The organism is Bacillus sp. PK6-026 (assembly GCF_054161455.1).
This window is the reverse complement of the sequence record NZ_CP096418.1, coordinates 4,055,111-4,170,453: the sequence shown is the minus strand read 5'-3', so window position 1 is coordinate 4,170,453 and position 115,343 is coordinate 4,055,111. Positions and strand designations below refer to the sequence as shown.

The following is a 115,343-nucleotide window of genomic DNA, read 5'->3' as shown; positions in this document are numbered from 1 at the left end:
AGCCGCTGAACAAGCATTGCAGAATGATCATCGAAGACCACCCGGTAATGGTGCTTGTCGTAAACAGCTTCATGCAGACGACGATGAAGGCATATATAAAACCGACCGCTGACAGCGCGATTCCTGAGTAGCTTGCCAGTTTCAGCGGCTGAAAGGAAAATGAAGTGATGCCGTCGAGCGAGAGCTTCAGCATTTTTTTGAGCGGGTACTTCGTTTCCCCTGCAAGCCGTTCGTGGCGCTCGTAATAGACGGCGGTCTGCTTGAACCCGAGCCAGCTGACAAGGCCGCGGACGAACGGATTTTTTTCTTTCAGCTTGTTCATTTCATTGACCACCTTCCGGTCCATGAGCCGGAAGTCTCCCGTATCCACCGGGATATCAACGTCTGTGAGTTTTCTTAAAATACGGTAGAACATGGCGGCCGTTTGCTTTTTGAAAAATGTTTCTCCTTCCCGCTTTGTGCGGACGGCGTATACAACGTCAAAGCCTTGGCGCCACTTTTCCGCCATTTCCAAAATCAATTCGGGAGGATCCTGCAAATCGGCATCGATCACCACGATCGCTTCGCCGGCAGCATAGTCGGTACCGGCCGTAATGGCGATCTGATGACCGAAATTTCTTGAGAAATTGATGCATTTTACTGTCGGGTCTGACTGAGCAAGCGACTTCAGCATGTGAATGCTGTCATCGCTTGAACCGTCGTTTACAAAAATCAGTTCATAAGGGTCGCCTGTCGAGTCCATGACGGTTTTTAATCGGTCATAGGTGCTTTGAAGCACTTCCGCTTCGTTGTAGACAGGGACTACGATTGAAAATGTGACTTGTCTCTGCATATTCATCACCTTTCCTTTCATCAATCAAGCTCCACTTTATAAAGCGTCTGATTTCCGCCAGGTCCGCCTGACTGGGAATCGTTATCTGAAGAAGAGCTGCTGTATTCGCTTTTTGAAATTTCTTTTCCGTTTTCTTTAATCCAGTTAGTGATTTCTGAGTTGTCTTGGCCTCGACCGTCGCCGATCATGAAGTACTTGACTTCGCCGTTTTTGACGAGCTTCTCAAGTTTTTCAACCGTCAAAATCGGGTCGCTTCCAGAGAATCCGCCCATCGCCATGACAGCTTTACCTGTTTTGATGATGTAAGATTGAGCAGACGTTGCGCTGGAGACCGCAAATAAATATTTTTCACCCGTGTTGTTCTTTTCAAGGTAGCTCAACAGTTCTTCATCGACTGATTCGCCGCTTCCAGGGCTGCCGCCGCTTGGTCCGCCTTGTTGACGGCCGCTTGCGCCTTCGCCGTTCTGATTTTGGCTGTTTTGGCCGGAACCGGTATCAGTTGAAGAATCATTGCTGTTTGAACCAGGACCGAAGCCAGGTCCGTTATTGTTGTTTTGATCACTGTCTGTTTGACCGTCTTGGCTGCCGAATCCGGGAGGTCCGCTGCCGTTGTTATTCTGCATCTTCCCTCCGCCACCGCCGCCAAATGATTGTGCGGATTTAGGTCCGGCCTGCGGAATCATGCCGTTTACACCGTCAGCGAGCGTTGCTGTTGTCCAATAGAAAGGACCGATCAGCATGCCGAGCAGCGCTGCAAGTGATACATAGTAGCTGAATGACTTTCCTTTTTTGAAAAAGATGAGAAGGCAGCTTGTGACAATGCCAAAAGCGCCGATCAATATGCTCCAGACGATGCCGATTTCGCTGAGATAAGGACTCAAAATATACAATTCAAATGCGGTTGTCAGCAAAATTCCGATCGGCAGAAGCTGTTTTTTCCAGCCGCTTTCCTCCTGATAGAGGCGAACGAGCGCTGTCCAGCCTGCACCTGATAAAGCGGCAATCGGTGCTGCCAGCATGATCAGATAGTAATGGTGGAAGAATCCTGCGACGCTGAAGAATGCAGCGACTGGCAGAAGCCACATCATCCAGAAAATCGTTTCAGTCGTTATTTCATTGAATTTGCGTTGACCGCGAAGGCCCGTGATCAGCAAACCGATGATGCCGAAGAGTACAAACGGGATGAGCCAGCTTGCCTGTCCGGAAAGCTCGGATTGGAATAGTCTGAGAGGGCCAGGGTTTCCTGTGCCAAACATGCCGCTCGTGCCGCCGCCGGGACCTCCGCCGCCGCTTTGAACATCACCCTGCTGGCCGTCCGGTCCGCCTGAAGGCATCTCGCCCCCGCTCGGCGGAGCCATTTGTCCATTTGTCGAGTCTGAGTTGTTTTCGGTATCGCCGCTTTGCTGCTGCGGCATTTCCTGCTGCTGGTTCTTTTGATTTTGATCAGATGAGGGGGTTCCGCCCCCGCCAGCACCGTTTTGGCCTGTGAGACGCTGGATGCCGTTGTAGCCAAACGCCAGCTCAAGGACAGAGTTGGTCTGGCTGCTTCCAATATAAGGGCGCGAACTCTCCGGCTGACTATCGACGACTACCGCCCAGGAAACGGAAACGCCTGCCAGAACGATCAAGGCTGTGATAAGAGACACAATTTTTTTGCGAATCGTCGTTTTTGCTGCAATCATGTAAAACAGCAGGAATGCCGGTAATACCATGTATGCTTGCAGCATTTTGACGTTAAAGCCGACGCCGACCATACAGAATGCGCCGAGCAGCCAGCCGATTTTTCCTTTCCGGACTGCTTTAAACAACATCCAGGTTGCAATCATCAAACAAAGGGTGAGAATGCTGTCGACGTTGTTTGTATGGCTGACCGCAACGGCAATCGGCGTACACGCCATAATAAGAGCTGAAATTCTGGCCGCCGTTTTGCCAAAAGTAGGTTTTACAATAAAGTACAACAGTGCTACGGAAATCACTTCGGCAATCGCTTCAGGAAGAACGACGCTCCAGCCGTGCACGCCGAACACAAGTGCAAAAAGTGTCTGAATCCAGAGTGCAACCGGCGGTTTATCAACTGTTACAAAGCCTGCCGGATCAAATGATGCGTAAAAAAAGTTATGAAAACTTTGGGTCATACTTTCAACGGCCGCCGTATAGTAGGCGTTGTCTGTGTCACTATTCCAGATGCCGTACAAGTTTAAAGCTGCAGATAATACAAGAATGAAGACCAGGAATATATCGATTTTCCTTTTCTTAATCATTGTTCGATCACCTCACTAAAGAGCATTATAGAAGCCAAATATGATCAAACTATGAACAAATCAAGAAGGAATTTTAAATTGTATAGAGGGGCAAAAAAAAGAGACATGCCGTCAGGAGGCATGTCTCAAATATGAGGTGTTATTTCCATACGTCTTCTGCGATCTCGACGACATGACGCAGTTTTTCCCATTGCTGCTCTTCTGTCAGGAGATTGCCTTCTTCTGTGGAGGCAAAGCCGCACTGCGGGCTTAGGCACAATTGGTTCAGGTCGACGAAGCGAGCTGCTTCGTCGATACGCCGCTTAATATCATCCGGGTTTTCAAGCTCTCCGAATTTTGATGTGATCAGGCCGAGGACGATCTGCAAGTCTTTCCGTTTGACATAGCGAAGCGGTTCGAAGCCGCCGGAGCGCTCGTCATCAAATTCAAGGAAAAGTCCGTCTAAATTGAGTCCGTCGAAAATCGTTTCTGCAGCCGCATCGTAGCCGCCTTCCGCCACCCATGTTGACTGGAAGTTGCCGCGGCAGATGTGCATGGTGACCGTCAAATCGTCCGGGCGTCCTTCAACTGCTTCATTAATCGTGTTAGCGAAGGACTGGCGCAGTTCATCAGGCTGGCGGCCGAAGGCTTTGATCTGCTCATGTCCTTTGTCTGAGAAAAATACCGACCAGGCCGTGTCATCCAGTTGCAAATAGCGGCAGCCGGCATCGTAAAATGCGCGGATCGCTTTTTTGTAAGCCTGCGCGACATCGTGATGGAACTCATCCAGATCCTCGTACGGGCTTTCTCCAAGTTTTCCTCTGAAAAACAGCATATTCGGGCTCGGAATCGTCATTTTCGGCGTATGTGTGCCCGCAATATCATGAAGAAATTTATAATCTTCCAGCATCGGATGGTTTGTAAAATCGACTTTGCTTGTTACTTTGATTCCGCGCGGCTTCGTTTCAACATTATGAAATTGAATGCCCTTGTCCGCTGTATATCCTTCTACGCCGTCAAGCCCTTCAAGAAAATCGAAATGCCACCATGACCTGCGGAATTCCCCGTCAGTAACGGCTTTAAGGCCAATTTCTTTTTGCTTTTCGACAATGCGCTTGATCTCTTCGTTTTCGACTTCGCGCAGTTGTTCAGCGCTAATTTCACCGTTCGCTTTTTGAATACGCGCTTTTTTTACGGGCGCAGACCTTAAAAGACTCCCCACCTGATCAGCTCTGTACGGTCCGATTTTTTTCCCAGGCGTTTGCTTCAGTACATCGGTTGATTGTGTCATGCTTCATCCCTCTTTCTTTATAGACATAAAAAAGCTCTTCCCGATAAGGAAGAGCTTGATATATTCAATCTCCTCCTTATCTTCAAGAGCACGAACATGCTCTTAAGGATTTAGCACCATTCTGTCATAGACAGCGGTTGCCGGGTTTCACAGGGCCAGTCCCTCCACCACTCTTGATAAGGAAAACCTTTTTATGCAATTTTTTAATAATTTTAATATTAATACTTTTTATAAAAATGTCAATGGGTTTAAAAAAACTATTTGGTTTTTCATTTTCTTCTTCTGCGGTTAAACCGGAGGGCGTATCGAATCAACGTGTGAATTTTTTGTCAAGACAGTCTTTCAAATGGTCAACAAGGTGCTGAACGAACAGGGTGAATTAGAATATTTTTCAATTTTTATCTCCGAAAATAGAAACTTTCTCGCGAGTTCACCGGTCTATCATGTGTACCTGATTTCAAAATGGGTATGATAAACAATGACAGATTAAGGAGGGTTCTTATGAACAAAAAAACAGTGTTTAAAGCGTTAGGTATGCTGATGACAGGGGTATTGTTTTTTGCGCTGTACGGTGCGGCCGCACTTCCTTCTGCACACGCGGCAAATGAAAAAAAGCCGACGGTCACGAGCCATACTTACAAAAACATTAAGGCTTTGAAATACCCGCAGGTTGCAAATGTAAGCAGCAAATCTCTCCAAAATAGGATCAACAAAGATTTTAAACGTTATATTGAGCAGTCCTACAAAGATTATGTAAAAAACAAGAAAGACGGCCAACAGCACGGATACCAAACAGATTATCAAACGTCCTTTGAAGTGAAATACCGGACCGGCCAAAAGCTGAGCATTCTGACAAGTAATTACGTCTACTCCGGCGGAGCGCACGGAAATACGGCAGTCCGCTCTTTCAACTATGACCTTGCCTCTAAAAAGCGGGTGTATTTATCAGATATCTTAAATACAAAATCGAAAATGGATAAGACAAAAACATACATTTACGACTATATTCAAAAACACAGCGACATTTTCTTCCCGGATGTGAAGAAGAAAGACATCGTCCTTGGTAAAAACACGGCTTTTTATTACACAAAAGACGGCATTGCGATCGTCTTCCAGCAATACGATGTCGCTCCTTATGCTGCCGGAAATCCGGTCGTTGCCGTGCCGAAAACGGTGTATCAATAAATAACAGCCCCTGTTTCGCAGGGGTTTTTGTTTTGAGGGAAGAAGGAATGGGGAGGTTATGGAAGCCTTTTCATGAAGTGGCAGCTGACGGGCATGATTCAGCCCGCAGTCCGTTCGCAGATTTTTTCTAAATCGAATAGCTCGCAGACATAGAACATGCACTGCCGGCCGCTGATAATCTGATATTTTTTAAAAGCATATGTCCGGTCTGCTGAAACAGGTACAAGTTGTGTGAAATGTTTTCCCAGGCAGTCGCCCGTACTGAAAATTTCACGCCTTGACTCCAGTTCTGCAATGATTTTCCCGATGGGAAGCCTTTCTGCCTGCAAATCTTGTTTGATGGCGGGCGGCAGTAAGTTTGTTTTAACATAGACATAATTATAAGATAAATAATCATCGCCTGTTTTCAAAGAGGAAGTTCTAAACAAGATGTCATCATCGCGTTGAAACAGCCTCGCTTCTTCAGGTGACAGCTTGTCATAATCAATATTATTTTGCTGAAAAACTTCGATTTCGGCTTTGCCACCGATCAGCGTTTCAATCGCTTTGGTTGTTGAACCATCGGTTTTGGTTAACATGTCTTTTACAATAGCAACTAGAGTTTCAGGAAAAAAGTGGCTTACGCTCAATGAAAGGCACCCCCGTACCAAAATTAGAATTTTTTGAAAACTTGTCTTTAAATTTATCATGTGGAGATGCGTTTGTCTAGAAAAATAAGTTAAATTTTAGGTTAGTAATGTAAATTTTATATTTTTAACAATTGGATAGATCAGGATATGTATGGAAAAAGGAGACGTCAATGTCTCCTTTTTTTGTGCGATTCATTTAAGTCGTCTCTCCTTCTAAAAGCTGTACGGGCAAATAGGTTTCCAGCGGTAAATCATCGAATTCGCCTTCGATGGCTTTGGACAAAATCTCGATGGCCGTCTTGGAAATGAGTTCAATCGGCTGCTGGATGGTTGTCAATTCCGGGAGGATGGACTGAACGGCTTCCGTTCCGTCGTAGCCGATCACCTTTAATTGCCCGGGAATGTCTTTTCCGCGTTTTTTTGCTTCGGTGATGACTGTAGCGGCCATGAGGTCATCGCTGGCAAAAATGCCGTCAGCCGCAGGCTGTTCATCAAACAGTTTTGAGATGATTTCCCGGTAATTTTGATGAAAGGGAACCTCATATGTAATCGGCTGCCTTCCGTGTTGTCGCATCACATCTTCATATGCTTTTCGTCTAAGATTTGCCGGTGTTTTCAGCTCAATTGGTCCGTTGAGATGGATGATGTGCCGGCAGCCTTTTGCAATTAACAGTTCTGTCGCTTTTCTTCCTCCGTCATAGTTATTGGAGCCGATGACGGGAATCGTTTCCGATAAGTAATGATCGATGGCGACAATCGGCAGGTTTTGCCGATGATAGTTTAAGATTCCCCTGTTGTAGGTCACGGCGATGACGCCGTCCACTTGATTTCGCATCAGCATTTCCAAGTATTTTTCTTCTTTGTCTTTGCGGTTCAAGCTGTTGCAAAGCAGCAGTTTGTAGCCCATGGCAGCGCAGATGCTCTCAATATGAAAGGCCAGTTCGCCGAAAAACGGGTTGCTGGAGTTAGGGATGATGAGCCCTATTAAATGAGTTCGTTTACGAAATAAAGAGCGGGCCAAATCGTTTGGAAAGTAATTGATTTCTTCCATCGCTTTATAGACTTTTTCTTTTGTTTTTTCACTAATATAGCCGCGGTTATTTAATACCCGCGATACGGTTGTTGGTGAAACTCCCGCTTTTTTTGCAACGTCGTGAATGCTAGGCTTCATTCCCTTTTCCCCCTGCTAGTTTACTGAAATGGCTTACAATTCTCGTCACGCACTTATTTTAGAGAATCGGACTGATATGTGCAAGAAAATGCCATGATTCTGAGAAATGTACCGGGATGAATAATTGGGGAAAAAGTATGTCAACCGGTTGACATGTGAAACCGGTTGACATACAATTCACTTGAAAGCGCTTTTATCTGTTGATTTATGAAAAATGGGGGGAAGTGACAAAGATGAAAAGGTGGCTCTTCGGAATTTTTTCGTTGTTACTGATGTTTGCGATGTGGGGCTGCAGCAATAGCAAAAGTGCAAATAGCCAAGATGGGAAAACGCTTACGATGTGGGTGCACGTATCTGATGATAGTGAAGAAGGAAAGGTCTATCAAAAGCGGGTGGACGCTTTTAATAAAAAGTATGCCTCCGAAAACGTCAAGGCAAAAATTGATTTCATCCCCAGAAGCGGAAACGGCGGCGGATATGAAGACAAAGTGAACGCGGCGCTGACAACGAACACCTTGCCGGATGTGATCACTTTGGACGGACCGAATACGGCGGCTTATGCGAAATCTGGCGTAATTGCGCCATTGGATGAGTATATCAAAGACCAGGATGATTTATTGCCGAGCATTAAGCAACAGGGAACCTACGGGGGGAAACTGTATGCGATCGGCGTCAGCGAATCGTCGGTCGGTATTTACTATAACAAAAAAATGCTGAAGGATGCCGGCGTTGACTTGAAAACGCTGCCAACGGTTGAGAATCCATGGACGTGGGACGAATTTCTTGAGCTTTGCAAAAAGCTGAAAAATAAATATGACAAACCGGCCATCGATATGCAGTTGCAGTCAAAAGACGAAATGCTGACTTATGCGCTTTTGCCATTTGTTTGGTCGGCTGGCGGTGATGTCCTTTCAAAAGACGGCAAGAAGTCGGAGGGTGTTTTTAACGACAAACCGACCGTTGCAGCGATGACATTTATTCAAACAATGCTGAAGGAGGGTTACACGACCCGGACTCCGGTTAAGCAGGCGTTTGAAACGGAAAAATATCCGATGAAAATGAGCGGTGTCTGGACGGTAACCGACATGGAAACAAATTTCCCTAATGTCGATTATGGTGTGATGCCGTATCCTGTTTCGCCAAAAACAAAAAAGCTTGTGTCCCCTTCAGGAAGCTGGCAGTTTGCCATGACACAGACGTCTGAAAACAAGGAATGGTCGGCAAAATTGGTCGATTGGATGACAAACAAGGAATCCAACCTGGAATTGAGCCGTTCGATCGCCGCGCTGCCTGTGCGCTATTCATCAGAGAAAGTGATGGCAAAGGAATTCTCAGATGAAATGAATGTCTTCTTGCAGCAGCTGAAAGAAACGGGGCATGCACGACCGGTGACACCGGCATATCCACAGGTGACACGCGCATTTCAGCAAGCGATCGATGACATCAGCTTCTTTGATCAGCATCAGGATATTCAATCGGTGCTGGATACGCGTGCAAAAGAAATGCAATCAGCCATTGATAAGGCAAACTAGAAGGTGGAGCCATGAATAAAATTCCGTTGAAAGAAGCAAGGACGGCCTTTCTGCTGAAAAAAACCCCTGCCAATAAAATAGGGTGGCGGGACAATGTGCTGGCCTATACATTTTTAGGTCCGTCCTTGCTGATTTTGTCAGTGTTTCTCGTGATTCCTTCGATTATGGCGGTTTACTACGCATTTACAGATTATTATTTGTTAACACCTGACCTGCGCAAGTTTGTCGGTTTTGACAACTTTATCAAATTGTTCAAAGACCCTATTTTCTTGAAAAGTTTGAGCAACACATTGAAATTTGTTGTCCTTGTGATTCCATTACAGATCGGGGCCGCTCTCGGGCTGGCCCTTCTGTTGAATAAAAAGCGCAAGGCCAATACGTTTTTCAAAGTCGCATACTTTAGCCCCGTCGTCATGTCGCTTGTTGTCATCTCCGTTTTGTGGCTGTACTTGCTGAATCCGAATGAAGGAATGATCAATAACGTACTGACGCATGTCGGTTTACCGCCACAGCCGTTTTTGACAAGTCCTGAACAGGCGATCTTTACAATTGTTTTCGTTTCAGTCTGGCAGGGAGCGGGATTTCAGATGCTGATTTTTTTAGCAGGCCTGCAAAACATTCCCGGAGATGTCTACGAGGCGGCGCAATTGGATGGTATGAATAAATGGCAGCGGTTTATTTATATTACATTGCCTTTGTTGAAACCGACGTCGATTTTTATCTTTATTACAACGCTGATCAGTGCGTTTAAGCTCCTCGTGCAGCCAATGGTCATGACCCAGGGGGGACCGGTCAATTCAACGATGACAGTTGTCTATTATATTTATCAAACGGGATTTACCGATCGGATGGTCGGCTATGCAAGTTCAATTGCGCTCTTGTTTGGCACGATAATTGGATTGGTGACGCTTGCGCAGCGCAAGCTGGTGAAGGAGGATGAAGGCGGATGAGAAGGAAATTCGGGCCTTTGACGATTCTGGAATATATATGCCTTGTTTTGCTGGCGGTTCTGTTTATATTTCCGCTGATTTGGATGGTCGCTTCATCGATGAAACCGGAAGCCGATATTTACAACAATATCAGCAGCATTCAAGCGTTTCTCCCGTCTTTTCATCCGTCGGAATGGTTTCAATCCTACAGGGAAGTGCTGTCACGGTTTGATTTACTAATGTATATCGGTAACAGTCTGTTTTACGGTTTGTGTGTGGCAGCGGGAGCGGTCATTATCAACGGAATGGCGGGCTTCGCATTCGCCAAGCTGCAATTCACAGGTAAAAAAGTGCTGTTTACCATATTGCTGGCGCTTTTAATCGTGCCGATGGAAACGATTTTAATCTCGCAGTTTACAATTGTTCATAAGCTCGGACTTGTTGATACGCGCCTTGCCGTGATTTTGCCGGCGCTTGCCGGGGCTTTCAATATTTATTTGTTCCGAAATTTTTTCATGGCGATCCCGGGGGAGATGATTGAGTCGGCCAAGCTGGACGGAGCCAATACATGGCAGATTTTCTGGCGGGTGATGCTCCCGATGTCGAAACCGGCTGTTGCTACGGTGGGGACATTGGCTTTTATCGGCAGCTGGAATGACTATATTTGGCCGCTGATGGTTTTGACGGATAAGTCGAAATTTCCGATCCAGGTGGCGATTACAGCCATCAACAGCACCGAGCCGGTTTATACGAACCAGGTAATGGCTGTCCTGACGATTTCCACGATTCCGCTGATTCTCATCTACATTGTAGCCCAACGCTACATTTTAGATGGCCTGGGCGGTTCAGGGACAGGCATCAAATAGATATATCCAAATCGGGTTAAAGGAGCAAATGAAAATGAAAAGCTCAAACAGTCTGTATTGGAAACTAAGCGCTTATTTTTTCTTTTTCTTTTTTACTTGGTCTTCCAGCTATTCTTTATTTGCGATTTGGTTAGGGCAAGAAATCAATTTGAACGGGTCCGCGACAGGCATTATCTTTTCTGTGAACGCTATCTTTACTTTGTGCATGCAGCCTTTGTACGGTTTTATCTCTGATAAGCTCGGGCTGAAGAAAAACATATTATTTATGATCAGTTTGCTTCTCGTATTTACGGGTCCCTTTTATATTTTCGTCTACGGACCGCTTTTGCAATACAATGTCTTTCTCGGGGCTATCGTCGGCGGAATTTATTTGGGAACTGCTTTTCTCGCCGGAATCGGCGCGATTGAAACCTTTATTGAAAAGGTCAGCCGCAAATATCACTTTGAATATGGAAGAACAAGGATGTGGGGATCCCTCGGCTGGGCTGCGGCGACATTTTTTGCAGGTCAGCTGTTCAATATCGACCCGAATATCAACTTCTGGGTTGCTTCCGTTTCAGCAGTCATATTGGTAGCCATTATTGTTTCCGTAAAAATTGAGATGACAGATGATGAAAAGGAAAGGGCAGACTCGGTCGGATTAAAAGACGTGGGAGGGCTTTTTCTCTTAAAAGATTTCTGGTTTTTGATGTTGTACGTGATCGGCGTAACTTGCGTATACGGCGTCTATGACCAGCAGTTCCCGCTTTACTACGCTTCCTTATTTCCGACTCCGGCTCTGGGGAACCAAATATTTGGATACCTTAACTCATTCCAAGTATTCATTGAAGCGGGCATGATGTTTCTTGCGCCTTTCATCGTCAATAAGCTTGGTCCTAAAAAAAGTTTGATTTTAGCGGGGCTGTTAATGGCTTTCCGCATTATCGGCTCCGGACTTGTCAGCGGACCGGTCGGAATTTCATCGATGAAACTCATTCATGCTGTAGAATTGCCGATTATGCTGATTGCGGTGTTTAAATATTTGGCGACTAATTTTGATAATCGTCTTTCATCCGTACTTTATCTTGTCGGCTTTCAATTCGCATCCCAGGTAGGCACGTCGATTTTTTCGCCGCTTGCGGGAGGCTTATACGACAGCATCGGATTTCGCCACACTTATCTCATCATGGGAGCAATGGTCCTTTGTTTCACCATTATTTCGATTTTTACCTTGCTAGACTCAAAGAAAGACGTTGAATTTGCTCAAAGTCTACAAAGAAAGCATATATAGAAAGGGTGTCACAGATGAATAGAATTCACCAGGCAGAAGAAGCATTGAAGAAAGCCGGAAAAAAAGTGAATCACCGATACCGAATGGGCTATCACATGATGCCCCGGGCAAACTGGATAAATGATCCAAACGGACTGATTCAATATAAAGGGGAGTATCATGTCTTTTATCAACATCATCCGTATGATGAGAATTGGGGGCCGATGCATTGGGGCCATTTGAAGAGCAGGGATCTTATTCACTGGGAACACTTGCCGATCGCTTTAGCCCCTGGCGATGCATTTGATGAGAGCGGCTGCTTCTCAGGAAGCGCAGTCGAATATAACGGCGACCTTGCTTTAATCTATACAGGGCATAATATGATAGATGAAGAGAAAGACGATTTCTATCAAAATCAGAATATAGCAGTCAGCAAAGATGGTATCACCTTTGAAAAACTGAAAGAAAACCCTGTCATCGCAGAGCCGCCGGAAGACAGCTCCCGCCACTTTCGCGATCCGAAAGTATGGAGGCATGGTGAGACCTGGTATATGGTGATCGGAAACGCCTCAAAAGAAAATGTCGGTCGGGTCATTTTATATCGCTCGCCTAACTTTGTAGATTGGGAATATGCAGGCGTCCTCGCCCAAAGCGACGGGAATCTCGGCTTTATGTGGGAATGTCCGGATTTCTTTGAATTAGACGGCAAACACATTTTGCTGATTTCCCCTCAGGGTATAGAGGCGGATGGTGATTCATATCAGAATCTGTATCAAACAGGCTATTTGATTGGAGATTATGATGAAGACACGAATGAGTTTGTACATGGCTCCTTTAAGGAATTGGACCATGGCCATGACTTTTATGCCGTGCAAACTTTGTTGGATGACAAAGGGCGCAGAATTGCGATTGGCTGGATGGATATGTGGGAGTCAGAGATGCCGACGAAAGCGGACGGATGGTGCGGGGCTTTAACTTTGCCGCGTGAATTGACGTTGAAGGATGATCACAAAATTTTAATGAATCCGGTTGAGGAGACTCAATTACTTCGTGAATCGGAACATCATGAATGTGCCAATCAATCGATTTCCGGCAGCTATTTAATAAAGACAGCCGAAAAGCTTCTTGAAGTGGTGGCCGTTTTTGATTTGACAATTTGCAGTGCCGAAACGGTTGGCTTAAAGATTCGGGGGATTGAACAGGAAGAGACAATCATCCAGTACAGCTTGGTTGATCAAAAGCTGACGCTCGACTGTTCAAAGTCCGGCAAAGCGCGGGACGGTGTGAGAAATGTACGGCTTGAAGCGGAGGAGAAGCTCACCTTGCATCTGTTTCTTGACAGATCGTCTATTGAATTATTTGCAAACCATGGTGAAGCGACAATGACCAGCCGCATATATCCCAAAGAAGGAAGAGCCGGGATTGAGCTGTTTTCTGAGAAAGGCAATGTACGGGTCGAAGAGTTCACTTACTGGACGTTGAAAGATATTTGGAAAGGCGATGAAGCCGAATGAGCAGAATTTTTTGCATCGGTGAGACGTTAATCGGCTTTAACCCGAAACATGTTCTTATATCGGCAAAGCGCAGATAAAGATTGATCTGACAAAAAAGCGGCTGTCGTGTCTTGCAGCCGCTTTCCGCTTTTTTTCATATTACGCTCTTTCTTCAAACAGCTTCACAATTTCCACGATGACATTCGCGGCTTTTACCATATTGTCGGCGGAAATATACTCGTATTTTCCGTGAAAGTTTTCCCCGCCTGTAAAAATGTTCGGACAAGGAAGCCCCATGTATGAGAGCTGGGAGCCGTCTGTACCGCCGCGGATCGGTTTCACAACCGGCTCGATGTCCAGATTTTTCATCGCTTCATAGGCAATGTCGACAATCTCTTTGACCGGTTCGATTTTTTCCCTCATGTTGTAATATTGATCATTCATGTCCATTGTGATGCTGTTTTCGCCGTATTTGGCTTTAAGGTCGTTTGCAATTTTTTGGACGGTTTCTTTTCTCTCGTTAAATCGGTCTCTGTCAAAATCCCTGATGATATAGGAGAGAGTGGTTTCAGAGACATCGCCCTTGATCGAAAGCAGATGGTAGAAGCCTTCATAACCTTCAGTAAATTCAGGAGCTTCGTTTTCCGGAAGTCCGGCGTGAAACTGCATCGCGATTTTGGCGGCATTGACCATTTTTCCTTTTGCTGTGCCGGGATGGACGTTCGTTCCTTTACAAGTGATTTTCGCGGCTGCAGCATTGAAGCTTTCGTACTGCAGTTCGCCGAGCGGTCCGCCGTCAACCGTATACGCGAATGTGGCGTTGAACGCCTCTACGTCAAACTTGTGGGGCCCTCTGCCGATCTCTTCATCAGGCGTAAAAGCGACTCTGATCTTCCCGTGTTTGATTTCGGGGTGCGCAATTAAATATTCGATTGCCGTCATGATTTCAGAGATTCCCGCTTTATTATCGGCGCCGAGCAAAGTCGTTCCGTCGGTAGTGATCAATGTATGTCCCGCATAATCTGCAAGCTCTGGAAATTCCTTGGGCGATAAGACGACATTGAGAGATTCATTCAGCACAATGTCCTTTCCGTCGTATTGTTCGATAACCTGCGGATTGACGTTCTTTCCGGTAAAATCTGTTGCTGTATCCACATGAGCCAGGAAGCCGATCGTCGGCACCTCTTTTTCCGTATTCGAAGGAAGCGTCGCCATCACATAGCCGTTTTCATCGATTGTGACGTCCTTCATGCCGATCTCTTTCAGCTCTTCAACAAGCATATTGGCGAGCGTCAGCTGCCCGGGAGTGGAAGGCGTCGTCTGACTGTTTTCGTTTGACTGCGTATCCACTTTCGCATAAGAAATGAGACGTTCAATCAGTTTGTTCTTCATGTTTCCTTCATCTCCAATTGTTGGTTTTATGTTTATCTTATCATTCATGGCGGGCGAATCGAAAACTTTTATTCCTGTATAGGAAAATTTAGTATAATATAGTTCTAAAGGATCATCACAATTGTAAGGGAGTATCACAATGGCTAAAGGTTATACAAATGAAGGAACAAAATGGGAGTTTGCACATTCTTTCTGGCTTGTGTTCACATGGGTTCCTTTTGGATTTTTAAGCTGGTTTGCATTTATTTATATCGCAGCACGAACGAAACAAAGAAAATGGTTATTTGCCGGGATCGGATATGCAGCGGCTGTTTTATTCGCTGCTTTTACAGCCAGAACGTTCCTTTTCGATTTGGCTATGAAAGCCTTGCTTATCGTTTGGATCATCTCAATCATTCATGCTTTCAAAACAAGGGCCGAATATTTGGTTCGGCTTGAAGCCGTCTATCGAATCAAACGATCAAGTATGAATGAACTGAGGGAAGAGCTTAAATATGAACAGGAACCGCACGGCCAAACCGGAACTTCTAAAGTGATGCTGACAAAGAAGTAAATAGAATCCGCTATTTTCGATGAAATAGCGGATTTTTTTAATGCAGAGAAAAAATTCCGTCCTTTTGAAACTTTTCTCATCCATTCTCTTCTCTAATGTTTGAAGGAGGCGCAACAGTGAAGCAAATCAGATTAGTTAAGAAAGCTGTCGCAGGCAATGCCAAAGCTTTTGAAATGCTGTTTCAAAAGCACAGCGATCAGCTTTACAGAACAGCTTACATATATGTGCGAAATAAGGAGGACGCGTTAGATATCGTTCAGGAGACGGCGTACAAGGCATTTTTATCGATTGCCCAGCTGAGGAATCCCGAATACTTTTTGACATGGCTGACGAAAATCCTCATTCATCATGCATATGCCTTATTAGACAAGAAAAAGAAAGTGGTTTTAATGGACAGGCCGCTGCAGGATGAAGGCCAGGAGCAGGAGATGGATGCGGACGACAGAATGGGGATGCTTGAAGCCGTTCAGCGGTTGCGAAAAGAATATCAAACCGCCATTATTCTATTTTATTATCACGACCTGCCGATACATGATATCGCCGAGGTGATGAATGCTCCTGAAGGAACCGTTAAGACCTATTTGAAAAGAGCGAAGCTTGAATTAAAACAACTACTGACTGGGGGAGAAGACGCATGGACAAACAATGGTTCAAAAACGAAGTAAACAAGATCAATGTTCCTACAAAAGAAATCCGCGAATCAATCGATAAAGGCATCAATCGGGCCAAGCGGGAAAAAAGGTTTCGGCCGAAGCACGCCGTGAAACGAACCATTTTTGTTTCAGGCGCGGCCGCTGTGCTCCTTCTCGGCAGCGGCTTCGTTTCCCCAGCGATGCAAAGCGTGTTGGCTGACGTCCCGCTGTTTGGGAAAGCGTATCAACAATTCCATGACTATGTCGGTCAAAACTTGGTGGCGGGCCAGCTTGTCACTGAACTGAACGAGAAAGCGTCCAGCAACAACATAGACGTGACGGCGACAAGCGTTTATTTTGACGGCGGAATCATCGGTATGACGTTTAAGGTGAAAAGTGATACAAGAAAAGATTTGGATGATGGAGCGAGAATGATTCATTTCACATTATTTAATGGCGAGCGCAAATGGGCGATCGCTTCTCAAGGAGACATAAAGAAAACAGAGGATGGCTATACCGGCTACATTCAAATGGGCTATCCAGATAAACATATTCCCGATAAACTGACACTCCCGGTTACGATCACAGATATTAACGGAATCAGAGGGAAATGGAAGTTCGACATTCCGGTTGATAAACTGCCGTATAAAACGCTCCACGTAACCAAAAACAATACACAATCGGCTGATGGCCATAAGCTCGCCGTAAAAACGGTAATTCTCGGAAAAGAATCGACTGTCATCGACTATGAAGTATCCAATTCAGAGGAACATCCAAACGATCGTACATCAATTATAAAAGTGACCGATGATAAAGGAAACGAAATCCCTTATTTGAGTGGCGGGCAGAGGACGACAGACAGTACAAAGAAAGGAAACAAGGTTCGTCACGAAGAAAGGCTGATCCTTGAAAAAGTGAATAAAGGAACAAAATACCTCAAGATTGAGGCGAGCAGCAGTATGGGCGATTCCGAAAAAACGCTGCCACTCACAAAAACGCCCGCCGTGCTGAGCGCTGACCGTCATGATTTCCAGATTGCCGTTGATCAGGTGAAACAAAACGGCAGCAAACTGTCTGTCGACTATCATTTGAAACATGTCGATCAATCTAAGATCGATATGGACAGCATGCAAAATTTTTTAGAAACGATGTCGCTGGTTGATTCGGCTTATAAAGGCTTTGACGAGGCGCCGGAGGGACACAGCGTAAAAGGTAATTTTACAAAAGTGCTAGATCCTGAAAAACTTCGATTCCGTTCAGACTTTACGTTAGATGGTGAATTTGGAGCGAAAAACTTCAGTCTTGACCAATATTCGCTTGATGTCGAGTTTGGTTATTTAAGTGCATTTTATTCCACACCGTTCAAGCCGATCAAAGTGCAATTGCCACAGTAAAATATAAGACCCGCTGTTTCAGTGAAACGGCGGGTTGTCTGCTTTGAAGGCCTCCCAACCTGAAAAATTTCCTCTCCCAAAGGAAAAAATATGCACCGAAAAGAAAGCGTTTTCATTGTAAAGTAAAAGCAAACCACCAAAAAAAGGGGGAGAGTAAATGAGCAGGATGGCGAAGGTGACCGAGATGTTTGAGCGGGTCGCTTTTAAAATTACAAGCTTCAAATATATCATGGTCATTAAGTCGGCGTTTGTTACACTGATGCCGGTCATCATTGCCGGGGCGTTTGCGGTTCTGATGCAGAATATGGTGATGAGCCCCGAGACGGGACTTGCGGTTTTCGAGCCTTTTCGGTTCTTGTCTGCGCTTGAGCCGATTATGGCCTCGATCAATTATGCGACGCTGAACTTTATTACGATCGGCGCAGTGTTTTTGATCGGGATTGAGCTCGGGAAGCTGAATGGGCATGAATCATTTTTTCCCGGCTTGATGGCGCTGATGTCCTATATCTCTGTCATTCCATCGACGGTGCTGTTGGAAGTGAACGGTTCGATGCAGGAAGTGGTTAATGTGCTGGCCAAGGAATTTACGGATCCGAAGTCACTGTTTTTGGGGATGTTTATTTCGATTGTGTCTGTTGAAATCTTCAGCAAGCTTTCGAGCATGGACCGGCTCAAAATTAAAATGCCGGACAGCGTGCCGGCCAATGTCTCTGTCTCGTTCGGCACTTTATTTCCTTCGATTATTACGGTCACGATCATCGCCAGCTTCGGATTTGCTTTTCATCGGCTGACGGGCGTATACCTTCATGAAGCTGTGTACAATGTCGTGCAAAAACCGCTTGAGGGTGCGATTCAAGGCCTTCCCGGCATTTTGCTGCTAGTGTTTGTCGCACAGTTTTTCTGGGTCATCGGCATACACGGAAACCAGATGGTGAAGCCGATCAGGGAGCCTTTGCTGCTCGCTTCGATTACCGTCAATATGAATGCATACGCTGCCGGCGAATCGATTCCGAATATCATTACGATGCCGTTTTGGGATGTGTACATGAGCATCGGCGGATCCGGCGTCACGATCGGCCTGTTGATCGCGATTTTTATCGCGGGGAAACGGGAGGATTTGCGCAGCATTACAAAAATTTCGTTTGGTCCCGGCATCTTCAATATCAATGAACCGGTGATCTTCGGGGTTCCCGTCATGCTGAATCCGTTAATGGCGATTCCTTTTATTGTGACGCCGCTTGTGACGGGGGCGATCGGTTACATCGCGACAGCGGCGGGCTTTGCCGGAAAAGCCGTTGTCATGGTGCCGTGGACGACACCGCCGATTATCAACGCGTGGCTGTCGACAGGAGGAAGCCTCGGCGCCGTCGTCACACAAATCGTATGCATCATCGTCTCTGCCCTTATTTATCTTCCGTTTGTGATGTTGATGAATCGAAGCCTTACGGTAAATTCTGAAAACAATGTTTCCATGTAAAGGTGTTGAAAGGGGCGAACGAAATGGCGAGACAAACGTGGAAGATTCCCGCCGATTTTATTCTCGGCGCAGCAGCGTCGGCGTGGCAGACAGAGGGGTGGGCCGGGAAGCGGCCGACACAGGATTCTTATTTGGATATGTGGTACAAGAATGACCCGCATGTATGGCATAACGGATACGGACCGGCTGTGGCAACCGATTTTTATAACCGCTATAAAGAGGATATTCATCATATGAAAGAGATCGGCTTGACACATTACCGGACATCGATTAACTGGTCCCGCTTTCTGATTGATTATGAAACAGCAGAAGTTGACGAAGTGTACGCAGGCTATATCGACGATGTCATCAATGAGCTGATTGCATCAGGTGTGGAACCGATGATTTGCCTTGAACATTATGAGATTCCCGCAGTTTTAATGGAGAAATACGGAGGGTGGGGGTCTAAACATGTCATAGATTTATTTGCGGCATATGCGGAAAGAGTATTTGAACGATATGGAGACAGGGTGAAATATTGGTTTACTTTTAATGAACCGATTGTCCCGCAAACCCGGATTTTCCTTGATGCAATTCGATATCCATATGAGCAGAACACGAAAAAATGGATGCAATGGAATTTTAATAAGGCATTGGCGACGGCGAAATGCGTCAGGCTTTTTCGCGCCCGCAAGTCCGATTGCCTGGAAGGCGCCAAAATCGGCGTTATTTTGAATCCGGAGGTTACTTATGCGAGATCAAGCGCGCCTCATGACCAAAAAGCGGCCCGCATCTATGATTTGTTTTTTAACAGGGTTTTTTTGGATCCGAGCATCAAAGGCGCCTATCCCGATGAATTGATAGAGCTCTTGGTTAAACACGATATTCTGTTTGACCATGATGAGGCGGAGCTTGACATCATCAAACAGCATACAGTAGATTTTGCCGGCATTAACCTTTATTACCCCCGCCGTGTAAAAGCTCCGTCAAGACAGTGGAATGACTCAACGCCATTTCATCCCGCTTATTACTATGAATACTTTGAGCTGCCCGGCAGAAAAATGAACCCATTCAGAGGATGGGAGATCTATCCCCAAATTGTCTATGATATGGCGATGAGACTCAAACATGAGTACGGAAATATCGAATGGCTGATTGCGGAAAACGGGATGGGCGTCGAACATGAGGAGCGTTTTAAAAATGAAGAAGGTGTCATTCAGGATGACTACAGAATCGATTTTATTTCGGCCCATTTGAGAGAGGCAATGAAAGGGATCGCAGACGGCGCAAACTGCAAAGGCTATATGCTTTGGGCGTTCACGGACAACGTCTCTCCGATGAACGCCTTTAAAAACCGCTACGGCCTTGTTGAGATTCAATTAGAGCAATGCCGCAAGCGGGCGCTGAAGAAATCCGCTCATTTTTATCGGGAAATCATTCAAAACAGACAGTTTGAAACAGAACCGGATCTGCTCTATAAATAAACAAAAAGAGAAATCATCCCGATCAAAAGCGGGATGATTCTTTCTTATGATCTGTACCCTTTATTCTCTCTTCGTTGGAAAAATAACCTTAATTTGAGTACCGTGATCAGGTTCACTGTAAATTTCAATATCACCTTCGTGTGCATAAATGATCTGTCTGGCAATCGTCATGCCCAATCCAGTCCCTGAAGTGTTTGAAGAGGCGTTCGTTCCTCTGTAATAGCGATCAAATAAATGCTCCAATGTTTCTTCTTCCATGCCGATTCCGTTGTCTTCTATTAAAATAGTGAAAGAAAGAGATTCATCTTGCTGAATACTGACCTTTACCTCAGTCCCTGTAGGGTTATGCTTAATACTGTTGGCGATCAGGTTTTCCAAGGCGCGCTGCATGTATTTTTCATCCATATAAAAAGCAATTGCGTCTCGGTCCGTCTGAAATTCGAAATGTTTATCTTTCGATTCCGGCAAGCTTTGTAATGCGGATAAAGTTTCCCTTAACAAGCCTACAATGTCTTTTTCTTCTTTTTGAATCGGGAGGGCACCATTTTTTAAGCGGAAAGTTAGGTTGAATTCTTCTATTAATTCTTCCATATACTCTACCCGCTCGTTCATAATGTTTGCAAAATCCCGTACTTTTTCCTGATTCCATTCATGTTTTTCAGATGATAAAAGAATTGTGTATCCTTTAACCACTGACAACGGCGTCTTTAAGTCGTGGGATACGCCTGTCATCCATTCTTCCCGTGTTCTTTCCAGTTTTTCGCTTTCCGATTTGTTTTTCTGAAGGATATATGTAAGATTGCTCATTGCATTCATTAGTTCTTGGTATAGCTTATATCCGGGTTTTTTCTTTTTTTTTGGAATGAACGAAGAAAATGCCGGCTCTGCATATTTTCCCTTGGAGAGATTTTCAATCCATGAAACGATATAAAGCAAAGGTGCGCCAAGCTGTTTTCCGAAGTACAGCGCAACAATAATCCCCATCATGATCATTGAAAGGATCCACAGCTGGTTTGTCCAATAGAGAAACGGGTTGTCAGCTTTAAATGGTTCACCCAATATCCACGTCAATGTCTGGCTGTCTTTCGTATCAAACCATGTTGAAAGATGAAAGCCTTTTTTAGCGGGATAAACATAATCCGAGACAAGTTCGCCGGGAATATAATGGCTGGGAATATTGCCTGGCTTGTTGGATGAATAAAGTTCGTTTCCCTCTTCATCAAGAATCTGAAGCCACATATGATATTCCTTTAAATGTCTGATCGTATCAGCTTCAACTGATATTTTTCCATCTTTTACGGATGTTTGGCGAACTAAGCTTGATAAAGAAAGCGGGGATTGATGCGTCTCTCGATTATTGAGAAAAAAAGTAAAAAAAAGTGTGCTGATCACAAATAAAGCGATACAAATAACGATTAGGAGAATGATTCGGGATATAAAGTGAAAAGCAATCCGATCTCTTAGCCTCATTGCTTTCCACCTGTCGGCTGAACTTCAAAAATGTAACCCAGCCCCCTTGCCGTCTTAATCCATTTTGGGCGGCTCGGATCTTTTTCAATTTTTTCTCTAAGCCGGCGAACATGTACCATGACCGTACTGTCGCCATTATAAAACTCTCCCCAAACATCTCTGTAAATCTTTTGTTTGCTTAAGATTTGATTGGGGTGGTTGCAAAAATACAGTAGAAGCTTAAACTCCTGAGCCGGACACTCGACTCTTATTCCATCAACAACCAGCTTCCCCGATATTTCATCTACTTGAAAATCCCCGAAATTATAAGACGGTTTGGATGATGAGGTTGTAAAATCTTTATATCGTTTTAACTGGGCTTTAACACGGGCAACGATTTCAAGAGGGTTAAAAGGTTTGGTAATGTAGTCGTCTCCCCCAAAACTAAAGCCTTGCAGTTTATCCAAATCAGATGTTTTAGCTGTAAGAAAAAGAACGGGGATATTTGTAAATTGGCGGAATTGATTGCAAAGAGTGAATCCATCTGAATCCGGAAGCATCACATCAAGCAGGACGATATCCGGCTCTTGATGTTTTAAAAGATGGAGTGCTTCCTCTCCGTTCTTGGCGTTTAAGACATCAGAGAACCCTTCGTTTTCAAACACCACGTTTAATAAATCTAAAATATGCTGGTCATCATCAACGATTAACACTTTGCATTGTCCGAAAGAATGATCCATTTTATGACCTCCATTAATGATACGCTTTCATTTTCACATGAAATAGCAGGCAAAGAAAGTTATGGCGGCTGAAATTTAAGCGATGTTCAATTTTCTTAAAATTCTAACTTTTATATTCCTTAACATTGCCTGGCGGAGGCGGTGTATGGACAATCATTTCTGAGTGCATTTGCTAATTTCATCATCATTCATATTGCAAGAGGCTGTTTCTTAACAAGAAAAACAGCCTCTTATTTTATATAGCATATATTTGTCGGGTTCCTTTTTTGGCGATGCAGCAGCTGTTTTCCCGTGTTTAGGCAATGTTTAGGAAGGGTTTAAGGCGCATTAATGCAAATGAGTCTAAGATAAAGATGAGGTGAGGAACAGTGGAACAACATATCGTATTAACAAAAAATTTAACAAAAAAATTTGGAAAACAAACATCGGTCAGCGGGTTGGAGATGAAAATAAAAAAAGGACAAATATATGGTTTCTTAGGACCGAACGGTGCCGGAAAAACCACAACGATCAGGATGCTGTTAGGGTTGATCAAGCCTACAAAAGGAGATATTCAGCTATTTGGCCAGGATATCCGCAAACATCGCCTGCAAATCCTGCGGAGAATCGGTTCTCTAGTTGAATCACCGTCTTATTACGGAAATTTAACCGGAAGGGAAAATCTCGAGGTGATTCGCAGGGTTCGTGATTTGCCGGAGGCGCGGATTGCGGAAGTGCTTGAGATTGTGCGTCTGGCGAAAGTGGCTGATCGATTAGCGAAAGAGTACTCGCTGGGAATGAAGCAAAGATTAGGGATTGCGGCTGCTTTAATGAGCAAACCTGATCTCCTGGTGCTGGATGAACCGACGAATGGCCTGGACCCCGCAGGTATTCACGAAATCAGGGAGTTGATAAAGGAGTTACCTGATCAATATGGCATGACCGTGCTGGTATCCAGTCATTTATTAAGCGAGATTGACCAGATGGCGACACAAGTGGGTATTATTATGAACGGGAAGCTCATTTTCCAAGATGATATCGAAGAATTAAGGAAAAAACAAAAACCGCTCCTGAAGATTGGAGCGAATAATATTCATGAAGCCCAATCTATTATACAGAAACGGGGATTGCATGTGAAACTCCAGGAAGGAAACTTGTGGATCAGCGAAACATCGCCTGAATTTGTTTCAGAAATCAACGGAATTCTGGTACAGTCGGGAGTCTCTGTTTATAGATTAGAAGAAGTAAAACGGTCTTTAGAAGACATCTTCCTGGAGCTGACAGGTACGGAGGGAAGTTTATGAGACAAGTGCTGCGCGGTGATCTCCTGAAGCTGAAGCGATCCTCTTTGTTTATCGTCGTCTTCTTGGTTCCCCTTGTTGTTCTGGCTTATGAGCTGTTGAATTTAACTTACCGGGGAGAGTATGTCCAAAAGCAAGCTGAAATGTTTAAGGCGTCCTCTATGTGGCAGTATATGCTTTTTGACAACAGCATGCTGTTTGGGCTGGGTTTTCCTTTAGCCGTAACGATTATTGCCTCCATTATTGCAAATATAGAGCATCAGACAAATTCGTGGAAACAAACGCTGTCTCTGCCAGTATCAAGAGTAGGGATTTACTTAAGCAAATATATTTGTCTTTTCAACAGTCTGCTCTTAACTGCAACCATATTTGCAATAGGTATGGTTGTACTGGGCAAGGCTTTGGGATTTGAAGGGCCGATACCGTGGGGTCTTTTAATTGGGGATAGTTATGTTATGCTGCTGACGGCATTGCCGATCATGTCTTTTCAATTATGGCTGTCCATCACATTTAAAAACCAGGCGTTTGCAATTCTCATCGGTACGGTCAGTTCCATTGTCGGTCTCTTTTTAGCCGCCGGAATGACGACGCGGTGGTTTCCGCTCGCTTATCCGAGCCAGTCATCGACCATCATCTTGCAATATGAGGGACTTGGAGTCAATCCGGATCTATCGGCTTTTGTCGTAATTAATGTTTTTGTCGGAATGATGCTTTTGATCATTGGGACCTTTCATTTTAAAAAGCGAGATGTTCTGTAGGAGGATGTACCATGTTAAAAAATATATTAGCTGCTGAAAGGTTGAAATTAAAGCGTTCGAAAATGTGGGTGTTGTATGTATTGGCCCCTTTTATTAGCGTCCTATTGGCTTACATTAACTTTCGAAATAACTATCATTTGTTTGTGCAGCCGGGTGACAACGAGTGGGTTGAAGCTTGGACGCAGGTTGCCGTTTTTATGGGATCCTTTGTATTGCCGATTCTTGTAGGTATATATGCTGCATTTGTATGCAGAGGAGAACATGTAGGGGGAGGATGGAAGCAATTGTTGGCCCTGCCGGTTTTAAGGTCGCGGGTTTTCTTTGCGAAAAGTGTGATGGTTGTGATGATGGTTGCTGCGACGATGGGCATCTTATTCATACTTTTTATTCTATTCGGGTTCCTTAATGGTTTAAAAGGAGGTCTGCCGTTTCTCGCAATTTTAGGATATGTCGTCCAAGGGTCCATTGCCTGCCTTCCGCTTATCGTGCTGCAGCTGATCACCTCCATCAGGTATAAGACATTCGGTATACCGCTCGCGGTCAGCATAGGATTCACACTGCCGGCCATAATAGCTGCCAATACGCCATTAGGGCAAATTTATCCTTGGACCCTGCCTATGCTGGGGATGTCTCCTCCTGATGAGTCGCCAATTGACTCATATCCGTTGTTTTACAGTATATTAATTGTTTTGTTTATCCTGTTTACGGTACTTGGAGTAAGAAATTTTTCACGGAGGGATATGGTTTAAGTCATGAAAAAGAATGATTTTCCTCCAACAACTTAAGGATATCTAAGAAATGAAGTTTAAAATTCACTTAACTTCTTTTGGTAAACTTCCGGCATCAAGAATTAATAGAAAAAAAGGGATTCTATTATGACATGTGGTTGAAGCAGGCAGAAAAGAGACAGGACATGATTTCTCTATGATATCATCCCGATGAAAACGGAATGATATCATACGTCAGTTTTACTTTTTTTGTCGCGTTTACATAAAATACTCCGGCCGGTTGATCATAATCTGCTTGTTCATTTGACTGATCACGCCTTCGCAGCGGAGCTTTTTCAGGACGGCGCTGACGGTTTCGCGGGATGTCCCTGAGATTTTGGCAATTTCAGCAGCGGTGATCGGACAGTTGATGACGGTTGAATTGCTTTCTTTTTGACCGAGGCTTTCGGTTAAATAGTAAATGGCTTGTGTGACCCTGTCGTGTGCATGGGAGAGTGTAATGCGCTTCAGCCTTTCCTCGTGGAGGGCAAGAATGTCTGATAAATGATTGAGAATATCGTAAAGCAGGTTTTTGTTGTCCCGGACGAGATCTTCGAAGATGTTCATGGGTATATAGTAGAGTTCAATATCTGTTAAGGCTTCGGCGGCATAGTGATAATGCTCATCCCGAAACAAGCCTCCAAATGGAAAGAGGGTATGAGGACGTACATAGTCGGTATAAAACATGGATCCAGCTTCGTTTGATTTTTCGAGTTTGATAAAGCCGTCGAGAAGAAGGTACATTCGTTCCCGGGGGTCGTCTTCCATAAATAATATCTGGCCTTTATGGTAAGTGCGCCAATAGATAAACTGTTTCATATCTTCCAGATCTCTTTTATTCAGGGAAGCGAGAAGAGGAAACTTTTTCAGTTGATGTACGATGTCTTTGTTCTTCATATGGACCACCCTTATCGATTTTCTTATGTTGCGGCTATATAGTTTAAATTTTACTTGTTTTTGACGATTGGCAAAAGGAAGAACCCTCCCCGAGCCCTTCCTTTTGCTTTTAGGCTTGTTCGACAATCGTGCCGGCATTTCCTTGGAGAGCGTCTTTGGCTAATTTCAGGGATGTGATGACCGTTTTATTGCCTTTTTTGGAATCGGCAAATTGGATGGCTGCTTTGACTTTTGGCAGCATGCTTCCTTCTGCAAATTGCTTTTCTTTTATATAACCTTTCAGTTCTTCGGTGGTGACGCGTTTCAGCGCGCGTTCTGTCGGCTTTAAATAATCGACGGCAACATAGTCGACACCTGTTAGAATGACCAGTTCGTCAGCCTGCACAAGTTCCGCCAGTTTGCAGGCGGCAAAGTCTTTGTCGATGACGGCGTCAATACCGGAGACGGCATCGCCGTTTTCAATGACGGGAACGCCTCCGCCGCCGGCCGCAATGACGATATGTCCGTGTTCGACAAGATCATTGATAACATCGTGTTCAAGGATCGATACCGGAGCCGGAGACGGTACGACCCGGCGCCAGCCTCTTCCGGCGTCTTCTTTAAAAACGAGGCCGCCGTTGCGGCTGTTCATCAGTTCTTTCGCTTCTTCTTCGCTGTAAAACGGACCGATCGGTTTTGTCGGGTTGCGGAATGCTTCATCATCGCCTCGGACGGCGACGCGGGTGATGACGGTTGCCGCATGTCCGCCTTTCCCTTTCGCATGCAGCGCCCGGTCAAGAGCATTTTGCAGCCAATAGCCGATCATTCCCTGGGTCATGGAAACACAAGTTTCAAGCGGCATGGCCGGTGTTTTCGGGGAATCCGCCTCTTTTTGCTGAATCATCAGGTTTCCGACCTGCGGGCCGTTTCCGTGCGTGACGATTAATTCGGCGCCGCTGTCGATCATATCCGCCAAATACATGGCGGTTTCTTCAAGCGCGCGCTTTTGCGCTTCTGCACTGGCATCTCCGGTTTGAATGGCATTACCGCCAAGTGCGACGACAATTTTTCTTTTTTTCATTTGATCATCACCTCTGTTTTGTTAAATTGAAATGCTTCCCGCAGCCAGCCTGATCACGGCGATGACAGCCAATACAAGAATCGCGCCGGCAATCAAAAGCTCGGCCTTATTGAAGACGGGGCCTTCTTTTCCTTTGCGGACAGCCCGGAATACGAGAATGCCGGGAGCGTATAAAATCATGGTCAAAAGCAGGTAATCAAGTCCTGCGGCATATACGAGCCAGACGCCGTAAATGCTTGCGATGATCCCGATGATGAGGTTCTTTCCCCGGTTGGGTTCTTTGTGCAGCCAGCTGTATTTAAGCTGATAAAGCCCGGAAAACAGATACGGGATCAAGATGGCCGAGGAAGCCAAGGAGAATGCAAACTGATAGGCCGCATCCGAAATGAGAAACGTCAGTAAAAACAGCTGGATAATGGCGTTTGTCAAAGTCAGCGCATTTGTCGGCGCGCCGTTTTTATTTTCTTTGCCGAACCATTTCGGGAAGACCCCTTCGCGCGCCGCGATCAGCGGGAGTTCGCCCGCGAATAATGTCCAGGCCAGCCAGGCGCCCAATACGGAAATGATTAATCCCAAGTTGATGAGCACAGCTCCCCATTTGCCGACGATATGCTCCATGATCGCGGCCATTGAAGGATTCGGAAGCCCGGCCAAGTTTTGCTGATTCATGACGCCGAGCGACAGCATCGTAATCATGACGTAAATCACAAGTACACTGATCAAGCCGATGACAGTCGCTTTGCCGACATCGCTTGATTTTTTGGCACGGCTTGAGAATAAGACAGCCCCTTCAATTCCGGTAAACACCCAGACGGTCACCAGCATCGTGCTCTTGACCTGTGTCCCGATGGAACCGAGCGACAGCCCTTTTCCCCAGAAATCGTTCGTAAATAAATCAAGATGAAACACAAAGATAATGGCGATAATGAAAGCAAAAATCGGTACCAGTTTTGAAATGGTCGTAATTAAGTTGATCATGGCAGCGGACTGTACGCCGCGCAGGATCAAAAAGTGCACGCACCAGAGGATTACGCTTGCACCGATAATCGATGCGATGTTTTGTCCGTCTCCAAAGGCAGGGATGAAATATCCGACTGCGCTGAACAGCAGCGTTCCGTATGCGACATTGCCGAGAAGGGCTGCGAACCAGTACCCCCAGCCGCTGTTAAACCCCATAAAATGGCCGAATCCTTCCCGCGCATAAGTGAAAATACCGCCGTCTAAATCAGGCCTTTTCGTGGTCAAGTTTTGGAAAGAGAAGGCCAGGGCAATCATGCCGACTCCGGTGATGATCCAGCCGATTAAAATGGCTCCCGCCCCCGCTCCTGAAGCCATGTCGCTTGCAAGGTTGAAGGCGCCCCCGCCGATCATCGATCCGATGACAAGCGCGATAAGTGCAAACAGCCCAAGTTTCTTTTCTTCCGCCATTTTTGTCACCTCATTCGGTTTAGAATGGAAAAGGGAATGAGCCCCTTTTCCTGTCAGTCAAGATCGCCGAGTGTCGCTGCCATGACAGCTTTAATTGTGTGCATGCGGTTTTCAGCTTCATCGAACACTTTAGAGTGTTTGCTGCGGAACACTTCGTCCGTCACTTCCATTTCTTTAAGGCCGTGCTGATCGTAAACGTTTTGTCCGTAAGTTGTATGAAGGTCGTGGAAGGCAGGCAGACAGTGCAGGAAGATGACGTTATCGTTTCTTGTTTTCTTGACGAGATCCATATTCACTTGATAAGGCTTGAGCAGTTTGATCCTTTCAGCGAACTTGTCTTCTTCTCCCATGGATACCCAGACGTCCGTATACAGAACGTCGGCTCCGGACACGGCTTCATCTGTATCGCTTGTGACGGTGATTTTTCCGCCGGATTCTTCGGCGAACGCTTCCGCCATTTTAACGATGTCTTGATCAGGGAACAGCTCTTGAGGCGAGCAGATTCTCACGTCCATGCCGACTTTGGCGCCGCCGATGAGCAGGCTGTTCGCGACGTTGTTACGGCCGTCGCCGATATAGGTGAGTTTGATCCCTTTTACGCGTCCCGTATGTTCTTTCACTGTCATAAAGTCCGCAAGCATCTGCGTCGGATGCCATAAATCGGTCAGCCCGTTCCATACCGGTACACCGGAATGCTCTGCCAGGGAAATCACTTTTTCATGTTCAAATCCGCGGAATTCAATTCCGTCGAACATGCGGCCGAGAACTTTGGCTGTGTCTTCGATCGATTCTTTTTTGCCGAGCTGAATGTCGTCTTTGCCCAAATATTCGGGATGCGCACCGAGGTCGATACAGGCTGTCGTGAAAGCGCAGCGCGTTCTTGTAGAAGGCTTTTCAAACAGCAAAGCGATGTTTTTACCTTCCAAATAGCGATGCTTGATGCCTTGCGCTTTTTTTTCTTTTAATTTTTGGGCGAGATCGAGCAAATAGAGGATTTCTTCTTCGGAAAAATCTTTTTCAGCTAAGTAGCTTCTGCCTTTTAAATCAATCGTTTGGTTCATGGATCTCTCTCCTTTTTCTTTAGGTTTGGCTATTTCACATCTTCGCGATAGAGCGGCATGCTCATGCAGCGCGGGCCGCCGCGTCCTCTTGAAAGCTCTCCGCTCGGGATTTCGATAACTTTAATGCCCTGTTCTCTCAAACATTCGTTAGAAATGTAATTCCGGTCATAGGTGACGACGACACCAGGAGCGATCGCGAGTGTATTGGAACCGTCATTCCACTGCTCCCTGGCTGAAGCGATTTCGTCTCCGCCGCCGCAGAAGATCAAGTTGACATCTGAAAGGCCGAGCGTTCTTTTTAGCACTTCCGGCAGATTGTGTTCTTCAGTCGTACGAATGTCGTCTGCCGTTTCCCCTCTCTCAAGAACGAAGATCCGCATGTCTCCTTCAGGCCCCTGGATGGCGGGATGGATCGTGAATTGATCTCGGTCAACCATCGTGAAGACGGTATCTAAATGCATAAAGGCTCTGCTCTTCGGTATTTCGACGGCCAGTACGCGGCGAATCCGGCTCTGCCGCTGAAATAAGTTCCGGACAAGACGCTCGATCGCCTGAGCCGTTGTCCGTTCTGATACCCCGATCGCTACGGTATCTTCATTTAAGACAAGCTCATCTCCGCCTTCGATATTGAATTTGAAATCACGGTCAAGCCAAACCGGAATCTCATGTCCTTTAAAACGCGGGTGGTGATTGATAATGTAGCGCATAAACAGCGACTCTCTCCTGCGAGCAGGCTCTTTCATTTTGTTGATGGTCAGTCCGCTTCCGATGGCGGCCGCCGGATCTCTTGTGAAGTAAAGGTTTGGCATCGGATCGAGATAAAATGGATAATGGTCTTCCATCAGCTCATGAAGATGCGATTTCTTTTCGCGTTCCAGCTCATTTTTTCGAATGCCGCTCATCACATGTTCGACCATCGAATCGGCGTCAAAGGTGAGCAAGAACTCTTTCAGTCTGTCGTAAGCGCCGTTGATATCTGCTTTGCTTTCCGTTAACAGCTCATCGATAAACCGCTCGCGGATGAAAGCGTCATCCAGGGCTTCAGCCGTCAGCTTTTCTAAATAAAGAACTTCAACTCCCTGTTTCTTTAACGTTTCTGCAAATTGGTCATGCTCTTTTTGCACCGCTGGCAAAAAGGGAATATCGTCAAAGAGAAGCCTTTCCAGATATTCGGGTGTGAGGTTTTCCAGTTCCCGACCGGGCCGCTTCAGCATGACGGTTTTCAAAGGGCCGATTTCAGAGTAAACGTGTATCGGTGTTGTCATGATCATCCCGCCTCCTAAGCTCTTTTTGTTACATGTACAGCTTAAAACAGGAAGGAAAAGCGCGATGTGAAAGCGATAACAACGAAAACGTGATATATTTCACATGTTTTTTGATGAAGCAAAAACAAAAATGAATAATTATGATAAATCGAAAATGAGTCCTTGCAGGAGCAGAGAATAGAACGTATAAAACGTGTATATTTTTAAAGGGGATTTTTTGAAAAAATTTTTTTGAGGGAAAAAAAGCTGATCCGGATGGCCGGATCAGCATAAGTGATCACAAAATGATTGGGCTGCCTCAGGCGATTGGGAAATCACAAGGCATGTATCGTTCCCGCATATACAGCCCAGCATTTCCGGGCTTCCCAGCTTATCAAGAAGGACGCCGATGGCATGGGCGTTGCCGGGCATTGTTTTAATAATGATCAAGTTGTCCGTCCGATGCACATGCAGGACAACGTCGGAGATTTTATCTTTTAATATTTTGGAAGGGTTGATGGATAAGGAAGCATTTGTCGTGTAGACAAGCTTTCCGTTTTCACCGGGCTGTTTCACAAGATACATTTCTTTAATATCGCGGGAAATGGTAGACTGCGAAACGGCGATGCCCCGTTTTTCCAGCAGGGATGCCAGCTGTTCCTGATTTTCTACCGGATGTTCGAGAATGGTTTGCTTGATGAGCCATTGCCGTTTTTGTTTGTTCATAAGAGCGCCTCCCAGGCAAAACACGTATATCTATTATTATAGGACGGTTTTATCGTCGGCAGATGGAAGCTATTTTACAAAAAAACAAATCTTTCAGGCTGTTAAAGGGGTTGATAGACCCCAAAATTTCACTTATAATGCTTGAAGATGACAAATTGATAACAGAGAAAAGGTGGTTTTCTAGGGTTCCGCAGTGGGTTCCGCGCTGGTCTGGTCCGAGAGAAAACACATAGCGAAGATATCGTTATGACACGGTGGGATAAAAGCCCAGGAGTTTTTGCTCTTAATCAAAGAGCTTCTCTCCGGGGCTTTTTTACTTTTTACAGGAAATCGACTACGAATAAGGAAGGGGATGCAGTTTTATGAAAAAGAAAGCAATGGATATGATCCTGATTGTTATAGGCGCATTTTTCTTTGCGTTAGCCGTGAATCTGTTCGCCATCCCGAATGACTTGGGAGAAGGCGGCGTCACGGGGATCACGCTGATTTTATACTACGTTTTTGAATGGTCTCCGGGCATCACAAACTTTGTGCTGAACGGCATTCTTCTGATTATCGGCTATCGCTTTTTGGATAAAAAAACGACGATTTATACCATCATTGCGGTGGCGGCCAATTCATTTTTTCTGCATGTTACTGAAGATTGGACGGTGCCGGCTGATGAAGTGATCATCAGCACGATCTTTGCCGGGGTATTTGCCGGCGTCGGCATCGGCATGATCATTCGTGTCGGCGGAACCACTGCCGGGTCTGCGATTCTCGCGAGAATCGCCAATAAATATTTCGACTGGAACATCAGCTATGCCTTGCTGATGATCGATTTAGTTGTCGTGTTCAGTTCCTACTTTATCATTGGTGCTGAAAAGCTGATGTTTACGATTGTCATGCTGTACATCGCCACAAAGGTCATGGATTTCATTATCGAAGGGCTCAACACGAAAAAAGCGATCACGATCATTTCTGAGCATAAAAACGAGATCGCCGCGCAGGTCAATACCTTGATGGACCGCGGCGTCACGATATTAACGGGACGCGGACACTATACGGGCGATTCCAAAGAAATTCTATACATTGTCATTAATAAACAAGAGCTGTCCATGCTCAAGAAAATTATAAGAAGCACAGATAAAAAAGCATTTGTCATCATCCACGATGTCAGGGATGTATTCGGCGAAGGATTTGTTGATATTTCAAAATAGGGGAAGGCTGCCGGCAGATGGCCGGGAGCCTTTTTGTATTCATCGGGTCGTGATTAGGGACAGATCGTCTGCTGATTGGACGAATACGTGATCATTCACACTGCAAGTTTTATGCAGAAACCGGTTTCTGTGGTAAGGTAGATTGTGGCATGAATATCATTAATATAGAAATCCGCTTGCTGAAGTAAAGGAGGTCTATTATTTTTGGAACAGGAAGAAAAAAAACCAATTGATGTGAAAAGCCGAATGTTCTTTAGAGTATGGGCTTTTGCGGGGACGGCAGGTTTCGGATTGGTCGGATTGTGGCTCTTTTATGAAGCAATAAAACTCGAATCGAAATATTCATTGCTTTACCTGGGAGTCGGACTTTTCGGGATCATCTATGGTTTGATTACTTTTCTAATGATATTTCCGGCATTCACGAAAAAAGGAAACATCATCTTCAGCATGATCGAGGGAGAAGGCGGGCGGCTGTTCTCAGGGAAGAAATCTGTATTGTTCAAGGACATTAAAAGCCTTAAAATGGCGCAGCACCGCTTCAGCCCGAAAGGCATTTTCTTTATGGATATACTGATAGAGACGCGCGGGAACGGCATGGTGCGGATTCCGACGTACAACATTCTTCCTGAACCGGCATTTTATCAAGCGGTCGAGCTATACATTCTGCCCTATATGACGGAGGAAGCGCGTGCGGACTGGATCGGCCGGTTCACAGAAGCTCAAAGAAAAGCTTATTTAAATGAATTTCATAAAGATATTTAATCGTCCGGGAAAGAGCAATTTTCGAGATGAATGAAAATAACTGAAACCTTTGGGGAAATTCATTCGTCTTAATTAGAGGCCGTAGTCTTAAATGCGGAATTTTTTTACGCAGACGTGGACTGTTTGAGTGAGGGAAGCTGGGGGATTTTCATCGTGGACGTGCTTGAAAAACCGCCGAGACTTTTAGTAGAATGATATATTATCGTTTCCTCACGCTTCATTGACTGAAACAGAAAGCGGTCTGAAAAAAGTTTAAAAAGGTAGAGGTTATCATGAAAAAAATATTCTCTCATAAGCTAAGCTTTTTTGTGTTAGCTGTTGTTTTTGTATGGGCTAAAACCTATGCTTCCTACTTTTTAGAGTTTAATTTGGGTGTGAAAGGGTCTACGCAGCACATGCTGCTGTTTATCAACCCATTCAGCTTCACGATTGCTGCACTCGGTTTGGCTTTGTTTGCTAAAGGCCGTCGGTCGGCGATATGGATCATCATCATTGATGCTGTGATGACGTTTGCTTTATATGCAAATATCCTGTTTTACCGTTTCTTTGATGACTTTTTGACGTTTGCAAACTTAAAACAAGCCGGAAACCTCGGCAACATGTCGGATGGCGTTTTTGACATCATGGCATTTCATGACGTTATCTATTTCGTCGATTTGATCATTCTGATTGCATTATGTGTGAAGCTGCCTGAACTGAAGGCGGCACAACTGAAAAAAAGATGGGCTGCAACTGTCGTTATCGGCGGAGTGGCGCTGTTTTTCATCAACCTTGCAGTTGCTGAGACAGACCGTCCGGAGCTTTTGACAAGAACATTTGACCGAAATTATATCGTCAAGTATTTGGGGCCTTACAATTACATGATCTATGATGGTGTTCAGGCTGCCCAAAACGCGAGCCAAAAGGCATATGCGAGCAGCGACGACCTGACGAGCGTCATTAACTATACAAATTCGCATTATGCAAAACCGAATGACGAGTATTTCGGCGCAGCAAAAGGTAAGAACATCATCAAGATTCATTTGGAAAGCTTCCAGACGTTTTTGATCGATTATAAGCTGAACGGAAAAGAAGTCACGCCGTTCTTGAACAAGCTGGCGCACGGCCAGAATGACATGATGTATTTCGATAACTTTTTCCATCAGACCGGTCAAGGTAAAACCGCGGATGCCGAATTGATGATGGACAACAGCCTTTACGGACTGCCTGAAGGCAGCGCGTTTGTAACAAAAGGGCAAAATACGTACCAGTCCCTGCCGGCGATTCTGAACCAAAAAGAAGGCTACACAAGCGCCGTGCTCCACGGGGATTACAAGTCATTCTGGAACCGCGACCAGGTGTATAAACAAATTGGCTATGACAAATTCTTCGATGCCAGCACATATGACATGTCAGAGGAGAATCTCGTCAACCTTGGCTTGAAAGACAAGCCGTTCTTTGAAGAATCAATTCCGAAGCTGAAATCGCTGAAACAGCCGTTCTATGCGCATTTAATCTCGCTGACAAACCACTATCCGTTCATTTTGGATGAAAAGGATGCCACCCTTGAAAAGGGAACGACGGGAGACAAAACGGTAGACGGGTATTTCCAGACGGCGCGTTATCTTGACGAAGCGCTTGAAGATTTCTTTAAAGAGCTGAAAAAATCGGGATTATATGATGATTCCGTCATCGTCATCTATGGCGACCACAACGGAATCTCAGAGAACCACAACCGTGCGATGAAAGAAGTATTAGGAAAAGAGATTACACCGTATCAAAACGCGATGAATCAGCGCGTACCGCTTATGATCCGCGTTCCGGGCAAAAAAGGCGGAGTCAATCATACGTATGGCGGCGAAATGGATGTCATGCCGACACTTCTTCACCTGCAAGGTATTGACAGCAAAAAATACATCAACTTTGGTACAGACCTCTTTTCTAAAGACCACGACGAAACCGTGGCTTTCAGAAATGGAAACTATGTAACGCCGAAGTACACGATGATTGATACGACCGTATACGATACAAAGACAGGAAAAGAGATCAAAGGCAACCAGGAAACGGAAAACCTCAAATCACAGGTGTCTGAACAGCTGGATCTGTCCGACCAAGTACTCTATAAAGATCTGTTAAGGTTCCACGAAATTTCAGACTTCAAACCTGTTGATCCATCAACGTATCATTACGGAAAAGAAAAAACCGGCGAGTAAAAACGAAAAGCCGCCTGACTGCTTTATGAAGCGTCGGGCGGTTTTTTTGTGAGGCTGGTCCGCCGTTGTTCTAAGAAGCCGGCCCGGCACATAGATTGATAGGAAAGAGGACAGAACAAGGATAGAGGATGTGAGAACGTTGACCAAATCTCAGTATTTTTTTAAATTGCATCCTTTAATGGTGCCGGCCGGCTGGACAGTGAAAGAAAATCATTTGTATCAAAAGCCGATTCGCGATCCCCGCCGTACGCTCTTCACCTTGGAGAATGAAACCTCCGGTAAAATGGTACAAGTTGAATATGCTGGAGAACTGAAGTACGTTATCAGGATGCTAAATGCTGATCAAACGCTGGTCAGTGAAGATTCAGATACGCCGTATGAACAGCTGGTCGAACGGTTGGAAGATAGGATTCGCGCCTCTGGCGGCGCCCGCAATTTGCTGAGGCTTAGAATCCCGGCCGGTTGGACGGTTGTGCATCACTCATTAACCGATACAAACCCCGATGAATTGGCGCCTGACAGCAAGGCCTGGCGGTCAGATTTCAAACGGGATCTTTTGAAGCTGCGGCATGAGGAAGAATGCCTCCTCCTCGATATAGAGTGGTATCCCGAGTGCAGTCCGGCCGGCCATTATGCGCTGAAATTGATTAAGAACGGGAACTGGAACAGTCCTTTGGAAGACATGCTGTGCATCCATCCGAAGGAATTGGCCTATGAGATTCACGCTGTTTTGAAAAAGACTTGTGAACATCAATATGTTGATGAAGCCGGCGCATAACGCGGCCGGTTTTTTGTGTGAAAAGTCCTTTGTCCAATACATACTTTTTATTCAATAAAATGTCATATTTTTCTTGAGTGAATAAGAAAAATATTTTATCATGGTAAAAGATACATAAGAATTAGACGAAAGGGGTCAAACGGGATGAAAAAAATAGCAGCGGGTCTTTTGTCTGCCGGTCTTATCATCGGTTTTTCCTGGGGTGCCGGCGATGTGGCAGAAGCAAAAACGAAGGTAAAAACGTACAAAAACTGCAAAGCTTTAAACAAAGACTATAAAGGCGGCGTCGCACGTTCGAAGTCGGTCAAAAACAAAGGCGGAAAAACGAAGTACAAGCCGTATGTTTCAAAAGCGCTTTATGACGCCAATAAAAAGCTGGACCGCGATAAAGACAAAATTGCCTGTGAGCGCTGATATATCCAAAAAGATCTCTTGCTGAGGGGGTCTTTTTTTGTTTATCAGGAAATTTATGAAAATTAAAGACTGCTGAAACATAATCTTAACAGTGCGAACCTATACTTTGGCAAGAGAAGAGCAAAAGGGGAGTGGATGATGTGTCAGCTTTATTAAAGAAATTGATGTTATCTTCATTGATCGGGGTTTCTATCGGGTCAGCACTGTTTGCACCGGACGCGGGAGCGCAAGAGCCGGCGGCGAAGCCTAAAAAAGTGGCTGTCATTGCGCACAGAGGTGCTTCGGGATACGCGCCGGAAAACACGATGGCTGCCTTTGAAAAGGCGCATCAGATGAAAGCGGATTATATCGAGCTGGATGTTCAAATGTCCAAGGACGGGGAGCTTGTCGTCATTCATGATACAACTGTAAACCGTACGACAGACATCGGCTCAGTGCTGCCGGTCGCCGTAAAGGACTTGACGCTTGCCGAGCTGCGCAAGCTTGATGCTGGCAGCTACTTCGGGCCGCAGTTCGCCGGGGAACGCATTCCGACATTTGAAGAAGTGCTTGACCGGTATAAAGGAAAGATCGGAATGCTGATCGAATTGAAAGAACCTGCACGCTATCCGGGAATCGAAGAAAAAGTATCAGCGGCATTGAAAGAGCGGAGAATGGATAAGCCTAAAAACGGAAAAATCATTGTACAATCGTTTGATTTCAACTCTGTATACAAAATTCATCAGCTGCTCCCATCAATGCCGACAGGTGTCTTAACGTCAAAAACAGCGGACTTAACAGATGCAAAGCTCAAGGCATTTTCCGGCTATGCCAAATATGTGAACGCCAACTTAAAAAATGTGGACGCTGATCCTACACTTGTGCCGAGGATTCATGCGTTCGGCATGAAAATTACGCCATGGACCGTCCGCTCCCGCGATGAAGTGCCTCCGCTTTTAAAGGCTGGCGTGGACGGGATTGTGACAGACTTTCCCGACTATGTTCCGAAAAAAGTACGCTAGATACTAAACAGAAGGCCTGCAGTTTGCTCTGCAGGCTTTTTCATTCATCAATAAAACTGGGCTAACAGCAGCAATGTCAGTGTAACGGTTATCGCTCCGCCGATTCTTGTGGATACCTGAGCAAACGGCATGAGCTCGAGGCGCTCGGCGGCGCTGAGAATGGCGATGTCCCCCGTTCCGCCCTGACCTGAATGGCAGGCATTGATAATCGCGGTTTCGATCGGGTACATGTTCAGCCACTTTCCTGTAAAAAAGCCGACGGCTATCATCGTGATCACGACAGATACGATCGTAATAATATTGGCAATATTAAAAGCAGCGATCAGCTTGTCCCACGGTGTCATGGAGACGCCAATGGCAAAAAGCAGCGGATATGTCACAGCAGTTGAAAAGAAACGTGACACGCCGTAGGCGCCGTTTTCCAAATTCGCCGGAGCCAAACGAAACAGTTTCACGGCAACAGCCAAGAGAAGCATCATGACGGGTGCTGGAAATCCGAACAAGTCATGTGAAAGCATACCGACCAAATATAATGAGACGGCAAGAATGCCTCCCGATGCAAAGTGGGAAAGGTTAAAAACGCTTTCTTTGTCTTTGTCGCGGCTTTCAAGCGGCAGTGCGTCCCCACTTTCGAAACGGTCGACTTTTCCGTTGCCTGTCCATTCAGGCTTTTTCTTCCCCATTACATTTAAAACCCCAGACAAAATGACAGCGCTTAAGCTTCCGAACATAATGGAAGGAATGACAAGTGCAAAAGCTTCCCCTTGTGACATGTGCATGATTTCCGAATAGCCGATGGACAGCGGAATGGCTCCCTCGCCAACCCCTCCGGCCATGATCGGAATCACAATGTACAGCAGCGTATGCTGAAATCCGAGGCCGAGCATTGTACCAACTGTCAGACCGACTGCCGCTGCGGCAATTGTCCCTGCGATCAGCGGAATGAAAATTTTAATGAACGCCCTGACCAGCGTTTCTCTTTTCATCCCTAAAATGCTTCCCACTACAATGGCTGAGATAAACAAATAAAGAAAGTTTGAGTTTTCTGTAAATTCAGTTGTTGATTTGATAATATCATCGGGAATGAGATGGTAATAGACGATAGCTGAAGGAATAAATGTCGCAAGTATAGCGGCACCGCCGACAGAACGAAGAAGCGGCAGCGACTTTCCGATTTGGGCGAAGGTGAATCCGAAAAAGCCCGTAACCGCAATAGCAGTTAAAATGTCGCTTTTCAGATCGTGCATATAGACAAACGTCACAATCAAAGCGAAGAGCAGCAAGTATACGGGCAGCGGAATGATGCCGATTTTAACATTCATTGCTCTTGCAAAAAAATTTTCATCCGGTTCTTTCGTTGTTTGAATCGGTATATGTTGTACCTTTGGTTTTGCTTCCATTTTCTTTCCCCCATCCTTTTTGTTATCCCTTTGCTCTGAGTTATTTAACTAAATTAAGTATACTAAAAAAATCAAAATTCAGACAACCGTGCAGGAAGACCTAGCTGTTTTCACATGATGATCTAGAGCGGGTCCATTTGGTTAAAGACGTGTCTGGACACTGTTTAATGGCCTTGTGCAGGCTTTTTTTGATGCGGTAATTCCCGAATCTCCTTTTACTGGAATCAAAATCGACACAAAAAAGCTGTCAATCCGTCAAAAATAAATCAAACATTTAGGAGCAGAGACCTTTTTTCCTGTGTGAACCGTTGATACATTCAGCTCCCGTCTCCGAAGAGACAGAGGACGTCTGCGACAAAAGATTCAATCTTGAGGTGGCATATATGTGAAGGGTTATCAACGTGAGCCTTATGGATTTTTTGGAAGAGAGTCTATAGTCTTATATTTTTCGCGTTTAAAAGACAATTAGATATGTTTTTTTATTATTTTTAAGGAAATTTAGGTCTAAAGGTGGTAATATATTCGAGTGCAAAAGAATGAAATGAAGGAAAATTTTAGAGAAACCATTCCCGAAGGGTTTTTTATCAGCACATAAGGAGAAGAAAATGGAATTTATCTTACACTGCTATCCCGTCGCAATGATTGCCCTTATTCTCATCGGTTTTTTGGGATCTTGGATGAATCCGCGTTTCAAGAAATTTTTAATCATATTGTGTCTTATGACGAACGGCGTGTATATTGTTTGGCGGTTCGGCTATACACTGCCTGTCTCTCGCCCCGCCGACATCGTGATGGGCGTGATCCTGATTGCAACTGAATGTATCGGATTTTTACAGCTCTTGGTCTTTTATACGCTAGTATGGAAGGAAAGGAAGCGGGAGCCGGAAACGCTGGGCGATCAAGACCATTGGCCGAGCGTTGATATTCTCATTGCAACTTATAACGAGGAGCGCCATGTGCTGAAAAAGTCAGTGGCAGGCTGTCTGAGCCTCGACTATCCAAAAGAGCTTGTCAACATTTATTTGTGTGATGACGGAAGGCGGACGGATATTCAAAAACTGGCTGAGGAACTTGGCGTTCATTACGTTACAAGGCCAAACAATGAGCATGCAAAAGCGGGGAATTTAAACCATGCGATGAGCTGCTCGAACGGGGAACTGATTGTGACGATGGATGCCGATATGGTTCCGCTCCCTTCATTTTTGCAGAAAACTGTCGGCTATTTTAAGAAGGAAAAAGTGGCTTTTGTTCAAACGCCGCAGGCCTTCTATAATGAAGATCCTTATCAGTACAACTTATTTTCCGGTGCGAACATTCCGAATGAGCAGGACTTTTTTATGCGCAGGCTCCAGGCCGGGAAAGACCGTTTTAATGCCGTCATGTACGTCGGCAGCAATACGGTTTTCAGAAGAAGCGCTTTGGAGGAAATCGGCGGTTTTGCGACAGGCGTGATTACGGAGGATATGGCAACCGGAATGCTTTTGCAAACGAAATTTAAATCTGTTTTTGTCAAGGAAGTGCTTGCCGTCGGTCTCTCGCCGGAAACGTGGACGGATCTTTTGAAGCAGCGCGACCGCTGGTGCAGGGGAAACATTCAGTGCGGAAAGAAGTGGAATCCGCTTTTCTTAAAAGGTCTTACACCAATGCAGCGCATTCTTTATTTTGACGGTATTCTCTTTTGGTTTTTCGGCGTTTTTAAGATGGTTTACATCCTGGCGCCGCTCTTGTTTTTGCTGTTTGGCATACATAGCTTAAAGACCGATTTGTGGTCGATCACCTCGTTTTGGCTGCCTGCGTTTTTAGGTTCTTACCTTTCATTTAAAGCCGTTTCGGACCGGCAGCGCAGCATGAGCTGGAGTCATATTTACGATACATCGATGGCGCCGCACATGGCGATATCGGCTTTGTCGGAATTCATTTTTAAAAAGCGGTTTGATTTTAAAGTCACACCGAAGGGCGTCAACACAGATCGGCGAAAATTCAAATATACGACGGCGCTGCCGTGTGCGATTCTGCTTGCAATGACGCTGTTTGCTCTCGGGAAAATTCTTTATGAACTTTGGTTTCTGCATACTTTTGATATGAACGTCACATCGTATCATTTATTTTGGGTTCTCTATAATATGACGGGACTCATACTTACGCTGCTCGTTGCCTTTGACAGGCCGAGATTTCGAAGCTCTGAACGGTTCACAGTCAACAAGCCGGCGGCTTTTTCCACCGTTTCTGGCGATGAGCACGAATGCGAACTGATCGATGTGAGCGACACGGGCGCGCGTATCAGGCTGCCTTATCAGGCTGATTTGCACATGTACTATCATGTGGACGGTCTGATCATAGATGCGGTCGGAAAAGTGCCGGCTCGGGTGATGTGGACGACAAAAGACGAGGCAGACATTGAAATCGGGCTGCACTTCAAAGAGATGGACAAGGAACTGTATGTGAAACTGATCGGTTTTATGTTTAATGAAGAAAATGCAAAAAAGGCCGACCGGGAAAAGCGGGCTGATACGTTGTCAACAGTGCTGCGCTTTTTCATGAAAACAGAAAAAAGCCCGGATGCATTCAAGAGAAAACACGTCCGCGAGGCCTTTCAAGGTCTGGGAACACTGCTGTTTCCCGATGATGCAGAGAAAGGCGCCCACGAGATCATGATTAAGGACATCAGCTTGTCAGGCTGTCAGATTGAATCCGGCGTCCCCCTTGAGATGAATGAACATGTGTTGGTTTCTATCAATGAGAAGGATCTGGATCAGCGGTTGGCGCTCGTCTGCTGGATAAAGAAGCGGAGAAAGCGGTACACAGCGGGAGTGAAATTTATAGATGGATATGCGGCACAATCCATAGGAGACCCGGTAGCATAAGCTGCGGGTCCTTTTTTGTCAACGGTCTTCCTGTACGGTCCGCCCGTTTTCGAATTTCATACTTTGATTCAGCATGTTTTCTTTAGCTGTTATCTTTATGGGCTGAATTTTAAGGACAACGGTTTTGCTGCCTAAACTCGATCTGTACTTTTCAACATGTGTTTTGTGAAGCGGAGTACTGTAGTATCCTGGTACGTATTTGTCGAGAAGAGCCTGCATCGCGGATGTTGCTTCATCTAAGTCTGTGATGATTGACGCTGTGCCGAAAAGAATGACACTCATATAAGCGGTATCGGTTTTAGCGGGAATGGGATGAACCATTGTTCCATATTGTTCGCTGACTGTGAAACATACGTTAGGATTTTCTTGCAGCATGTCCATTTTCCGTCCCTCTGATGCACCGTGAAAGTAAATGTAACCGTTTTTCCAGACGAAATTCAAAGGGATGACATATGGATATTCATCTGTGGACATGCCGAGATAACCGGTTTGCGCTTCTGTTAAAAATTGATCAATCTTTTTTTCATCTGTGCAGACAAGCTGTTTTTGCCGAATGGAATGAGCCATCACATTCACGCTCCTTTTTATTATTAAACTGATTTTAAGTTGTTATTGTCCCTTTAAAAAGAGACAATAATAGAAAACTTGATGAGGTCAGATGATGATAGAGTTAACGCCTTTACTCAATAAACAGCTTAAAACACCTCTGTATATACAGCTTTACGAATATATCAAAAAAGAAATAGAGGCCGGCGGCATCCCAGCGGGAGCTCTTTTGCCGCCGATCCGCTATTTATGCGAACATTTGCATCTAAGCAAAAATACAGTTGAAAGCGCCTATCAGCAGCTCACTGCAGAAGGCTATACAGAAAGCAGGCCAAGGATCGGCATCAAAGTGCTTCCCTTGGAGAAAACACTGATGCCGCCTAGTCAATTGAAGATTCATACCAATCGGGAACAAAAAGACACAGGACAAGCTTCAGCGGCAACATATGATTTTAAATATGGTGATATCGATTTAAGCCATTTTCCATTCAAAACATGGAGACGTTGTCTGCAGAATGCAATGGACAGTGGAGATCATGACTTATTTTTGTATGGCGATCATAAAGGCGATTTCGGCCTTCGCACGGAATTGGCGAAGTATTTATTTCAGGCAAGGGGTGTGCGCTGTGTACCGGAGCAAATTGTGATCTGTTCCGGTACGCAGTATGCAGTCGGACTTCTTTGCCAGCTGCTCTCAATGCACGGCCGATTGGTTGCGGCGGAAAATCCGGGATATGATGGTGTGCGTTCCGTTTTCCTCAACCATGGATGTGAACTTCAGCCGATTGGTCTCGAGACAGACGGGATCAATTTGTTTCAGCTTGCTGCAAGCCGAGCCAAACTCGTTTATATTACGCCATCTCATCAGTTTCCGTATGGAATGGTCCTGCCGGTACAGAAGAGGCTGAAATTGCTTGAATGGGCAAGCCGTGAGAATGCCTACATTATCGAAGACGACTATGACAGTGAATTCCGCTATCAGGGCAGGCCTATTCCATCTTTAAAAGCGCTTGATAAAAAAGAAAAAGTCATTTATTTAGGGACTTTTTCAAAGTCATTTCTTCCGGCAGCGAGATTGAGTTATATCGTTCTGCCTTCAAAGCTGGCGGATGAATTTCAAGAAACGCTTGGCCGCTACAGCCAGTCCGCTTCACCCATCATTCAAAAAGCGATGTTTTTATTTATGAAAGAAGGTTTTTTCGAAAGACACATCCGTAAAATGAAAAAAGTATATCAAGAAAAGCACAAAACATTAATATCGGCCATTAAAACGCATTTCGGAAATGACATGGAAATCATCGGCGAAAAAGCGGGGCTCCATATTTTGATGAAGACAGACCGACATGCACAAGACCTCATACATAAAGCGGAAAAACTCGGTGTGAAAGTTTATCCGGTATCAGATTTCTGGCTTGAGCCACATAAAAGCAGCTCTTCCATCGTCATGGCGGGATTTGGGGGGCTTTCTGAAGCGGAAATTGAAGAAGGGATCAGCATACTGCGTAAAGCTTGGCTTTCATCATCAAAGCAGGAACGGTGAAAAATGCTCGTTCCGAAACCGATATTAAAAAGGATTCAATAGATAGAAAGCGGGAATACTTGTGAAAAAAACGAAACTGCTCATTTTGCTGCTTATGTTGATGGGAATGCTGTACGGGTGTTCCAGTCATGAAGCAAAAGGAGAGGAAAAAACAGAACCAAATACGGCTCAAAAAGCGGCAAAACAATCAAAACAGCAGGCGGAGCATGATCCATCCTCCAAGTGGATCAAAGTGAAGGGCCCCGCCCGCATTCCGATTCTCATGTATCACAGCATTTCCACAGGAAACAGCCTGCGCGTACCGGAGGCGGAGTTCCGCGGACATATGAAATGGCTGAAGGATAACGGCTATTACACACTGACACCTGAAGAAGCCTATATTGTCTTAACACAAGACAAAATGCCGAGTGAAAAATGCGTGCTGATTACGTTTGATGATGGTTATACAGATAACTTTGAAAAAGCGTACCCGATTTTGAAAGATTATGAGATGAAGGCGACAATTTTCATGATCGGTAAATCGGTCGGCAGAAAAAATCATTTAACCGAAAGCCAAATGAAAGAAATGGCCGAACACGGTATTGCTATCGAAAGCCATACGATCAATCATGTCGAATTGAACGGACTTGCTCCAGAGCAGCAGCTGAGTGAAATGACTCGTTCCAAAACATTGTTTGACGGCATGCTTCAGCAGAACACAACCATGCTGAGTTATCCAGTTGGACGCTATAATGCCGAAACGCTCAAACAGGCTGAGAAGGCGGGGTATCAAATGGCGGTGACGACAGAGCCGGGGGCGGCTGCTAGGGATCAGGGGATGTATGCGCTGCACAGGGTCCGCATCTCGCCGGGAATGTCGCCGGACGCCTTTGGAAGAATGGTGGAACACAGCATACAATAGGAAAGACGGCATTTATCATGATGCCGCTTTCTTTATTTTTTTTCATTTTGGTCCGTCGGGCTCATGACAAGCCGCAGATTTGGACGCATACCTTCAGAGGTTCGGCGGTTTACCGGCTGCCCGGGTGCGGTTTCGATGACCCTCAAAAATCCGGTCGGCGCAGCTGCCTGGCGGATCAATATTCTGCTTTTCGGTGCCGCTTTTGTATAAGATCTTTTGTTGCTCTTGTCAAAAAAGAATGAATACAAAATAAACAGAGCCAATAAAACCAGTAAAAAAATCATCTGGAAAAAACCCTCCTTATTGTGAATGTCTTCTTTTAATATCGAACAAGTAGGTGCAAAGTTTTATATATTTTGTAACAGAATCGATTAATTGTGACTTTTAAATCGTTTGAAGAGCGGGAATCTGCTGTCTTTACATCATTCCCAATCGGAAGTCTGGTTAAACAACTGGATTGATGATGGCGTATTTGGAGTTAGATGGTGAATGAATGATGAAGTGAGATGGCTGGAACATACCCGGCTGACTGCAGCAAGAACTGCATACAGCCTAAGGGTCCGAGCAGAAGATAGGGAAAGGCAGCCCGTGGGTCTTAACAGCCGCCGCCATCACCGCCGCCGCCACAATCTCCGCCGCCACCGAAATCACTTCCGCTGTCGCCGGATGAATCAGGACCCCCGACAAAGAAAGTTGAAGAGCTGCTGCCGCTGTTGTTTCCGTCGGACGGCGCCATGGCGGCGTAGAGGAAGAATCCCACCAGGATAAAACCGATCATTCCAACAATCATATGAAAACCTCCTAACCAATATGACTTCTGTTTTAATACGAACAACGGGCCAAAAAGTTTCGGAAATCTGTAAAATTATAGTAACACAAAAAACGGCTAGACGCCGTTTTTTTACTGCCTGATCAATTTGGTCCGAACTGCACTCGGCATATCGCCGGGCTGTACTTCTTCCCATGTCTCAACGTATTTTCCCTTCGCGTGTACCTTTAGGTAGGCGTTTTTTCGAAGGGAGGCGCTGGAGGAGAATGTAATTTCTTTTTCCTTCCCAGTGTCATTATATCCTTCCAGCGTGTACTCATAGCGGCCCGGACTCAGGTGCTTACCGTCTTTGTTGATCTGGACATACACGCTTTCTTTCTTCACAAGTGGATTGAACCTGTCTGTCACCTCATTATGAATTAATAGAAATGCACCGATGCATACAACAGCCAAACCGGCTGTAATCAAAGAAATTGTTTTTTTCATGTTTTTTCACCTTAAAAATCCTTTTAATTTTTTCAAATAGCTTTTTCGAATGATCATAAAGAATAATAGTTGGAAGGTCAGAAATCCGCCTATCGTCATCAACACCGGAGCTGCAAAATGACCAAGACTCTGCGCCTCGAGCGTCTTCATCGCAAAATACGTATGAACTGCTGCAAGAGCGAACGGAAAGAAGAACAGGATGGCCAATTGAATCGTCACGCTCTGCGACATTTCCTTTTCGCTCAGGCCGATTTTTGCAAGCGACCGGTAGCGCTGCTGATCTTCTTCAAGATCGGTAAACAGGCGGAAGTAAAGAAAACTTCCGGATGCCGTAAAAAAGAGAACCGCAATAAAAAGGCCGATAAACAGACTCAGGCTTGGAAGCTGAACAGTTTCAAAATAAGTACTGGTCTTTGCGTCAAATTGAAATCGGATATTGGGAGCTTTTTCTCTAAGATCTTTTTCCAGTGATTGGATCATATCAAGGCTCTCTTTCCAGCGGTTGTACTTATAGCCATACAATGTGACGAATTCGCCTTGTTTTTTCAGCTTTTCGAAGGTTTTGCCGTTTACGACAACGACGCTGTTTAACAAAATGAGCGGTTTTTTAATACCTTTCACTTTTAGATGTTCATTTGCCGGCTTCGAATCTTTGTTTAACATGTTCAAGGTCTCGGGAATTTCCGGCTTTTCTTTCGCCTCGATGGCGTTCGGATAATACATCGCCTCGCCGTCTTTCAGTGCGCCGGAATCTGACTTAAAGTGCTTTTGGAATTCGCCTTCAGAGGTCAGGAGCACCCAGGGTCCCTGGCTATAGCTCATATAAATTCCTTTTGTCACTTCCTTTTCATATGAAAAATGTCCGTCCTTCAACTTTTGTTCGATCAGCTTAACGTGTGTCTGTTCCTTTTGGTTCCCGCTGTATAATAAGTACTCTATCTCATATCGAGAATCCAATTTTCCGATAGAAGTCTTGGAAATCACCAATGTGCCAGTGGCGGTAAAGGCGACGGCTGAAATGATGCAAACGAGAAAGAACAGACGGGCATTATCGTTCAGCCGATAGACAAGATCGGATACCCAAAGCACGTTTTTTCCGCGCAAATAAAATGACTTCCGTTTTTTTAAGAGCCGCAGCAGCCAAATGCTGCTTTGGCGAAAGAAGAAATAAGTCCCGATGATCGTCAGAATTAAGATCGTGACGGCTTGGGGAAAATGGATGTCGGCGAACAATACGAGCCAGAAGCCTGAGCCGAGGCAGCCGATGCCGATGACCGAAAAGATAACAGACGGTTTTGGCTCAGGTTTTATTTTCCCGGTGCCTTTGATCAGCTTGGTAACGGTTTTTGATTTAATAAACAAAACCGTAAATTGCGACAGCAAAATAAACAGCATGAGAAAGCAGGCGGCTGTGAGAGCCAGCGCTTTCCAAGGCAGATACAATGGCAAAGCGTCCATTTCCAGAATATAAGCGCCGATCGTAAAAAATGTTTTTGCAAAAACCAGACCGCCGATGATCCCTGTAACGATCGAAAGCACGCCGATGATGATGTTTTCTGCGGTGATCAGCTTCCTCAATTGACCCGGAGCGATTCCCTGGATGGTGAGGATCCCGAATTCTCTGCTTCTCGACTTGAGAAAGGCGTTGACGGAATAAAGCACAAACAGAATGGAAAAGGCGAAAATCATCCATTCAGCCACCGATAATCCCCGCTTTGCAATGGTGTTTAAGTAGCCTTTCTCTAAAGCGGGGTGGAACAAAAGCATCGCAAATGTGAAAAAAACCATCACTGAAAACGCGCTGCTTAAAAAGAAGGCAAGATAGGCTCTTTTATTCCGGACGACGTTTTTATAAGCGAACTGAAGAAAGGTCATTGGCGTTTCCTCCCAGCATGGACAGCACATTCAGTATCTCTTCATAAAATATTTGGCGGTTGGCGCCGCGGTGGATTTCGTTGAATAATGTTCCGTCTTTAATAAAAATGACGCGCCGGCAATAACTTGCGGCAACAGGGTCATGCGTGACCATCAATATCGTGGCATTGTCGTTTTCATTAAGATGCTGCATCGTTTCCATTACGTCTTTTGACGCCTTCGAATCGAGGTTTCCTGTCGGTTCGTCGGTGAGGATGAGAGCGGGCTGATGAATGACGGCTCTTGCGATGGCCGCCCGCTGCTTTTGTCCGCCGGATACTTCAAACGTCCGTTTATTCAGAAGTTGTTCGATGCCGAGTTTTTCAGCAATCGCCTGAAGTTTATCTTCCATGACGGAAAGCGGTTTATTTTCAAGCGTTAAGGGCAGCATGATATTTTCACCGATCGTCAGCGTATCCAGCAAATTAAAATCCTGGAATACGAATCCGAGCTGTCTGCGGCGAAAGTGGGCAAGCTTGGCCCTCTTCAGATGATGCAGATTTTCTCCGCGAATCAAAATGTCGCCGGAATCGGGGCGGTCAATCGTCGAAATGATATTGAGAAGCGTCGTTTTTCCGGAGCCGGACGGCCCCATGATCGCCGTGAACTCACTGCCTTCGACATTGAATGAAATATCTTTTAAAGCCTGATGAGAGACTTGTCCTTTATATGTTTTATTGATGTTTTTAACGATCAGCATGTCTGTCATGATATCCTCCTTTTGCGGTGCTTTTTAGGGGTGCCCGCTTCCAATATGTTGCGATTCTTCACATCCACTCCAGTGCCCATTCGGAATGCTCTCAGCCAAAAGCTTGAATGGCCGTTGTGCAGAAGCAAAGTATGGCGGGCCTCGTTTTTTGTTCAGCGCGTCGATAATGACGAACAAAAAGGAAAAGATCATGTAGAAGCGCTGAACAAGTGACGTTTATTTGGGCGATCAGATGGCTGAGGGTCCGCCTGCCCTGAAGTCGATCATAAAAATGATTCCGCATAAAGCGAATCCTCTATCATCGATTGTGTCGATTCTTTTCATAAACTTGGATTGCAAATAAAAAATCCTCCTTGCCACGTTTGTTTGTGTAAACAAATCATATCAAGGAGGATGTGGATGAGCTATGCGGTTTTATTAAAGAAGACTTACATTTTTGTAAGGAACGAAAATTGCACAGTCGTTCCTTTCCCTTCTTCTGAAGCGATGCTCACATCATGATTGAGCTTTTCCGCAATCTCTTTTACAAGGTAGAGGCCGATGCCCGTTGATTCCTGAAAGCGTCGTCCGTTTTCCCCGGTGTAATAAGGCTCAAATACCCTTTTCAAATCTTGTGAAGGAATTCCGACTCCGTAATCTTTGATTTCCAGGATGATGCGTTCGCCATTACGGAATATCGTCATATCGATGCGTTCGCTTTTTCCTGACGAATACTTCACAGCGTTGGTGATAACCTGGCCAACGGCAAACTTGAGCCATTTGCGATCGGAGTAAATAACGGCGTCTTCAGCGGGAACCTGTTTATTTGGATAGACCCGATGCTGTATAAAATAGCGTTTATAGCGCTGAATCTGAGAATGAAGCAGCTCGCCAAGTGACACGGCTTCAATTTTAAAATCCTTTTCAAACAGGTCAAGCCTTGATGAATAGAGGAGCGTTTCCAGTCCGTATTCAATCTGCTGGACTTCTTTTTTGATTTGTTTAAAAACGGGTTCGTCCTCTTCCTGGATGATCAGATTGATGACGGAAAGCGGTGTTTTCACCTGATGCACCCATTGATTCATGTAGGTTACCCTGTCTTCCAGCTTGGACTCCATCTCATGTATTTTGCGGTGGTGGAGCCGGCTCAGCTCCATATGTTTTTCATAGAGCTCTGAGCAAAATTCAGCCGTCCCAAAAAAAGGAATTTCTGTATCTTTTTGTTCTGAGCCGAGCCACTGGTAGACTCTGTGTTCTTCATACCATTTGTACGAAAGATAAAGCGCCAGCGCCAGAAGCTGAACGCCGAGAATGTAAAAAAGGTGGGTGAAAGTCTGCATGCCGGCAAACCAATAGTAAAAAAACACGAATCCGCCCTGAAAAAGAAACAGAAGAATGAGAACGGCATGGTTTTTTAGGAACAGCTTCATGATTTCGCCCTCAGCTGATACCCTTCGCCCCGCACTGATTCAACTGAGAAGGGCACGTCCATGCTTCGCAATTTTTTGCGAATCCTTGTAATATAGACATTTAACGTGTTTTCATCTATAAATGTATCGGTTTCCCATGTCTTCTCCATCAACCGGTCTCTGCTTGTCACTTTTTCTCCTCTTTCAAGCAGCACTTCCAAGAGTTTGCTTTCCTTTTTTGAAAGCTCGAGCTTCTCATCCCGGCAGCGCAGCTCAAAACGTTCGACAAACAGCTGAACGCCTTCAAATTCAATCACTTTTTCTCCTTGCTTAACGGCGTATTCTCCAAATGCCCTGCGAATTTGGCCTTTAATTTTAGCGAGCACCACTTCATACGAAAAAGGCTTTTCTATATAATCATCGCCGCCGTTTTCAATCGCCATGACCTGATCCATTTCTCCGCTTCTCGCTGAAATGAAAATGATCGGACAAGTCGAATGCTGGCGGATTTGCCGGCACCAGTAGTACCCGTCGTATGCCGGCAGATTGATGTCAAGCAATATCAGATCGGGCTTCTCTTGGAGAAACATTTCAAGGATAGAGGTGAAATCAGTCGCTGCAACAGTTTCGTATCCGTATTTTTCTAAATGATCGCATAAAAGCTTCCGAATGTCTTCGCTGTCCTCGACAATCATGATTTTCGTCATTTTGAACACTCCTATGAACAAGTCTCCGCTGCCGAAAATGAGCGATTCCATTATAAAAGCGGCAGTGAAGGTCTCTTATGTTAAGAATATCATAAAAAATTTTTTTTCATGTGAGCGCTTAAGGTTTTTGCATACCAGATCATGATAATTCAGTTTCTGTGAGTTAAAATAGGAATGGACGACTGTCAAAAAAGGAGAGGATCAAATGGCAAAATACAGAGGCTATATCGGAACATATACAAAAGCAGACAGCGAAGGGATTTATACATTTGAGCTTGATACGGAAAAAAAGGCGTTAAGCACGCCAAAGCCGGCAGCAAAGCTGGGCAGTCCGACATATTTGAATATCGCCAAAGACAATGAAATGCTCTATGCAGTGGTCAAAGACGGCGATAATGGCGGGGTTGCCGCATACCGTGTTGACGGCTCCACAGGAGAGCTGACTTTCGTCAACCAGCAGGCCGGGGAAGGACCATCGCCTTGCCACGTCAGCGTCGATCAGAATAACCGCTATGTTCTGTCCGCCAATTACCACAACGGGACGATCATGGCATACCCTTTAAATGAAAGCCGCGGCTTGCTTGAGCCTTCAGCAAAAGTTCAGCATGAGGGAACAGGACCGCATGAGAGGCAGGAAAAAGCGCATACCCATTATTCCGGATTCACACCTGATGAGAAGTATGCAGTAGCCGTCGATCTCGGAACGGATCATATCATTACGTATCAATTGAAAGAGGACCGGCTTGAAGCGGTGAAAAAACACGCAACTGCACCGGGGTCAGGGCCGAGGCATATTGAGTTCCATCCGCAGGAAAAGTATGCGTATGTATTAACGGAGCTGAGCAATGAAGTCATCGTGTTGGAATACAATCCTGATTTGGGTGAATTCAGGGAGATTCAAGTCATTTCGGCATTGCCGGAAGGGTTTGACGGTGCAAGCCAGGGCGGCGCCATCCATGTCACTAAAGACGGCAAATTTGTATACGCTTCAAACCGCGGACACGACAGCATCGCCGTCTTCAGCATCAATGAGTATTCGGGCGAACTTTCCCTGGTTGAACACGTATCAACTGAAGGGGAATGGCCGCGCGACTTTGAGATTGATCCTTCAGAGCAATTTTTAATCGCTTCCAACCAGGAAACAGGGACATTGACATTGTTTGAAAGAGACTGGACAACGGGCCGGCTGACGCTTTTGCAGTCCGGAGTTCCTGCTCCTGAAGCGGTTTGTGTGAAATTTTTACATCAATAAAAGCAAAAAAACTTGACTGGCTAAAAAGGCCAGTCAAGTTTTTTTCTTTTTATAACACTTGCAGCATGCGGTTAACCGCTGTCATTTTACCCCGCATCCAGCTCTTTTTTGACCTTGATAAACGCAACCATCTGCTTGATTTCTTCTTCGGAAAGAAGCGTCCCGTCGACTGCCAGCTTGAGCTTATCCCATTCCGTCAGTTCAATGGCTTCGTTTTTAGCCTTTTCATCCCGGGGATCGTTAACTCTGCCAAGCAAAAAATCAGTGGAAGTATTGAATAAATCAGCGATTTCGATAAGCGCCTCTAAAGAAGGGCGGCGGTAGCCCGATTCATAGCCCGCGTAAGTGCTTTTCGCAATACCGAGGCGGTCGGCAGTATATTGCAATGACCATTTTTTATTTTTTCTCAGTGTTGTTAATCGATCTAAATTCATATCTTACGCTCCTTTTAATACACAGTGATTATAGCACATTATCAGCAAAGGTGTACGCGAAATGAATAAAGTTTCTTGATTATTTCACATTTGAGGACTATAATTGCATTGAAGGTACGCATAAAGCGTATACATTCCTGATGTATCAAGCCTTCTTCGGAAAAACAAAACATGCTTTATACTGTATAAAACTACTTCTTAAAGAGGTGTAGCACATGAAAAAGTTACTGCTGTTGACCACCGGCGGGACCATCGCTTCAGTAGAAGGCGAAAACGGACTGGCTCCGGGGGTTAAAGCGGAAGAGCTTCTCAACTATTTATCTGATGACCATTCTAATTATACGATAGATTGCCAATCTTTAATGGATATAGACAGCACCAACATGCAGCCTGAACATTGGGTGATGATGGCTGAGGCTGTATATGAGAATTACAGCAGCTACGACGGATTTGTGATCACGCACGGAACCGATACGATGGCCTACACCTCGGCGGCGCTTTCATACATGCTGCAGAATATTGATAAGCCTGTTGCGATTACGGGTTCCCAAGTTCCGATTACATTTAAGAAAACGGATGCGAAAAAAAATATTAAAGATGCGGTCCGCTTCGCGTGCGACGGTATCGGCGGAGTTTACGTCGTCTTTGACGGCCGCGTCATTTTAGGCACGAGAGCGATCAAATTAAGAACAAAAAGCTACGATGCATTTGAAAGCATCAATTATCCTTACGTTGCTTTCATTCATGACAAGGAGATCGAGTATAACAAACGGGTTCCCGAAGTGAAGCCAGGCGCTTTGAAACTCGATACCTCCTTAAATACCGATGTTTGTCTGGTGAAGCTTCATCCCGGATTAAAGCCTGAGTTTTTTGATTGTCTGAAAGGTTCATATAAAGGTATTGTGATTGAGAGCTACGGAAGCGGCGGCATTCCTTTTGAGAAAAGAAACATTTTAGAAAAAGTGAACGAGCTGATCGATTCCGGAGTAGTCGTAGCGATTACGACACAATGCCTTGAAGAAGGAGAGGATATGAGCATTTACGAGGTCGGCCGCAAGGTAAACCAAGATGCCATCATCCGCTCGAGGAATATGAACACCGAAGCGATCGTTCCGAAGCTGATGTGGGCACTAGGAAAAACCGGACAACAAGCTGAAGTCAAAAAGATTATGGAAACGCCAATTGCAGACGATATCATCATCTAAAAAAAGAAAGCAGGGTTAAAAAATGAAAACTGAAATGACATACCGGACGGAAAAGGATTTTCTCGGAGAAAAAAAGATTCCGGCCGATGTCTACTACGGTATTCAGACATTGCGGGCAGCGGAGAACTTTCCAATTACAGGATATAAAATCCACGAAGAAATGATCAAAGCGCTGGCAGTGGTGAAAAAAGCGGCCGCGCTTGCCAACATGGAGACAAAACGTCTTTATAATGGCCTTGGAGATGCCATTGTCCAAGCCGCTGATGAGATCCTTGAAGGAAAGCTGCACGATCAATTCATCGTTGATCCGATTCAAGGCGGCGCAGGAACTTCAATGAATATGAACGCGAACGAAGTCATCGGAAACCGTGCACTTGAACTGCTCGGCCACAACAAAGGTGAGTATATTCACCTGAGTCCGAATACGCACGTTAACATGTCTCAATCGACAAACGACGTATTCCCGACGGCGATTCACATTTCAACGCTCAAGCAGCTGGAAAAGCTGCTGGACACAATGGAATACATGCTTGACGCGTTTAAGAAAAAAGCGCGCGACTTTGACCACGTCATTAAAATGGGCCGCACACATCTTCAAGACGCAGTGCCGATCCGCCTTGGGCAGGAATTTGAAGCTTACAGCCGCGTGATTGAACGCGACATCAAACGGATTAAACAATCGCGTCAGCATCTGTATGAAGTCAATATGGGCGCTACCGCGGTTGGAACGGGATTGAACGCGGATCCGCGCTATATTGAAAATGTTGTCAAGCACTTGGCTGAGATCAGCGGTCTTCCGCTAGTCGGCGCTGACCATCTGGTGGATGCGACGCAAAATACGGATGCGTACACAGAAGTTTCGGCTGCATTAAAAGTATGCATGATGAACATGTCGAAAATCGCCAACGACCTTCGGTTGATGGCATCAGGTCCGCGTGCAGGACTTGCTGAGATTTCTCTTCCGGCAAGACAGCCGGGTTCATCCATCATGCCGGGGAAAGTCAATCCGGTTATGGCCGAGCTGATCAACCAAATCGCATTCCAAGTCATCGGAAACGACAATACGATTTGTCTCGCTTCTGAAGCCGGACAGCTCGAACTGAATGTGATGGAGCCAGTGCTCGTCTTTAATCTCCTGCAGTCCATCAGCATCATGAACAACGGATTCCGTTCGTTTACCGATCACTGTGTAGCAGGAATCGAAGCGAATGAAAAACGCTTAAAGGCATATGTAGAAAAAAGCGCAGGCGTCATTACTGCGGTCAACCCGCATCTTGGCTACGAAGCAGCTGCAAGAATTGCAAGAGAAGCGATTTTAACAGGGCAATCCGTCCGCGATCTCTGTCTTCAAAACGATGTGTTGACAGAAGAAGAGCTTGATCTGATTTTGAATCCTTATGAAATGACAAAACCGGGGATTGCCGGGGCTGAACTTTTAAATCGGGATTAAGCTGGAAAAACAGTACGCGAAAACACTCTGAAGCATTTTACCGGGATAGAAACACAGAGTGTTTTCGCTTTCCTTCAATAACTTTATGAAGAGAAAGGACAACAGCGGTGAAGTGGTACCGCGTCAGCCTTTTTCGTGGTATACTGTTCGTTGTTAGTTAAATTTTTAAGAAAAAATTGAAGCAGATTGCTATTTTTATGTAGCTTATTTTGAAAGCGTTTCAATAATAAGGGGGATTTAGGTTGAAAACAGCACGGTTGCCATCAATGTTGGAAATCATTTGTGTATTAGGTGCATTTTTAGCGATAGTTTGTTCATTTACAGTCAAATTTGATCTGCCGATTCAGCTGGCATTGTTTATTTCATGGTTTTTAGTGATTTTGCTCGGTCTGCGCCTGGGGCACCGGTATGAAGATTTGCAAAAATCGATTACAAACGGAATTTCAAACGGACTCGAAGCGATATTGATCCTGATTGCCGTCGGCGCTCTGATCGGTACATGGATAGCCGGCGGTGTTGTGCCGACTTTGATTTATTACGGGCTTGAGTTTATCCACCCGAGCATATTCCTGCTTGCCACGCTCATTATTTGTTCGATCACCTCTGTGGCCACAGGTACGTCTTGGGGTACTGTAGGAACGGCCGGGATCGCCATGATGGCAATCGGTGAAGGGCTGGGGCTACCGCTTCCGCTTGTAGCCGGAGCCGTGCTGTCCGGCGCCTATTTCGGAGATAAATTATCACCGCTTTCCGATAGTACAGTGCTTGCGTCATCCCTTTCAAAGGTCGAAGTGATTACCCATGTCAGAGCGATGTTGTATTTGTCGGTTCCCGCCTATTTGATCACGGCGGTGTTGTTCACCATTACCGGATTTATTTACGGTAGTAAAAATGTCGATTTGCAGAAAGTCGAATTTTTGAAAACTTCTTTGCAAAACACGTTTGATATTCATATTTGGATGCTTGTTCCGGCTGTTATCGTTATCGTTCTTTTGGCCATGAGAAAGCCGTCTGTGCCGACGATCGCGATCGGCGCACTTTTGGGGGCGATCTGGGCTGCGGTCTTCCAAGGCATGAATTTTGCGGATGCACTTGGCACGGCATACAACGGCTTTTCCATCGACACCGGGATCAAATTTATGGACGAGCTCTTAAACCGCGGAGGAATTCAAGGCATGCTCGGTTCGGTCGTCGTTATCATTCTCGGTCTGGGCTTTGGCGGCCTTTTGGAGCACTTAGGCGTTCTAAAAGTGATCGTGTCCAAATTCCAGCAAAAGCTGACTTCTGCCGGCAACGTCACATTCTCGACGATTATCGTCGCTTTCCTGGCGAATGTGTTCGGCTGCGCGATGTACGTCTCGCTCATTTTAACACCGAAAATTATGGAGAAAAGCTATGACAAGCTCGGAATTGACCGGAGGGTACTCTCCAGAAACGCGGAAGTCGGCGGTACGATGACGTCAGGCATGGTGCCGTGGTCAGACAACGGCATATATATGGCGGGGATTCTCGGCGTGTCAACCTTCTCTTATCTGCCGTTCATGTGGCTGAGCTTTGTTTCAATCGGCCTTGCGATTTTGTACGGATACACAGGTAAATTTATTTGGTACACCGATAAAAAAGACTCGCCGGTTCAGTAGCCGATTTTAAAACAATTGATGGAGGTATTCTGTTATGAATGGCAACAATATTATTCGGAATTTGATGCTGGAAATCCCTTCAGCACCAGGAAACCTTGGAAAGGTGACAACGGCGATCGGCCTTGCCGGCGGTGATATCGGAGAGGTTGAAACGATCAAGGTGGGGCCGAATTATACGATGCGGAACATTACGGTTCAAGTTGAGCATGAAGAACAGCTTACCGAGATCCTTGAAGTGATCCGCAACTTAAAAGAAGGCATCCATCTTCATACCGTTTCAGATGACGTACTGGCTGCCCATGAAGGCGGCAAAATCCGTGTGAAAAGCAAGATACCGATTCGCTCGCTCGCTGATCTGCGGCGGGTGTATACGCCGGGTGTCGCGAATGTGTGCGAGCTTATTAAAGAAGAGCCGCAAAAAGCGAATATCTATACAGGCATCGGCAATTCGGTTGCAATTGTAACGGACGGTACGGCCATCCTAGGCTTGGGAGACATTGGGCCTGTGGCGGGAATGCCTGTTATGGAAGGGAAGGCCGCGCTTTTCGACCAGCTTGCAGACATCAGCGGAGTTCCGATTCTGCTTGATACGAATGATCCTGACGAAATCGTGCGGACGGTTAAAAACATTGCGCCCGGATTTAGCGGTATTTTGCTTGAAGACATCGGTTCACCGCATTGTTTTGAAATCGAAGAGCGCCTGAAAAACGACCTGAATATTCCGGTCATGCATGACGACCAGCACGGTACTGCGGTGGTGACACTGGCGGCCGCCATTTCAGCCGCCAAGAGTGCAGGGGTCGATCTGAAGCAGGCCCATGTCGGCCAAATCGGCCTGGGTGCGGCAGGGGTCGCGATCTGCAGAATGTTTATGGCATATGGGGTAAAACGTGTCATCGGAACGGATAAATCGCTTGAGGCGATGGCGCGTTTAGAGAACTATGGCGGCCATGCGGCTGAAAGCATCGAAGAATTGATGGAAAGCTGCGATATCATCGTCGCGACAACCGGCGTTCCGGGATTGATCAATAAGAAATGGGTTCGTGAAGGCCAGGTGATTTTGGCTCTGTCCAATCCGAAGCCGGAGATTGAGCCTGAGGATGCGCTCGAGGCCGGGGCAGCCTACGCTGCGGATGGACGGTCTGTCAACAATGTGCTGGGGTTCCCCGGTATTTTCAGGGGCGTGTTAAATGCCGGAGCGGAATCGATCAGCCACCCGATGCTGGTCGCGGCCGCCGAAGCGATCGCATCCTGCACAAAACAAGGCGATCTTGTGCCTGATCCGCTGAATCCTGATGTTCACGAGATTGTGGCCAAAGCAGTCGAAAGGGTCGCACTTTCAGAAATGGGAAAAATGAACGGATAAAGAAAACAGCTGCTGCTTTATCGCAATACGGATAAAGCGGCAGCTGTTTTTCTTGCGAATGTTAACGGCGGTTCTATAGATTGAAAATGAATATATAAAATATTCGGTTTTGTAAAAATCCAATGATTGTGGAGAGCGCTGATGATGATGCCTTGATCGACAAGCTTTTTTGTAAACAACGGAATTTCTTCAGGCAAAATGGCAACTTCGGCCATATTCAAGGCGATTCCGTTTTGATCGAGCGACTCGAACATGACTTCTTCCATGCCGACTCCACGGCTTGGCCTTCCTTGAATCGTGACGCGCAAATTCCGTTTGATGCTGACAGAACAGACACCGTGTTCAATGTGCGGCTCCCCATTTAAAATATGTCCAAACTGCTGGCAAAGCGAATGAAAACTTTGCATCTGCTGAACCTCCATTTTTAAAGTTACCACGATTTTATGAAGGGAACCCGCATATTTAGAATCCTTTAAAAATGGACAATCTTTTTATTTGATGATTTCTTCACCGCCCGGCTTGTTTGCATAGTGGTACATGAAGCCCATCATAAACGCGCCTCCGATCAGGTTCCCAAGGGTTACCGGAATCAAGTTATGGATTGCGCCTGCAATCGAAATCGTATCCGGATGCTCGGTGACCAGAGAGACGGCAAAAGTGGCCATGTTCGCGATGCTGTGTTCATAACCGGAAATAAAGAAAGTAAAAACAAACAGCATCATAGAGAACATTTTCGCTCCGTCTCCTTTTTGCGCCATCGGAACAAAGAACGCAAGGCAGACTAGCCAGTTACACAAAATCGCTTTGAAGAACAATTCGGTCACCGGCGTATTCATTTTATGTTCCGCCACGCTAAGTATAAAGCCGGTGGAAGAAGGATCCTTAAATAAACCGGTCGCAAAGATGAGGCCTGCGAAAAACACGGCGCCCATTAAATTTCCTGCATAGCTGAACATCCACAGCTTGATAACAGCGGGCCAACGCATTTTTTTACGAAGCGCAGCCAATGTATAATAAAATGTATTTCCCGTAAATAAATCTCCTCCGCCATAGACGATCAGAATAATGGCGCCCCCGAATGTGATTGCTGCAATTGGATATGTGAACGGAGAATGTTCAACATAAAATAGATTCCCCGTTTTAAACGCTACAATGACTCCGAACCCGATAAACATACTGGCCAGCATAGCTCGTAAAAGATAACGAAGCGGGCTTTGCATAAAGATGCTTTGCTTTTTTAAGGCAAGCTCTTCGACTAGAACAAGTGATTTTGATTCCATGTTTTCCACCACCATCAAGTGTTTACTTAAGAAGTATCTATCATAAATACAAACTAAGTATAGCAGGATATTGTGAAACATTTCACAAATTTTGTGTACTTTGTTTGAACAAATGTATGGTTCGATTTTCATAGAATAAACAAGGTATCGTTATTGTTTATTTTTAAGTAATAAATATTCCATCCATTCGTAAAAGCCTGAGGGAGCGATGTTTCAAAGATAGCTCGACAGGAAGGGATACGGCAGCAAGCAGGTTAAATGCGCAGTGCAATCAGCTGGTGCTGTATGAAAGCATAGATGAAGGACGTGCGCAAAAGGCTGAGGGAAGATTTCACAGATTGGACAAAATAGCAGGACTTTCCGTCAGGCGTTTTCAAGCTGAAGGAAAGCGCCAAATTTGTTTAATTGCATATAACGGTATTCTTTTGATCCGCAAGGCTTTGCGCAGAGAATCGCAACCGTTGAATGACAAAATGCTCCGGCGGGAATGAGGGGCATTTTTCTCATGCTGATTTAGTTCTTGTTAACCACAGTGTCACAAAATAGCTATAATTTCTTCGGATAATTGTCACAATGACATCCATAAATTAGGGAATATGTACTTTATTTAAGAAGGGATTCGCGGTAAAGTACAGGTATAAATAACCATCCGGATAATATCGGAACATCAATGTGGGCCAAGGTCACCCTTTTGTCTGTGATCATATTCATAAGATTCATGTGAAACTTTGAGCAAGGGTGATGCCATTCGGCAACGGTCCGGCTAGAACAAAGAGGAGGAGACTGGAACAGTGGACGAACTCATTTTGGCAAGATTTCAATTTGCTTCAACAACGATCTTTCACTTTATTTTTGTACCGATGTCAATCGGGCTTGTCTTTATGGTTGCTTTAATGGAAACTCTATACGTCGTAAAGAAAAAAGACATTTACAGAACGATGGCTAAATTTTGGGGGCACTTATTTTTAATTAATTTTGCAGTCGGTGTGGTCACCGGGATTCTACAGGAATTTCAGTTCGGAATGAACTGGTCGGAGTACTCCCGCTTTGTCGGTGATGTATTCGGCGCTCCGCTCGCGGTGGAGGCGCTGCTTGCTTTCTTTATGGAATCGACGTTTATCGGTTTGTGGATATTTGGCTGGGATCGGCTTCCGAAGAAGATCCATTTGCTGTCCATCTGGCTTGTTTCGCTTGGAACGATCATGTCGGCGTTTTGGATTTTAGCGGCCAACTCGTTTATGCAGGAGCCTGTCGGATTCGCGATCAAAAACGGCCGCGCGGAAATGACCGATTTCTTTGCGATTATTAAAAATCCGCAGCTATGGGTTGAATTTCCGCACGTCATTTTCGGTGCGCTTGCCACCGGAGCGTTTTTCATTGCCGGTGTCAGCGCGTATAAAATGCTGAAAAAACAGGAATTGCTCTTTTTTAAAAAATCCTTTCAAATCGCGATGATTGTGGCGCTTGTTTCCGGCATCGGCGTAGCGTTCAGCGGACATGAGCAGGCCCAGCATCTGATGAAGAGCCAGCCGATGAAAATGGCTGCCAGCGAAGCGCTTTGGGATGACAGCGGTGATCCTGCAGCTTGGACGGTGCTTGCGAACATTGACGCGGACAAGCAGGAAAACAAATCAGAGCTCAGCATCCCGTATGCGCTTAGCTATTTGGCTTATAAACAATTCAGCGGCGATGTGCCCGGAATGAAGACGCTGCAAAAGCAATATGAAGAAAAATACGGAGAAGGAAATTATATTCCGCCGGTGAAAACGACGTTCTGGAGCTTCAGAATCATGGCCGGCTCAGGACTTTTAATGATCGTTGCCGCTTTGACTGGCCTCTATCTCAGCTTCCGTAAAAGACTTGAAACAAGCAAATGGTTTTTGCGGACGATGGTGGCTTTAATCGCCTTTCCATTCATTGCAAATACGGCGGGGTGGATCATGACTGAAATCGGACGCCAGCCGTGGACGGTGTTCGGTATTTTGACAACGGCGCAGTCCGTGTCGCCGAACGTATCAGCGGGAATGCTGCTGTTTTCCGTCATCGCGTTTACAGCGATTTATCTTGTACTGGCGCTCGTTCTTGTCTACTTGTTTGTGCGGGAGATTAAAAAAGGGGCTGCACACCATGACCACCATCATGATGATTCCGTATCGACAGACCCGTTTGATCAGGAGGTTTACCATGGTATCTCTTAATGAACTTTGGTTTATATTAGTCGCTGTGCTGTTCATCGGTTTTTTCTTTCTTGAAGGTTTTGATTTCGGCGTCGGAATGGCGACCAGGTTTCTCGGGCGCAACGAGCTTGAACGGAGGGTGATGATCAATACGATCGGCCCTTTCTGGGATGCCAATGAAGTCTGGCTGCTGACTGGGGGAGGCGCGATTTTCGCGGCTTTTCCAAACTGGTATGCCACGATGTTCAGCGGATATTACATTCCGTTTGTCTTTGTTCTTCTTGCATTGATCGGACGCGGAGTCGCGTTTGAATTTAGAGGGAAAGTCGAAACCGCAAAATGGAAGAAAACATGGGATTGGGTCGTATTTTTCGGCAGCATTCTGCCCCCGTTTTTGTTCGGTGTTTTATTTACCAGTATTTTGCGCGGTATGCCGATTGATGCCGATATGAATCTGCACGCCGGTTTTACTGACTATGTGAACGTCTATTCCGTAACAGGGGGAGTCACCGTTACACTTCTCTGCCTGCTGCACGGCCTGATCTTTATTACGTTGAGAACGGAAGCCGATTTGCGCGACCGGGCAAGACAGCTGGCTAAAAAAGTTGTATTCGCCGTTTTGGCGGCGCTTGTTGCCTTTGTTGCTTTATCCATTTTTGAAACGGACTTGTTCACGGGCAGGGGACATGTGACGATACCTCTTGCGGCTCTAATTGTCGTTTGTTATGTGCTGTCGATCGTATTTATGAAACAAAAACGCGACGGCTGGACATTTGCTATGACAGGGGCTGGGATCGCCCTCACAGTGGCGACGATTTTCACTGCGCTGTTCCCGCGCGTCATGATCAGCTCGGTCAAAAGCGCATATGATTTAACGGTTTATAATGCTTCATCAGGAGACTATTCTTTAAAAGTGATGACGATCGTCGCGCTGTCACTGCTTCCGTTCGTGCTGGGCTATCAGATCTGGAGCTACTATGTTTTTCGAAAACGGGTCAGCAGTAAGGAGCCAATGATTTATTAATGGGAAAAGATCTTTTGCAATATAAAGGAATGAAGCGAATTCTTGCAGCACTCACCGTACTGACATGCATGCAGGGCGCAGCTATTATCATGCAGGCCGAATGGCTTGCTGAAGCGGTGACCCGCCTTTTTAACGGCGAGCGGGTCGGTTCGCTTGTTCCGCTGATCATCTTATTTACCGCCGCTTTTTTATTCCGCCATGCCGTGACCCTTGTCAGGCAAAGGCTGATTTTTGATTATGCCGCCAAGACAGGGGCCGACCTGCGGAAAAAGTTTTTGGAGAAGCTTTTCCAATCCGGCCCCAGACTGGCGAGAAAAGAAGGAACAGGTCACGTCGTCACACTCGCGATGGAAGGAATTGCGCAGTTTCGCCGCTATTTGGAGCTGTTTTTGCCAAAAATGATCAGCATGGCTGTTATACCGCCGGCGGTTGTCTGTTATGTCTTTTTTAAAGACACATCCTCCGCTGCAGTCTTAATGATTACGCTGCCGATTTTAATCGCATTTATGATCCTTCTCGGCTATGCGGCAAAGAGAAAAGCGGACAGCCAGTGGAAGACGTATGAGATGCTTTCAAATCATTTTACTGATTCCTTGCGCGGCCTGGAAACATTGAAAGTGCTGGGCATGAGCCGTTCACATACGAAGAATATTTTTCATGTGAGCGAACGGTACAGGAAAGCGACGATGGGCACGCTTAAAATTGCCTTTCTGTCTTCGTTTGCACTGGATTTTTTCACCATGCTGTCCGTGGCAACCGTAGCCGTTTTTCTCGGTCTCGGTCTTGTTGACGGCACTATCATACTGGAGCCGGCGCTAGCCATTCTGATTCTTGCGCCTGAGTTTTTTCTCCCTGTCCGGGAAGTCGGCAATGACTATCATGCTACGTTGAACGGACGGGAAGCCGGTAAAGCGATCAAGGCGATATTGGAGTCGCCCGGTTTCAAGGATGAGGCGCCTTTGGATCTTGAGCGATGGTCAGACGACGATCAAATCGAGTTCAAGGATGTAGAGGTGCGGCATGATGAGGAGGAAAACTCCTCATTATCCGGCATTTCTCTATCGTTTAAAGGAAAGAAAAAAATCGGAATCATCGGAGAAAGCGGTGCCGGAAAATCTACGCTTATCGATGTGCTCGGCGGTTTCTTGGAAACGAAAAGCGGCGTGATCAAAGTCGGGGGAAAAGAGAGGACGCATTTGCAGACGGACAGCTGGCAAAATCAGCTCCTGTATATTCCGCAGCATCCCTACATTTTTCCGGATACGCTCGGAGCCAATATCCGTTTTTATCATCCCGGCGCTTCTGACGAAGAAGTTGAACAGGCAGCAAGAGCCGCCGGGCTGACGGAGCTGATTGATCAGCTTCCGTCCGGCTTAGAGGAGCGGATCGGTGAAGGCGGGAGGGCATTAAGCGGCGGACAGGCGCAGCGCACAGCCGTTGCCCGGGCTTTCCTGGGCAACCGTCCGATTCTCCTTTTAGATGAGCCGACCGCTCACTTGGATATCGAAACAGAATACGAATTGAAAAAAACGATGCTGAAATTGTTTGAAGACAAGCTGGTATTTATGGCAACTCATCGTCTTCACTGGATGCTTGATATGGATGAAATTATCGTGCTGAAGAATGGACAGGTGGCTGAAACCGGTACACATCAAGAATTGATTGAAAAGCGGGGCGTTTATTACGAGCTTGTGCAGGCGCAGTCGTTTGGAGGTGCATCATGAACAATGAAGACGGGTGGATTCTGCCCTATATCAAGAAAAATATAAGGCTTTTGATCATTGTCGTGTTGCTTGGCGGATTGACGGCATGCTCGGCTGCAGCTCTCATGTTTACCTCCGGTTATTTAATATCCAAAGCGGCTACGCGTCCGGAAAATGTTTTGATGATTTATGTCCCGATCGTAGCGGTCCGTACCTTCGGGATTCTGCGCTCGGTGTCGCGCTATGTTGAGCGATTGACCGGACACCATATCATCTTGAAAATTTTATCCGATATGCGCGTCAGGCTTTACAGGATGCTGGAACCTCAAGCTTTAAAATGGCGTGAACGCTTTCGGACGGGGGATATGCTCGGCATTTTGGCCGACGATGTTGAGCATTTGCAGGACATGTATTTGAGAACGGTATTTCCCGGGCTGTCGGCGCTTCTTTTATATGGCGTATTCATCACTGCTATTGGCTTTTTTTCATGGCCTTTTGCAGGGCTGATCGCGATCTATGCAGCGGTTTTCGTGTTTCTTGTTCCGCTTGTTTCCCTGCTTGTGACAAGGGCGAAAAATGTTGTGCTGAAAAGAGGACGAAGCCTCTTGTACCGTCAGCTGACAGACGCGGTCATGGGCGTGAGCGACTGGGTGTTCAGCGGCCGGCAAAATGACTTCGTCCATGCGTATGAAGCGGCAGAGCAGGAATGGCTGGCGATCGAAAAGAAACGGATGCGCTTCAGTCGTTGGAGGGACTTTGCCATGCAATGCCTGGCGGCAGGACTTGTTCTTCTGATGTTAATATGGGCGGGCGGACAAAGCGCGGAAGGCGCCCTGGCTCCTGTGTTTATTGCAGCGTTTGTCCTTGTTGTGTTTCCTTTGACAGAAGCTTTCTTTCCGCTTTCAGACGCAGCGGCGTCAATCCCTGAGTATCAGGATTCTTTAGAAAGAATGGACGGGCTTGAGCCACCGAAAAGGGAAGAAATTGGAGGCGCTGTTCAGCAGGAACGGGCGGAGGCTGTAGGTTTGGACGATGTCACGCTTCGCTTTGAAGATGTTTGTTTTTCTTATGAAGAAGGCCATCCGGTGTTGGACGGTGTTTCATTTATATTAAAGCAGGGGGAAAAGACCGCTTTGCTCGGGCCGAGCGGCGCTGGTAAATCGACGATCTTGTCGTTAATACAAGGGGCGCTCGCTCCTTCTAAAGGAAACATTACATTGAACGGCATTTCTGCGCAGTCTCTTCAGGGAGAAATCTCACGCGCAGTCTCCGTTTTTAATCAGCAGCCGCATCTGTTTGATACGACGGTTTTGAATAATATCAGGCTCGGAAACCCTGACGCGAGCGATGAGGACGTGTATTGGGCGGCGCGCCAGGTGAAGCTTCACGATTATATTCAGTCTCTACCCGAAGGATATCATACATCTGTTCAGGAAACGGGCATTCGTTTTTCAGGCGGAGAACGTCAGCGGATTGCATTGGCGCGGATTCTGCTGCAGAATGCGCCAATCGTTGTATTGGATGAACCGACTATAGGTCTTGATCCTAAAACAGAGAAAGAGCTTCTATCAACGATGTTTCAAGTGCTTGATGGAAAGACGGTTCTATGGATTACACACCATTTGGCAGGAGCCGAAGCGGCCGACCGGATTCTGTTTTTAGACAAAGGGAAGCTTGCAATGGCAGGGAGCCATCAGCAGCTTTTGGAAAACAATCCGCGCTATTCAAGACTTTATCGTCTGGATGCGCCTGTCGGCCGGCATTCTTAGTAGAAAACCGCAAAAGACAGCTTCAAGTCGAGAAGCTGTCTTTTTTTATATGGCCCGCTCATCAACTGCTTTTATTTTGCATGTTAAAGAGCGGTGAAGGGTATATTCAGTTAGTATTTAATTAAACGTTTGTTTAAACTTTGTATTGAAAGGTGTGATCCGGGATGTCTGCAGAACAATTGCCGATATGGACGAAAGACTGTGTGAAGGGCTCATTGCCGAAAAGGGGGAATGGAAGTCATAAAGGAACTTATGGAACCGGCCTTTTGCTCGCGGGAAGCGATGATATGCCGGGAGCGGCTCTCCTTGCAGGAATTGGGGCGATGCGGAGCGGTCTTGGAAAGCTTGTCATCGGAACGTGCGGAAGTGCCATTCCGTTGATCGTCCCCGTTCTCCCTGAAGCGACGTATTGGCGGGACGGCTTAGAAAAGGCGGCGTCCGGCGAGATTGCCGAACCTTACCGGGCGATTGCGATCGGGCCGGGGCTGCCGCCTTCGCAAATGACTGAGCAAGCGGTCCGGAATGTATTGACGAAAGACTGCCCGGTTGTCCTTGATGCGGGTGCTCTTTCAAAACGAACGTATCAAGAAAGGGAAGCACCGGTGATATTAACGCCGCATCCGGGGGAATTTTCGCAAATGACAGGCTTGTCCATTCAAGAAATTGAGACGAACCGGGCCGGTTATGCTCGAGATTATGCAGAGGAACACGGTGTTACTCTTGTATTGAAAGGCAATGAAACGATCATTGCTTTCCCGGATGGCAAGTGCTGGAGGAATGTAACGGGAAACGGGGCGCTGGCAAAGGGAGGAACCGGAGATACGTTAACCGGGATGCTTCTCGGAATGCTGTGCTGTCATGAGAATCCGAGAGAAGCGGTGTTGAATGCTGTCCACCTGCATGGCGCATGTGCTGACGCATGGACAAAGACCAGATCGGCCCATACGCTTCTCGCACATGAACTTTCCGATCTGCTGCCTACGGTTTGGAAAGCGTATGAGGATGGAAATGAGTGAAACGCTCGGAATGCCTCCGAACGTTTCACCTCAAAGTTTATGGATTGACTTTGCCGACTCCGGCATTTTGTTTGACGATTGATTTTACATTGTCGACATTGTCGAGTGAGTAGCTGTATGGCGGATTATAGGTTGTAGTAGAGGTAGTCGGCATGCTGCCCCTGGAGTTTATAAATTTGTTGTTGGATACATGCCAATAGCCTGGTGAACTGCTGTACCAAGAGACAATTGGATCTTTGGCGTTTTCAAAAAGGTTGTTCTCAATTTTGATACGTGCGCCCATTCTCGAATTAATTCCGCTGTCGATGATCTTATTGAAATAGTTGTTGTAAATGTGGCCCTCTCCGAAACGGAATGACGGCACCCGCGAATTCAGATTTTCGAACCAGTTATGGTGGAATGTAATCGTCCGGTTGTAATTGTCGCTGTCCGATGAGCCCATCAGCATGGATTTCCAGCCATCGTGCACATAGTTCCAAGAGAATGTAATATATTCGGCGTCTCTTTTGACGTCAAATAATCCGTCATAGTAATCTTTGTCAACGTTCAGGCTGTGGTAAAGCTCGTTATGATCAACCCAAATGTTTTTAGAAGGGCCTTCAATGCCGATCGCGTCTTTATCGCCGGAAGCTACTTCGTGAATTTTTAAGTTGCGGATGATGATGTTGTTGGCGCGCCATACTTTAATGCCGATGCCTTTGAGTTCGCCTTTGGTCCCTGACCCGACAATCGATACGTTTGACACGTCTTTGACGTCAATCTTTGATGCGGATGTATTTGAGGTTGTAATGGTGCCGTTGACATAAATTTTTAATGGCGTATTTGCATTCTTATTTTTTAATGCCGCAATGAGCTGATCTCCCGTTGTTACGGTTACCGTCTGACCGCCTTCTCCGCCTGTTGTTCCGCCGTTTAGTGTCGCGAAGCCTTTTAAGCTGAAATCGGCAAGCGGATTTACTTTGCCCGAGCTTAACGAAGAAGCTGCTTCTGCCGAAACCGCCGCTGTCAAAGACCCGATAACCCCTAATACAAAGATAAAGATGATGCTGATTAATTTCTTCACATTCATTCCTCCTATTCTTTTTTCATGCCGCCGCTATATAGGAAGCGCTTACAATTACGGCGGATGCCAAGTAATGGACACTGATGATCCCTCCCTTTTATTGGAATCAGAGAGAGCATAGCATACGTTTCTGAATAATCTGAATAATCATGATGTGAGTTGGATTTGCGAATAAGCTGGTGATTATGCCAAATGACACGAATCTGAGAATAAGCGCATTTTTAGTTGAAGGTCTTTCATCATAATGGTGCAAAAAAAAAGAATCTATGGAAATGAATAGCCATAGATTCTGCTTCTAAATCATGTTTTCTTCAGTTTTTCATTTTTCGGAGCGATTTACAGTCCCGCTTTCTCCTGTTCTGTGCTGTTGTATGTTCGCTCAACGACTGCGGCAAGCGTATCAATGAAGCGCGGATCGGTGTTCGGCATAGGCGGACGGTGATAGCTTGCGCCAAGCTCGTCCGTAACCGCTTTACACTCATAGTCGTTGTCATACAGCACTTCCAAGTGGTCAGAGACAAATCCGACCGGTGCGTAAATAAATGACCGGAAGCCTTCCTGATACAGTTCTTTTGTTAAGTCTTGGACATCCGGACCAAGCCACGGATCGGGTGTGTTGCCCTCACTTTGCCAGCCTACGGCGATCTGGTCAAACGACAGTTGTTCTCCGATTAGTTGGGCCGTTTTCTCGAGTTGATCCGGGTATGGATCTCCATGCTCCTTGATTTTTTCCGGCAGGCTGTGTGCTGAGCATACAAGAACCGCTTTTTTTCGTTCTTTTTCAGACATGCCGTTTAAAATGCTGCCGATTTCTTCAGACCAATAGCGAATAAAGCCTTCTTCCTGATACCATTCGTCAATCGATGCGATCCGGGGGCCGCCGATTGCTGCTGCGGCCTGTTTGGCGCGCCGATTGTATACTTCGGTACTGAAGGTGGAATAGTGGGGAGCTAAGACGACGGAAACGGCCGCTTCAATTTGGTCTTTTTTCATTTGTTCAACCGCATCCTCGATAAACGGAGAGATGTGTTTTAAGCCGAGATACATCACGTATTCGACCTCATCTTGGCGCTCGTTCAACGCTTTTTCCAGCTCTTTTGCCTGAGCGAGCGTAATTTCCGCGAGCGGAGAGATTCCGCCGATATGCTTGTAGCGTTTTTTCAAGTCTTCAATTATATCATCGGACGGCCGTTTTCCATGACGGATATGCGTGTAATACGGAATGATATCTTCTTCCTGATAAGGGGTTCCGTATGCCATGACTAACAGGCCGACTTTTTTTCGGTTCATATGTCTTCACCTCTGCTGCTGTTCTTGGCATGTTGTACAGATTCCGTAAATCCCTAAATAATGCGAGTTCACTTTAAAGTTCGTCAATTGTGCTGCTGCATGCTCAACCTCTTTGAGGTGAGGATAGTCCAGATCAGCGATTTTTCCGCATGATTTACAGACAACATGATAGTGCTCTGATGTAAATAATTCATATTTGCTTTTTGCGTCTCCATGGGACAGCTCTTTTAAAATGCCGAGCTTCACAAATAATTTCAAGTTGCTGTAGATTGTCGGGAGACTCATGTACGGCAATTCCCGGTGAATGTCTTCCGCCGATGGGTGGCCGCCCAGAGAAGCGATCGTTTTTAAAATCAGGACGCGCTGAGCCGTTATTCGTAAACCCCGCTTCTTTAAGAAAGGGACGAGCTGTTCGTCTTCCACACGTAACATCCCCTGTCGTTCTTTGATTAAGGTCAGGCACCCGCATGCTTAAGAAGACGGGTGCCTGTACCTGAGAAAATGAGAATATTCATTGAGAATGATTGAAATGATTTAGCCTTAAACTTCCTGCGGAACGGACAAGCCCAATCCTTCGGCAACTCGTGTGCCGTACTCCGGATCTGCTTTATAGAAATGCTGAATTTGCCGAAGCTTGATTTCGTCTTTTGTCACCTGCTTCATCGAACCTACGATATTGCTGACAAGACGAGTCCGCTCTTCTTCGCTCAAGAGGCGGTAAAGATCGCCAGCCTGTGTGTAGTGGTCGTTATGGTCGTAAGAAGTGCTGTCCGCCGAACCTGACACCGGATAAGCCGTTGTTTTGTTTTCAGGAGATTCCTGAGGGCCTCCGAAGCTGTTCGGTTCATAGTAGACAGAGCCCCCGCCGTTTGAATCAAAGCGCATTTGTCCGTCTCTTTGATAATTATGGACGTCCGCTTTCGGACGGTTGATCGGCAGGCTGTTATGGTTTGCGCCGACGCGGTAGCGGTGCGCATCCGCATATGCGAACAGGCGTCCCTGGAGCATTTTGTCGGGAGACGGTTCAATGCCGGGCACCAATGTTCCAGGGGAGAATGTAGCTTGTTCAACCTCTGCGAAATAGTTTTCCGGATTGCGGTTTAGAACCATGCGGCCGACTTCAATCAGTGGATAATCTTTTTGCGACCATACTTTTGTAACATCGAACGGATCAAAACGGTACGTATCCGCATCCTCCAGCGGCATGATTTGAACGTACAGCTTCCATGCCGGGAAGTCTCCTTTTTCAATCGCCTCATACAAGTCCTGTGTATGATAATCGGGGTTTTCACCTGCAATCTTTGTCCCCACTTCTTCGGTCAGGTTTTTAATGCCTTGTTCTGTTTTGAAGTGGTATTTGATCCAGACGCCTTCTCCTTCGGCATTCACCCATTTGAATGTGTGGGAACCGAAACCGTGCATGTGCCGGTAAGTGGCGGGGATGCCTCTGTCAGACATCAGGATGGTCACCTGGTGAAGGGACTCTGGAGACAATGACCAAAAATCCCATACGGCATCCGGGTTTTTCAAATGTGTGACCGGATGGCGCTTTTGTGTATGAATGAAATCAGGGAATTTAATCGCATCGCGAATAAAGAAAACAGGTGTGTTGTTTCCGACGAGATCATAGTTCCCTTCCTCTGTATAAAATTTAACAGCAAATCCGCGCGGGTCGCGGACGGAATCGGCTGAACCGTTTTCGCCTGCAACAGTGGAAAAACGGACGAATAACGGTGTGCGTTTTCCGACTTCTGATAAAAATTTGGCTTTTGTATATTTGGAAACGTCATTTGTGACTTCAAAGTAACCGTGCGCACCGGCGCCTTTTGCATGCACAACTCGTTCAGGCACACGCTCTCTGTTGAAGTGGGCGAGCTTTTCGAGCAAGTGGACGTCCTGAATCAGCGTCGGTCCGCGTGAACCAGCTGTCATTGAGTTTTGGTTGTCTCCAATGGGAGCGCCCCAGCTGGTTGTTAGGTTGTTTTTATTTGTCGTCATCAAAGGATCACCTCGCGTAAATTTTAATTACAAAACAATGATAACATTTCTCAAGAAAAAAACAATATTTATTTATAATAATTATAAATAAAAATTCATTATCGTTGATTAAATATATTAAAACTGAATAACTCCCTTCATTTGGGATAAGTTATTATTAATTCCAAATAAAGGAGGTACGGAGATGGATCAGCATTCAAACGAGCAGAAATCTGACATGGAGACGGATGAGACGTTAACGAACCGGCAGGGCCACCCGATCACAAACAATCAGCATATCAGGACCGTGGGCAACCGGGGGCCTTCCACATTGGAGAACTATGATTTCTTGGAGAAGATCAGCCACTTTGACAGGGAGAGGGTTCCCGAACGGGTCGTCCATGCCAGGGGGGCCGGAGCGCACGGCTATTTTGAAGCTTATGGAACAGCAGGCGATGAGCCGGTCTCAAAATATACGAGAGCAAAACTGTTTCAGGAAAAAGGGAAGAGAACCCCGGTGTTTGTCCGTTTTTCGACGGTGACCCACGGGATATCTTCACCGGAAACGCTTCGCGATCCCCGCGGATTTGCCGTTAAGTTTTACACGGAGGACGGGAACTGGGATCTAGTCGGAAACAACTTGAAGATCTTCTTTATCCGCGATGCGGTGAAGTTTCCTGATTTAATCCATGCATTTAAGCCGGACCCGGTTACGAATTTGCAGGATGGCGAAAGAATCTTTGACTTCATTTCCAACACGCCTGAAGCCATGCACATGATCACATTTTTGTTTTCTCCTTGGGGCATTCCGGCAAACTACCGGCAGATGCAGGGGTCCGGTGTCAACACGTACAAATGGGTAAACCAAGAAGGAGAAGCCGTCCTTGTGAAGTATCACTGGGAACCGAAGCAGGGCATAAAAAACTTGACGCAAAAAGAGGCGGAAGAAATTCAGGCGAAGAACTTCAATCACGCTACACAGGATTTATACGAAGCGATTGAGCGGGGAGACTATCCCGAGTGGGAGTTGTTCGTTCAAATCATGAGCGATGATGAGCATCCTGAACTCGATTTTGATCCGCTTGACGATACGAAGCTATGGCCTGAGGAGCAATTTCCTTGGCTTCCTGTCGGCAAAATGGTATTAAACAAAAATCCCGAAGACTACTTTACAGAAGTCGAGCAAGCGGCATTTGGAACAGGGGTTCTTGTCGACGGACTTGATTTTTCCGATGACAAAATGCTTCAGGGACGTACGTTTTCCTACTCTGATACACAGCGATACAGGGTAGGGGCCAACTATCTGCAGCTGCCGATCAATGCGCCGAAAAAAAGGGTGGCAACCAATCAGCGGGGCGGCCAGATGCAGTACAAGGTCGACTTAGGCAAAAATCAAAGCCCGCACATCAACTATGAACCTTCAACTATCAACGGGCTGAAAGAAGCGAAGCAGGACGGCAAAGAATATACCCCGCATGTCGAAGGAAATCTGGTGCGCGAAAGTATCGAAAGGCAGAATAATTTCAAGCAGGCCGGGGACACGTACAGGCATTTCGAAGACTGGGAAAAGGACGAGCTGATTACGAATCTGGTCAATACACTTGCCCCCTGCGATCAAAGAATTCAAACGAAAATGATCGAGATGCTCAAGCAATGCGACAAGGAATATGGCAGCAGGGTCGAAGAAGGATTAAAAAACGCTTCCAGCCAAAATACATCCAGCCGGGAGCCGATCGGGGCAGAAGGCGCCGAAGATGCGCCGAGACAGGCGGAAGAAAAAGGCCATAGTGAAGATCCTTATTAAAGGATCATCATTATCTATTCAAACTGATATTAAGATATGGATGCGCTTCAGCGTATCCTTTTTATTTTGGAATAATGGAGACAATCGGTTCAGCAGTGGAGGAAAAAGAAGAATACAGAAAGAGGCTTAGGGTGTTCGCTCCAATTTGTCGAGAAAATAACGAGCAAAAGAAGCTTATCCCCGCTTACTCCCTTTAACCAATATTTCCCTATATTCAACAAATGTACAAATCCACAACAAAGAAGCAAACGGAAAATATGGTAAAATTAAACATGTATAAAGAGTTGAAAAAAAGGAGGAGTTTTCATGTTGAAAAAGTTGGCAGCGGTCGTTTTCATGTTGGGAATCATGCTTTGCGGTGCTGGCGGAACGTCTGTTTTGGCATACGGAAAGTCAATTTCTCAGGAATCGATTCATCCCTACAGCACGGCATATACAGATGTCAAGGTGGTTGGCAAAACAGTCCGCTTTTATATTAAAGGATTGGAGAGTCCGTTTAATCAGACTTATTATGAAAGAGTCGCATGGACAAGCACTGATGAGGAGCCTGATACATTAAAGGACAACATTTTATCTGTGAAAATACCGGCAAAAACGGGAAGCAGGTATGAGGCAAACTCAAGCGAAAGGCTTGAGCTGATCAGAGAAAAGGTCAATTCAGGCGATATGGTTTACGGATGGGCAAAAGCGCAGAATGGCAATTGGTATCCTGCCGGCTCTGCTAAAATATCTTATTGAGCAAGGCAAAAAGCAGGCATCATCCCCGCCTGCTTTTTGTACGTATCGAAAACTGCTTTGAAACGAGCATCACTCCTGCCCCTGCTAATGACAAAGCCCCGGCAAACCAAAAAACCTCCCGCAGCCCGAACAGTTCAGCCGTTTTTCCCGCCACAACCGGTCCGAGAAAAAAACCGAGCGCATAAAAAGATTGATAGAAACCCATCACAGACATTTTGAGCTGAGGCGTACCAAGCTGGACGACTTTGCTGACCAAAAGCGGAAAAATAAACCCCAATGTCAGTCCTGTCACGGCGTGGATCACACACACTGCGAAAAGGTTCTCGGCGAACGGCAGCAAGGAAAAGAAAACAGCCGTTATCACATAAGATATCCATATCAGTGCATCGGCGGCCTTTACTTTGTAAAAGATACACCACACGGAAGCCAGCGTTTGCGGAACAAAAAAAGCGCACATAATCCAAATCAGCTGCTTCTCATCAATGCCGACCGATTCCGCGTAAATCGGTGTGAACCCGAACACGGTCATAAATAGCACGGCATGGGCTAAAAACGATAATGTTGTAATCGCTTTTAAATTAGGAAGACGCAACGTCTGTTTAACATAGTCTGACAAAGCCATCCCTTTGGCCGTATGGCGGGGGCCGTTATCTTTAATGTAAAATGACAGAATCAGCCCGATGCACGAAACGGCAACACCGATCCAAAACGGAAACATCCAGCCGAACAAATGGACGAGGTATCCGCTGACAGCCATGCTGACAAATTGGGGGAGAACCGTTAAAAACTGCAGGATGCCCATCGCTTTTGACGATTGATCTTTTGTGAAATACTGCGAGTATAAAACGGTTGCCATCACCCACATCGCCGCAGTCATACCGGCGAGCAGCCTGGCCGTGATCACCATGATGAACGAATCGGACAACAGAAATATGCAGCAGCTCAACAGAGACATTGCAAAGCCGCTGATCAACAGCTGTTTTCTAAGCGGCGAAAGAACATCTGACAGGATGCCGAACGGAAACCGCAGTAATATCTGGGTGACGCCGTAGCTTCCGAGTATTATTCCTATCGCTGAATATGAAAATCCGATGTTGTCTAAATATAATCCGAAAACAGGGACATAGATGTATGTAGCAAACCAGAAACAAAAGACGGCACCCCAAAAGATGATATGATCTTTCCTTAAAATTTGTTTTTCTTCATAGACGATTTGTTTTTGCAGTTCCATCCCTTTTTACTCACACCCCTTTAAATTCCAGTACATCATAAACCCCGCTCGGAAAACAAGATGATTTTTTATCTTATTGAAATACAATTGAACGGTTTGCTTGCAGCCGTCGTCCTAGATACAGAGACAAAAAGAAAGGGGGTAGGCGTTTTAGTGGATCAAGCAGATGAAAAAGAACTGATCATACGGGCAAAAGACGGGGAAGATGAGGCTTTTACGATACTGTTTCAGCTTCACTATCCTTTTGTATATCAATATGTTCTGAAATTAACGCTGAACCCAGATCTCACAGAGGACTTGGTCCAGGAAACGATGCTGAAAGCGTATGTCAGCCTTCATCAGTTTCAAGGCAACGCGAAATTTTCAACATGGCTGATTTCAATTGCTTCCCGGCTGTTTATCGACCATCAGCGCCGGAAAAAACGCGAAAACCGCAAAACGCAAGCAGCAGGAGAGGAAGCCTTGCGAAAAATGAAATGGAAGTCTGCCCTTCACGGCCACGAATGGAGCGAATACTTGGAGCTTTTTGCTGCTCTTGAGCCAGAGTTCAGAATGCCAATCTTGTTAAGGCACTATTACGGGTTTACTTATCCTGAAGTGGCAAACATGCTGAAAATAAAAGAAGGTACCGTCAAATCGCGCGTGCATCATGGATTAAAGAAGATTCGAAAGGAGTGGGGACAGTGAACGACCGAGACGAAAAAGAAACGATTACACAGTTGAAACGCGAACTCGAAAGAATGGATGATACTTTTGTGCCGCCGGTTCCTCAAGTATTTGAACTGAATCAGCGTTTAGCGCGGTTTAAGCAAGAACGCAAGCGGGCGCTCAAAAAGGAATTGCTTTGTTTTATCGTCATGGCGCTGGTGATTTTATCGGCTTACTTGACGATTTCCGTTCAAGTGCCGGCTGTTTTTATCATGGTGCAGGGTGCGGCGCTTATATTTCTGCCGGCGCTCGCCTTATTAGAAAAAAGGCGGCGTGCGGCTGACGGGGAGGCTGATTAAATGAATCTTGATATGACTCAGGAAAAATTGATGCTGCTGCTTTACATTTCACCGCTTTTATTTGCGCAGAGTATCTTTCTATTTCTTAATGCGAAGAAAAAAGGAGCCAATGCGTGGTTTTGGGGCATATGGGGCTTGATCCAAACACCGATGCCTTTATTATTCTATTATTTATTTGTTGTAAGGCCGTTTCATAAGAAAAGGAGGCCGTCATCATGACTGAAACAGATATACCTTGGGCGCTGCTCGCTCCTTTCATTGTTCTGTATTTCATTTTAGCAGTGTCCGCATTGGTCAATTGCATCAAACAGGAGAAAACGAATGGCCCAAAGTGGATGTGGATTTTGATCATTTTCGGGATCAGTTTTGTCGGTCCCGTCTCTTACTTTATCATCGGTAAAAAAACATATGAGAGGAGGCGGGTGTGATGCTGTCCGTCAATGGTTTAACAAAAATGTATCAGCAGCACCAAGCTGTCCGAAATGTCAGCTTCGACCTTGAATATCAGCAATGCGTTGCCCTTCTCGGGCCGAACGGAGCGGGAAAAACGACGACATTGCAAATGCTTTCCGGTTTATTGGCGCCTACATCAGGAGGCATCCGCTTTTTGGGGAGGGAATCGATAAACAGGCTGGAAATCGGATATTTGCCTCAGCATCCTGCGTTTTTTTCATGGATGACAGCTTTGGAATATATGGTGTTTGCTGCAAGACTTTCTAAAATGAAACGTCGTGAAGCCCTGGAAAAGAGTCGAACCGCTTTGCGCTATGTCGGTCTGGAAAAGGAAGAAGACCGGAAAATCAGCGGTTTTTCAGGAGGAATGAAGCAAAGGCTCGGGCTTGCGCAGGCTTTGGTTCATGAGCCGAGCCTGTTGATTTTGGATGAACCTGTTTCTGCGCTCGATCCGGCGGGGCGGCGCGAAGTCCTTGATATGATGAAAGAATTAAAAAAGAAGATGACAATTCTATTTTCGACTCATGTGCTGCATGATGCCGAAGAGGTGTGCGATCAAGTGATCATGCTGAAAGAAGGGGCTGTCAAATGGTCAGGTCCGCTTCACAGATTGAAGAATCGGCATTTAAAGCCATCTTATATCCTGACAGCTGAAGAGAGCCTTGAAGGATGGCTGGAACACCTGCCTTATGTCAGCAAAGTCGTGTATCATAAGCCTTCACAAGCTGAATTTTATTTAACAGATCGGTCTGACAGCCGCCGGCTGTTGGCTGAATGCTTGAGCAGGCAAGTATCGATTGTTCGTTTTGAACAAAAAACGATGTCCTTGGAAGATATGTATTTGAAGGTGATGGGGCTATGAATTCATTTTTTATGTTATTTCAAAAAGAATGGACGGAAAGCTGGAGGGACGGAAAGCTGCTTTGGCTGCCAGTCATTTTGATCCTTCTGGGCTTGATTCAGCCGCTCACCCTGTATTATATGCCTCAGATTATCGATATGGCCGGGAATTTGCCTGAGGGAGCTGTGATCGACATACCAAAGCCGGGAAGTGAAGAGGTGATGGCGAGCACCTTGTCCCAGTTCGGCACGATTGGTACTGCAATTTTCGTTTTCAGTGTGATGGGCAGCATTGTCCACGAACGAAACCAAGGATCCCTTTCATTGGTGATGGCGAGACCTGTCAGCCCGCTGCAGTATATCGGCAGCAAGTGGCTTCAGCAGGTGCTGCTCGTATTGGTTTCGTTTGCTGTGAGCTACGGGTTAGCTTTTTATTATACAAACCTTCTATTCGGAAAGGTTGAATTTGACCGGTTCTTATTTAGTTTATTCGTGTACAGTATATGGATTGTATTTGTCATGTCGGTCACGATGTTTTTCGGTGCCCTGTTTCGCCGTATCGGGGGGATTGCCGGCATGAGCATCAGTTCCATCGCCTTCGTTTCACTGGCGGGTTCCTTATTTCCCCGTTTTACCGAATGGATGCCTGATAAGGCGAAAAGCCAGGCTGACTATTTTATCATGCACGGTTCATGGGATAATGCTTTCGGCTGGATGGTGTTTTCGTCTTTGGGAATTGTGCTTCTTTTGTTCATGTGCACCGTTTTTGTTTTTAAAAGATATGAATCTTACTAATCAGCCGGGCTTGCCCGGTTTTTCTAATTGTTATCTTCATAGCTTAAGGTGTACAATACATTGGAAGGTTTCGAGGGCGTATTTCAAAATATAAAAAAGGAGTGATCCAATGGGTACGCTTAACAGCCAGGCAGATCTTGCGGCTCAGTCAAAAGCTAAGCCGAACAGGGTATGGATCGCTGTCATATTGGGTATTTTATCGGGAATCGGTCCGGTTGTGATCGATTTATATTTGCCCGGCCTTCCACAGATGGCATCTGATTTACATACGAATGCTTCCGTCGTTCAGCTCAGTTTAACATCGTGTTTACTGGGGCTGGCAATCGGCCAAATTGTCATCGGTCCTTTCAGCGATGTCCTTGGAAGAAGGCTCCCGCTGATCGTTTCGCTGTCCGTTTTTGCCGCGGCCTCATTTTTATGTGCTATGACATCCTCTGTATGGCTCTTGATTGCGATGCGCTTTATTCAAGGTGCAGCGGGTGCAGGCGGCATCGTCATATCACGCGCGATTGCCCGTGATCTATATTCTGGTACAGAATTGACAAAGTTCTTTTCGCTCTTGATGCTGGTTAACGGGATTGCGCCTATCATATCCCCGGTAGCGGGCGGCCAGCTGATGAAATGGACGACTTGGAACGGCGTATTTTTCATTATCGGCCTTTTTGGCTTGCTGATGATTTTGTCCGTGATATTCGGGGTGAAAGAGTCGCTGTCTCCGGAAAACCGCACGGCAGGCGGGTTTAAAGAGACGTTTGTATCATTTGGAAGGCTCTTCGGCCAGCGCACATTTATGGGATACGCTTTGGCGCAAGGGCTGATCGTAGCGGGGATGTTCGGCTATATATCGGCCTCTCCGTTTGTTTTGCAGGACATTTACAAATTGTCGGCGCAAGCCTTTAGTTTTTGTTTCGCATTAAACGGCTTGGGCATCATTATCGCGGCCCAGATTACGGGCAGGCTTGCCGGCCGGTTCGGCGAAGCTTCCCTTTTGCGGAGCGGTTTGCTGCTGTCTTTTACCGCAAGCGTTGTTTTATTTGTTTCTGTCTTTTTCAAAGCACCGCTGATTCTGATTTTAATTCCGCTGTTTGTCGTGGTTTCCTGCATCGGAATCGTGACGACGACCAGCGGATCCTTAGCGATGCAGAGCCAGGGTAAATCGGCCGGAAGCGCATCTGCGCTTTTAGGACTGCTTCCGTTTATTTTAGGAGCTGCCGCGGCGCCGCTCGTCGGTATTGGCGGAAGCCATACAGCTTTACCGATGGCAGTCGTCATTCTGTTTTGCAATATAAGCGCGCTCGCTTGTTTTAACATGCTGGTTCGGCGGGCAGCGCTTAAATGAAAAAAGCCTGCCGGTTCTTTTGCCGGCAGGCTGAAATGTTTTAGCGTGGCAGGATATCAACTGTAGCTTCAGCGTGGTTGTAGTTTCGTCCGAACTTTTGCAGCTCCGCAGTGACTCTGTGGGTTCCTGCGTTTGGAAGCGTTTTCCGAACCATGACCAGTTTGAACGCAGAAGAGCTGAAAGCATAAACCGGCACTCTGACGGTTTGCCCGTCATTTAAAATTTGTGTATAGTTCAGTGTTCTGCCGTTCAGCGAATCTCTTGTGTTCGCATGGAAGCGGTATGGAAAGTTAAATTCAACATAGCTTGCACCGACAAAAGAGTTCGGTTTGTAAGTGACTTCAATGTCTGAGGTTGTCCACTCTTTGTTGCTGTCAACCGTTTCGACATGAAGCGTCGGAGCGTTTCTGAAAAAAGTGGCGCTCGCTTCCTCCGTCGGAAGAATGAAAGAAAACAATGCTGCTGAAGTTAATAGCCCGACTCCCATTTTACCGATAAATTTACGTTTTAACATGTACTTCCCCCTCCTAATGAATGTTGTTAAAAAAGATGAAAAAGGAAAAAATAAGTTCATCATCTACTATATTCCTTTTCCTGCTCCATCAATCTATCACCGTTTACCATTCAAGTAAATATTTTTTGAGAAAAATTCTAAAAACTTTTAAAAAATGCATGATATGTAAAGGGAAATACAGCAGAACGGCTGCCGGCAAATTGATGCCGGCAGGCCGAACATTGATTTAACGAGGAACAATCTCCAAAGTTGTTTCAGCATGGTTGATGTTTTTTCCATTTTGTTGCAGTTCAGCAGTAATTCTGTGAGTCCCTGCATTTGGGAGCGTTTTCCGAACCATCACTAATTTGAACTCAGAAGAGCTTAAAGCATAGACGGGAACTCGGACCGTTTGTCCATCATTTAAAATTTGTGTATAGTCAAGTGTTTTTCCATTTAGTGTATCTCTTGTGCTTGCATGAAAACGGTATGGAAAATGAAATTCAACATAGCTTGAACCGACAAAAGTGTTTGGTTTATAAGTAATTTCGATGTCAGAAGTTGACCACTCTTTATTGCTGTTAATGGTTTTTGCCTCAAGCACAGGCTTCTGAGTCGGGTTATCCGGTTGCGGATAATCCGGCTGCGGTTTTTGAGGCGGCTGCGGCTTAGGCCACGGCTTGAATGGCGGCGGACAAAAGATCGGTCCTCTAAAATGATTTGTTTTCACCTCTTGGGCATTTGCCCCTTGGGTAGGAATGATAAATGAAAACAATGCTGCAGAAGCTAATAGACCAACACTGATTTTGCGAATGAATTTTCGTTTAAGCATCGATAAGTTCCTCCTAAATGCAATGTTAAAGTTAAAAAGTAGAGGACGTCCCATTATTTTCAAGAAAAGGTAGAAACGAGATCGCGATCAACTATATTCCTTTTCTTGTTTACTTAATCTATCACCATTTACCATCCAAGTAAATATTTTTAGATAAATTTCTAAAAAAAATTAGTATAAATTGATAGTTTTTTATCAATTTATAGCCTTTTTTATAAAAAGGAGTCGTATAAAGAACAAAATGGGCAAATATGTATGTTGGGTTGCGATTCTTTGAGGGGCCTTTTAATATAAAACAAAATGGAATGAGGGGGATGGATAATGAGAGACGTTCAGTTGTTTTTGGCCGGGGATTCAACGGTTTGCGATTATGATAGCGACAGGGCGCCGCGTGCAGGCTGGGGACAGAAAATTGGCGCGTTTTTAAGAGACGGTGTTTTGATCCGCAATGAAGCGGCATCAGGGAGAAGTTCAAAAAGCTTTATTGAAGAAGGCAGGCTGGAGCGAATCATGACACAGATCCGAAGCGGCGATTATTTGTTTGTCCAGTTTGGTCATAACGACCAAAAGCCGGATGATCGCTATACAGAGCCATATACGACTTACAAGCAGCACTTGCGCCGGTATATAGATGACGCCCGGTTAAAAAAAGCCAATCCGGTCCTCATTACACCGGTCCAGAGAAGATCATTTGAAAGCGACGGCCGGTTCAAAAATACCCACGGCGACTATCCTGATGCGATGATACAGCTTGCGGAAGAGCTTCGGGTGCCGCTCATCGATCTCGCCTCCAAAAGCCGTCAATTGCTTGAATCGCTGGGCCCGGAAGCTTCCAAAAAGCTGTTTTTATGGCTTGAACCGGGGGAACAACCCAACTATCCGGACGGAGCCAGGGATGACACCCATTTTTGCGATTTCGGTGCAAATGAGATGGCTAAGCTTGTTGCACAGGGAGCAAAAGAAACGGGAATTCCTTTATAAAACAGTCTACTTGAGAATAATTTTCAATTATTTTTCAAAATTTTTGCACTTCCGATGCCAAACTGTGATACGATCAATCTCGTAAAGATTCTCAAAAGGAGTGCACATCATCTTATGATACGCCGCTTTTTTTCATACTATAAACCTCATAAACGTCTGTTCTTCATCGATTTCAGCAGTGCGATCATCGTCGCAGTGCTTGAGCTGGCTTTTCCCCTAGTCGTTCAGTGGTTCATCGATACGCTGATTCCCGGGGGAGACTGGCTTGAAATTGTCTGGGTAAGCATCGGCCTCTTACTGATTTATTTGCTCAGCACGGGCCTGCAATACATTGTCAATTATCTCGGGCATAAGCTCGGCATCAATATTGAAACGGATATGCGCCAGGAGCTTTTCCAACATGTACAGCGCCAATCTTTCCGATACTTTGACAATACAAAAACTGGACATATCATCAGCCGCATCACAAATGATCTGTTTGATATCGGAGAGCTGGCCCATCACGGACCGGAGGATTTGTTCATCGCCGTGATGACCTTTTTCGGTGCATTTTGGATCATGCTGACGATTAATGTGAAGCTTGCCTTGGTTGCTGTTCTGTTTGTGCCGTTATTGATTATTTTAATCACTTATTCAAATATCAGGATGAACCGCGCTTGGCGCCAGATGTACAGCGAAATCGCCGATGTTAACGCCAGGGTTGAGGACAGCGTCTCAGGCGTTCGCGTCGTTCAATCTTTTACGAATGAGCACTTTGAGATTTCCCGGTTTTTAAAGAACAATCAAAAGTTCCGCAAGGCGAAGCTGAAAGGCTACAAAACGATGGCTCTCACGACTGCCGGGACCTTTTTGATGACGCGGCTGATGATTCTGGCAGTGCTTGTGTACGGAGCTTGGCTCAGTTTTTCCGGAAATATGTCCTACGGGGAATTCGTCGGGTTTGTTCTTTATGTCAACGTGTTGTTTAAGCCGATTGATAAAATCAGCGCCATTTTGGAGCTTTATCCGAAAGGAATGGCAGGATTTAAGCGGTTTACGGAGTTGATCGATACAAAGCCGCAGATTGTCGACCGCAAAGATGCGATTGATGTTCCGCTGTTGGAAGGAAACATCGTCTTCAAGAATGTGACGTTCGGCTATGAAAAACATAAACCTGTTCTGCAAGGCGTCGATCTGTCAATTACAGCCGGAGAAACGGTCGCTTTTGTCGGCCCTTCGGGAGCGGGCAAAACGACGATCAGCTCGCTGATTCCGCGTTTTTATGATATAGACGGCGGGTCTATCACAATTGACGGCATCGATATTCGCGACATGACAAAACGTTCTCTCCGTTCGCAAATCGGCATCGTCCAGCAGGATGTGTTTCTTTTTACGGGGACGCTCCGCGAAAACATCGCCTACGGAAAACTGGATGCGACAGATGAAGAGATTCAGCGGGCCGCCAAAATGGCGCATTTAGAACAGCTGATCGAGTCGCTCTCGGACGGTTATGAGACCCAAGTCGGCGAAAGAGGGCTGAAGCTGTCAGGGGGCCAAAAGCAAAGGATCGCAATCGCCAGGATGTTTCTTAAAAATCCGCCGATTCTCATATTGGACGAAGCCACATCAGCACTTGACACAGAGACGGAGCAGGTGATTCAAAACGCTTTGACAGAGCTCGCAAAAGACAGGACGACGCTTGTCATTGCTCACAGACTTGCTACGATCCGCAATGCCGACCGGATTGTGGTCGTGACAGAAAACGGAATCGCAGAAGAAGGAACACATGATGAACTGGTTGAGCGCGGCGGTATTTTTGCGAATCTTCATCGTGTACAGTATCAGTCGTAAATGTTTGAAACAGGCAAGCCCATGTTTGGGCTTGTTTTTTTAATGGCAAAAGACCTTGAAAAGAGAGAGAACCGATGCTACACTTTCGTTATAAACTGTCGATATCGGATTTCGATATTGAGTTTCGTTAAAGGGGGTGCGGTATTGGAAGATAAAGTATTGCGAAAGCTATTTCTGGGATTTATTCAAATTCATATTTTGCACCACGCCAGCGAACATCCGATTTTCGGCTTGTGGATGCTTGAGGAATTGAAAGAGCACGGATATAACATCAGTGCGGGAACGCTGTATCCGATCCTTCATTCAATGGAATCTGACGGACTTCTTCGAAAAGAAGAACAGAATGTGGACGGGAAAATCAGAAAATACTACTCAACTACGGAAAAAGGAGTAAGCGTACTGAAGGAAGCAAGGTTGAAAGCATATGAACTGTTTAAAGAAATTAAAGAATAGAGGAGTGAAATGATGACAAAGCATAAAGCGGACAGAAGCTTGAGGTCGCTGCTTGAAATTCTATTTGTTTCAACCAGGCTTGGATTGACATCGTTCGGAGGCCCGATCGCCCATTTGGGATATTTTCATGCCGAATATGTCCGCAAAAGAAAATGGATGGACGAAAAAAACTATGCCGATCTGGTCGCTTTATGCCAGTTCCTGCCCGGCCCTGCCAGCAGCCAGGTGGGGATCGGAATCGGCGTCATGCGAGCCGGCATCATTGGAGGCATCCTAGCGTTCATCGGGTTTACTCTCCCATCTGTCATAGCACTCGTATTATTTGCTATGATTCTGCAAGGCTTCGATATCGGGACAGCCGGCTGGATTCATGGGTTGAAAATCGTAGCCGTAGCCGTAGTCGCCCATGCTGTTTTGGGGATGGCGCAAAAGCTGACACCTGATAAAAGGCGCAAGGCGATCGCGCTGTTTGCTCTAGTCGCCACCCTTCTCTGGCAGACGGCTTTTACACAGGTCGGAGTCATCCTGCTCGCCGCTTTCGCCGGTTATCTCATCTATAAAGAGCAAGTTGAGACAGATGATTCTGTCATGCGGTTTCCAGTGTCGCGCCGTTTTGCGGCGGTTTGTCTCAGCTTGTTTTTCGGGCTTCTCATACTGCTGCCGATGCTCAGAGAACTGACATCTTCCAGCTGGATTGCCATGTTTGACAGTTTTTACAGGTCGGGTTCTTTAGTCTTCGGCGGAGGGCATGTGGTCCTGCCGTTATTAGAACGGGAATTTGTTCCGACGGGCTGGTTAAGCGAAGAGGCATTTTTAGCCGGGTATGGAGCCGCTCAAGCTGTTCCGGGGCCTTTGTTTACATTCGCTGCATATCTTGGTGCGGTGATCAACGGTTGGCAAGGCGGATTGCTCGCCACAGCGGCGATTTTTCTGCCGGCATTCCTGCTGATTCTGGGGACGCTGCCCTTCTGGGATACGCTGCGCCGCAATCCTAAAGTGAAAGGCGCTTTAATGGGAGTGAATGCAGCCGTTGTGGGAATATTGATTTCCGCGTTTTATCAGCCGATCTGGACCAGCTCGATATTGGCGCCGGTCGATTTTGCATTCGCCGCGGTTTTATTCAGCCTGCTTGTCTACTGGAAGCTTCCGCCGTGGATCATCGTTGCGGCCGGTGCTGCCGGCGGTGCATTGATGCAATTGCTGTAAATGGAGAAGGCTGCCGACAATTCGGCAGCCTTTTTTCTCGTATTAACGGTGTTCTTTTCCGATTTCGGGAAGCACCGTTTTGGCGATATTTTCGTCCAATTTTTCATAGTCGTAGTATTGAATCGCATCATATAATTCTTCGCGCGTCTGCATGTCATCGAGCACACCCTTTTGCGTGCCTTTTTCGAAAATTTCTGCGAAGACCCGTTCATAAGCTTTTGCGGCAGCGCGCAGGGAGGTTACCGGGTAAATAACCATGCTGCAGCCGAGCATTTGGAATTCGGCAGCCGTGTAATAAGGCGTTTTTCCGAATTCGGTCATATTGGCGAGGAGCGGCGCTTTAATGGATGAGGCCATTTCCTTGAACTCGGCTGCGCTCGTTAATGCTTCCGGAAAGATGGCATCGGCTCCCGCGTCGGCATATAAATTGGCGCGTCTGACGGCGGCCTCCATTCCTTCCGCTGCTTTTGCATCCGTGCGTGCCACAATGACGAGTGAAGGGGCGGTTTCTTTTATCGCTCTAATTTTTGCGATCATGTCTTCTGCCGGGACAAGCGTCTTTCCATTTAAATGTCCGCATTTTTTAGGCAGCTGCTGATCTTCGATTTGAACGGCTGCGACCCGGCTTTCAGCCATTTCGGCCGCCGTGCGCGCCGCATTTAGGACACCGCCGTAGCCGGTGTCGATATCGACCAAAAGCGGAAGATTTGCGGCTCTCACAAGTTCGCTGGCTTTTTCAGCGATTTCCTGGGAATGAATCATTCCGAGGTCAGGGAGTCCGCGGCTTGCCGTGTAGGCTGCCCCGGAGAGGTAGAGCGCTTTGAAGCCGATGTTTTTTGCGGTAATGGCTGCCATCCCGTCATGAACGCCTGGTATTTTCAAAATATCAGGCGCTTTCATCAGCTTTCTGAATGTATTGGCCAGTTCTTCCTGAGTTGATTGTTTCGAGACAATCCACATATTCAAAACCTCCTAAATCACAAACAATTCCATAAAGTCCGGCACAGGTGTACCGCTTAATTGGCGAGGGTCATTCAGCAGGGCGTTGATTCGCTCCGCTTGCCCCGCCGGAAAGCGCGTTTTTAAGTTATTGGTGAATTTTTCTTTTAACAGCGGGATGCCTTCGTTGCGGCGGCGCCGATGACCAATCGGGTATTCGACCGCGATTTTTTCCGATTGTGTGCCGTCTTTGTAAAACACTTGAACAGCGTTGGCGATCGAGCGTTTTTCCGGGTCGAGATAATCGGTAGAATACTGTTTGTTTTCGACTGTGGTCATTTTTTCGCGCAGTCTGTCGATTTCCGGATTTTGCGCGGTTTCGTCTTCGTAATGGTCAGCGGTAATATCGCCGTAGATCAGCCCGATCGCTGTTATATACTGAAGGCAGTGATCACGGTCAGCCGGATTGTGTAATTCTCCTGTTTTGTCGATAATCCGGATGGCCGATTCGTGCGTCGTGATCACGATTTGATCGATGTTATCAAGTCTGTTCTTCACTTCAGGGTGAAGCTTGATCGCGGCTTCAGCAGCCGTTTGTGCGTGGAATTCCGCCGGATACGAAATTTTAAAAAGGACATTTTCGATGACATAAGAGTCGAGCGGTCTGGCGAGCGTCAATTCTTTTCCGCCGAATAAGACATCCTGAAAACCCCACATTGGAGCGGACAAAGCGGTTTTATATCCCATTTCGCCCTTCAAGGTCATCATTGCGAGCCTCACGCCGCGGCTTGTCGCATCACCGGCTGCCCAGGACTTTCGCGAACCGGTATTCGGAGCGTGACGGTACGTCCGCAGGCTTGAATTATCGACCCAGGCTTGGGAGACGGCATTGACAACATCCTGTTTTGTCCCCCCCAATAGTGAGCATGCCACAGCAGTGGAGGCGACTTTTACAAACAGCACATGGTCAAGCCCGTTTCTGTTTAAGCTGTTCTCGAGAGCAAGGACGCCTTGGATTTCATGAGCCTTCACAATTGCCGTTAATACATCGTGAATGGTGAGCGGTTCCTTGCCCGCCGCGAGCCGCTGCCTGCTGACATAGTCAGCGCAGGCTAAAATCGCTCCAAGGTTATCTGACGGGTGGCCCCATTCGGCTGCCAGCCATGTGTCATTATAATCGAGCCAGCGAACCATGCAGCCGATATTGAAGGCTCCGTGAACAGGATCGAGCTCAAATTGCGTTCCCGGGACGCGGGTGCCGTTCGGGACGACGGTACCCGGGGCAATCGGGCCGAGATGTTTGGCGCATTCCGGGTATTTGAGCGCCAAAATGCCGCAGCCCAGTGTATCCATTAAGACGTAGCGGGCGGTTTCAATCGCTTCTTCGCTTGAAATCTTGGCATTTACCGTATAGTCTGCGATCTCTTCCAGCAATTGATCGCAATTTTGGAGCGTTTGACTTTCTGTTTTCATAACATTTATCTCCCTTCTTTCTGAATCAAAGGCGAACTATGGATGAAGATGACGCGGTCCGGTATAGTGAACTCTCGGGCGGAACAGCCTGTTGTCTTCGTGCTGTTCAATGACATGCGCGCTTAGACCGACAGAACGTGCCGCGAAAAATATCGGAGTATAGAGATCGATCGGTATGCCGAGCAGGTAATAGACCGGAGCCGCATAGTAGTCGAGGTTCGGATACAGGCCTTTTTCTTCGCGCATCAGCTTTTCGCCGGCATCGCACATTTCATATAAATCCTGTCGGCCGGTTTTATGAGATAGCGAATAGAGCGCCTTTTTCAACAGGGCTGCGCGCGGGTCCATTTTTCTCATATAGACGCGGTGCCCGAAGCCCATGATTTTTTCTTTTCTGCTTAACTTATGCTCAATCAGCTTGCAGAAGCCCGATTTTGTTTCTCCTTCGAGCAGCATGTACATCACTGCTTCATTCGCGCCGCCGTGCAAATGTCCTTTAAGCGATGCAGCGGCGCCTGTGAAAGCACCGTATATGTCTGTGTTTGTCGATGCGATGACTCTTGCGGCAAATGTGGAGTTCGGCATTTCGTGCTCGCTGTACAGCATTAATGTCTGATCAAAGACGGCTGTTTCTTCCGGAGTCGGTTCTTTTTCCGCCAGCATGTATAAAAAGTTCTGGCTGAATGAAAGCTGTTTATCAGGCGTGATGACATTTTTCTGATGAAGGATGCGGTAGCTGTTGGCGGTAATATTCGGAACCTGTGCGATCAAGCGCAGCGCTTTGCTTCTGTTTGCTGATGGAGACCTGTCATTCAATTCAAGATCATATCCAGCCAAAGCGGAAATCCCGGTTCGGAGCGCATCCATCGGATGGGTGTTATTCGGAAGCGCCTTCAGAATGGTATAGATTCCGCCGGGCAATTCATACGAATTTTTTATAGCGCTTTCAATTCCTTGCAATTCCATTGGATCAGGCAGTTTATTTTGAAGGAGGAGATAGACGAGGTCCAGATATGTTTTTTGTTCTGCAAGTTCGATTAAATCATAGCCTTTAATGACGATTTGTTCCGCTTCCGTATCTAAGAAGGAAATGTTCGTTTCCCCAGCAATAACGCCTTCTAATCCCGGTTTAAATACACCTTGTTTGCCCATTTTTCCACCTCTTATTCGTTTTTTAACTTTTGTGTCAAAAACGTGCTGTGAGAATGGCATTGGCTGTTCGGCGGATTAGTATGAACGTTCCAGCGTTTCTTCAATGGAACGCAAGCTTCGTTTAATGTGGGAACGCATGGCGGCTTCTGCCAAAACGCTGTTTTTTTCTTTGACGGCATTAAAAATGTCCAAGTGTTCATTGAAAGATACAGACGGTTTGTAGTCAGGATTTTTGTATCCGCTGATTCTGCGATACCGTTCAATCCTGCTTTCAAGCTGATCAAGAAAACGTTTTGCGGTTGCGTTTGTGCTGATGGCGTGCAAGATGGAATGAAATTCTGATCCGTATTTGACCGTATCTGTTTTGCGGCCCTTTACGGCAGCCAGTTTCATCAGTTCGATGCGGTCTTCAAGCTGATGAAGGCTCTCCGGTGTCACCAGCTGTGCGGCTTCGGCAGTGAGCAGTCCTTCAAGCGCTTCCCGAACTTTAAAAACCTCTTTCGCTTCAGCAAGCGAAATCGGGCATACGCGAAGCCGGCCGTTCGGCTGTTTACTGACCAATCCTTCAAGCTCCAGCCGGTAAAGAGCCTGGCGAAGAGGAGTTCTGCTGATGTTTAAACCCTTTGCAAGACTGTCTTCAGCAAGCTGTTCAGAGGGAGGGTATTCAAGTTCGATGATCTTCGTTCTTAATTCATTGTAAGCGTAATCACTTGCAGACTGTCTTTTGACTGGATTTGAAGAGTGCATGAAAAAAGCTTTCGCCTCCTTTTTTCAGAATATAATTATTATTGTATACAATAATACAGATATGTCAATGTCATCCATGAAAGACTGAAAAATAAAATCAATGGGAGATCCTCATCTTAATCAAGGCACCTTCATTTTCTGGCATCCCGTCTGTCGAAAATGGTAAAATATATCACAATCGACAAAGAGGCATTTCGCCTTTGAGCAAAAAGGAGGCCATCCTAAAAATGAATCCAGCTCACGAACCTCTCCCGCTCGAATTTTATAGCAAACCAACAATTGAACTCGCTCAATCCCTGTTAGGCTGTCTTCTTGTCAAGGAAACAGAAGAAGGGACTGCTTCAGGATATATTGTGGAGACAGAGGCTTATAGAGGGCCCGGGGACAGAGCGGCGCACAGCTACGGCAACCGCCGGACGAAACGTACGGAAATCATGTATCATGAAGCCGGCTTGGTCTATACGTACACCATGCACACCCACACACTCATCAATGTTGTAAGCGGAGGAGCCGATGAACCTGAGGCCGTGCTGATCAGAGCGCTTGAACCCCATGAAGGCCTCGCGCTGATGGAGAAGCGAAGGAGCGGAAAGAAACCGCGCGATTGGACGAACGGACCGGGAAAGCTGACAAAAGCGCTTTCCATCACGATGAACGATTACGGCAGACCGTTGACATCGCCGCCGCTTTATATCGCAAAAGGATATGAACCTCAGAACATTTTGTGCGGCCCGCGAATTGGAATTGACAACTCTGGAGAAGCGAGGGAATACCCTTGGCGTTTCTGGATAAAAGAAAACCGCTATGTCTCAAGATAGTTAAAAGGTTTGGCTCCCGTTCAACAGGGAAAACAATAAAAAAACAGGAGGGAGTCAAGCTATGAAAAAAGTGTTTAAAAGCGCCGTCAAATGGGCGCCTGTCATCTATCCGATCGCATGGAAAATCATCAAAAGCCGAAGAGAGAAAAAGAATCTGAAAGCCGGGTAACCGGCTTTTTTTCTTGGAGAAAGGCCAAATTGACTTGAAAGCGCAGCCATAATAGAATTTACTTAACTATGAGACAAATTTCACAAAAAGAATGAATATACCTGAGTGTATGGGTTTGGTCTCGGTTCAAGTATCTTAGTGGGAGGGTCTTTTTCTATGCTCAATGCTCGGCTTAAGCTTATCCTCGGCGAATTGATAGGAGCAGAATCACCGTTAACCAGCACATATTTGGCCAATGAGCTAAATGTGACCTCTCGGACGATCAGGTCAGATGTGAAAGAATTAGACCGGCTTCTCTCCAAAAACGGCGCTGCCGTTCAATCGATCAGAGGTGCAGGCTATCGGCTCTCCATCAAGAATGACCGCCTCTTTCGCCAGCTTCTGCAGCACACATTTCATGAAGAGCTTTCTACTCCCGTTTTTCCGAATGAGCGTATTCTCTATTTATTAAAAAGGCTTCTCTTAACTGAGGAGTATGTCAAACTTGAAGATTTAGCCGGTGAGATGTTTATCAGCAAATCGACGGTCCAAAACGATATGAGAGATGTGAAGAAAAGGCTTAAACCTTACGACATCGAACTGGAGATCAAACCGAATTACGGCTTTAAGCTGAAGGGAGATGAGATGAAGCTGCGATCCTGCATCGCAGAGCACCTTTTTCCAAAGCGGGAAACGGATATTGATATTATGAACACCCGGATATCTATCCTCCCAAAAGAAGAGCTGGCTATGATCCGTCAGACGATTTTAGAAAAAATAAGCGAAGATCACATTTCTCTTTCAGATATCGGACTAAACAACCTTCTCATTCACGTCGCCATTGCATGCAAACGTATTCGAAGCGGCAAACATGTTTCTCTTTATTCCAAAGATGTAAAGGAGATTATGAATCATAAAGAATATGAAGTGGCGAAGGAGATTGTCCGCACTCTTGAACAAAAGCTGCAAGTGGCATTTCCGGATAAAGAAACGGCCTACATCGCCATCCATCTGCTTGGCGCGAAAAGGACGGTTATGGCCTCCATTCGCAGCGATGCAATCGAAAATATGATGGATGAAGAGACAGACCGGCTGACGAAATTGATCATGAAAGCCATCGATCAAAAATTTACCCTTGGCATTGGGAATGACAAAGAATTAAAAATCGGTCTCGGTCTTCACCTGAAACCGGCTCTGAATCGCTGCAGATACGGCATGAATATCAGAAATCCGATGCTGGACGCAATTAAAGCCAATTATCCCCTCGCATTTGAAGCCGGGATTCAAGCTGGTGAAGTCATCAAAAAAGAGACGGGATTTGACATTCAGGAAAGCGAGGTCGGCTATCTCGCTCTGCATATCGGCGCAGCCATGGAAAGACGAAACATGAACAGGCCCTCAAAACGCTGCATGATTGTCTGCGCGTCAGGAGCCGGAAGCGCCATGCTGCTTCAAGACAGACTGCGGGCTACATTCGGTTCAAAGCTTGAAATCCTTGGAACAGTTGATTACTACAAGCTGAATCAAATGTCTCTCCATGCACTCGATTTTGTCATCAGCACCATACCGCTGTCCGCTGATCTTCCTATTCCGGTGATTCAAGTTAACGCCATATTGGGAGGGGGAGATTTAACGAAAATAGAACAGGTACTTGCTGAAGATGACGGAATCGCTTCGACCTATACGAAAAAACAGCTCGTCTTTTTGCAGGAAAGTCTGTCTTCCCGAGAGGAGGTCCTCCGCTTTCTGTGCGGAAAAGTGATGCAATCAGGGCTTGCAGACGCTGGGCTTGAAGCCTCCGTCTTTGAACGGGAGGCCGTTGCGCCCACTTGCTTCGGTAATCTGGTTGCAATTCCGCATCCGATGGCACCAAAAACCGATTCGACTTTTTGGGCGGTTTGTACGCTGCAAAAACCGATAGTCTGGGAGAATAAGAGGGTTCAATTCGTTTGCCTTCTTTGCGTGGAAAAGGACAATACAGCAAATTTGCAAGAGATGTACAAATTTTTGGGCCGTGTTTTAGATGACAGGGTCATTGTCCGGGAGCTTCTGAAATGCAAAACGTACGGGGAGTTTATGTCCGTCTTCAAAAAAAGCAGGCCGGCTCATCGATATGCAAAATGAAGATGTCCCCTTGTCTTTTTTCCTCTTCACTGAGGAAAATCATTAAGTGTATATGAAAACGGTTTCATTGTATGATGGAACTGTAAAAGAGATCATACAAGATACGTAAAAGGGGGACATATGAACATGAATATCTTACTAGCTTGCGCTGCAGGAATGTCAACGAGTCTGCTTGTGACGAAAATGGAAAAAAGTGCAGAGGAACAAGGCAAAGACTATAAAATCTGGGCCGTTTCCGGAGGAGAGGTTCAGAATCATATCGATAAAGCCGACGTATTGCTTCTTGGCCCGCAAGTCCGTTACATGCTCCCGCAATTAAAAAAATTAGGAGAATCGAAAGGTGTACCCGTCGATGTCATCAATACGGTCCATTACGGAACTTGTAATGGGGCAGAAGTGTTAAAATCCGCCGAACAGCTTGCCGGCTCTTAAAGGAGGCGGCACAAGTGAATAAGTTTAATGCGTTTTTAGAGGAGAAGGTCATGCCGGTTGCCGGCAGAATTGCCGCCCAGCGCCATTTGCAGGCACTCAGAGACGGTATTATTCTGACCATGCCATTAATCATTATCGGATCGCTGTTTCTCATCTTAGCCAATTTGCCGATTCCGGGATATCCGGAATTCATGGCGGGGATTTTCGGCGAGCAATGGGCTGATAAATTAAGCTACCCGGTTAATGTCAGCTTTGACATTATGGCGCTGATCGCAACGTTCGGCATCGCCTACCGGCTGGCCGAAAAATACGACATTGATGCTCTGTCATCAGGTGCCATTGCCGTAGCAGCTTTTCTGCTTGCGACCCCCTACCAGATTCCGTTCACACCGGAAGGCGCAACAGAGGAAATTTTAGTGTCGGGCGGCATCCCGATTTCATTAATGGGAAGCAAAGGTCTGTTTGTCGGCATGCTGATTGCAATGTTCTCGACTGAGGTTTACCGCTGGGTCGTTCAAAAGGATATTGTCGTCAAAATGCCGGACGGCGTACCGCCGGCTGTCAGCAAATCATTTATCGCTCTGATTCCGGGATTCGCCGTTATCGGCTCGATTTGGGGGGCGCGCCTTTTAATTGAGATGACGCCGTTTGGAAGCCTCCATAATGTCGTCAACGTACTTTTAGGCACACCTCTGTCCATCCTTGGAGGCAGTCTCGGCGGAAGCCTTATAGCCGAAACTGTGAAAATGCTGCTGTGGTCCTGCGGCCTTCACGGAGCAAACATTGTCGGCGGAGTGATGTCGCCGATCTGGTACGGTGCGATGGACGAAAACCGTCTCGCTTTCCAAGCCGGTGAAGCGCTCCCAAACATATTTACGACACAGTTTTTTGAGATTTGGGTTAACATCGGCGGAAGCGGCGCCACTTTGGCTTTGGTCATTACGATGTTTGTTAGAGCGCGAAGCAAACAGATGAAACAGCTCGGCAGATTAGCCATCGGTCCCGCTATTTTTAACATCAACGAACCGATTATTTTCGGCATGCCGATCGTCATGAATCCGATGCTGCTGATTCCGTTCATCGTGTCGCCGCTGTTAATGTTAACGGCAACCTATATTGGAATGAGTACAGGTCTTGTCGCAAAGCCGGCTGGGATTGCGGTGCCGTGGACAATGCCGCCCGGCTTTTCCGGATATTTAGCAACAGGAGGGAAAATTTCCGGAGCGGTCATGCAGTTGATTAATCTGTTGATCTCGTTTGTCGTATACTATCCGTTCTTTAGAATGTGGGATCTACAAAAGCTGAGAGAAGAGAGCGAACTGGAGGCCGGAACGGCCGTAAGCGACGGTCAACAGGCCAGTGTATAGAAAAGGGGTGCCAAGATGTCTGAGGAATTGGAACGAACGATATTTCAAATTATCCTTCACGGAGGAAACGGCAGGAGCTTTTGCATGGAAGCGATAGCCGAAGCCAAAAAGGGAGATTTCGCCGCTGCAAAAGAAAAGATCCGGGCGGCTGACGAAGAACTGATCAAGGCGCATCATTTTCAGACAGCTTTGATTCAAAATGAAGCGAAGGGGGCGAAAACCGAACCCTCACTTCTCATGATTCATGCCCAAGATCATTTAATGAATGCGATGACCATGAAAGATTTGGCCGCGGAGATTGTCGAGCTGTATGAAAAAATGAATGTCCACGGAGGTGTCAATTGATGAAAAAAGGATTGAAAATCGTAACAATTGGCGGAGGTTCTAGTTATACGCCCGAGCTTGTCGAGGGATTAATCAAACGGCATGACCAACTTCCGGTCAGCGAGCTCTGGCTCGTCGATATACCGGAAGGGGAAGAAAAACTCAATATCGTCGGCACGCTGGCGAAGCGAATGGTCGAAAAAGCGGGCGTCCCGATCGAAGTCCATCTGACGCTCGACCGCAGGGACGCTTTAAAAGACGCTGATTTTGTCACGACGCAATTCCGTGTCGGTTTGCTCGAAGCGAGGGCAAAAGATGAACGAATTCCATTAAAATACGGGGTGATCGGACAGGAAACAAATGGACCGGGCGGTCTTTTCAAGGGGCTCCGCACCATTCCGGTCATCCTTGAGATTGCAAAAGACATCGAAGAACTGTGCCCTGACGCGTGGCTTGTCAACTTTACCAACCCGGCAGGCATGGTGACTGAAGCACTGCTCCGCTACTCTAATTTGAAAAAAGTCGTCGGGCTCTGCAATGTGCCGATCGGCATGAAGATGGGGGTTGCAAAAGCGCTTGATGTTGATGAAAGCCGCATAAACATTCAATTTGCCGGATTAAATCATATGGTGTTCGGACTCGACGTTTTCCTGGACGGCGTCAGCGTCAAAGACAAAGTGATCGAAGCGATGGCAGATCCCGAAAATGCGATGACGATGAAAAACATTTCCGGAGAATCGTGGGAACCTGACTTTATCCGGGGGCTCGGCCTGATTCCGTGCGGCTACCACCGCTACTACTACAAAACGCAGGAGATGCTTGAACATGAACTGGAGGCTTCAAAAACGGAAGGGACGCGTGCAGAGGTCGTTCAGCAAGTTGAAAAGGAATTGTTTGAGCTGTATAAAGATCCGGAGCTGGCGATCAAACCGCCCCAGCTTGAAAAGCGCGGCGGCGCATATTATAGTGATGCCGCCTGCAACTTGATCAGCTCGATTTATAATGATAAGCACGATATTCAGCCTGTCAACACGATGAATAACGGAGCGATCGCAAGCATTCCGGATGACTCCGCAGTGGAAGTCAACTGTGTCATGACGAAAAACGGGCCGAAACCGATCGCGGTCGGAGATTTGCCTGTCACCGTGAGGGGCCTTGTCCAGCAAATCAAATCATTCGAACGCGTTGCGGCTGAAGCGGCTGTTACAGGTGATTACAACACCGCGCTTGTCGCCATGACAATCAACCCGCTCGTTCCGTCCGACAAGATTGCGAAACAAATACTGGACGAAATGCTTGAAGCGCATAAAGAGCATCTTCCGCAGTTTTTTAGATCTGTAGAAGCATAGGAATAAAATTGAGGTTCCGGTGTGTCAGCCGGAACCTTTTAATAAGATATAGGCGCCGCCGTGTCCGAATGGCCCGGCGAAACAGCGGCCGTCCCATTCATGCCTACATATTTGCGCTTGCTTCTTTTTCTTTGACCAGATCTGACTGCCGGGCTTTGGCAAGCTGAGTGAATATGAGGATGCCGATGCCCGCAATGATTTCGATGAAGCCGCCGATTGCGATCACGCTTCCCGCCCCAAGCGTTTTTGCGGCATATCCACAGGCAATTGCTCCTAAAGGAAGCGATAGATTTGTGATCATATGGATGACTGCGAACACTTGAGGCTGGTCATCCCCTTCGACAGATGTCTGGATAATCGTGAATTCGGGGACATTGATCGAACTGATGGCTGCTCCGAATGCAAAGGCTGCGAGAAATACGAGCGGCAGGAAAGTATTCAGTCCAGCGATAAAATAAGCCGCACCTTCAAGAATGCCTGCCGTGATGAAAAGGAGTCCGTACCTGTTGATTTTTACTTTTGCAAGGATAAAACCAAGTAAAAATGCTCCTCCTGCCGTCGTAGCCTTCAGCAGCGAGTGGATGAACGGCGTTCCGTTTAAATCCTCTGCAACATATACCGCAGAAAGGGCTTCCCAGGGTGAAGCCGCCAGGTTCATGAAGATGCAGTAAATCGCCAGCGGATATAATATTTTGTGGTTTTTCACCAATGTAAATCCTCTTTTTAATCTCGCAAAATATGTACCTCTTTGAGCAAGAGACTTAGATTGTGATTGATTCCGGGTGATGGTGTATTTGATGCAAAGCACGAATAGGCCCGATATGATATAAAAGATAAATGAAAAGACCAAAGTCGTTGCAGGACCGATAAAAGTCAGCAGCACACCGCACAATGTAACGGCTCCCAGCCTGATGATTTCTGAAGAAGACTGGAGAATCGCGTTGGCTTTTTGGATGAGATTTTCGTTCACGATCTGCGGAATCAGCGTAATCGACGCCGGGTTATAAGTCGCACCTGTTGCCGAATGGATGATCATGAGCCCTAAAACAAACCACATCGGTGAAAAGCCGTTTAAGTAGCAAATCGGTATTGTAATGACGACGGCTGCTCTTGTTAAATCCGAAAAATACATCCAGAATTTCAGGGCGCTTCTTTTGACTAAAGGCCCTGTAACTGGCGCCAAAAAGGCTTCGGGGAGGAAAGTGACGGCAAGAAGCAGGGAGGTGCCGATTGCACCTTTTCCGTCAAAAATTAAGAACCATAAAATAGAGTTGAAGGCAAAACAGTCAGCCGAGATTTTGATTAGCCTGGAGATGAAAAGGAACGTGTAATTCTTTTCCCAGACGCTCAATTTTGTTTGATCCATTGTTCAGCGTCCTTTCTTGATTTGCATGTTACATGAGAACGGATAATCTCTCCTTTCCGGTGTGGTTATTGATAATTTTAACATAAAATATATAAAATGGAATCGTTTTGTGCGGGGGATTGACTAGGCGGAATGAAAAAGAGGGGCGAGCGGTGTGAAACAGAGCCTGCCGCCGGTACATTTCGCGATAAGGGTGCAAGCCCTCTTTTTTGCAAAAGAGAGCTTAAACCGCTTAGCAGGATTGGCTGACTTTATCAACTTCAACTGTCCAGCCGAATGTGTCAGGCAAAGCGCCTTTTTGAATACCGGTGATCGTTTGGTAGAGCCTTTTGGCGATTTCGCCTGTTTGTCCGCTGTTGATCACAAGGCTTTCGTTTTTCCAGATCAGCTCGCCGACCGGGGAAATGACAGCGGCGGTTCCGGTGCCGAACGCTTCTTCAAGCAGACCGTCTTTGTGAGCCTGAACCAGTTCATCAACTGAAATTTTCCTTTCGGTTACGGAAAGTCCCCATTGTTTTAATAGATGAATGACGGAATTTCTCGTAATGCCTTCCAAAATACTTCCGTTTAGAGCCGGAGTGACAATTTCACCGCTGATTTTGAAGAAGATGTTCATGCTGCCTACTTCTTCAATGTATTTCTTTTCTACTCCGTCAAGCCAAAGTACTTGCGAGAAGCCTTTGCTTTCCGCCACTTCCTGAGCCTTCAGGCTCGCCGCGTAGTTGCCGGCCGTTTTCGCATTGCCTGTACCGCCTGCCACAGCACGGACAAATTCGCTTTCAACGGCAATTTTCACAGGGCGGATGCCTTCTTTGTAATAAGATCCAACCGGCGATAAAATGATCAGCATTTTATACATATTGGACGGAGCGACGCCGAGGTACGGTTCCGTTGAAATAATGAACGGACGGATATAAAGGGATGTCCCCTCAGCTTGAGGAATCCACTCTTTGTCGATCTGAACCAGCTGCTTCAGCCCTTCCAGAACGGTGTCAGGATCAACCCGCGGAATGCAGAGGCGGTCGTTGGATTTATTGAGCCTCTCGACGTTTTTTTCAGGTCTGAACAGAAGAACGCTGCCTTCGCTTGATAAGTAAGCTTTTAACCCTTCAAAAACGGACTGCCCGTAGTGGTAAACCATTGCAGCCGGGTCCATTTCAATCGGCTGATAAGGAACGATTCTCGGATCGTGCCAGCCGTTTTCAGCCGTATAGTCCATGATAAACATGTGGTCGGTAAAGGTCCGGCCGAATTCGAGCCGGTCAGCCTCTGGCTTTTGCTTTTTTGCTGTACTGAGCTGTACGCTGATCGTTTGTTTTGTCATATTCATTCTCCCTGCCGTTTCTAGTCTTTTTCCAAAAAATATTTATCTTCTATTTTAAACCTTCTCTTGATAATCGCAATAGATTTCAGAGAAATTTGTAAAATAGAATTTTTGGAAACTTTAAAAATTTAAATCGGACAAAAAAAGGACTCCCCATGGGGGAATCCTTTTTTATGATGACTTTTTATAAAAGGATTCGATCTCCTGATCGACGTAAACCCAGCCTTTCCAGCCAAGGTGGAGCGTATCTTTCAAGAAGTATGGATCATATTCATGATTCGTTAAATCAGCAACTTGAAAGCCTTCTTGTTCGATTTCTTTTTTAATCTTTTTATAGAAATCTGTCCGGCCTTTTTTAGGGAAGCCGGTATAGTCGTAAAACTTGCCGTGGACCGGAACCGAGATGAACAGCGGTTCTGCGCCGGATTCTTTCAGAACATCCATCATGAGATGGAAATCGTGGAACTCGACTGACTCGGCATAGTTCATCTTTTTATTGTGGCCTTTAAGCTTTTTCAGCTTCGGCTTCAATTTCTTATAAACGCCGTTTGAAATTTTAAACTCATTGTTGCGGGATTCTTTGGCGCCGACCTTTTCGGCCATCTGCTTTAATTCATCCCACGATTTGTTTTTTACATCCTGGGAAATGGTCCGCTTCGGTCCGTTTCCTTCAACCATGGAATAGTAGATGTCCTTTTTCTCCAGAATGCTCCGGTAAGCTTTTGCCGGCGGCGTCAGAAGGGACAGCGCCACTTTGTCCTGATCGAGCTCGGCTTTAAAAAGGGCTGAAAGCAGAGCGTCGTTTGTAACTGCATGAAATTTAAGCATGCGTTTGATGATTTTTTTCTTCAGCTCGGGATCGACATTTTGATTGAACACAAGATCGTATGCCTGCAAAGCCGAGAAGTTCGGCGCAAAGTGGGATTCGTCCGAGCCGTCTTTTTGAAACCACTGCGGAGAAATAATGAAAACGATTTTCTTGCCCTTTAATTGACCAGACTGCGCCGCAAAGTTGATTGCATGAATCAAGGACTGTGAACCGCCTTTCCCGACCAGGTAAGGCGTGAACCCTTGGTTGTTTACTTTAAAATAGTTAGACGGATGAAAGGCATCTAACCGGGACAATTCCGATGATCCGTAAATCGGCAGATATTTCGGATCTTCAAGCGCTTTGCCTTGAAGATACATACCCTGGAACATCATCGGGTTTATTTCTGTAGCTGAAGTTTCGACACGATCTTTAGGAATCAGTTTTGCCAGCCATGCATTTGGAATCAAGATCGCGGTGAAAAAAAGTAAAAATGCCAAGATGATTGGCCCGAATAAAAAACGCTTTTTCATTATCTCAACTCATTCAGCTGCTTTATGATTTGATTTGGCGTGTTCCATGCATCCCGGTCAAACTCTGTAATCGGCACTGTGATGTTAAAGTGGCTTTCGAATGCAAGCAGCAATTCCACCGTGCCGAAGGAATCGAGGATTCCCTCTTCGAAAATATCAATATCCGGATTTTCCTTTACGATATCGTCCTGACATACCTCTGCTAAAACTGAAAGTACTTCTTGATTAAAATCCATTATGAAAATCTCCTTTTAGTGTATTAGTTTCCCTGAGAAAATTAAAAATCCAAAACATACGAAGTGGAAGGTCACCACGACTGAGACGGCTGTCGTCCACTTATTGTTCGGCCACCACTTGTATTTCTTATTCCATTTTTCAAAGAAGTTAAAGCCGACCATGAGCAGCGCGTGATACAGCCCGTAGACGATGTACTGAGGGGCAAGGCCGTGCCAGACACCCATCAGAAGGAACAGCAGCACATATCCGATATTGGAAACAGCCATCCGGTTTGTGATCCATTTTTTCTTCGTCATCCAAAGGACAAAGCGCATGAACACGTAGTCTCTGAACCAGAATGAAAGCGACATATGCCAGCGGTTCCAGAAATCTTTAATATTGCGGCTGATGAACGGCTTATTAAAGTTTTCAGGGGATTTGATTCCCATGATATAGCTGACGCCGACCGCAAAAGCAGTGTAGCCGGCAAAATCAAAAAACAGATAAAGGCTGTACGCATACATGTATGCCAAGCCATGCGAGATGCTGCCGGAAGTCAAAAACGGCAGTTTCATAATGACATACGTATTAATACAATAGCCGATAATGAATTTATATAAAAAGCCGAGAAAGATTTTATTGATTCCTTTGTAAAGCAGTTCTTCGTATTGCTCCTTCGTCCATACCGTCTGATCGTCTTTTTCAAAACGGCGGTACCTGTCGATCGGACCTGACGAGATGGTCGGGAAAAAGAGAATAAAGTAAAGCAGTCTGCTGATTGGGAGCTGCTTTTTAATGAGACCGTCGCGGGTTTCAATGATGAGCTGAACCCCTTTAAAAGTTAAATACGAGATACCGAGAAATGTTGCCCAGTTGTCAACGGCGAAAAACGGCAGCAGCTTTGACAGTGCCAGAGGCAGGATAGAAGCTGCTGCAGCGAGACAAAATACGATGCCGCTGTTCGCTTTGAGACGGTAAGCGATATAGCCTTTGATCAGAACCATCTGCCAAAGCGTAAACAGGCACAGCATGATCAGCCCGTGCAGGCTGTTTGAAAAAATAAGCGCCAGAACCAGAACGGAAACCGCCATGTTATATAAGCGGAAGCTTTTTCCGTTCAGTCCGAGAATGATGGTCGGCGCCAGTAAAATTCCTAATATGATGAAGAAAAGAAATGAACCATAGGGTGTCATACGGTTACCTCTTCTTTTAATCTCTTGCGGTCAATTTTACCGTTTGCTGTCATCGGAATCTCTTTTTGATACATGAATTTTCTCGGAATCATATATGCAGGCAGCTTGCTGCCCAAATCTTTCTTAATCGCGCTGGTTAACTGGTATTCCTTTTCGAAATCGTGTTCGGCAGGCACGATCATGGCGATCAGATACTCGATTTTCTCCTCGCGGTAGTATGGAATAACGACCGCCGACTGCACGTATCGGGACTGATTGATTTGGTATTCGATCTCTTCAAGCTCAATCCGGTAGCCATGCAGTTTGATTTGGAAATCGAGTCTTCCGAGGAAGAACAGCTGGCCGTTTTCTTTGTACCCTGCGTCACCGGTGCGATAAGCAGGGGCGCCGTTGTAAGAGAAAAACGCTTTTTCCGTCAGCGCTTTTTCGCCTAAATAGCCTTTGCTGACGCTGGCTCCGGTAATAATGATCTCGCCTTTTTCCCCTTCTTGGACGGCTTTTCCGTCTTCATCGATGATCACGATCTCGGTTTCCGGCTTTTCAGAACCGACGGGAAGAGAAGAATACTTGTTTAATACGTCGTCTGTTACTTCGATGGAAGTGACGGCAACAGTCGCTTCGGTCGGGCCGTATGTGTTAAAAACACGAGCCTTCGGAAATCTCTCTTTAAGTTGTCTGGCGACTGACGCGGGAAGCGTTTCTCCGCAGAACATAAACAAGCTCAGTTCAGGAAGCAGCTCTTCAGAATAAGACGGATCCATCAAGCACATTTGTGCGAATGAAGGCGTTGATGTCCAGACGTTGACGTTGGATTGTTTCAGCGCTTCAAACAACAGTTTCGGCCGGTTAATCATATCTTTCGTAACCGTCCATAATGTGCCTCCGGACTGCAGGCACGGATAAAGGTCCATCACCGATAAATCAAAGGAAAACGGGGCTTGATTTAAGAACACTTGGCCGCTTTCCACCGGAAAGTCATTCGTGATCCAATCTGTGAAGCTCTGAAGATTGGCGGCTGAGATTTGCACGCCTTTTGGATTTCCCGTGCTTCCGGATGTGTAGATAATGTAAAAGGTATCTTCACCGTGAACCCAGCGTCCGGGATCTGTCTCCGGCACCCCGTCTCCTTCAAGAACGCCCGGTTCCACAACGGAAATGAGGGCATCTCCCGTGTCAACCGAAGTGCCTGAGTTATTGAGTATAAGCTCGGCTTTTGAGCTGTTGATGATTTTCAGAATCCGGTCTGCCGGAATCGATACGTCAACTGGAATGTACGGATGGCCGGCTTTCACGCAAGCCAGGAAAGAAACCGCCATGACCGGTTTCATATGTCCGTAGACAATGATCGGAGAAGCCTCTGTTAATGCTTCGCTTTGAATCCGCGCGGCAAGGCGCTCAGATTGTGACCAAAGCTCTCCGTATGTCAGCTTTTCTTCTTCATTCACAAAAGCAAGGGTATCGGGTTGTGTTTGCGCGTATTTTTTAATAGTTTCTATCAGTTTCATTGTTTTTTTCTCCATTAAAAGTCATTATAAATATATGAACCTGTATTTGCTGTGTGGAATCCGTAAATTAAAAACAGCAGTACGAGAATAAGAAAGTAATAGGAAGTGTTGAGCAGCCACTTCATTGTTGTTTTTTCATACAACATTTTTAGCTTATTTAACATTGATCTTTTCCTTTCCGTTATTGAATTGCCTTAACAACAGTATAAGACGAAAATGTTGTATAAAAGTTTCATTTGTGGGAGAGTTTTATTTCTGAGCGTTGTCAGCTCAGAGCCTATCCTATTATAAACATTTTTTGTTATTGTGGAAATAACTTCTTTTTAAATCACAAAAAAACAGGCTCATATGAAAAGCGGAGCGCTTTTCGATATGAACCTGCAGTTTGTCGGAAGTGCGTGAAGGAATTAATACTTTACAAAAGCGGAACCCACAATGATCAGCAAAATAAATAATACAACGATCAAAGCGAAGCTATTAGAGTATGACATATTCTCACCTCCGAAAAGTGGTAATACAGAATATGAATGTTTTATGACTTTTGAAAGGGAAATAAATTTATAAAAGTGGAAAATGATCAACCAGACCACTTTTTGATCTTGCGATTTAAGTCGAAACTTTACCGTGGATGTGCCCGTCTACTAACTGAAAAAACGATATGATGTCATAAGGAGAAAAATATAATGGATATGGCGATAGATAAGATGATAGGACTGCCTGAAGCCCAGATAGAAGATTTAAGAAACCTGATGGAGGACTGGAAGAACGAACTCCTTGTCTATAAATTTGCCTTGGATCAAATGGATACGAAATTTTCGATTATCAGCCAGGAATATAATTTAATCCATGGCCATAACCCGATTGAGCATACGAAATCAAGGGTGAAAAGCTTTGAAAGCCTGATCAACAAGCTTGTGCGGAAGGGCTGCGATATTACCACAAAGGCCGCTAAGGAGCACATCAATGATATCGCGGGTCTCAGAATCGTCTGCTCGTTTTTATCCGATATTTACAATATGGTTGAAGTGCTGAAGGAACACGAAGACATCAAGATTTTAAACATGAAAGACTACATTAAAAATCCGAAGCCGAACGGATACAGGAGTCTCCATCTGATTGTAGAAGTGCCTGTTTACTTGACCAACCGCGTCGAGCACGCCAAGGTGGAGATTCAAATCAGGACGATCGCGATGGATTTCTGGGCGAGCCTCGAACATAAAATCTACTACAAATTGAACAATGAAGTGCCGAACCAGCTCACGGATGAGCTGAAAGAAGCGGCTGACATCGCGAACTATCTGGATGAAAAGATGCTTCATATTCGAACAAAAGCGGATCAATAAAAAGCAGCCGGGCATTTTTTAGCCCGGCTGCTATTTTTTTCTGCCGCTTGACCCGAAGTTGTCAATCCTTGAATATCAACCTCATATGTAATATCGGATTCGGTGAAAATCTCATCCCATTTTCCTTCCGCTTTTTCGATTCCAGAATTTCAAGACGTCCGTCCGGTATTCACCCTGCAGTTTGCCGAGCGCGCTCTTCATCCACACTTTCACCTGATCTCCGGCAAGACGCTCGACTTCTTTCCGCTTTTTGTTTTGGAAATCATGGCCCCGCGATGCCTTCGCGCTCTTCTTTTGTGAACTTTTCACTATGCCAGCTTCGTCAAATATGTTTTTCAACTAAAAGAAAAGAGGAAGAACGCTCCTTTGTATCAAAGGTTATGACTGTCATGAATCGAAAAAAGAAAACAAGAAAATGATAAGAGCACGAGGAGGTCTAAAAATGAAATCGGATATTGAAAAACTTGCGGAATGCGGTTTGCAAAACGGAGCGGCAGCGATGATGAACCGGGAGTCGCAACGGCTTGATGCTGCTTTATACGGGACCGTCGGCAATGCTTTCGACCGTGATTCGGGTGCGGAAGGTAAAGCGGACGGAGCTGGCGAAAGGCTGCTTTACCCTAAGTAAATGGCCGGATTGAAAAAGAACCGCGCCCTGTTTTTAACAGCCGTTGCATCAGGGACGATGCTGAATCCGCTCAATTCTTCAATGATTTCTTTGGCGCTGCACAGCATCCAGCATGAGTTTCATCTTTCATTTGCAACCGTATCGTGGCTGATTTCATCTTTTTATTTAGCCAGTGCGGTCGCGCAGCCTGTCACGGGAAAAATCGGCGATTTAATCGGTCGGAAAAAGATGTTTTTGTCAGGGCTTGTTCTCGTTGCCGTATCGGCAATCGGCGCTCCTCTCGCACCGGCTTTTTCCGTCTTGCTGATCATGCGTTTGTTTCAATCGATTGGGAGCGGCGCCATTTATCCTTCGGGAGTGGGCCTGATCAGAAGCCACATTCATGAAAAGCGGGCGTCGGCACTAAGTGTGCTGTCCATTTTTTCTTCGGCTATGACCGCTTTTGGACCGACTGTGGGGGGATTTTTAATCGTTCTCGGGGGATGGCCCGCCATTTTCCTCGTGAACTTTCCATTTATTTTGTTCAGCTTTTTGCTGGGGATGTACATGTTTCCGAAAGATGAGAAAAAAGCCGGCTTAAATGTCCGCGCCGTCATCAAGCGGCTTGATCTGACCGGGATTCTTCTGTTTGCGGGCGGAATCGTTCTCCTGCTGGCATTCCTGCTCTCATTGAGCACGGGCGAGCCCCGTTTTGCCGAGGGGATGTTCGGGCTTGTCTTGCTTTTGATGTTTGTTTGGTGGGAGCTGAGAGTGAGCAGCCCGTTTATTGATATCAGACTGTTGATCGCGCGCAGGACGCTAACTTCGGTCTATGCTCAATTTATTATGCTGAACATCTTTAACTACTGTTTGTTTTTTGGACTTCCGAGTTATTTTCAGGATGAAATGCACCTTTCCGTTCAAGCGAGCGGTCTTTTGATGCTGTTCATGTCCGGGACGAGCGTATTGATTTCACCTTTCGTCGGGAAATGGATTGACCGTTCAGGTGAAACGCAGCCTGTTTTCATTGGTTCTTGCATAATGGCGGCCGGCGCCATCCTGCTTACATTGTTTTTTGTCGATGCACCGATGTTGTGGAAAGGCATTATCCTCTCTTTGCTGGGGGTCAGCTACGGACTCGGCAATGTCGCCCTGCAGGCTGCCATGTTTACGGCAAGTCCGCCGGACATCGTCGGGACCACTTCGGGGCTCTTCCAAACATGCCGCTATCTTGGCTCGATCTTTTCGTCCGTCATTCTGGGTCTGTTGTTTGGAGAAGAAATAACCGCGGGTCATTTTCAGGATCTGGGGGTGGTCATGATTGTGGTTGCCATCGGCAGCGTTTTGATGAGCTTCCGGTTTATTAAGCTGATGAAGGATTGAAAAATGGAGCGCGAGATGCGGCTCCATTTTTTTTTGCTTTCCGTAGATCTGAATGCCTGAGCAAAAATTCAAAACGGTCATTGCTTAATAATAAGTTGATAACTTAACGTTTCTTCTTTTTGGTCACAGCTGTGATGATCATAATGACTATAAAGATAGTAAATAGCTGAATAAAGAAGGGAAACATAATCCATCATCTCCTGATCAATTTTCGAAAATATAATAAACGTTGACTGTTGCAATAATAAGAGCGCTAAGGATTGCGATAACTGTCTGCGCACTCAGAAAAATCAATAAACATCCCATCAAAATAAAATAATTATAAAACATGGCTTTCTGTTTTATTAGTTTATGGTGCTCGTCATTTTGCTTAAATGGAGGGTGTAAATATCTCAATGTGAAAAACATGATAAATAAAGAAAAAGGAATAGGATCCAATTTTCCATTAGCCAATGTGCAAAACCAGATAGAGACATAAAATCAACAAGAAAAAGCTAATTGCGTGTAGTGATTTAAATGCGAATTCATGATTCAACTTCCTAAACATCTTCGCTTCTAATGTAGTGTCGAAAAGGCTGCTTCTCCTGTGTTCTCATCTTGAAATAAAATAAACTTCACGTCAAGGAAGCTTTACAAAATGAGGCCCTTAGGCTCAACCTTGCAACTGCTGATGATAGGAAAAGGCTATGCTTACATCCATCTTTAGGCCGGGACATGTGAATTTGTAAGCAGCACAAATTGGACATGTTGGGAGAATCAACGGCGTTTTCTTGAATCGTTGAATTATTTTTAGGTATGCATGGGAAAGGTGATGACACGGCAGCGGTGGGGAGGATAGGTGCTTCGGGTCTATGAAAAGAAGCGGTATAAAAAAAAGAGCAGATCAATTCGATCTGCTCCTTTTTAATATTATTGGGCGACTGAGCTGTAAGACGGTTTTCTGTTTTCTTTTTTGCTCAGGTTATACACGGCTGTTCCCGCGATTTGACCGGCTGTTTTCAGCCTGTCTTTGCTGATGTGTTCAATCGTGTCGTAAGGGGTGTGGTACCAAGGCTCCAAAGCACCTGTTCCCGGCTCTCTCCAAATGAAGTTGGCCGAGTCGATGCCGGCTTCATGGAATGGGACATGGTCGGATGATCCGCCTTGATGTAAAAATAATACGTCTTTCCCAAGGCTTAAAGAAGCGGCTTTACTTAGCTCCCAGACGAGGTTTGCCGAACCGTCGGGTGTATTGATGTACAGCTGTGAAGCATTTTCCCAGCTTGTCGCCACCATATCTAAGTTAAAGTTGGCAACGCTCTGTTTGACTTCCCGCTCTGACAAGGTGCTGACATAATGGCGCGATCCGAGGAGACCGATTTCTTCGGCACCGAATGTAATAAAGCGAATTTCTTTGTCGGCTGGAACCGTCTTCATGATCCGGGCCAGTTCAAGGACGACTGAAGTTCCGGAGGCATTGTCATTGGCTCCGGGAGCATAAGGGACGCTGTCATAATGCGAAGTCACATACACGATGTCCGGATTTTTGACACCTTTTGCTTTGCGGACGCCGATCACGTTTTGCGATGTTTGATTTTTATGAGCCTTCAGCTTCAAGATCGCTTCTTGTTCAGAAAGCAGCTTTTCTCCGTCTTCCTTTTTGACGCCGACTACCGGAACATCGACTTTATTACCGCTGAGATTCGGAGTCAGAGGGACGAGACCGTCGACGTTATTATAAATGATCACTCCGCTTGCGCCTGCGTCAGCAGCGTTTTTTGCTTTTTCATAGAATGTCAGCTCGCCTCTTAAAATGACGGCGATTTTGCCTCTCGCTTCCTCGGTGAAGTCGCCGGGCAGGCCGAGGCCGGCATCATAGAGAGGAGCTGCCAGACCTTCTGCTGCTGTCGGGGCGGAACCGGCGGCAGGCCGCGAAGGCACGTTATTTCCCTGAACGGTAAGCGTTCCTTCCAGCCGATCAGGTATGCTGAAGGTTTGTGTGGTCACTTTCAGATTTGATTTTTTCATCTGTGAGGCGATGAAAGCGGCGCTCTTTTTTTCTTCCGCTGTGCCTGTCACACGCGGTCCGATTGTTTCGCTTAAATGGTAAATCGTTTGATAGGCGCGATTTTCGTTGAATTTTTTGCTGAATTTTTCGACATTTTTTGCGATGGCTGTTTCCTGAGGCGCCGCTTGAACAGCATTTCCCGTTCCATCGGCGAACACGCCGCCTGCTATTACGGATAGCGCCAATCCGATCATCATCATTTTTCTCTTCATACATAAACCTCCTTGATGGTCTTGTTTTCCTGAGAAGAGATATTCGCAGCTGAGCGGGTGAATCCTGCATGCATCTGATAAATGATTCGATAGACCAGTAATTTGAAGTTTGATAAAAAAGTTTTTTTGTTTAATAGGATAGTTGACGTGAGCATTCTTTCTGTTTAGAATACGTCCGAATTATCAGGATCCTGATTTTGAATCACATATGTGAATGTTGGAGGGTGTCATGTCAGTAAAATCCGCGGTACGTGTTGTACGTATATTTGAATTGCTGTCAAATCATCCGGATGGATTAACCGTAAAGGAGATCAGCAAAGAATTGTCGCTGCCGCAGAGCAGTACATTCAATTTGGCTGCTACACTTTTGGATGAAGGATACCTTCAGCAGGATGCTATCAAGCGTTACAGGCTGGGGGCAAAACTGATCCAAGTTGGAACCGCTGCCATGGAGTCGATCGACATTTCGTCGCAAGGTGTTCCGTTTTTAAAACAGCTGATGGACGGCGTTCAGGAGACGGTGTTTATGGCCGTTCTATCCGATGATCAGCTCGTCTACATCGCAAAAATCGATAACAACAGGTCAATCAGAACAACCGCACAGCCCGGTTCGCGCAAGCCGCTATATTGCACCGGGCTTGGCAAGGCATTTTTGGCATTCATGCCGGAGGACAAAAGGGAAGGGCTGCTCGACCGCATGGAATTTATCCGGTTTACCGGGCATACCATCACCGCCAGAGATGAGCTGGAAAAGCAGCTGCAGACATTTTTGGAACAGGGATATGCCGTTGACAATGAAGAAAATGAAGAAGGTTTGTTTTGTCTGGCGGCTCCTGTCTATGGTCCGGATGGCGTAATGAATGCGGCGATCAGCACCGCCGGGCCAAAGGAGCGCATGCTCGCAAGAAAGGCGCTTATCGTTGAGCAGCTGCTTCACACAGCCGGAAAAATTACAGAAAGCATTGGCGGATTTAAAAAGCCGCTTTAGCAAAGGGGGAGAGTTCTGATGGATGTTATTAGCATAGGAGAGACAATGGCGCTGTTCACTCCGAATGAAGACGGCCCTCTCAGATACGCAAGAAACTATCAGGTGAGAATAGCGGGCGCAGAAACCAACACGCTGATCGGGCTTTCGAAGCTCGGGAAAAAAGCCGGCTGGATTACCCGGCTTGGAAAAGACGAGTTCGGGGCGATGATTCTTTCTGCTGTCAGAGGAGAAGGAGTCGATGTCAGCCAAGTGAAGCTCGATGACGCGGCGCCGACCGGTTTGTTTTTTAAAGAAAGGAAAAGCGCGGCCAAAGTCAATGTCTTCTATTACAGGACGCTTTCAGCGGCGAGTTTTTTGAAAAAAAGCGATATTGATGAGCCATACATTGAGAAAGCGGGGTTGTTATACATTACGGGAATTACCCCGGCTTTAAGTGAAAGCGCTTCAGATGCAGTGTTTTATGCAGTGGAGCTCGCCAAAAAGCATAATAAATGCGTTGTATTTGATCCGAATTTTCGAAAAAAGCTCTGGGACGGAGAGCGGGCGCGGCAGACGATGTTTGATTTGATCAAACAGTCTGATATCGTGCTTCCCGGCTTGAGCGAAGGGCGTTTTTTGTTCGGCACCGCTGATGAGAAAAAAATAGCGGAAGCCATCCGCGGGCTCGGGGCTGAAACCGCCATCGTCAAGCTTGGTGCAAAAGGCGCCTATTATTCCAGCGGGAATGAAAACGGCTATGCGGAAGGCTATCAGATTCAGACTGCAGCGGACCCCGTGGGTGCCGGAGACGGCTTTGCAGCCGGTGTATTATCGGGTTTGATTGATCATATTCCGCTTTCTCAAGCTGTCAAACGCGGCTGTGCCGTCGGCGCCATGGTAGCTGCGGTAAACGGTGATATTGAAGGGCTGCCTGACAGCGATTCACTGTTTGCGTTTATGGAACAATCTGATGAAGAAGATGTCAGCCGATAAAAAACCGTAAAGAAAGGGTGGCAGAAATGCATGTATTGTCACAAATCAAAGAACAAAAAGTGATTGCGATCATCCGCGGATACAATCCGGAGGAGGCAGTGAGCATTGCCGGCGCCTTAAAAGCGGGCGGCATCAGGCTTGTGGAAATTACGCTTAATTCTCCTCAAGCGATCAAAGCGATTGAAGCGGTTTCAGAAGATGTTGGAGACGAAATGCTTGTCGGAGCGGGAACCGTTCTTGATCCCGAATCTGCGAGAGCGGCGCTTTTAGCCGGCGCGCGGTTTATCCTGTCGCCAACTGTTCATGAAGAGACGATCAAGCTGACAAAGCGATATGGAGCGATCAGCATTCCGGGCGCCTTTACCCCGACGGAAATATTGACGGCGTATGAAAGCGGTGGAGACATCATCAAAGTATTTCCCGGAACGATGGGGCCTGGCTATATCAAAGATATCCACGGACCGCTTCCGCATATTCCGCTGCTTCCGACGGGAGGGGTAGGGTTGGAAAACCTTCACGAGTTTTTACAGGCCGGTGCGGTCGGTGCTGGAATCGGCGGTTCACTTGTGAGGGCTCATCAAGATGTGAATGACGCGTTTTTAGAAGAGCTGTCCAAAAAAGCAAAGCAATTTGTTGAAGCAGCAAAACAGTAAAAGGGGAGATCAGAGATGAAAATAACGGGATTCGAGTGTTTCCAAATTCCACCGCGCTGGCTTTTCTTAAAAATCGAAACGGATGAAGGCATTACAGGGTGGGGAGAGCCGGTAATCGAGGGAAAGGCGGCGACAGTTAAGGCGGCTGTCGGCGAGTTAATGGAATATTTAATCGGCAAAGACCCGATGAACATTGAAGACCACTGGAATGTCATGTACAGAGGCGGGTTTTATCGGGGCGGACCCATTCTGATGAGCGCGATTGCAGGAATCGATCAAGCGCTTTGGGACATTAAGGGCAAGTTTTACAATGCGCCCGTGCATCAGCTGCTCGGAGGGAAGAGCAGGGAATCGATCAAGGTCTATTCCTGGATTGGCGGAGACAGGCCTCAAGACGTCGGCCTCGCTGCCAAGGAGGTGGTTGACCAAGGCTTTACAGCCGTCAAAATGAACGGCACGGAAGAGCTGCAATACATTGATTCACATGAAAAAATCGATCAGGTGATTGAAAGAATATCAGCCGTCAGAGAAGCTGTCGGCCCGTACATTGGAATCGGTATCGACTTTCACGGCAGGGTGCACAAGCCGATGGCGAAGATTTTGGCAAAAGAGCTTGAACCGTTTCGCCCGATGTTTATAGAAGAGCCTGTTCTGCCGGAAAACAACGAGGCGCTACGCGATATCGCCAGCCTCGTCTCAATTCCGATTGCGACCGGAGAACGAATGTTTTCAAAGTGGCAGTTTAAAGATCTGCTGACTGACGGCTATGTCGATATTATTCAGCCTGACTTATCACACGCCGGCGGAATTACCGAATGCAAAAAGATCCTGTCGATGGCGGAAGCATTTGATGTCGCCGCCGCTCCTCACTGTCCGCTGGGCCCGATCGCTCTGGCGGCCTGCCTTCAGGTTGATGCAACGTGCCACAATGCATTTATACAGGAACAAAGCTTAGGAATCCATTACAACAAAGGCACGGATTTGCTTGATTATATAGTGGATCAAAAGGTGTTTTTCTATGAAGACGGCTATGTCCGGATTCCGGATGGCCCGGGCCTTGGGGTGGACATCAATGAAGATCATGTCCGGAAAATGGCTGATATCGGGCATAACTGGCGCAATCCGGTATGGCGGCACAAGGACGGAAGCATAGCTGAATGGTAAAAATGATACCGTTTTCAAAAAATGTCCGTCATTACAAACAAATAAAAGGAGAGGGCCTGTCATGAAACAAGCTGCTGTAAAAGAGAAGCCGACAAAGGTTAGAGTGCGGGTACTGCTGTTTATTTTTGTATGTGTCGTGATCAATTATATGGATCGAAGCAATATCTCAGTCGCAGCTTCTGCAATTGGAGACGATTTAAACTTGTCTGCCGTTCAACTGGGTTTGATTTTTTCCGCTTTCGGCTGGGCATACTGCGCCCTGCAAATACCGGGAGGCGGGCTTGTCGATCGGTTTGGCCCGAGGCTTGTCTACGGTTTTACCTTGGTTACTTGGTCGCTCGCAACATTGCTTCAGGGGTTTGTCCGCGGCTTCGGTTCTCTATTCGGGTTGCGTCTTGCGACGGGGGCGTTTGAAGCGCCGGCTTTTCCGACCAATAACCGGGTGGTGACTTCATGGTTCCCTGAACAGGAAAGGGCTTCAGCCATTGCGTTTTATACGTCGGGGCAATTTGCCGGCCTTGCGTTTTTAACGCCGGCGCTCAGCGCCATCCAGCATGTCGTCGGCTGGCGCGGCCTGTTCATCGTAACTGGGGTGATCGGCATCATCTGGGGCCTTATCTGGTATATTTTTTACCGTGATCCCGACCGTCATCCAAAGGTAAATAAGGCTGAACTTGATCATATAGAAAAAGGCGGGGGGATCGTCCGCCGCGGCCGGACTTCCGAAAAGGAAAAATCGGCATTTAATTGGAAGCATTTCAAACAAGTGACCGCTCATCGCAAGCTGTGGGGTATATATATTGGACAGTTCGCCGTTAATTCGACTTTATGGTTTTTTCTGACATGGTTTCCGACATACCTTGTAAAATATAGAGGCCTTGATTTTCTCCAATCCGGTTTTCTCGCCTCGCTTCCGTTTCTTGCGGCGTTCATCGGTGTTCTGTTGTCCGGCTTCCTGTCCGACTTTCTGATCAAAAGGGGCGTATCGGCCGGGGTTGCCCGCAAAACACCGATTATTACCGGATTGATCCTGTCTATTTCCATTATCGGTGCCAATTATGTCGATCAGACATCACTGATCATTTTATTTATGACGCTTGCCTTTTTTGGAAACGGTCTGGCCTCCATTACATGGGTGCTGGTATCGTCTTTAGCGCCTAAGCATTTGATCGGACTGACCGGCGGAGTATTTAATTTTGTCGGCAGCCTCGCTTCCGTTATCGTTCCGATTGTCATCGGCTTTCTCGCAAACGGGGGAAGCTTTGCGCCCGCCCTCGTCTTTATCGGCACCCTTGCCCTTTTGGGAGCCCTTTCCTACATCTTTCTTGTCGGAAAGGTTGAACGGATTCAGGTCAATGATAATGTAAAAGAAAACGATTCTATTTCTATGTGACACCCGGCTGCCGGACATTCGGCGGCCTTTTTGAATAATAGATCATGGTTTGTCACAAAATAACGTTAAAATATTTTGATGACAGGTGCTTAAGATGAAAACATATCTTCAAAAAGATTATCAGCTCGGCTCGTTTCAATTTTTTTCAACATCTCATATACTGACTTTGCTGGTGCTTGCAGCGCTCGGTGTTTGTTTGTTCGTCTTTCGCAAGACGCTGCAAAAACCGCGGTGGAACCGGATGCTTCGCTATGCGTTTGTGGCGGTTTTATTGATTTCTGAAATCAGCTACCACTCCTGGTTTATCTATGTAAATTCCTGGACGCCGCGTTATTGTTTGCCGCTTCACCTCAGCGACCTTTCGGTTTATCTTGTCATCATTCTGTTATTGACGAAAAATCTCACCTTGTTTAAATTTCTTTATTTTGCCGGTTTGGGGAGCGCTTTGCAAGCGATTCTGACGCCTGACTTGGGAAGGTACGGCTTTCCTCATTTCCGCTTTTTTGAATTTTTCATTTCCCACGGGATCGTTGTTCTCTCCTGCCTCTTGATGATTGCAGCCGAGAAGTATAAGCCGACCGTGCGCTCTCTCTGGGTCACGTTTCTTCTCGTCAATGTTTATGGCGCTCTCATTTTTTTGATCAACCGTTTGCTGAACTCGAACTATATGTACATGATGAAAAAGCCGGGCGGCGGAGCTTCGCTGTTAGACGTGCTCGGGCCGTGGCCATGGTATCTTTTGTCAGCGGAAGCGGTCACGATCGTCTTCTTCTATCTTCTCTATCTGCCGTTTTGGATCGCCGGGAA

Annotated in this window: 109 protein-coding genes and 2 riboswitches (2 of these 111 running past the window's edge); of the genes, 62 read left to right on the top strand and 47 right to left on the bottom strand. The window is 46.1% G+C overall.

Annotated elements, in window-relative coordinates:
* From M1D59_RS21220 to M1D59_RS21210, 3 genes are all read right to left on the bottom strand, one after another.
* Positions 1-853, bottom strand: partial view of a glycosyltransferase family 2 protein gene (locus M1D59_RS21220; protein ID WP_458117675.1) — the 5' portion only. Its footprint begins 146 nt before the window's first position; only the first 853 of its 999 coding nucleotides appear in the window; its start codon is at positions 851-853; its stop codon lies off the left edge, out of view.
* Positions 853-3,093 carry a glycosyltransferase family 39 protein gene (locus M1D59_RS21215; RefSeq protein ID WP_458117674.1) on the bottom strand — a complete coding sequence of 747 codons (2,241 nt, stop codon included), beginning with the start codon at positions 3,091-3,093 and terminating at the stop codon, positions 853-855. The genes M1D59_RS21220 and M1D59_RS21215 overlap by 1 nt, the downstream gene beginning before the upstream one ends.
* Before the next feature lie 139 nt (positions 3,094-3,232).
* Positions 3,233-4,363 (bottom strand): 5-methyltetrahydropteroyltriglutamate--homocysteine S-methyltransferase, encoded by a 1,131-nt coding sequence (locus M1D59_RS21210; protein WP_023856917.1) that lies wholly within the window; start codon positions 4,361-4,363, stop codon positions 3,233-3,235.
* A 73-nt stretch (positions 4,364-4,436) separates the two neighbouring features.
* Positions 4,437-4,546: riboswitch (SAM riboswitch) on the bottom strand.
* Between the two features lie 318 nt (positions 4,547-4,864).
* Here M1D59_RS21210 and M1D59_RS21205 point away from each other — a divergent pair.
* A complete protein-coding gene (locus M1D59_RS21205; RefSeq protein WP_023856918.1) occupies positions 4,865-5,548 on the top strand; it encodes a DUF3298 and DUF4163 domain-containing protein in 684 nt (227 codons plus the stop codon).
* Between the two features lie 98 nt (positions 5,549-5,646).
* Here M1D59_RS21205 and M1D59_RS21200 read toward each other — a convergent pair whose 3' ends face one another.
* Positions 5,647-6,177, bottom strand: a complete 531-nt coding sequence (locus M1D59_RS21200) for a chorismate--pyruvate lyase family protein (protein ID WP_023856919.1) — start codon at positions 6,175-6,177, stop codon at positions 5,647-5,649.
* A 196-nt stretch (positions 6,178-6,373) separates the two neighbouring features.
* Positions 6,374-7,348 carry a LacI family DNA-binding transcriptional regulator gene (locus tag M1D59_RS21195; RefSeq protein ID WP_020453480.1) on the bottom strand — a complete coding sequence of 325 codons (975 nt, stop codon included), beginning with the start codon at positions 7,346-7,348 and terminating at the stop codon, positions 6,374-6,376.
* A 233-nt stretch (positions 7,349-7,581) separates the two neighbouring features.
* On the opposite strand from M1D59_RS21195, the gene M1D59_RS21190 reads away from it, so the two are divergent.
* From M1D59_RS21190 to M1D59_RS21170, 5 genes are read left to right on the top strand one after another with little or no spacing between them, the layout of a single operon-like run.
* Positions 7,582-8,880: an ABC transporter substrate-binding protein gene (locus tag M1D59_RS21190; RefSeq protein ID WP_026580337.1), complete on the top strand. Its 1,299-nt coding sequence runs from the start codon at positions 7,582-7,584 to the stop codon at positions 8,878-8,880.
* A gap of 11 nt (positions 8,881-8,891) precedes the next feature.
* Positions 8,892-9,830: a carbohydrate ABC transporter permease gene (locus tag M1D59_RS21185; protein ID WP_049937651.1), complete on the top strand. Its 939-nt coding sequence runs from the start codon at positions 8,892-8,894 to the stop codon at positions 9,828-9,830.
* Positions 9,827-10,675 carry a carbohydrate ABC transporter permease gene (locus M1D59_RS21180; RefSeq protein ID WP_035338023.1) on the top strand — a complete coding sequence of 283 codons (849 nt, stop codon included), beginning with the start codon at positions 9,827-9,829 and terminating at the stop codon, positions 10,673-10,675. The genes M1D59_RS21185 and M1D59_RS21180 overlap by 4 nt, the downstream gene beginning before the upstream one ends.
* A 34-nt stretch (positions 10,676-10,709) precedes the next feature.
* Complete coding sequence (locus M1D59_RS21175; RefSeq protein ID WP_023856924.1) at positions 10,710-11,945, top strand: MFS transporter; 1,236 nt, start codon at positions 10,710-10,712, stop codon at positions 11,943-11,945.
* Positions 11,946-11,959: 14 nt separating this feature from the next.
* A complete protein-coding gene (locus tag M1D59_RS21170; RefSeq protein ID WP_458117673.1) occupies positions 11,960-13,438 on the top strand; it encodes a glycoside hydrolase family 32 protein in 1,479 nt (492 codons plus the stop codon).
* Positions 13,439-13,576: 138 nt separating this feature from the next.
* On the opposite strand, the gene pepT is transcribed toward M1D59_RS21170, so the two are convergent.
* Positions 13,577-14,809 carry a peptidase T gene (pepT, locus tag M1D59_RS21165; RefSeq protein ID WP_025810568.1) on the bottom strand — a complete coding sequence of 411 codons (1,233 nt, stop codon included), beginning with the start codon at positions 14,807-14,809 and terminating at the stop codon, positions 13,577-13,579.
* Between the two features lie 139 nt (positions 14,810-14,948).
* On the opposite strand from pepT, the gene M1D59_RS21160 reads away from it, so the two are divergent.
* From M1D59_RS21160 to M1D59_RS21140, 5 genes are all read left to right on the top strand, one after another.
* Positions 14,949-15,362 (top strand): hypothetical protein, encoded by a 414-nt coding sequence (locus M1D59_RS21160; protein WP_146873912.1) that lies wholly within the window; start codon positions 14,949-14,951, stop codon positions 15,360-15,362.
* A 95-nt stretch (positions 15,363-15,457) separates the two neighbouring features.
* On the top strand, positions 15,458-16,027 hold the full coding sequence (locus M1D59_RS21155; protein ID WP_146873914.1) for a sigma-70 family RNA polymerase sigma factor: 570 nt from the start codon (positions 15,458-15,460) through the stop codon (positions 16,025-16,027).
* Entirely contained in the window at positions 15,997-17,388 is a 1,392-nt protein-coding gene (locus tag M1D59_RS21150) for a DUF4179 domain-containing protein (RefSeq protein WP_268460946.1), read from the top strand. Before M1D59_RS21155 ends, M1D59_RS21150 begins: the two co-directional genes overlap by 31 nt.
* A gap of 157 nt (positions 17,389-17,545) precedes the next feature.
* The gene (locus M1D59_RS21145; protein WP_025810572.1) at positions 17,546-18,865 is read left to right on the top strand and encodes a PTS sugar transporter subunit IIC; all 1,320 of its coding nucleotides are present in this window, start codon (positions 17,546-17,548) and stop codon (positions 18,863-18,865) included.
* 23 nt (positions 18,866-18,888) lie between these two features.
* The gene (locus M1D59_RS21140; protein ID WP_458117672.1) at positions 18,889-20,328 is read left to right on the top strand and encodes a glycoside hydrolase family 1 protein; all 1,440 of its coding nucleotides are present in this window, start codon (positions 18,889-18,891) and stop codon (positions 20,326-20,328) included.
* A gap of 60 nt (positions 20,329-20,388) precedes the next feature.
* Here M1D59_RS21140 and M1D59_RS21135 read toward each other — a convergent pair whose 3' ends face one another.
* Together M1D59_RS21135 and M1D59_RS21130 are read right to left on the bottom strand one after the other, a co-directional pair.
* Positions 20,389-21,798 carry a sensor histidine kinase gene (locus M1D59_RS21135; RefSeq protein WP_224146290.1) on the bottom strand — a complete coding sequence of 470 codons (1,410 nt, stop codon included), beginning with the start codon at positions 21,796-21,798 and terminating at the stop codon, positions 20,389-20,391.
* Positions 21,795-22,517: a response regulator transcription factor gene (locus M1D59_RS21130; protein WP_216919192.1), complete on the bottom strand. Its 723-nt coding sequence runs from the start codon at positions 22,515-22,517 to the stop codon at positions 21,795-21,797. Before M1D59_RS21130 ends, M1D59_RS21135 begins: the two co-directional genes overlap by 4 nt.
* Before the next feature lie 368 nt (positions 22,518-22,885).
* Between M1D59_RS21130 and M1D59_RS21125 the strand changes: the two genes are divergently transcribed.
* The 3 genes from M1D59_RS21125 to M1D59_RS21115 are packed head-to-tail and all read left to right on the top strand — an operon-like array spanning position 22,886 to position 25,304.
* Positions 22,886-23,800: an ABC transporter ATP-binding protein gene (locus M1D59_RS21125; protein WP_216919194.1), complete on the top strand. Its 915-nt coding sequence runs from the start codon at positions 22,886-22,888 to the stop codon at positions 23,798-23,800.
* Complete coding sequence (locus M1D59_RS21120) at positions 23,797-24,555, top strand: ABC transporter permease (protein ID WP_224146291.1); 759 nt, start codon at positions 23,797-23,799, stop codon at positions 24,553-24,555. Before M1D59_RS21125 ends, M1D59_RS21120 begins: the two co-directional genes overlap by 4 nt.
* A gap of 11 nt (positions 24,556-24,566) precedes the next feature.
* Positions 24,567-25,304: an ABC transporter permease gene (locus M1D59_RS21115; RefSeq protein ID WP_224146292.1), complete on the top strand. Its 738-nt coding sequence runs from the start codon at positions 24,567-24,569 to the stop codon at positions 25,302-25,304.
* Between the two features lie 237 nt (positions 25,305-25,541).
* On the opposite strand, the gene M1D59_RS21110 is transcribed toward M1D59_RS21115, so the two are convergent.
* From M1D59_RS21110 to argR, 6 genes are all read right to left on the bottom strand, one after another.
* Positions 25,542-26,219: a Crp/Fnr family transcriptional regulator gene (locus M1D59_RS21110; RefSeq protein WP_020453468.1), complete on the bottom strand. Its 678-nt coding sequence runs from the start codon at positions 26,217-26,219 to the stop codon at positions 25,542-25,544.
* A 109-nt stretch (positions 26,220-26,328) separates the two neighbouring features.
* A complete protein-coding gene (gene arcC / locus M1D59_RS21105; RefSeq protein ID WP_224146293.1) occupies positions 26,329-27,279 on the bottom strand; it encodes a carbamate kinase in 951 nt (316 codons plus the stop codon).
* 21 nt (positions 27,280-27,300) lie between these two features.
* On the bottom strand, positions 27,301-28,707 hold the full coding sequence (arcD, locus tag M1D59_RS21100) for an arginine-ornithine antiporter (RefSeq protein ID WP_458117671.1): 1,407 nt from the start codon (positions 28,705-28,707) through the stop codon (positions 27,301-27,303).
* 53 nt (positions 28,708-28,760) lie between these two features.
* The gene (gene argF, locus M1D59_RS21095; protein ID WP_026580329.1) at positions 28,761-29,768 is read right to left on the bottom strand and encodes an ornithine carbamoyltransferase; all 1,008 of its coding nucleotides are present in this window, start codon (positions 29,766-29,768) and stop codon (positions 28,761-28,763) included.
* A 29-nt stretch (positions 29,769-29,797) separates the two neighbouring features.
* Positions 29,798-31,033 (bottom strand): arginine deiminase, encoded by a 1,236-nt coding sequence (gene arcA, locus M1D59_RS21090; protein WP_023856930.1) that lies wholly within the window; start codon positions 31,031-31,033, stop codon positions 29,798-29,800.
* 264 nt (positions 31,034-31,297) lie between these two features.
* Positions 31,298-31,738 carry an arginine repressor gene (gene argR / locus M1D59_RS21085; RefSeq protein ID WP_020453463.1) on the bottom strand — a complete coding sequence of 147 codons (441 nt, stop codon included), beginning with the start codon at positions 31,736-31,738 and terminating at the stop codon, positions 31,298-31,300.
* A 169-nt stretch (positions 31,739-31,907) separates the two neighbouring features.
* A riboswitch (guanidine-I (ykkC/yxkD leader) is annotated at positions 31,908-32,014 on the top strand.
* An 86-nt stretch (positions 32,015-32,100) separates the two neighbouring features.
* Between argR and M1D59_RS21080 the strand changes: the two genes are divergently transcribed.
* The 6 genes from M1D59_RS21080 (at position 32,101) to M1D59_RS21055 (ending at position 38,084) form a co-directional block, all read left to right on the top strand.
* A complete protein-coding gene (locus M1D59_RS21080; RefSeq protein ID WP_020453462.1) occupies positions 32,101-32,937 on the top strand; it encodes a YitT family protein in 837 nt (278 codons plus the stop codon).
* Positions 32,938-33,141: 204 nt separating this feature from the next.
* Positions 33,142-33,699 (top strand): YfjD family protein, encoded by a 558-nt coding sequence (locus tag M1D59_RS21075; RefSeq protein WP_161517464.1) that lies wholly within the window; start codon positions 33,142-33,144, stop codon positions 33,697-33,699.
* Between the two features lie 272 nt (positions 33,700-33,971).
* Entirely contained in the window at positions 33,972-35,891 is a 1,920-nt protein-coding gene (locus M1D59_RS21070) for an LTA synthase family protein (RefSeq protein ID WP_023856932.1), read from the top strand.
* A 130-nt stretch (positions 35,892-36,021) separates the two neighbouring features.
* A complete protein-coding gene (locus tag M1D59_RS21065; RefSeq protein WP_020453459.1) occupies positions 36,022-36,669 on the top strand; it encodes a hypothetical protein in 648 nt (215 codons plus the stop codon).
* A 144-nt stretch (positions 36,670-36,813) separates the two neighbouring features.
* Entirely contained in the window at positions 36,814-37,083 is a 270-nt protein-coding gene (locus M1D59_RS21060; protein WP_020453458.1) for an excalibur calcium-binding domain-containing protein, read from the top strand.
* A gap of 140 nt (positions 37,084-37,223) precedes the next feature.
* Entirely contained in the window at positions 37,224-38,084 is an 861-nt protein-coding gene (locus M1D59_RS21055) for a glycerophosphodiester phosphodiesterase (RefSeq protein ID WP_144499069.1), read from the top strand.
* A 47-nt stretch (positions 38,085-38,131) separates the two neighbouring features.
* Here M1D59_RS21055 and M1D59_RS21050 read toward each other — a convergent pair whose 3' ends face one another.
* On the bottom strand, positions 38,132-39,484 hold the full coding sequence (locus M1D59_RS21050; RefSeq protein WP_020453456.1) for a 2-hydroxycarboxylate transporter family protein: 1,353 nt from the start codon (positions 39,482-39,484) through the stop codon (positions 38,132-38,134).
* Positions 39,485-40,089: 605 nt separating this feature from the next.
* Here M1D59_RS21050 and M1D59_RS21045 point away from each other — a divergent pair.
* Positions 40,090-42,348 carry a glycosyltransferase gene (locus tag M1D59_RS21045; protein ID WP_458117670.1) on the top strand — a complete coding sequence of 753 codons (2,259 nt, stop codon included), beginning with the start codon at positions 40,090-40,092 and terminating at the stop codon, positions 42,346-42,348.
* 18 nt (positions 42,349-42,366) lie between these two features.
* Here the strand turns inward: M1D59_RS21045 and M1D59_RS21040 are convergent, their stop codons facing one another.
* Complete coding sequence (locus M1D59_RS21040; protein ID WP_458110625.1) at positions 42,367-42,915, bottom strand: pyridoxamine 5'-phosphate oxidase family protein; 549 nt, start codon at positions 42,913-42,915, stop codon at positions 42,367-42,369.
* Between the two features lie 94 nt (positions 42,916-43,009).
* On the opposite strand from M1D59_RS21040, the gene pdxR reads away from it, so the two are divergent.
* Both pdxR and M1D59_RS21030 read left to right on the top strand, forming a co-directional pair.
* Complete coding sequence (gene pdxR / locus M1D59_RS21035; RefSeq protein WP_179289510.1) at positions 43,010-44,434, top strand: MocR-like pyridoxine biosynthesis transcription factor PdxR; 1,425 nt, start codon at positions 43,010-43,012, stop codon at positions 44,432-44,434.
* A gap of 94 nt (positions 44,435-44,528) precedes the next feature.
* On the top strand, positions 44,529-45,335 hold the full coding sequence (locus M1D59_RS21030; RefSeq protein ID WP_173636669.1) for a polysaccharide deacetylase family protein: 807 nt from the start codon (positions 44,529-44,531) through the stop codon (positions 45,333-45,335).
* Positions 45,336-45,367: 32 nt separating this feature from the next.
* Here M1D59_RS21030 and M1D59_RS21025 read toward each other — a convergent pair whose 3' ends face one another.
* From M1D59_RS21025 to M1D59_RS21005, 5 genes are all read right to left on the bottom strand, one after another.
* Positions 45,368-45,619 carry a hypothetical protein gene (locus M1D59_RS21025; RefSeq protein ID WP_020453451.1) on the bottom strand — a complete coding sequence of 84 codons (252 nt, stop codon included), beginning with the start codon at positions 45,617-45,619 and terminating at the stop codon, positions 45,368-45,370.
* Positions 45,620-45,930: 311 nt separating this feature from the next.
* Positions 45,931-46,125, bottom strand: a complete 195-nt coding sequence (locus M1D59_RS21020) for a hypothetical protein (RefSeq protein WP_020453450.1) — start codon at positions 46,123-46,125, stop codon at positions 45,931-45,933.
* A gap of 111 nt (positions 46,126-46,236) precedes the next feature.
* Positions 46,237-46,590, bottom strand: a complete 354-nt coding sequence (locus tag M1D59_RS21015; protein ID WP_145608566.1) for a YxeA family protein — start codon at positions 46,588-46,590, stop codon at positions 46,237-46,239.
* Positions 46,591-46,596: 6 nt separating this feature from the next.
* Positions 46,597-48,465 (bottom strand): FtsX-like permease family protein, encoded by a 1,869-nt coding sequence (locus M1D59_RS21010; RefSeq protein WP_458117669.1) that lies wholly within the window; start codon positions 48,463-48,465, stop codon positions 46,597-46,599.
* A complete protein-coding gene (locus tag M1D59_RS21005; protein WP_458117668.1) occupies positions 48,440-49,213 on the bottom strand; it encodes an ABC transporter ATP-binding protein in 774 nt (257 codons plus the stop codon). The genes M1D59_RS21010 and M1D59_RS21005 overlap by 26 nt, the downstream gene beginning before the upstream one ends.
* A gap of 45 nt (positions 49,214-49,258) precedes the next feature.
* Here M1D59_RS21005 and M1D59_RS21000 point away from each other — a divergent pair, with 45 nt between their 5' ends.
* The gene (locus M1D59_RS21000) at positions 49,259-49,426 is read left to right on the top strand and encodes a hypothetical protein (RefSeq protein ID WP_195257890.1); all 168 of its coding nucleotides are present in this window, start codon (positions 49,259-49,261) and stop codon (positions 49,424-49,426) included.
* 215 nt (positions 49,427-49,641) lie between these two features.
* Here the strand turns inward: M1D59_RS21000 and M1D59_RS20995 are convergent, their stop codons facing one another.
* Both M1D59_RS20995 and M1D59_RS20990 read right to left on the bottom strand, forming a co-directional pair.
* Positions 49,642-50,622, bottom strand: coding sequence for an ATP-binding protein (locus M1D59_RS20995; RefSeq protein WP_458117667.1), 981 nt, complete (start codon positions 50,620-50,622; stop codon positions 49,642-49,644).
* Positions 50,619-51,308, bottom strand: a complete 690-nt coding sequence (locus tag M1D59_RS20990) for a response regulator transcription factor (protein ID WP_020453445.1) — start codon at positions 51,306-51,308, stop codon at positions 50,619-50,621. The genes M1D59_RS20995 and M1D59_RS20990 overlap by 4 nt, the downstream gene beginning before the upstream one ends.
* Before the next feature lie 205 nt (positions 51,309-51,513).
* On the opposite strand from M1D59_RS20990, the gene M1D59_RS20985 reads away from it, so the two are divergent.
* Positions 51,514-52,560 carry a lactonase family protein gene (locus tag M1D59_RS20985; protein WP_458117666.1) on the top strand — a complete coding sequence of 349 codons (1,047 nt, stop codon included), beginning with the start codon at positions 51,514-51,516 and terminating at the stop codon, positions 52,558-52,560.
* A gap of 86 nt (positions 52,561-52,646) precedes the next feature.
* Here M1D59_RS20985 and M1D59_RS20980 read toward each other — a convergent pair whose 3' ends face one another.
* Positions 52,647-52,994, bottom strand: a complete 348-nt coding sequence (locus M1D59_RS20980) for a helix-turn-helix domain-containing protein (protein WP_026580321.1) — start codon at positions 52,992-52,994, stop codon at positions 52,647-52,649.
* Between the two features lie 215 nt (positions 52,995-53,209).
* Here M1D59_RS20980 and M1D59_RS20975 point away from each other — a divergent pair, with 215 nt between their 5' ends.
* The 4 genes from M1D59_RS20975 to M1D59_RS20960 all read left to right on the top strand — a co-directional run bounded on the left by M1D59_RS20975 (position 53,210) and on the right by M1D59_RS20960 (position 58,655).
* Positions 53,210-54,199 (top strand): asparaginase, encoded by a 990-nt coding sequence (locus tag M1D59_RS20975; protein WP_020453442.1) that lies wholly within the window; start codon positions 53,210-53,212, stop codon positions 54,197-54,199.
* 22 nt (positions 54,200-54,221) lie between these two features.
* The gene (gene aspA / locus M1D59_RS20970) at positions 54,222-55,649 is read left to right on the top strand and encodes an aspartate ammonia-lyase (protein ID WP_026580319.1); all 1,428 of its coding nucleotides are present in this window, start codon (positions 54,222-54,224) and stop codon (positions 55,647-55,649) included.
* A 242-nt stretch (positions 55,650-55,891) separates the two neighbouring features.
* Positions 55,892-57,289 carry a Na+/H+ antiporter NhaC gene (nhaC, locus tag M1D59_RS20965; RefSeq protein ID WP_020453440.1) on the top strand — a complete coding sequence of 466 codons (1,398 nt, stop codon included), beginning with the start codon at positions 55,892-55,894 and terminating at the stop codon, positions 57,287-57,289.
* A gap of 34 nt (positions 57,290-57,323) precedes the next feature.
* The gene (locus M1D59_RS20960) at positions 57,324-58,655 is read left to right on the top strand and encodes a malic enzyme-like NAD(P)-binding protein (RefSeq protein ID WP_458117665.1); all 1,332 of its coding nucleotides are present in this window, start codon (positions 57,324-57,326) and stop codon (positions 58,653-58,655) included.
* A 17-nt stretch (positions 58,656-58,672) separates the two neighbouring features.
* On the opposite strand, the gene M1D59_RS20955 is transcribed toward M1D59_RS20960, so the two are convergent.
* Together M1D59_RS20955 and M1D59_RS20950 are read right to left on the bottom strand one after the other, a co-directional pair.
* On the bottom strand, positions 58,673-59,062 hold the full coding sequence (locus M1D59_RS20955) for a DUF1259 domain-containing protein (RefSeq protein WP_458117664.1): 390 nt from the start codon (positions 59,060-59,062) through the stop codon (positions 58,673-58,675).
* 84 nt (positions 59,063-59,146) lie between these two features.
* Positions 59,147-59,935, bottom strand: a complete 789-nt coding sequence (locus M1D59_RS20950) for a formate/nitrite transporter family protein (RefSeq protein WP_020453437.1) — start codon at positions 59,933-59,935, stop codon at positions 59,147-59,149.
* Between the two features lie 791 nt (positions 59,936-60,726).
* Between M1D59_RS20950 and M1D59_RS20945 the strand changes: the two genes are divergently transcribed.
* From M1D59_RS20945 to M1D59_RS20925, 5 genes are all read left to right on the top strand, one after another.
* On the top strand, positions 60,727-62,133 hold the full coding sequence (locus tag M1D59_RS20945) for a cytochrome ubiquinol oxidase subunit I (RefSeq protein WP_020453436.1): 1,407 nt from the start codon (positions 60,727-60,729) through the stop codon (positions 62,131-62,133).
* Positions 62,120-63,136, top strand: a complete 1,017-nt coding sequence (gene cydB, locus M1D59_RS20940) for a cytochrome d ubiquinol oxidase subunit II (RefSeq protein ID WP_020453435.1) — start codon at positions 62,120-62,122, stop codon at positions 63,134-63,136. The genes M1D59_RS20945 and cydB overlap by 14 nt, the downstream gene beginning before the upstream one ends.
* Positions 63,136-64,860, top strand: coding sequence for a thiol reductant ABC exporter subunit CydD (gene cydD / locus M1D59_RS20935; protein ID WP_039073068.1), 1,725 nt, complete (start codon positions 63,136-63,138; stop codon positions 64,858-64,860). Before cydB ends, cydD begins: the two co-directional genes overlap by 1 nt.
* Positions 64,857-66,608: a thiol reductant ABC exporter subunit CydC gene (gene cydC, locus M1D59_RS20930; RefSeq protein WP_224146302.1), complete on the top strand. Its 1,752-nt coding sequence runs from the start codon at positions 64,857-64,859 to the stop codon at positions 66,606-66,608. Before cydD ends, cydC begins: the two co-directional genes overlap by 4 nt.
* Positions 66,609-66,772: 164 nt before the next feature.
* A complete protein-coding gene (locus tag M1D59_RS20925; protein ID WP_458117663.1) occupies positions 66,773-67,624 on the top strand; it encodes an NAD(P)H-hydrate dehydratase in 852 nt (283 codons plus the stop codon).
* Between the two features lie 37 nt (positions 67,625-67,661).
* On the opposite strand, the gene M1D59_RS20920 is transcribed toward M1D59_RS20925, so the two are convergent.
* The 4 genes from M1D59_RS20920 to katA form a co-directional block, all read right to left on the bottom strand.
* Positions 67,662-68,687: a pectate lyase family protein gene (locus M1D59_RS20920; RefSeq protein WP_075212872.1), complete on the bottom strand. Its 1,026-nt coding sequence runs from the start codon at positions 68,685-68,687 to the stop codon at positions 67,662-67,664.
* Positions 68,688-69,023: 336 nt separating this feature from the next.
* Positions 69,024-69,977, bottom strand: a complete 954-nt coding sequence (hemH, locus tag M1D59_RS20915; protein WP_458117662.1) for a ferrochelatase — start codon at positions 69,975-69,977, stop codon at positions 69,024-69,026.
* Positions 69,978-69,983: 6 nt separating this feature from the next.
* The gene (locus M1D59_RS20910; RefSeq protein WP_020453429.1) at positions 69,984-70,400 is read right to left on the bottom strand and encodes a Fur family transcriptional regulator; all 417 of its coding nucleotides are present in this window, start codon (positions 70,398-70,400) and stop codon (positions 69,984-69,986) included.
* A gap of 117 nt (positions 70,401-70,517) precedes the next feature.
* A complete protein-coding gene (katA, locus tag M1D59_RS20905) occupies positions 70,518-71,975 on the bottom strand; it encodes a catalase KatA (protein ID WP_458117661.1) in 1,458 nt (485 codons plus the stop codon).
* Between the two features lie 184 nt (positions 71,976-72,159).
* Here katA and M1D59_RS20900 point away from each other — a divergent pair, with 184 nt between their 5' ends.
* Together M1D59_RS20900 and M1D59_RS20895 are read left to right on the top strand one after the other, a co-directional pair.
* A complete protein-coding gene (locus M1D59_RS20900; RefSeq protein ID WP_020453426.1) occupies positions 72,160-73,758 on the top strand; it encodes a catalase in 1,599 nt (532 codons plus the stop codon).
* A 306-nt stretch (positions 73,759-74,064) separates the two neighbouring features.
* A complete protein-coding gene (locus M1D59_RS20895) occupies positions 74,065-74,496 on the top strand; it encodes a hypothetical protein (RefSeq protein WP_026580310.1) in 432 nt (143 codons plus the stop codon).
* A 19-nt stretch (positions 74,497-74,515) separates the two neighbouring features.
* Here M1D59_RS20895 and M1D59_RS20890 read toward each other — a convergent pair whose 3' ends face one another.
* The gene (locus M1D59_RS20890; RefSeq protein WP_145625123.1) at positions 74,516-75,727 is read right to left on the bottom strand and encodes an MFS transporter; all 1,212 of its coding nucleotides are present in this window, start codon (positions 75,725-75,727) and stop codon (positions 74,516-74,518) included.
* 153 nt (positions 75,728-75,880) lie between these two features.
* Between M1D59_RS20890 and sigY the strand changes: the two genes are divergently transcribed.
* The 7 genes from sigY (at position 75,881) to M1D59_RS20855 (ending at position 80,161) form a co-directional block, all read left to right on the top strand.
* Positions 75,881-76,414: an RNA polymerase sigma factor SigY gene (gene sigY / locus M1D59_RS20885; RefSeq protein WP_023856948.1), complete on the top strand. Its 534-nt coding sequence runs from the start codon at positions 75,881-75,883 to the stop codon at positions 76,412-76,414.
* Positions 76,411-76,734 carry a YxlC family protein gene (locus M1D59_RS20880; protein ID WP_020453422.1) on the top strand — a complete coding sequence of 108 codons (324 nt, stop codon included), beginning with the start codon at positions 76,411-76,413 and terminating at the stop codon, positions 76,732-76,734. The genes sigY and M1D59_RS20880 overlap by 4 nt, the downstream gene beginning before the upstream one ends.
* Positions 76,735-76,953 carry a hypothetical protein gene (locus tag M1D59_RS20875; protein ID WP_020453421.1) on the top strand — a complete coding sequence of 73 codons (219 nt, stop codon included), beginning with the start codon at positions 76,735-76,737 and terminating at the stop codon, positions 76,951-76,953. It abuts the gene before it with no gap.
* Positions 76,950-77,162: a PLD nuclease N-terminal domain-containing protein gene (locus tag M1D59_RS20870; RefSeq protein ID WP_020453420.1), complete on the top strand. Its 213-nt coding sequence runs from the start codon at positions 76,950-76,952 to the stop codon at positions 77,160-77,162. The genes M1D59_RS20875 and M1D59_RS20870 overlap by 4 nt, the downstream gene beginning before the upstream one ends.
* Positions 77,162-78,049: an ABC transporter ATP-binding protein gene (locus M1D59_RS20865; RefSeq protein WP_020453419.1), complete on the top strand. Its 888-nt coding sequence runs from the start codon at positions 77,162-77,164 to the stop codon at positions 78,047-78,049. Before M1D59_RS20870 ends, M1D59_RS20865 begins: the two co-directional genes overlap by 1 nt.
* Positions 78,046-78,822, top strand: a complete 777-nt coding sequence (locus M1D59_RS20860) for an ABC transporter permease (RefSeq protein ID WP_145625121.1) — start codon at positions 78,046-78,048, stop codon at positions 78,820-78,822. Before M1D59_RS20865 ends, M1D59_RS20860 begins: the two co-directional genes overlap by 4 nt.
* A gap of 109 nt (positions 78,823-78,931) precedes the next feature.
* Entirely contained in the window at positions 78,932-80,161 is a 1,230-nt protein-coding gene (locus M1D59_RS20855) for a multidrug effflux MFS transporter (protein WP_145625119.1), read from the top strand.
* Positions 80,162-80,201: 40 nt separating this feature from the next.
* Here M1D59_RS20855 and bslB (M1D59_RS20850) read toward each other — a convergent pair whose 3' ends face one another.
* Positions 80,202-80,675, bottom strand: a complete 474-nt coding sequence (gene bslB / locus M1D59_RS20850) for a biofilm surface layer hydrophobin BslB (RefSeq protein WP_023856950.1) — start codon at positions 80,673-80,675, stop codon at positions 80,202-80,204.
* Between the two features lie 226 nt (positions 80,676-80,901).
* Complete coding sequence (bslB, locus tag M1D59_RS20845) at positions 80,902-81,486, bottom strand: biofilm surface layer hydrophobin BslB (protein WP_023856952.1); 585 nt, start codon at positions 81,484-81,486, stop codon at positions 80,902-80,904.
* A 318-nt stretch (positions 81,487-81,804) separates the two neighbouring features.
* Here bslB (M1D59_RS20845) and M1D59_RS20840 point away from each other — a divergent pair, with 318 nt between their 5' ends.
* The 4 genes from M1D59_RS20840 (at position 81,805) to M1D59_RS20825 (ending at position 85,956) form a co-directional block, all read left to right on the top strand.
* On the top strand, positions 81,805-82,467 hold the full coding sequence (locus tag M1D59_RS20840; protein WP_035337979.1) for a rhamnogalacturonan acetylesterase: 663 nt from the start codon (positions 81,805-81,807) through the stop codon (positions 82,465-82,467).
* Between the two features lie 114 nt (positions 82,468-82,581).
* On the top strand, positions 82,582-84,297 hold the full coding sequence (locus M1D59_RS20835; protein WP_458117660.1) for an ABC transporter ATP-binding protein: 1,716 nt from the start codon (positions 82,582-82,584) through the stop codon (positions 84,295-84,297).
* Between the two features lie 144 nt (positions 84,298-84,441).
* The gene (locus M1D59_RS20830; protein WP_026580302.1) at positions 84,442-84,750 is read left to right on the top strand and encodes a PadR family transcriptional regulator; all 309 of its coding nucleotides are present in this window, start codon (positions 84,442-84,444) and stop codon (positions 84,748-84,750) included.
* Positions 84,751-84,762: 12 nt separating this feature from the next.
* Positions 84,763-85,956 carry a chromate transporter gene (locus M1D59_RS20825; protein ID WP_458117659.1) on the top strand — a complete coding sequence of 398 codons (1,194 nt, stop codon included), beginning with the start codon at positions 84,763-84,765 and terminating at the stop codon, positions 85,954-85,956.
* 42 nt (positions 85,957-85,998) lie between these two features.
* Here M1D59_RS20825 and prpB read toward each other — a convergent pair whose 3' ends face one another.
* The 4 genes from prpB to M1D59_RS20805 all read right to left on the bottom strand — a co-directional run bounded on the left by prpB (position 85,999) and on the right by M1D59_RS20805 (position 90,267).
* Entirely contained in the window at positions 85,999-86,916 is a 918-nt protein-coding gene (prpB, locus tag M1D59_RS20820; RefSeq protein WP_458117658.1) for a methylisocitrate lyase, read from the bottom strand.
* Between the two features lie 12 nt (positions 86,917-86,928).
* A complete protein-coding gene (locus M1D59_RS20815; protein ID WP_144498531.1) occupies positions 86,929-88,368 on the bottom strand; it encodes a bifunctional 2-methylcitrate dehydratase/aconitate hydratase in 1,440 nt (479 codons plus the stop codon).
* 36 nt (positions 88,369-88,404) lie between these two features.
* On the bottom strand, positions 88,405-89,520 hold the full coding sequence (gene mmgD, locus M1D59_RS20810; RefSeq protein ID WP_458117657.1) for a citrate synthase: 1,116 nt from the start codon (positions 89,518-89,520) through the stop codon (positions 88,405-88,407).
* A 75-nt stretch (positions 89,521-89,595) separates the two neighbouring features.
* Positions 89,596-90,267: a GntR family transcriptional regulator gene (locus M1D59_RS20805; RefSeq protein WP_003186304.1), complete on the bottom strand. Its 672-nt coding sequence runs from the start codon at positions 90,265-90,267 to the stop codon at positions 89,596-89,598.
* A 227-nt stretch (positions 90,268-90,494) separates the two neighbouring features.
* Here M1D59_RS20805 and M1D59_RS20800 point away from each other — a divergent pair, with 227 nt between their 5' ends.
* The 6 genes from M1D59_RS20800 to licH all read left to right on the top strand — a co-directional run bounded on the left by M1D59_RS20800 (position 90,495) and on the right by licH (position 96,829).
* The gene (locus tag M1D59_RS20800) at positions 90,495-91,085 is read left to right on the top strand and encodes a DNA-3-methyladenine glycosylase (RefSeq protein ID WP_195257883.1); all 591 of its coding nucleotides are present in this window, start codon (positions 90,495-90,497) and stop codon (positions 91,083-91,085) included.
* Between the two features lie 325 nt (positions 91,086-91,410).
* On the top strand, positions 91,411-93,357 hold the full coding sequence (locus M1D59_RS20795) for a BglG family transcription antiterminator (protein ID WP_020453405.1): 1,947 nt from the start codon (positions 91,411-91,413) through the stop codon (positions 93,355-93,357).
* 126 nt (positions 93,358-93,483) lie between these two features.
* Complete coding sequence (licB, locus tag M1D59_RS20790) at positions 93,484-93,789, top strand: PTS lichenan transporter subunit IIB (protein WP_003186297.1); 306 nt, start codon at positions 93,484-93,486, stop codon at positions 93,787-93,789.
* Between the two features lie 14 nt (positions 93,790-93,803).
* Positions 93,804-95,156 (top strand): PTS cellobiose transporter subunit IIC, encoded by a 1,353-nt coding sequence (gene celB / locus M1D59_RS20785; RefSeq protein WP_020453403.1) that lies wholly within the window; start codon positions 93,804-93,806, stop codon positions 95,154-95,156.
* 15 nt (positions 95,157-95,171) lie between these two features.
* Entirely contained in the window at positions 95,172-95,501 is a 330-nt protein-coding gene (locus M1D59_RS20780) for a PTS lactose/cellobiose transporter subunit IIA (protein WP_020453402.1), read from the top strand.
* Positions 95,501-96,829: a 6-phospho-beta-glucosidase LicH gene (licH, locus tag M1D59_RS20775; RefSeq protein ID WP_224146308.1), complete on the top strand. Its 1,329-nt coding sequence runs from the start codon at positions 95,501-95,503 to the stop codon at positions 96,827-96,829. Before M1D59_RS20780 ends, licH begins: the two co-directional genes overlap by 1 nt.
* Before the next feature lie 103 nt (positions 96,830-96,932).
* Here the strand turns inward: licH and M1D59_RS20770 are convergent, their stop codons facing one another.
* From M1D59_RS20770 to M1D59_RS20735, 8 genes are all read right to left on the bottom strand, one after another.
* Positions 96,933-98,195, bottom strand: coding sequence for an MFS transporter (locus tag M1D59_RS20770; protein ID WP_065644419.1), 1,263 nt, complete (start codon positions 98,193-98,195; stop codon positions 96,933-96,935).
* Between the two features lie 232 nt (positions 98,196-98,427).
* The gene (locus M1D59_RS20765) at positions 98,428-99,519 is read right to left on the bottom strand and encodes a branched-chain amino acid aminotransferase (RefSeq protein WP_035337973.1); all 1,092 of its coding nucleotides are present in this window, start codon (positions 99,517-99,519) and stop codon (positions 98,428-98,430) included.
* A gap of 171 nt (positions 99,520-99,690) precedes the next feature.
* Positions 99,691-100,860, bottom strand: coding sequence for a D-alanyl-lipoteichoic acid biosynthesis protein DltD (gene dltD, locus M1D59_RS20760; protein WP_458117656.1), 1,170 nt, complete (start codon positions 100,858-100,860; stop codon positions 99,691-99,693).
* Positions 100,860-101,096: a D-alanine--poly(phosphoribitol) ligase subunit 2 gene (gene dltC, locus M1D59_RS20755; protein ID WP_003186284.1), complete on the bottom strand. Its 237-nt coding sequence runs from the start codon at positions 101,094-101,096 to the stop codon at positions 100,860-100,862. The genes dltD and dltC overlap by 1 nt, the downstream gene beginning before the upstream one ends.
* Before the next feature lie 15 nt (positions 101,097-101,111).
* The gene (dltB, locus tag M1D59_RS20750; protein WP_023856957.1) at positions 101,112-102,269 is read right to left on the bottom strand and encodes a D-alanyl-lipoteichoic acid biosynthesis protein DltB; all 1,158 of its coding nucleotides are present in this window, start codon (positions 102,267-102,269) and stop codon (positions 101,112-101,114) included.
* Positions 102,266-103,774, bottom strand: a complete 1,509-nt coding sequence (gene dltA / locus M1D59_RS20745) for a D-alanine--poly(phosphoribitol) ligase subunit DltA (protein ID WP_023856958.1) — start codon at positions 103,772-103,774, stop codon at positions 102,266-102,268. The genes dltB and dltA overlap by 4 nt, the downstream gene beginning before the upstream one ends.
* A 14-nt stretch (positions 103,775-103,788) precedes the next feature.
* Positions 103,789-103,938, bottom strand: coding sequence for a teichoic acid D-Ala incorporation-associated protein DltX (locus M1D59_RS20740; RefSeq protein WP_023856959.1), 150 nt, complete (start codon positions 103,936-103,938; stop codon positions 103,789-103,791).
* A gap of 243 nt (positions 103,939-104,181) precedes the next feature.
* Positions 104,182-104,265, bottom strand: a complete 84-nt coding sequence (locus M1D59_RS20735; protein WP_016885663.1) for a YjcZ family sporulation protein — start codon at positions 104,263-104,265, stop codon at positions 104,182-104,184.
* Positions 104,266-104,478: 213 nt separating this feature from the next.
* Between M1D59_RS20735 and M1D59_RS20730 the strand changes: the two genes are divergently transcribed.
* Complete coding sequence (locus tag M1D59_RS20730) at positions 104,479-105,117, top strand: GTP pyrophosphokinase (protein WP_031305127.1); 639 nt, start codon at positions 104,479-104,481, stop codon at positions 105,115-105,117.
* 111 nt (positions 105,118-105,228) lie between these two features.
* Here M1D59_RS20730 and M1D59_RS20725 read toward each other — a convergent pair whose 3' ends face one another.
* Positions 105,229-105,426: a hypothetical protein gene (locus M1D59_RS20725; RefSeq protein WP_458117655.1), complete on the bottom strand. Its 198-nt coding sequence runs from the start codon at positions 105,424-105,426 to the stop codon at positions 105,229-105,231.
* A 133-nt stretch (positions 105,427-105,559) separates the two neighbouring features.
* Between M1D59_RS20725 and M1D59_RS20720 the strand changes: the two genes are divergently transcribed.
* Both M1D59_RS20720 and M1D59_RS20715 read left to right on the top strand, forming a co-directional pair.
* Positions 105,560-105,745: a hypothetical protein gene (locus M1D59_RS20720; protein ID WP_128822193.1), complete on the top strand. Its 186-nt coding sequence runs from the start codon at positions 105,560-105,562 to the stop codon at positions 105,743-105,745.
* On the top strand, positions 105,746-107,107 hold the full coding sequence (locus tag M1D59_RS20715) for an MFS transporter (RefSeq protein ID WP_101561330.1): 1,362 nt from the start codon (positions 105,746-105,748) through the stop codon (positions 107,105-107,107).
* Between the two features lie 909 nt (positions 107,108-108,016).
* Here the strand turns inward: M1D59_RS20715 and M1D59_RS20710 are convergent.
* Positions 108,017-109,366, bottom strand: a complete 1,350-nt coding sequence (locus M1D59_RS20710; protein WP_458117654.1) for a M28 family peptidase — start codon at positions 109,364-109,366, stop codon at positions 108,017-108,019.
* Positions 109,367-109,595: 229 nt separating this feature from the next.
* On the opposite strand from M1D59_RS20710, the gene M1D59_RS20705 reads away from it, so the two are divergent.
* The 6 genes from M1D59_RS20705 to M1D59_RS20680 all read left to right on the top strand — a co-directional run.
* Positions 109,596-110,354, top strand: coding sequence for an IclR family transcriptional regulator (locus M1D59_RS20705; RefSeq protein ID WP_023856966.1), 759 nt, complete (start codon positions 109,596-109,598; stop codon positions 110,352-110,354).
* Between the two features lie 18 nt (positions 110,355-110,372).
* A complete protein-coding gene (locus tag M1D59_RS20700) occupies positions 110,373-111,326 on the top strand; it encodes a sugar kinase (RefSeq protein WP_458117653.1) in 954 nt (317 codons plus the stop codon).
* A 26-nt stretch (positions 111,327-111,352) separates the two neighbouring features.
* Complete coding sequence (locus tag M1D59_RS20695; protein ID WP_458117652.1) at positions 111,353-111,979, top strand: bifunctional 4-hydroxy-2-oxoglutarate aldolase/2-dehydro-3-deoxy-phosphogluconate aldolase; 627 nt, start codon at positions 111,353-111,355, stop codon at positions 111,977-111,979.
* A gap of 15 nt (positions 111,980-111,994) precedes the next feature.
* Positions 111,995-113,143: a galactonate dehydratase gene (gene dgoD / locus M1D59_RS20690; RefSeq protein ID WP_023856969.1), complete on the top strand. Its 1,149-nt coding sequence runs from the start codon at positions 111,995-111,997 to the stop codon at positions 113,141-113,143.
* A gap of 61 nt (positions 113,144-113,204) precedes the next feature.
* Positions 113,205-114,536: an MFS transporter gene (locus M1D59_RS20685; protein ID WP_145608585.1), complete on the top strand. Its 1,332-nt coding sequence runs from the start codon at positions 113,205-113,207 to the stop codon at positions 114,534-114,536.
* A gap of 94 nt (positions 114,537-114,630) precedes the next feature.
* On the top strand, positions 114,631-115,343 hold the 5' portion of the coding sequence (locus M1D59_RS20680) for a YwaF family protein (protein ID WP_458117651.1). Its footprint extends 28 nt past the window's final position; only the first 713 of its 741 coding nucleotides appear in the window; it begins with the start codon at positions 114,631-114,633; the stop codon falls past the right edge of the window.

Bases quoted from the DNA above. Each gene is read 5' to 3' on its own strand.
- M1D59_RS21215 (WP_458117674.1), bottom strand. From the start codon at position 3,093: ATGATTAAGAAAAGGAAAATCGATATATTCCTGGTCTTCATTCTTGTA.
- M1D59_RS21210 (WP_023856917.1), bottom strand. From the start codon at position 4,363: ATGACACAATCAACCGATGTACTGAAGCAAACGCCTGGGAAAAAAATC.
- M1D59_RS21205 (WP_023856918.1), top strand. From the start codon at position 4,865: ATGAACAAAAAAACAGTGTTTAAAGCGTTAGGTATGCTGATGACAGGG.
- M1D59_RS21195 (WP_020453480.1), bottom strand. From the start codon at position 7,348: ATGAAGCCTAGCATTCACGACGTTGCAAAAAAAGCGGGAGTTTCACCA.
- M1D59_RS21190 (WP_026580337.1), top strand. From the start codon at position 7,582: ATGAAAAGGTGGCTCTTCGGAATTTTTTCGTTGTTACTGATGTTTGCG.
- M1D59_RS21185 (WP_049937651.1), top strand. From the start codon at position 8,892: ATGAATAAAATTCCGTTGAAAGAAGCAAGGACGGCCTTTCTGCTGAAA.
- M1D59_RS21180 (WP_035338023.1), top strand. From the start codon at position 9,827: ATGAGAAGGAAATTCGGGCCTTTGACGATTCTGGAATATATATGCCTT.
- M1D59_RS21175 (WP_023856924.1), top strand. From the start codon at position 10,710: ATGAAAAGCTCAAACAGTCTGTATTGGAAACTAAGCGCTTATTTTTTC.
- M1D59_RS21170 (WP_458117673.1), top strand. From the start codon at position 11,960: ATGAATAGAATTCACCAGGCAGAAGAAGCATTGAAGAAAGCCGGAAAA.
- pepT (WP_025810568.1), bottom strand. From the start codon at position 14,809: ATGAAGAACAAACTGATTGAACGTCTCATTTCTTATGCGAAAGTGGAT.
- M1D59_RS21160 (WP_146873912.1), top strand. From the start codon at position 14,949: ATGGCTAAAGGTTATACAAATGAAGGAACAAAATGGGAGTTTGCACAT.
- M1D59_RS21155 (WP_146873914.1), top strand. From the start codon at position 15,458: ATGTTTGAAGGAGGCGCAACAGTGAAGCAAATCAGATTAGTTAAGAAA.
- M1D59_RS21150 (WP_268460946.1), top strand. From the start codon at position 15,997: ATGGACAAACAATGGTTCAAAAACGAAGTAAACAAGATCAATGTTCCT.
- M1D59_RS21145 (WP_025810572.1), top strand. From the start codon at position 17,546: ATGAGCAGGATGGCGAAGGTGACCGAGATGTTTGAGCGGGTCGCTTTT.
- M1D59_RS21140 (WP_458117672.1), top strand. From the start codon at position 18,889: ATGGCGAGACAAACGTGGAAGATTCCCGCCGATTTTATTCTCGGCGCA.
- M1D59_RS21135 (WP_224146290.1), bottom strand. From the start codon at position 21,798: ATGAGGCTAAGAGATCGGATTGCTTTTCACTTTATATCCCGAATCATT.
- M1D59_RS21130 (WP_216919192.1), bottom strand. From the start codon at position 22,517: ATGGATCATTCTTTCGGACAATGCAAAGTGTTAATCGTTGATGATGAC.
- M1D59_RS21120 (WP_224146291.1), top strand. From the start codon at position 23,797: ATGAGACAAGTGCTGCGCGGTGATCTCCTGAAGCTGAAGCGATCCTCT.
- M1D59_RS21115 (WP_224146292.1), top strand. From the start codon at position 24,567: ATGTTAAAAAATATATTAGCTGCTGAAAGGTTGAAATTAAAGCGTTCG.
- M1D59_RS21110 (WP_020453468.1), bottom strand. From the start codon at position 26,219: ATGAAGAACAAAGACATCGTACATCAACTGAAAAAGTTTCCTCTTCTC.
- arcC (WP_224146293.1), bottom strand. From the start codon at position 27,279: ATGAAAAAAAGAAAAATTGTCGTCGCACTTGGCGGTAATGCCATTCAA.
- arcD (WP_458117671.1), bottom strand. From the start codon at position 28,707: ATGGCGGAAGAAAAGAAACTTGGGCTGTTTGCACTTATCGCGCTTGTC.
- argF (WP_026580329.1), bottom strand. From the start codon at position 29,768: ATGAACCAAACGATTGATTTAAAAGGCAGAAGCTACTTAGCTGAAAAA.
- arcA (WP_023856930.1), bottom strand. From the start codon at position 31,033: ATGACAACACCGATACACGTTTACTCTGAAATCGGCCCTTTGAAAACC.
- argR (WP_020453463.1), bottom strand. From the start codon at position 31,738: ATGAACAAACAAAAACGGCAATGGCTCATCAAGCAAACCATTCTCGAA.
- M1D59_RS21080 (WP_020453462.1), top strand. From the start codon at position 32,101: ATGAAAAAGAAAGCAATGGATATGATCCTGATTGTTATAGGCGCATTT.
- M1D59_RS21070 (WP_023856932.1), top strand. From the start codon at position 33,972: ATGAAAAAAATATTCTCTCATAAGCTAAGCTTTTTTGTGTTAGCTGTT.
- M1D59_RS21060 (WP_020453458.1), top strand. From the start codon at position 36,814: ATGAAAAAAATAGCAGCGGGTCTTTTGTCTGCCGGTCTTATCATCGGT.
- M1D59_RS21050 (WP_020453456.1), bottom strand. From the start codon at position 39,484: ATGGAAGCAAAACCAAAGGTACAACATATACCGATTCAAACAACGAAA.
- M1D59_RS21045 (WP_458117670.1), top strand. From the start codon at position 40,090: ATGGAATTTATCTTACACTGCTATCCCGTCGCAATGATTGCCCTTATT.
- M1D59_RS21040 (WP_458110625.1), bottom strand. From the start codon at position 42,915: ATGGCTCATTCCATTCGGCAAAAACAGCTTGTCTGCACAGATGAAAAA.
- pdxR (WP_179289510.1), top strand. From the start codon at position 43,010: ATGATAGAGTTAACGCCTTTACTCAATAAACAGCTTAAAACACCTCTG.
- M1D59_RS21030 (WP_173636669.1), top strand. From the start codon at position 44,529: ATGTTGATGGGAATGCTGTACGGGTGTTCCAGTCATGAAGCAAAAGGA.
- M1D59_RS21025 (WP_020453451.1), bottom strand. From the start codon at position 45,619: ATGATTTTTTTACTGGTTTTATTGGCTCTGTTTATTTTGTATTCATTC.
- M1D59_RS21020 (WP_020453450.1), bottom strand. From the start codon at position 46,125: ATGATTGTTGGAATGATCGGTTTTATCCTGGTGGGATTCTTCCTCTAC.
- M1D59_RS21015 (WP_145608566.1), bottom strand. From the start codon at position 46,590: ATGAAAAAAACAATTTCTTTGATTACAGCCGGTTTGGCTGTTGTATGC.
- M1D59_RS21010 (WP_458117669.1), bottom strand. From the start codon at position 48,465: ATGACCTTTCTTCAGTTCGCTTATAAAAACGTCGTCCGGAATAAAAGA.
- M1D59_RS21005 (WP_458117668.1), bottom strand. From the start codon at position 49,213: ATGACAGACATGCTGATCGTTAAAAACATCAATAAAACATATAAAGGA.
- M1D59_RS21000 (WP_195257890.1), top strand. From the start codon at position 49,259: ATGTTGCGATTCTTCACATCCACTCCAGTGCCCATTCGGAATGCTCTC.
- M1D59_RS20995 (WP_458117667.1), bottom strand. From the start codon at position 50,622: ATGAAGCTGTTCCTAAAAAACCATGCCGTTCTCATTCTTCTGTTTCTT.
- M1D59_RS20990 (WP_020453445.1), bottom strand. From the start codon at position 51,308: ATGACGAAAATCATGATTGTCGAGGACAGCGAAGACATTCGGAAGCTT.
- M1D59_RS20985 (WP_458117666.1), top strand. From the start codon at position 51,514: ATGGCAAAATACAGAGGCTATATCGGAACATATACAAAAGCAGACAGC.
- M1D59_RS20980 (WP_026580321.1), bottom strand. From the start codon at position 52,994: ATGAATTTAGATCGATTAACAACACTGAGAAAAAATAAAAAATGGTCA.
- M1D59_RS20975 (WP_020453442.1), top strand. From the start codon at position 53,210: ATGAAAAAGTTACTGCTGTTGACCACCGGCGGGACCATCGCTTCAGTA.
- aspA (WP_026580319.1), top strand. From the start codon at position 54,222: ATGAAAACTGAAATGACATACCGGACGGAAAAGGATTTTCTCGGAGAA.
- M1D59_RS20960 (WP_458117665.1), top strand. From the start codon at position 57,324: ATGAATGGCAACAATATTATTCGGAATTTGATGCTGGAAATCCCTTCA.
- M1D59_RS20955 (WP_458117664.1), bottom strand. From the start codon at position 59,062: ATGCAAAGTTTTCATTCGCTTTGCCAGCAGTTTGGACATATTTTAAAT.
- M1D59_RS20950 (WP_020453437.1), bottom strand. From the start codon at position 59,935: ATGGAATCAAAATCACTTGTTCTAGTCGAAGAGCTTGCCTTAAAAAAG.
- cydB (WP_020453435.1), top strand. From the start codon at position 62,120: ATGGTATCTCTTAATGAACTTTGGTTTATATTAGTCGCTGTGCTGTTC.
- cydD (WP_039073068.1), top strand. From the start codon at position 63,136: ATGGGAAAAGATCTTTTGCAATATAAAGGAATGAAGCGAATTCTTGCA.
- cydC (WP_224146302.1), top strand. From the start codon at position 64,857: ATGAACAATGAAGACGGGTGGATTCTGCCCTATATCAAGAAAAATATA.
- M1D59_RS20925 (WP_458117663.1), top strand. From the start codon at position 66,773: ATGTCTGCAGAACAATTGCCGATATGGACGAAAGACTGTGTGAAGGGC.
- hemH (WP_458117662.1), bottom strand. From the start codon at position 69,977: ATGAACCGAAAAAAAGTCGGCCTGTTAGTCATGGCATACGGAACCCCT.
- katA (WP_458117661.1), bottom strand. From the start codon at position 71,975: ATGACGACAAATAAAAACAACCTAACAACCAGCTGGGGCGCTCCCATT.
- M1D59_RS20900 (WP_020453426.1), top strand. From the start codon at position 72,160: ATGGATCAGCATTCAAACGAGCAGAAATCTGACATGGAGACGGATGAG.
- M1D59_RS20895 (WP_026580310.1), top strand. From the start codon at position 74,065: ATGTTGAAAAAGTTGGCAGCGGTCGTTTTCATGTTGGGAATCATGCTT.
- M1D59_RS20890 (WP_145625123.1), bottom strand. From the start codon at position 75,727: ATGGAACTGCAAAAACAAATCGTCTATGAAGAAAAACAAATTTTAAGG.
- M1D59_RS20875 (WP_020453421.1), top strand. From the start codon at position 76,735: ATGAATCTTGATATGACTCAGGAAAAATTGATGCTGCTGCTTTACATT.
- M1D59_RS20870 (WP_020453420.1), top strand. From the start codon at position 76,950: ATGACTGAAACAGATATACCTTGGGCGCTGCTCGCTCCTTTCATTGTT.
- M1D59_RS20865 (WP_020453419.1), top strand. From the start codon at position 77,162: ATGCTGTCCGTCAATGGTTTAACAAAAATGTATCAGCAGCACCAAGCT.
- M1D59_RS20860 (WP_145625121.1), top strand. From the start codon at position 78,046: ATGAATTCATTTTTTATGTTATTTCAAAAAGAATGGACGGAAAGCTGG.
- M1D59_RS20855 (WP_145625119.1), top strand. From the start codon at position 78,932: ATGGGTACGCTTAACAGCCAGGCAGATCTTGCGGCTCAGTCAAAAGCT.
- bslB (WP_023856950.1), bottom strand. From the start codon at position 80,675: ATGTTAAAACGTAAATTTATCGGTAAAATGGGAGTCGGGCTATTAACT.
- bslB (WP_023856952.1), bottom strand. From the start codon at position 81,486: ATGCTTAAACGAAAATTCATTCGCAAAATCAGTGTTGGTCTATTAGCT.
- M1D59_RS20835 (WP_458117660.1), top strand. From the start codon at position 82,582: ATGATACGCCGCTTTTTTTCATACTATAAACCTCATAAACGTCTGTTC.
- M1D59_RS20825 (WP_458117659.1), top strand. From the start codon at position 84,763: ATGACAAAGCATAAAGCGGACAGAAGCTTGAGGTCGCTGCTTGAAATT.
- prpB (WP_458117658.1), bottom strand. From the start codon at position 86,916: ATGTGGATTGTCTCGAAACAATCAACTCAGGAAGAACTGGCCAATACA.
- M1D59_RS20815 (WP_144498531.1), bottom strand. From the start codon at position 88,368: ATGAAAACAGAAAGTCAAACGCTCCAAAATTGCGATCAATTGCTGGAA.
- mmgD (WP_458117657.1), bottom strand. From the start codon at position 89,520: ATGGGCAAACAAGGTGTATTTAAACCGGGATTAGAAGGCGTTATTGCT.
- M1D59_RS20805 (WP_003186304.1), bottom strand. From the start codon at position 90,267: ATGCACTCTTCAAATCCAGTCAAAAGACAGTCTGCAAGTGATTACGCT.
- M1D59_RS20800 (WP_195257883.1), top strand. From the start codon at position 90,495: ATGAATCCAGCTCACGAACCTCTCCCGCTCGAATTTTATAGCAAACCA.
- M1D59_RS20795 (WP_020453405.1), top strand. From the start codon at position 91,411: ATGCTCAATGCTCGGCTTAAGCTTATCCTCGGCGAATTGATAGGAGCA.
- licB (WP_003186297.1), top strand. From the start codon at position 93,484: ATGAATATCTTACTAGCTTGCGCTGCAGGAATGTCAACGAGTCTGCTT.
- M1D59_RS20780 (WP_020453402.1), top strand. From the start codon at position 95,172: ATGTCTGAGGAATTGGAACGAACGATATTTCAAATTATCCTTCACGGA.
- licH (WP_224146308.1), top strand. From the start codon at position 95,501: ATGAAAAAAGGATTGAAAATCGTAACAATTGGCGGAGGTTCTAGTTAT.
- M1D59_RS20770 (WP_065644419.1), bottom strand. From the start codon at position 98,195: ATGGATCAAACAAAATTGAGCGTCTGGGAAAAGAATTACACGTTCCTT.
- M1D59_RS20765 (WP_035337973.1), bottom strand. From the start codon at position 99,519: ATGACAAAACAAACGATCAGCGTACAGCTCAGTACAGCAAAAAAGCAA.
- dltD (WP_458117656.1), bottom strand. From the start codon at position 100,860: ATGAAAAAGCGTTTTTTATTCGGGCCAATCATCTTGGCATTTTTACTT.
- dltC (WP_003186284.1), bottom strand. From the start codon at position 101,096: ATGGATTTTAATCAAGAAGTACTTTCAGTTTTAGCAGAGGTATGTCAG.
- dltB (WP_023856957.1), bottom strand. From the start codon at position 102,269: ATGACACCCTATGGTTCATTTCTTTTCTTCATCATATTAGGAATTTTA.
- dltA (WP_023856958.1), bottom strand. From the start codon at position 103,774: ATGAAACTGATAGAAACTATTAAAAAATACGCGCAAACACAACCCGAT.
- M1D59_RS20740 (WP_023856959.1), bottom strand. From the start codon at position 103,938: ATGTTAAATAAGCTAAAAATGTTGTATGAAAAAACAACAATGAAGTGG.
- M1D59_RS20735 (WP_016885663.1), bottom strand. From the start codon at position 104,265: ATGTCATACTCTAATAGCTTCGCTTTGATCGTTGTATTATTTATTTTG.
- M1D59_RS20730 (WP_031305127.1), top strand. From the start codon at position 104,479: ATGATAGGACTGCCTGAAGCCCAGATAGAAGATTTAAGAAACCTGATG.
- M1D59_RS20720 (WP_128822193.1), top strand. From the start codon at position 105,560: ATGAAATCGGATATTGAAAAACTTGCGGAATGCGGTTTGCAAAACGGA.
- M1D59_RS20715 (WP_101561330.1), top strand. From the start codon at position 105,746: ATGGCCGGATTGAAAAAGAACCGCGCCCTGTTTTTAACAGCCGTTGCA.
- M1D59_RS20710 (WP_458117654.1), bottom strand. From the start codon at position 109,366: ATGAAGAGAAAAATGATGATGATCGGATTGGCGCTATCCGTAATAGCA.
- M1D59_RS20705 (WP_023856966.1), top strand. From the start codon at position 109,596: ATGTCAGTAAAATCCGCGGTACGTGTTGTACGTATATTTGAATTGCTG.
- M1D59_RS20700 (WP_458117653.1), top strand. From the start codon at position 110,373: ATGGATGTTATTAGCATAGGAGAGACAATGGCGCTGTTCACTCCGAAT.
- M1D59_RS20695 (WP_458117652.1), top strand. From the start codon at position 111,353: ATGCATGTATTGTCACAAATCAAAGAACAAAAAGTGATTGCGATCATC.
- dgoD (WP_023856969.1), top strand. From the start codon at position 111,995: ATGAAAATAACGGGATTCGAGTGTTTCCAAATTCCACCGCGCTGGCTT.
- M1D59_RS20685 (WP_145608585.1), top strand. From the start codon at position 113,205: ATGAAACAAGCTGCTGTAAAAGAGAAGCCGACAAAGGTTAGAGTGCGG.